The 115,343-nt window shown below is 36.7% G+C and carries 90 protein-coding genes and 1 pseudogene (2 of these 91 running past the window's edge); 44 read left to right on the plus strand and 47 right to left on the minus strand.

The window, feature by feature from the left end; translation table 11 throughout:
* The 6 genes from HAV12_RS08980 to HAV12_RS09005 all read left to right on the plus strand — a co-directional run.
* Positions 1-394, plus strand: partial view of a DUF5004 domain-containing protein gene (locus HAV12_RS08980; RefSeq protein WP_171569343.1) — the 3' portion only. 128 nt of this gene lie to the left of the window's left edge; 394 of the gene's 522 nt are visible here — the last part of the coding sequence; the start codon falls outside the window, past its left edge; the stop codon is at positions 392-394.
* Between the two features lie 8 nt (positions 395-402).
* Positions 403-1,485 (plus strand): hypothetical protein, encoded by a 1,083-nt coding sequence (locus HAV12_RS08985; protein WP_171569344.1) that lies wholly within the window; start codon positions 403-405, stop codon positions 1,483-1,485.
* A 28-nt stretch (positions 1,486-1,513) separates the two neighbouring features.
* Entirely contained in the window at positions 1,514-4,513 is a 3,000-nt protein-coding gene (locus tag HAV12_RS08990; RefSeq protein ID WP_171569345.1) for a TonB-dependent receptor, read from the plus strand.
* Between the two features lie 28 nt (positions 4,514-4,541).
* Complete coding sequence (locus tag HAV12_RS08995) at positions 4,542-6,053, plus strand: RagB/SusD family nutrient uptake outer membrane protein (protein ID WP_171569346.1); 1,512 nt, start codon at positions 4,542-4,544, stop codon at positions 6,051-6,053.
* A gap of 250 nt (positions 6,054-6,303) precedes the next feature.
* Positions 6,304-7,548: a glycoside hydrolase family 71/99-like protein gene (locus HAV12_RS09000; RefSeq protein WP_171569347.1), complete on the plus strand. Its 1,245-nt coding sequence runs from the start codon at positions 6,304-6,306 to the stop codon at positions 7,546-7,548.
* A 25-nt stretch (positions 7,549-7,573) separates the two neighbouring features.
* A complete protein-coding gene (locus tag HAV12_RS09005) occupies positions 7,574-9,592 on the plus strand; it encodes a glycoside hydrolase family 97 protein (RefSeq protein ID WP_171569348.1) in 2,019 nt (672 codons plus the stop codon).
* A 316-nt stretch (positions 9,593-9,908) separates the two neighbouring features.
* On the opposite strand, the gene HAV12_RS09010 is transcribed toward HAV12_RS09005, so the two are convergent.
* Together HAV12_RS09010 and HAV12_RS09015 are read right to left on the minus strand one after the other, a co-directional pair.
* On the minus strand, positions 9,909-10,343 hold the full coding sequence (locus tag HAV12_RS09010; RefSeq protein WP_171569349.1) for a DUF6526 family protein: 435 nt from the start codon (positions 10,341-10,343) through the stop codon (positions 9,909-9,911).
* A 250-nt stretch (positions 10,344-10,593) separates the two neighbouring features.
* Positions 10,594-11,091, minus strand: coding sequence for a DNA-deoxyinosine glycosylase (locus HAV12_RS09015; protein ID WP_171569350.1), 498 nt, complete (start codon positions 11,089-11,091; stop codon positions 10,594-10,596).
* Positions 11,092-11,292: 201 nt separating this feature from the next.
* On the opposite strand from HAV12_RS09015, the gene HAV12_RS09020 reads away from it, so the two are divergent.
* Positions 11,293-12,318: an AraC family transcriptional regulator gene (locus tag HAV12_RS09020; protein ID WP_171569351.1), complete on the plus strand. Its 1,026-nt coding sequence runs from the start codon at positions 11,293-11,295 to the stop codon at positions 12,316-12,318.
* 231 nt (positions 12,319-12,549) lie between these two features.
* Positions 12,550-13,503 (plus strand): bifunctional helix-turn-helix transcriptional regulator/GNAT family N-acetyltransferase, encoded by a 954-nt coding sequence (locus HAV12_RS09025; RefSeq protein ID WP_171569352.1) that lies wholly within the window; start codon positions 12,550-12,552, stop codon positions 13,501-13,503.
* Between the two features lie 87 nt (positions 13,504-13,590).
* Here HAV12_RS09025 and HAV12_RS09030 read toward each other — a convergent pair whose 3' ends face one another.
* The 7 genes from HAV12_RS09030 to HAV12_RS09060 all read right to left on the minus strand — a co-directional run bounded on the left by HAV12_RS09030 (position 13,591) and on the right by HAV12_RS09060 (position 23,169).
* Complete coding sequence (locus HAV12_RS09030; RefSeq protein WP_171569353.1) at positions 13,591-14,790, minus strand: FAD-binding oxidoreductase; 1,200 nt, start codon at positions 14,788-14,790, stop codon at positions 13,591-13,593.
* Positions 14,787-15,275 carry a low affinity iron permease family protein gene (locus HAV12_RS09035; RefSeq protein ID WP_171569354.1) on the minus strand — a complete coding sequence of 163 codons (489 nt, stop codon included), beginning with the start codon at positions 15,273-15,275 and terminating at the stop codon, positions 14,787-14,789. The genes HAV12_RS09030 and HAV12_RS09035 overlap by 4 nt, the downstream gene beginning before the upstream one ends.
* Before the next feature lie 6 nt (positions 15,276-15,281).
* The gene (locus tag HAV12_RS09040) at positions 15,282-18,092 is read right to left on the minus strand and encodes an AsmA family protein (protein ID WP_171569355.1); all 2,811 of its coding nucleotides are present in this window, start codon (positions 18,090-18,092) and stop codon (positions 15,282-15,284) included.
* A gap of 136 nt (positions 18,093-18,228) precedes the next feature.
* Positions 18,229-19,056: an MlaD family protein gene (locus HAV12_RS09045; protein WP_171569356.1), complete on the minus strand. Its 828-nt coding sequence runs from the start codon at positions 19,054-19,056 to the stop codon at positions 18,229-18,231.
* Positions 19,057-19,079: 23 nt separating this feature from the next.
* Complete coding sequence (locus HAV12_RS09050) at positions 19,080-19,859, minus strand: ABC transporter ATP-binding protein (RefSeq protein WP_171569357.1); 780 nt, start codon at positions 19,857-19,859, stop codon at positions 19,080-19,082.
* 2 nt (positions 19,860-19,861) lie between these two features.
* A complete protein-coding gene (locus HAV12_RS09055; protein WP_132036969.1) occupies positions 19,862-20,620 on the minus strand; it encodes an ABC transporter permease in 759 nt (252 codons plus the stop codon).
* 278 nt (positions 20,621-20,898) lie between these two features.
* Positions 20,899-23,169 carry a glycosyltransferase gene (locus HAV12_RS09060; RefSeq protein WP_171569358.1) on the minus strand — a complete coding sequence of 757 codons (2,271 nt, stop codon included), beginning with the start codon at positions 23,167-23,169 and terminating at the stop codon, positions 20,899-20,901.
* Positions 23,170-23,559: 390 nt separating this feature from the next.
* Here HAV12_RS09060 and HAV12_RS09065 point away from each other — a divergent pair, with 390 nt between their 5' ends.
* Complete coding sequence (locus HAV12_RS09065; protein ID WP_047777346.1) at positions 23,560-23,721, plus strand: DUF1328 family protein; 162 nt, start codon at positions 23,560-23,562, stop codon at positions 23,719-23,721.
* A gap of 240 nt (positions 23,722-23,961) precedes the next feature.
* On the opposite strand, the gene HAV12_RS09070 is transcribed toward HAV12_RS09065, so the two are convergent.
* From HAV12_RS09070 to HAV12_RS09105, 8 genes are all read right to left on the minus strand, one after another.
* Positions 23,962-24,471 (minus strand): DinB family protein, encoded by a 510-nt coding sequence (locus tag HAV12_RS09070; protein ID WP_171569359.1) that lies wholly within the window; start codon positions 24,469-24,471, stop codon positions 23,962-23,964.
* A gap of 17 nt (positions 24,472-24,488) precedes the next feature.
* On the minus strand, positions 24,489-24,866 hold the full coding sequence (locus HAV12_RS09075; RefSeq protein ID WP_171569360.1) for a glyoxalase/bleomycin resistance/extradiol dioxygenase family protein: 378 nt from the start codon (positions 24,864-24,866) through the stop codon (positions 24,489-24,491).
* A gap of 70 nt (positions 24,867-24,936) precedes the next feature.
* Positions 24,937-25,146, minus strand: a complete 210-nt coding sequence (locus HAV12_RS09080) for a hypothetical protein (protein ID WP_171569361.1) — start codon at positions 25,144-25,146, stop codon at positions 24,937-24,939.
* 11 nt (positions 25,147-25,157) lie between these two features.
* The gene (locus HAV12_RS09085) at positions 25,158-25,538 is read right to left on the minus strand and encodes a DoxX family protein (protein WP_171569362.1); all 381 of its coding nucleotides are present in this window, start codon (positions 25,536-25,538) and stop codon (positions 25,158-25,160) included.
* 650 nt (positions 25,539-26,188) lie between these two features.
* Positions 26,189-27,607 (minus strand): TolC family protein, encoded by a 1,419-nt coding sequence (locus HAV12_RS09090; protein ID WP_171569363.1) that lies wholly within the window; start codon positions 27,605-27,607, stop codon positions 26,189-26,191.
* Between the two features lie 130 nt (positions 27,608-27,737).
* Positions 27,738-30,902: an efflux RND transporter permease subunit gene (locus tag HAV12_RS09095; protein ID WP_171569364.1), complete on the minus strand. Its 3,165-nt coding sequence runs from the start codon at positions 30,900-30,902 to the stop codon at positions 27,738-27,740.
* An 11-nt stretch (positions 30,903-30,913) separates the two neighbouring features.
* Entirely contained in the window at positions 30,914-32,062 is a 1,149-nt protein-coding gene (locus HAV12_RS09100) for an efflux RND transporter periplasmic adaptor subunit (protein WP_370528492.1), read from the minus strand.
* A 313-nt stretch (positions 32,063-32,375) separates the two neighbouring features.
* The gene (locus HAV12_RS09105) at positions 32,376-32,969 is read right to left on the minus strand and encodes a TetR/AcrR family transcriptional regulator (RefSeq protein WP_171569366.1); all 594 of its coding nucleotides are present in this window, start codon (positions 32,967-32,969) and stop codon (positions 32,376-32,378) included.
* 415 nt (positions 32,970-33,384) lie between these two features.
* Between HAV12_RS09105 and HAV12_RS09110 the strand changes: the two genes are divergently transcribed.
* The gene (locus tag HAV12_RS09110; protein WP_132036982.1) at positions 33,385-33,579 is read left to right on the plus strand and encodes a type II toxin-antitoxin system HicA family toxin; all 195 of its coding nucleotides are present in this window, start codon (positions 33,385-33,387) and stop codon (positions 33,577-33,579) included.
* 9 nt (positions 33,580-33,588) lie between these two features.
* Complete coding sequence (locus HAV12_RS09115) at positions 33,589-33,984, plus strand: type II toxin-antitoxin system HicB family antitoxin (RefSeq protein ID WP_132036983.1); 396 nt, start codon at positions 33,589-33,591, stop codon at positions 33,982-33,984.
* A gap of 65 nt (positions 33,985-34,049) precedes the next feature.
* On the opposite strand, the gene HAV12_RS09120 is transcribed toward HAV12_RS09115, so the two are convergent.
* Together HAV12_RS09120 and HAV12_RS09125 are read right to left on the minus strand one after the other, a co-directional pair.
* Positions 34,050-34,475 (minus strand): response regulator, encoded by a 426-nt coding sequence (locus HAV12_RS09120; protein WP_132036984.1) that lies wholly within the window; start codon positions 34,473-34,475, stop codon positions 34,050-34,052.
* Between the two features lie 329 nt (positions 34,476-34,804).
* On the minus strand, positions 34,805-35,716 hold the full coding sequence (locus HAV12_RS09125; protein WP_171569367.1) for a ketopantoate reductase family protein: 912 nt from the start codon (positions 35,714-35,716) through the stop codon (positions 34,805-34,807).
* A 100-nt stretch (positions 35,717-35,816) separates the two neighbouring features.
* Here HAV12_RS09125 and HAV12_RS09130 point away from each other — a divergent pair, with 100 nt between their 5' ends.
* Together HAV12_RS09130 and HAV12_RS09135 are read left to right on the plus strand one after the other, a co-directional pair.
* On the plus strand, positions 35,817-36,656 hold the full coding sequence (locus tag HAV12_RS09130; RefSeq protein WP_171569368.1) for an AraC family transcriptional regulator: 840 nt from the start codon (positions 35,817-35,819) through the stop codon (positions 36,654-36,656).
* A gap of 412 nt (positions 36,657-37,068) precedes the next feature.
* Positions 37,069-37,293, plus strand: coding sequence for a hypothetical protein (locus HAV12_RS09135; protein WP_171569369.1), 225 nt, complete (start codon positions 37,069-37,071; stop codon positions 37,291-37,293).
* 154 nt (positions 37,294-37,447) lie between these two features.
* Here HAV12_RS09135 and HAV12_RS09140 read toward each other — a convergent pair whose 3' ends face one another.
* From HAV12_RS09140 to HAV12_RS09160, 5 genes are all read right to left on the minus strand, one after another.
* Positions 37,448-40,426, minus strand: coding sequence for an ELWxxDGT repeat protein (locus HAV12_RS09140; RefSeq protein ID WP_171569370.1), 2,979 nt, complete (start codon positions 40,424-40,426; stop codon positions 37,448-37,450).
* Positions 40,427-41,165: 739 nt separating this feature from the next.
* The gene (locus HAV12_RS09145; RefSeq protein WP_171569371.1) at positions 41,166-42,158 is read right to left on the minus strand and encodes a T9SS type A sorting domain-containing protein; all 993 of its coding nucleotides are present in this window, start codon (positions 42,156-42,158) and stop codon (positions 41,166-41,168) included.
* A 527-nt stretch (positions 42,159-42,685) separates the two neighbouring features.
* Positions 42,686-43,774, minus strand: a complete 1,089-nt coding sequence (locus tag HAV12_RS09150) for an efflux RND transporter periplasmic adaptor subunit (protein WP_132037159.1) — start codon at positions 43,772-43,774, stop codon at positions 42,686-42,688.
* 73 nt (positions 43,775-43,847) lie between these two features.
* Positions 43,848-47,144 (minus strand): efflux RND transporter permease subunit, encoded by a 3,297-nt coding sequence (locus tag HAV12_RS09155; RefSeq protein ID WP_171569372.1) that lies wholly within the window; start codon positions 47,142-47,144, stop codon positions 43,848-43,850.
* Between the two features lie 12 nt (positions 47,145-47,156).
* Complete coding sequence (locus tag HAV12_RS09160) at positions 47,157-48,542, minus strand: TolC family protein (RefSeq protein WP_171569373.1); 1,386 nt, start codon at positions 48,540-48,542, stop codon at positions 47,157-47,159.
* A 165-nt stretch (positions 48,543-48,707) separates the two neighbouring features.
* Between HAV12_RS09160 and HAV12_RS09165 the strand changes: the two genes are divergently transcribed.
* The 3 genes from HAV12_RS09165 to HAV12_RS09175 all read left to right on the plus strand — a co-directional run bounded on the left by HAV12_RS09165 (position 48,708) and on the right by HAV12_RS09175 (position 51,005).
* Positions 48,708-49,745, plus strand: a complete 1,038-nt coding sequence (locus HAV12_RS09165; RefSeq protein ID WP_171569374.1) for a sensor histidine kinase — start codon at positions 48,708-48,710, stop codon at positions 49,743-49,745.
* Positions 49,745-50,443, plus strand: a complete 699-nt coding sequence (locus tag HAV12_RS09170; RefSeq protein ID WP_171569375.1) for a LytTR family DNA-binding domain-containing protein — start codon at positions 49,745-49,747, stop codon at positions 50,441-50,443. Before HAV12_RS09165 ends, HAV12_RS09170 begins: the two co-directional genes overlap by 1 nt.
* An 88-nt stretch (positions 50,444-50,531) precedes the next feature.
* Complete coding sequence (locus tag HAV12_RS09175) at positions 50,532-51,005, plus strand: PepSY-like domain-containing protein (protein ID WP_171569376.1); 474 nt, start codon at positions 50,532-50,534, stop codon at positions 51,003-51,005.
* Between the two features lie 166 nt (positions 51,006-51,171).
* On the opposite strand, the gene HAV12_RS09180 is transcribed toward HAV12_RS09175, so the two are convergent.
* The 6 genes from HAV12_RS09180 to HAV12_RS09205 all read right to left on the minus strand — a co-directional run bounded on the left by HAV12_RS09180 (position 51,172) and on the right by HAV12_RS09205 (position 56,807).
* Positions 51,172-51,936 (minus strand): SDR family oxidoreductase, encoded by a 765-nt coding sequence (locus HAV12_RS09180; RefSeq protein WP_171569377.1) that lies wholly within the window; start codon positions 51,934-51,936, stop codon positions 51,172-51,174.
* Between the two features lie 128 nt (positions 51,937-52,064).
* A complete protein-coding gene (locus tag HAV12_RS09185; protein WP_171569378.1) occupies positions 52,065-52,790 on the minus strand; it encodes an SDR family oxidoreductase in 726 nt (241 codons plus the stop codon).
* 179 nt (positions 52,791-52,969) lie between these two features.
* Positions 52,970-53,893, minus strand: coding sequence for an AraC family transcriptional regulator (locus HAV12_RS09190; RefSeq protein ID WP_171569379.1), 924 nt, complete (start codon positions 53,891-53,893; stop codon positions 52,970-52,972).
* Between the two features lie 290 nt (positions 53,894-54,183).
* Positions 54,184-54,747, minus strand: a complete 564-nt coding sequence (locus HAV12_RS09195) for a 2'-5' RNA ligase family protein (RefSeq protein WP_171569380.1) — start codon at positions 54,745-54,747, stop codon at positions 54,184-54,186.
* Positions 54,748-54,874: 127 nt separating this feature from the next.
* Complete coding sequence (locus HAV12_RS09200) at positions 54,875-55,189, minus strand: hypothetical protein (RefSeq protein ID WP_171569381.1); 315 nt, start codon at positions 55,187-55,189, stop codon at positions 54,875-54,877.
* Positions 55,190-55,868: 679 nt separating this feature from the next.
* Positions 55,869-56,807 carry an alpha/beta hydrolase gene (locus HAV12_RS09205; RefSeq protein WP_240345254.1) on the minus strand — a complete coding sequence of 313 codons (939 nt, stop codon included), beginning with the start codon at positions 56,805-56,807 and terminating at the stop codon, positions 55,869-55,871.
* A gap of 430 nt (positions 56,808-57,237) precedes the next feature.
* On the opposite strand from HAV12_RS09205, the gene HAV12_RS09210 reads away from it, so the two are divergent.
* The 8 genes and pseudogenes from HAV12_RS09210 (at position 57,238) to HAV12_RS09245 (ending at position 66,899) form a co-directional block, all read left to right on the plus strand.
* A complete protein-coding gene (locus tag HAV12_RS09210) occupies positions 57,238-58,578 on the plus strand; it encodes an MFS transporter (protein ID WP_240345255.1) in 1,341 nt (446 codons plus the stop codon).
* A gap of 99 nt (positions 58,579-58,677) precedes the next feature.
* The gene (gene kduI, locus HAV12_RS09215) at positions 58,678-59,517 is read left to right on the plus strand and encodes a 5-dehydro-4-deoxy-D-glucuronate isomerase (RefSeq protein ID WP_171569383.1); all 840 of its coding nucleotides are present in this window, start codon (positions 58,678-58,680) and stop codon (positions 59,515-59,517) included.
* A gap of 1 nt (position 59,518) precedes the next feature.
* Positions 59,519-60,313 carry a gluconate 5-dehydrogenase gene (locus tag HAV12_RS09220; protein ID WP_132037003.1) on the plus strand — a complete coding sequence of 265 codons (795 nt, stop codon included), beginning with the start codon at positions 59,519-59,521 and terminating at the stop codon, positions 60,311-60,313.
* 24 nt (positions 60,314-60,337) lie between these two features.
* Positions 60,338-61,744: a glucuronate isomerase gene (gene uxaC, locus HAV12_RS09225; RefSeq protein WP_171569384.1), complete on the plus strand. Its 1,407-nt coding sequence runs from the start codon at positions 60,338-60,340 to the stop codon at positions 61,742-61,744.
* 147 nt (positions 61,745-61,891) lie between these two features.
* A complete protein-coding gene (locus tag HAV12_RS09230) occupies positions 61,892-62,914 on the plus strand; it encodes a sugar kinase (RefSeq protein WP_171569385.1) in 1,023 nt (340 codons plus the stop codon).
* Positions 62,915-62,924: 10 nt separating this feature from the next.
* Positions 62,925-63,597, plus strand: a pseudogene (locus HAV12_RS09235) (bifunctional 4-hydroxy-2-oxoglutarate aldolase/2-dehydro-3-deoxy-phosphogluconate aldolase).
* Positions 63,598-63,811: 214 nt separating this feature from the next.
* Positions 63,812-65,251, plus strand: coding sequence for a tagaturonate reductase (locus HAV12_RS09240; RefSeq protein WP_171569386.1), 1,440 nt, complete (start codon positions 63,812-63,814; stop codon positions 65,249-65,251).
* Positions 65,252-65,276: 25 nt separating this feature from the next.
* Positions 65,277-66,899: a UxaA family hydrolase gene (locus HAV12_RS09245; protein WP_171569387.1), complete on the plus strand. Its 1,623-nt coding sequence runs from the start codon at positions 65,277-65,279 to the stop codon at positions 66,897-66,899.
* A gap of 710 nt (positions 66,900-67,609) precedes the next feature.
* Here HAV12_RS09245 and HAV12_RS09250 read toward each other — a convergent pair.
* Positions 67,610-68,638, minus strand: coding sequence for a LacI family DNA-binding transcriptional regulator (locus HAV12_RS09250; RefSeq protein WP_171569388.1), 1,029 nt, complete (start codon positions 68,636-68,638; stop codon positions 67,610-67,612).
* 285 nt (positions 68,639-68,923) lie between these two features.
* On the opposite strand from HAV12_RS09250, the gene HAV12_RS09255 reads away from it, so the two are divergent.
* The 11 genes from HAV12_RS09255 to HAV12_RS09305 all read left to right on the plus strand — a co-directional run bounded on the left by HAV12_RS09255 (position 68,924) and on the right by HAV12_RS09305 (position 84,637).
* Positions 68,924-70,363: a glycoside hydrolase family 28 protein gene (locus HAV12_RS09255; RefSeq protein WP_171569389.1), complete on the plus strand. Its 1,440-nt coding sequence runs from the start codon at positions 68,924-68,926 to the stop codon at positions 70,361-70,363.
* A 36-nt stretch (positions 70,364-70,399) separates the two neighbouring features.
* Positions 70,400-73,504 (plus strand): TonB-dependent receptor, encoded by a 3,105-nt coding sequence (locus HAV12_RS09260; protein ID WP_171569390.1) that lies wholly within the window; start codon positions 70,400-70,402, stop codon positions 73,502-73,504.
* Between the two features lie 12 nt (positions 73,505-73,516).
* Positions 73,517-75,205, plus strand: a complete 1,689-nt coding sequence (locus tag HAV12_RS09265; RefSeq protein WP_171569391.1) for a RagB/SusD family nutrient uptake outer membrane protein — start codon at positions 73,517-73,519, stop codon at positions 75,203-75,205.
* A gap of 98 nt (positions 75,206-75,303) precedes the next feature.
* Complete coding sequence (locus tag HAV12_RS09270; RefSeq protein WP_171569392.1) at positions 75,304-76,239, plus strand: alpha/beta hydrolase; 936 nt, start codon at positions 75,304-75,306, stop codon at positions 76,237-76,239.
* A gap of 10 nt (positions 76,240-76,249) precedes the next feature.
* A complete protein-coding gene (locus HAV12_RS09275) occupies positions 76,250-77,215 on the plus strand; it encodes a DUF4861 family protein (protein WP_171569393.1) in 966 nt (321 codons plus the stop codon).
* 4 nt (positions 77,216-77,219) lie between these two features.
* Positions 77,220-78,443: a glycoside hydrolase family 105 protein gene (locus HAV12_RS09280; RefSeq protein WP_171569394.1), complete on the plus strand. Its 1,224-nt coding sequence runs from the start codon at positions 77,220-77,222 to the stop codon at positions 78,441-78,443.
* Between the two features lie 22 nt (positions 78,444-78,465).
* The gene (locus tag HAV12_RS09285) at positions 78,466-79,686 is read left to right on the plus strand and encodes a glycoside hydrolase family 105 protein (protein ID WP_171569395.1); all 1,221 of its coding nucleotides are present in this window, start codon (positions 78,466-78,468) and stop codon (positions 79,684-79,686) included.
* 68 nt (positions 79,687-79,754) lie between these two features.
* Positions 79,755-81,353, plus strand: coding sequence for a glycoside hydrolase 43 family protein (locus tag HAV12_RS09290; protein ID WP_171569396.1), 1,599 nt, complete (start codon positions 79,755-79,757; stop codon positions 81,351-81,353).
* A 6-nt stretch (positions 81,354-81,359) separates the two neighbouring features.
* Positions 81,360-82,346: a pectinesterase family protein gene (locus tag HAV12_RS09295; protein ID WP_171569397.1), complete on the plus strand. Its 987-nt coding sequence runs from the start codon at positions 81,360-81,362 to the stop codon at positions 82,344-82,346.
* A gap of 21 nt (positions 82,347-82,367) precedes the next feature.
* Positions 82,368-83,717: a glycoside hydrolase family 28 protein gene (locus HAV12_RS09300; protein WP_171569398.1), complete on the plus strand. Its 1,350-nt coding sequence runs from the start codon at positions 82,368-82,370 to the stop codon at positions 83,715-83,717.
* Positions 83,718-83,893: 176 nt separating this feature from the next.
* Positions 83,894-84,637, plus strand: a complete 744-nt coding sequence (locus HAV12_RS09305) for a rhamnogalacturonan acetylesterase (protein ID WP_171569399.1) — start codon at positions 83,894-83,896, stop codon at positions 84,635-84,637.
* A gap of 64 nt (positions 84,638-84,701) precedes the next feature.
* Here HAV12_RS09305 and HAV12_RS09310 read toward each other — a convergent pair whose 3' ends face one another.
* The gene (locus tag HAV12_RS09310) at positions 84,702-85,721 is read right to left on the minus strand and encodes an AraC family transcriptional regulator (protein WP_171569400.1); all 1,020 of its coding nucleotides are present in this window, start codon (positions 85,719-85,721) and stop codon (positions 84,702-84,704) included.
* A 17-nt stretch (positions 85,722-85,738) separates the two neighbouring features.
* On the minus strand, positions 85,739-86,719 hold the full coding sequence (locus tag HAV12_RS09315) for an AraC family transcriptional regulator (protein WP_171569401.1): 981 nt from the start codon (positions 86,717-86,719) through the stop codon (positions 85,739-85,741).
* 394 nt (positions 86,720-87,113) lie between these two features.
* On the opposite strand from HAV12_RS09315, the gene HAV12_RS09320 reads away from it, so the two are divergent.
* From HAV12_RS09320 to HAV12_RS09360, 9 genes are all read left to right on the plus strand, one after another.
* A complete protein-coding gene (locus tag HAV12_RS09320; protein WP_171569402.1) occupies positions 87,114-87,656 on the plus strand; it encodes a hypothetical protein in 543 nt (180 codons plus the stop codon).
* Between the two features lie 347 nt (positions 87,657-88,003).
* Positions 88,004-88,180, plus strand: coding sequence for a histone H1 (locus HAV12_RS09325; protein ID WP_132037023.1), 177 nt, complete (start codon positions 88,004-88,006; stop codon positions 88,178-88,180).
* Between the two features lie 257 nt (positions 88,181-88,437).
* Positions 88,438-89,631, plus strand: a complete 1,194-nt coding sequence (locus HAV12_RS09330) for a hypothetical protein (protein WP_171569403.1) — start codon at positions 88,438-88,440, stop codon at positions 89,629-89,631.
* Between the two features lie 131 nt (positions 89,632-89,762).
* The gene (locus HAV12_RS09335) at positions 89,763-90,359 is read left to right on the plus strand and encodes a TetR/AcrR family transcriptional regulator (protein WP_171569404.1); all 597 of its coding nucleotides are present in this window, start codon (positions 89,763-89,765) and stop codon (positions 90,357-90,359) included.
* A 65-nt stretch (positions 90,360-90,424) separates the two neighbouring features.
* Positions 90,425-90,883, plus strand: coding sequence for a hypothetical protein (locus HAV12_RS09340; protein WP_171569405.1), 459 nt, complete (start codon positions 90,425-90,427; stop codon positions 90,881-90,883).
* A gap of 2 nt (positions 90,884-90,885) precedes the next feature.
* Positions 90,886-91,203 carry a DUF3817 domain-containing protein gene (locus HAV12_RS09345; RefSeq protein WP_171569406.1) on the plus strand — a complete coding sequence of 106 codons (318 nt, stop codon included), beginning with the start codon at positions 90,886-90,888 and terminating at the stop codon, positions 91,201-91,203.
* Positions 91,204-91,247: 44 nt separating this feature from the next.
* Positions 91,248-91,463, plus strand: coding sequence for a hypothetical protein (locus HAV12_RS09350; protein WP_132037028.1), 216 nt, complete (start codon positions 91,248-91,250; stop codon positions 91,461-91,463).
* A 446-nt stretch (positions 91,464-91,909) separates the two neighbouring features.
* Positions 91,910-92,329: a hypothetical protein gene (locus HAV12_RS09355; protein ID WP_171569407.1), complete on the plus strand. Its 420-nt coding sequence runs from the start codon at positions 91,910-91,912 to the stop codon at positions 92,327-92,329.
* A 216-nt stretch (positions 92,330-92,545) separates the two neighbouring features.
* Complete coding sequence (locus tag HAV12_RS09360; RefSeq protein WP_132037030.1) at positions 92,546-92,932, plus strand: helix-turn-helix transcriptional regulator; 387 nt, start codon at positions 92,546-92,548, stop codon at positions 92,930-92,932.
* Between the two features lie 46 nt (positions 92,933-92,978).
* Here the strand turns inward: HAV12_RS09360 and HAV12_RS09365 are convergent, their stop codons facing one another.
* From HAV12_RS09365 to HAV12_RS09430, 14 genes are all read right to left on the minus strand, one after another.
* The gene (locus HAV12_RS09365; protein WP_132037031.1) at positions 92,979-93,311 is read right to left on the minus strand and encodes a YegP family protein; all 333 of its coding nucleotides are present in this window, start codon (positions 93,309-93,311) and stop codon (positions 92,979-92,981) included.
* 117 nt (positions 93,312-93,428) lie between these two features.
* Positions 93,429-94,823, minus strand: coding sequence for a serine hydrolase (locus tag HAV12_RS09370; protein WP_171569408.1), 1,395 nt, complete (start codon positions 94,821-94,823; stop codon positions 93,429-93,431).
* Positions 94,824-94,940: 117 nt separating this feature from the next.
* A complete protein-coding gene (locus HAV12_RS09375; RefSeq protein WP_171569409.1) occupies positions 94,941-95,501 on the minus strand; it encodes a DUF2911 domain-containing protein in 561 nt (186 codons plus the stop codon).
* 66 nt (positions 95,502-95,567) lie between these two features.
* Complete coding sequence (locus HAV12_RS09380) at positions 95,568-97,382, minus strand: glycoside hydrolase family 2 protein (protein ID WP_171569410.1); 1,815 nt, start codon at positions 97,380-97,382, stop codon at positions 95,568-95,570.
* A 236-nt stretch (positions 97,383-97,618) separates the two neighbouring features.
* Positions 97,619-100,051, minus strand: a complete 2,433-nt coding sequence (locus HAV12_RS09385; protein WP_171569411.1) for a glycoside hydrolase family 2 TIM barrel-domain containing protein — start codon at positions 100,049-100,051, stop codon at positions 97,619-97,621.
* 3 nt (positions 100,052-100,054) lie between these two features.
* Entirely contained in the window at positions 100,055-101,239 is a 1,185-nt protein-coding gene (locus HAV12_RS09390; RefSeq protein WP_171569412.1) for a glycoside hydrolase family 88 protein, read from the minus strand.
* Between the two features lie 17 nt (positions 101,240-101,256).
* On the minus strand, positions 101,257-102,774 hold the full coding sequence (locus HAV12_RS09395) for a RagB/SusD family nutrient uptake outer membrane protein (protein WP_171569413.1): 1,518 nt from the start codon (positions 102,772-102,774) through the stop codon (positions 101,257-101,259).
* A gap of 16 nt (positions 102,775-102,790) precedes the next feature.
* Entirely contained in the window at positions 102,791-105,793 is a 3,003-nt protein-coding gene (locus HAV12_RS09400; RefSeq protein WP_171569414.1) for a TonB-dependent receptor, read from the minus strand.
* A 213-nt stretch (positions 105,794-106,006) separates the two neighbouring features.
* Positions 106,007-110,101: a two-component regulator propeller domain-containing protein gene (locus tag HAV12_RS09405; RefSeq protein WP_171569415.1), complete on the minus strand. Its 4,095-nt coding sequence runs from the start codon at positions 110,099-110,101 to the stop codon at positions 106,007-106,009.
* Between the two features lie 170 nt (positions 110,102-110,271).
* Positions 110,272-111,909 (minus strand): hypothetical protein, encoded by a 1,638-nt coding sequence (locus HAV12_RS09410; protein WP_171569416.1) that lies wholly within the window; start codon positions 111,907-111,909, stop codon positions 110,272-110,274.
* A gap of 411 nt (positions 111,910-112,320) precedes the next feature.
* A complete protein-coding gene (gene uxuA, locus HAV12_RS09415; RefSeq protein WP_171569417.1) occupies positions 112,321-113,505 on the minus strand; it encodes a mannonate dehydratase in 1,185 nt (394 codons plus the stop codon).
* 25 nt (positions 113,506-113,530) lie between these two features.
* On the minus strand, positions 113,531-114,343 hold the full coding sequence (locus HAV12_RS09420) for an SDR family oxidoreductase (protein WP_171569418.1): 813 nt from the start codon (positions 114,341-114,343) through the stop codon (positions 113,531-113,533).
* A 17-nt stretch (positions 114,344-114,360) separates the two neighbouring features.
* Positions 114,361-115,026 (minus strand): bifunctional 4-hydroxy-2-oxoglutarate aldolase/2-dehydro-3-deoxy-phosphogluconate aldolase, encoded by a 666-nt coding sequence (locus HAV12_RS09425; RefSeq protein WP_171569419.1) that lies wholly within the window; start codon positions 115,024-115,026, stop codon positions 114,361-114,363.
* Positions 115,027-115,029: 3 nt separating this feature from the next.
* Positions 115,030-115,343: the 3' portion of a YhcH/YjgK/YiaL family protein gene (locus HAV12_RS09430; protein WP_171569420.1), read on the minus strand. It continues 136 nt past the right edge of the window; the window shows 314 of its 450 coding nt (coding positions 137-450); its start codon lies beyond the right edge, outside the window — the gene reads right to left on this strand; it ends in the stop codon at positions 115,030-115,032.

Genomic DNA, 115,343 nt, shown 5'->3' on the forward strand with positions numbered 1-115,343 from the left:
ATTAACAAATCTGAAAATGGTTGATGAATTTGCGAAAGCAAGTAAAATCGAACCAAACGAAGAAAACTTGAGTACCTATTTTAATTACGAAGATTTTAAAATCAACTTCGTAACAGACGCGCAAAACAGGCCTACAAGTTATGAAGTTACCGGAAATGTTCCTCCATTATTTGCTCCCAAAGGATATTGGGCATTAAGCTCAGATTTTCAGCAGACCAATGCCAGTGCAATACGAATCTATTTGTACAGCGATGCTCAGAAAACTCAAAAAACAGACGAACTCAGGATAATTTCAGTTCCGGGTAAAAATAAAGAAATGCAGCTTCAGCTGATGCGTACTTCCGGCGGAGTGGATTTTGTGTCTTATGTATTCAAATTAAATGCTATTAATTAAAAAGTAATATGAAAAAGTTTATATATACAATTTTACTTGCCCTGTTGATGGCTCCGAATTTTGTAACGGCCCAGGAAAATGCCGGTGCTGTGGGACCAATGTCATCCTATCCGGTAGTGTACAAATATGATGAAGCAGTAACCTGGTATTTTGATCTTTCAGGAACCACGTTTGCAGAAACTGAAGATCTTTATATCTGGATTTGGTCCCCATCTGAGCCTGATGCGGGCAACTGGGAAAACTCTTCTGATTTTGCCAAACTAAAATACGAGGGTGATAAAATCTGGAGTTTTAACCTGACCCCAACGGCGTATTTTGGTAAAACTCCCGAGGAAATCGCAGCAAGTGCAGGTTTTTGGTTCCGTTTAAAAAACAAAAACGGATCGAAGCAAAGTGATGTTGCCAACATGACGTATACTGATTTTTCATCCTTTTATAGCGCAAACGAATTAATCAGATCCTATCCGGCCAAACCAACCATTGATAAACCGGTAAGTATTTTATTTAATTCGAATTTAAAAGACGGTTTCGCCGGAGTTCCGAGTGTTCACTTCCATAGTGGTTTAAACAATTGGGCTGTTTTGCAGGAATATCAGGCCTGGCTACCTGAAGTTTCTGAAAAAACAAAACTAAAGGATTTAGGAAATGGTTTTTACAGAATGGATTTGATTCCGCAGGAATATTATAATACTGAACCTGGTTTTGTTATGGAAAACATTACGTTTTTAATGGTAGCAAAAGACTGGACCACTAATTCCGGTGATCAGATTATATATGCAGGCGAATTTGTGCCGCCACCGCCACCGGTTTTTGCTTTTTTCCCTTTACAGATCAGTCAGAAAGACTTTTTGGGAATGTCAAGAAAAAATAACGAATCGGGGGTAAACAAATTGATTTACACCATTACAGCCGGCAGTAAAACAATTTCTGGTGAGTTTTCAGGAGGAACAGCAGAGATCAAAGGATTTGTCAATTTAGTTTCAGAACTAAACGGAGTTCCGAATTTAACTGAAATTCATGTTCTGGTAAAAGACAACAAGGACAAAACGATTTCGGATACGTCGATTCCCCTTAAAACTTTAGACAAATAATTCACTATCAAATTAAACACCAATTCTAATGAATAGTAAAAATATAAAAGGAGTCCTGCATCTGATGTGGACTACTAAATCGGCGGTATTGATGATATTCATGCTTTTTCTTTCGGCAGGAGTTTTTGCCCAGGGAAAAAAGCAGGTATCAGGAACCGTTTACGACAATACCGGAAGTGTATTGCCGGGAGCTTCTGTTATTGAGGTTGGAACCAAAAACGGAACAACTACAGACTTTGACGGAAAATTTACTTTGCAGGTAGCGGCAGGAAGTGCCATCGAAGTGTCATTTATAGGCTCCACAACCCAAAAAGTTCAGATCACCGGAACAACTGCTAATCTTGATGTTCGTCTGCAAAATGACGGTTATACACTGGCAGAAGTTCAGGTCGTTTCTGTCGGATACGGAAAAGTAAAAAAATCAGACTTAACAGGTGCCATTTCTACCGTTGGAGCAGATGATTTAGTAAAAGGAACCATCTCCTCAACCGAGCAGGTTTTGCAGGGAAAAGTAGCGGGACTGAATATCATTCGTCCTTCCGGTGATCCGGCTGCAGGTGCTACAATCCGTTTGCGTGGGGGAACTTCGCTTACAGCAAGTAACAGTCCGTTGATCGTGGTTGATGGTATTGCAGGAGTTGATATTAATGTGGTTCAGCCTTCCGATATTAAATCGGTAGACGTTTTAAAAGATGCTTCGGCAACGGCTATTTACGGTTCAAGAGGTGCCAACGGAGTCATCATGATTACAACCAAATCAGGGACAAAAGGAGTTTCTGTCGTTTACAGCGGCTTATCGAGTATTGGTTACGTTGCAGATAATTTAGATCTTTTATCTGCCAATCAATGGAGAGGTTATGTACGTGATACCGGAAATACGGATGCTGTTGATTATGGTGGAAATACCAACTGGCAGAAAGCCATCGAACAGACCGCTATTTCAAAATCCCACACTTTAAGTATCAATTCCGGAAAAGCAGACAGCGGTTTCAGAACTTCGATTTCGTATTTGAATAATGAAGGGGTTATAAAAAAATCCGGCCTCGAAAGAATCAGCGGAAATGTTAGCGCTTATCAATATCTTGGCGATAACAAAGACGTGAAATTTGATATGGGATTGTTTGCCAATATCGATAAATGGAATCCTATCGATTACAGGATTTTTGAACGTGCTTATAATTTAAATCCAACGATTCCGGTCTATGACGCCAATGGAAATTTTTCTTCTGTAAGTGGAAATATCTATGAAAACCCGGTTGAAATTTTAACCAACAGAACCGTTGATAATGAGAGACACAGACTTTTGGGATATTTTAAAACGGAAGTTAAGTTCCTGAGCGATTTTACAGCTTCAGCAAATATTTCCCTGGAACATAATGCCGTAAAAGGTGGAACATACAAACCATCCTACGCCGTTATGGAAGGAAGAACAGAAGATGGCTACGCACAAAGAACGTATGCAGAATACACCAACGCGCAGGGTGAAATCTTTGTGAATTACAATAAAACGTTAGACAAACATACGATTGGTGCCTTAGCCGGATATTCGTATTTTGAAAATATTTATGAAGGTTTCGGAGCGCAAAGAAGTGGTTTTGTGACAGATGCTTTCGGATATAATAACTTAGGCGCCGGTTACAATTATCGTTTGGGTGATGTGTATTCGTATAAAGGAAAATCAAACCTGGTTTCGTTTTTTGCCCGTGCGAATTATTCTTACGACGGAAAATATCTTCTGACTGCTACGGTAAGACGTGACGGTTCAAGCCGCTTTGGAGAAAACAACAAATGGGGAACTTTCCCATCTGCTTCTGCTGCCTGGAAAATTTCAGGTGAAGAATTTATGAGTTCTTCCAAAGGCTGGCTGGATAACCTGAAACTAAGAGTAGGTTACGGAGTTACCGGTAATCAGGACGGAATTGGGGAATACAAATCACTTTCTATTTTAGGAGTTGGAAACGACAGTTATTACGATCCGGTTACGAAGACATGGAGTTTAGCTTATTCTCCGAAACAAAACCCGAATGCTGATCTGAAATGGGAATCCACGCAACAAATTAATATTGGGGTAGATTTCGGTTTATTCAACAGAATTACGGGTTCATTCGAATGGTATTCCAAAACGACAAAAGATTTATTATATACCTACGAAGTACCGCAGCCTCCTTATTTAGTAGGAACAATGCTGGCCAACGTGGGTGAAATGTCCAATAAAGGTGTGGAACTTACTTTGAATGCCAACATCATCAAAGGCGATAAGTTTACCTGGGATGCGAATCTGACTTTAGGGCACAACATTCAGAAAATTGAAAAATTATCAAATCCAACGTATAAAACAGATGTCATCTACAGCGGCTCTTTACACGGATTAGCAGGGATGTCCGGACAATATTCGCAGGTTATTGCTGAAGGATATCCGGTTGGAACTTTCTGGGGTTTTCAAAGTGCAGGACTGGATGCCGATGGAAAAATGTTATACTACAATGCCGCAGGGGAGACGGTAGCAGAGAGTGCTTTGGTGGATGTAGACAAAAAAGATTTAGGAAATGTACAGCCCGATCTGACTTTAGGAATCGGAATGAACTTTACGTACGGAAATTTTGATCTTGGTATTTCAGGTTACGGAATGTTTGGACAAAAAGCGTTGAATGCGACCAATATGATGCTGAACGATCCGAACAGATTACCGGCTTTCAACGTTCCGGATGATTTCTTGTCAAGCGGAATCACTTCAGCGCCGAAATACTCCAGCTACTGGATAGAGGATGCTTCTTTCTTCAGGCTTCAGACCCTTTCTGTTGGTTATACATTACCCTTGAAATACAAAAGCTCTAAGCTCAGAATTTATGTAATGGGAGAAAACCTTGCTGTATTTACAAATTATAAAGGAGTGGATCCGGAAATTGGTTTAAATGCACAGGATGGTGCAGACCAAACTGGATTAGCCTCGCCTGGAATTGACCGATACAACAATTATCCACGACCAACAACGATTTCTGTTGGACTAAATTTTACGCTGAATAACTAAGCGAATTGATAACCATAAAATATTAAAAATGAAAATCAAAATAACAGCAGCGATACTTTTAAGCATGCTTTTTACGGTGTCATGTACAAATTTGAATGAAGATCTGTATGATAAAGTAGAAGACGGAAATTTTGGAAACACTCCAAAAGAAATTGATGCGCTGGTAGGTGGAGCCTATTCTTCTTTAAGAGGATTTGCAGACGGGATATCCAATAATTATCCAACTTGCGAATATGTTTTCTTTTTGAATGAAGTGGTGTCTGATGAAGCTACCATTCCAACCAGAGGAACCAACTGGTATGACGGCGGACAATATCAGGACGCACAAAAACATACCTGGAAAGCAGACAACAGAATGATCCTTTCGGCCTGGCGTTATAACTACACCGGAATTGCCAAAATCAATGCGATCATTTATCAAATTGACAAATCTTCCCTGACCACTCAGGCAAAAACACCGATTTATGCGGAGTTAAAAGCGTTAAGAGCCTACTACTATTACAATCTTTTGGATATGTTTGGTAATGTGCCAATCGTAACCAATTTTGAAGACCTGGATTTACCGTCTAATTCGACAAGAAAACAGGTGTATGATTTTGTAGAGAAAGAATTACTGGATGCCATTCCGTATTTGAATTCTAACATTGTATATTCTAAACTGACCAAAAATGTGGCCTATTCTATTTTGGCCAGGTTGTACCTTAATTCAGAAGCATTTATCGGAACACCACGCTGGCAGGATTGCCTTTCCATGTGCCAGAAAGTTACAGGTTATACTTTGACACCGGATTTCTTCGCCAATTTTGCCACGGAAAATCAGACATCAACCGAAATTATTTTTGCTATTCCGTATGATTCAAAAGCGGGAACAGTAGGGAATTATATGAGTTCAATGTCCTGTCATTACCTGCACAAACTGACGCTTTCCCCAACAGGAAATTATCCGTGGAGTGCCAACGGAATGTGTGCGCAACCGGGCGTTTATTCTGCCTTTGCCGATACAGACAAAAGAAAAAAATGTATGCTCGCCGGTGATCAGATCAATCTGGCAACAGGGTCTGTAATTATTATGGATAACGGAGAACCGCTTACTTATACAGAAAACCTGACCAGCTTAGGCGATGCCAAAGAAAATGAAGGAGTCCGTTTAGGTAAATATGAAATGAAAGCCGGTGAAAACTGGGAACGTGATCACGATTTTGTACTGATTCGCTACGCTGAAATTTTAATGATGCAGGCAGAATGTTATGTCCGATTGGGTTCGCCTGAGTTAGCGAGACCGTTTTTACAACAAATTACAGCACGTGCCGGAGAAGAAATGCCGGCAACTATTGATCTTAATTTTATCGATCAGGAATTGCTTAAGGAATTTACTTTCGAAGGAAGAAGAAGAACAGATAACATTCGTTTTGGAACTTTCTTTTTACCATGGTGGGAAAAAGGAGCAACAGATAAAACCAGAGCAATTTTTCCTATTCCGAGCAGTGTTTTAACGACAAATAAAAACCTGAATCAGAATCCCGGGTATCCTGTAAATTAGATTTCTGAATGTCAGTCTTCCCTGTTGGTTAGTCGTGGAAGGCTGACATATTTTTAAATACTCACTTTCCAAAAAAAATATTTTTAGCCACAGATTAAAAAGATTCTCACAGATTCTAAAGTTAAGAAAACAGTACATAAAATCTTTTTTAATCTCTTAATCAGTGGCAAAAAAGATATAGACTAAATTTTGGCAGACATTTTTAAGCAGAGTGAAAGAAGAGGTATAAAAAAAACAAACATTAATTAAAATGAAAAAATACATCACATTATTATTTTGTGTAATTGTGAATTTTTTAGTGGCGCTTGGTTGCAGCAACGACGATAAAAATTCAGATACACCTGTAACGCCGGAAACAGTGGCGCCAGTGGCGATTGAAAAAACGAACAGCACCAAAATTTATCTGCACTACATGCCGTGGTTTGAAACCAATGAAAGTAGTGCCGATAAAAAATGGGGGTATCACTGGACAATGGCCAACAAAAATCCAAATACTATAGATGCAAATAACCGCAGGGAAATTGCATCGTATTATTACCCGCTTATCGGTCCTTATCATTCAGGCGATAAAAATGTGATTGAAAACCATTTATTACTGATGAAATATTCAGGAATTGATGGTGTTTTGATTGATTGGTACGGTACTTATGATGTTTTCGATTACAGAATGGTAAAAGAAAATACAGAACAGCTTATTGCTATGCTGGACAAAGTTGGATTGGAATATGCTATTGTTTATGAAGACCGGGTAACAAAAAGTGCTGTCGATGCCGGAAAAGCCATTTCTGTTACCAGCGCCGCAAAAACCGATTTAGCGTACATGGAGAAAAATTATTTCGACGATAAAAATTATATCAAAATCAATGGAAAACCTTTGCTGCTGAATTTCGGACCAATCGTTTTGCAAACACCGGCAGAATGGACCAATGTTTTTAATACCCTGACCGCAAAACCGACTTTCATCACCCTTTGGGACCAATCGGTTGAAGCCGGGGAAAATGCTTCAGGCGAATATGCCTGGGTGTATAAGAACAGTACCTATTTGACTAATTTTTACACGAATACAAAACCAAAACTTTCAGTGGCGATAGGAAGTGCCTATCCCGGATTTAAAGATTTTTATGCTCAGGGCGGAGGCGGAGCAGCCATTGGATGGACCATTGAACACAATAATGGAGCAACACTTGACGAAACACTTGCCATGGCCAAAAATGCCAATCTGAATTATCTGCAATTAATTACCTGGAACGACTTTGGAGAAGGTACCATGTTCGAACCCACAGTGGAATTTGGATACACCTATATCGAAAAAGTAAAAGCCTTTGCCGGAGTTAAAAGTGCCGAAAATGTATTCCCTGATATTAGCCAATTATACAATTTACGCATACAAAAGAAAGGGAATGCCGATGCCCAGAAAAAATTAGACCAGGCCTTTAATTATTTTGTTTCCATGCAGTCTGCTAAAGCAAAACAGTTACTTAATGAAATTAAATAAGAGTTGTCATTAATACAATTAGATAATGAAAAACATAAGATATAGCTATTGCCTGATTACTTTAGCATCCATGCTGATTTTTGCCTGCAGTACTAAAAAGACATATACCATAAGCTCGCCTGATAAAAACGCTACACTGGTTTTTGAATTAACAGCTTCAGGACAGCCTCAGTACAGCTTTTCGTCTAATGGAAAATCAGTTATTGAACCTTCTTTATTAGGGTTTGAATTTCAGGGAATCCAAAAAATGACATCGGATTTTGAGGTGGTTTCAACCGAAGAAAAAACGGCTGATGAAACCTGGGAACAGCCCTGGGGAGAATTCAAAAAAGTGAGGGATCATCATACCGAAATGATTGTTCATTTGAAGGAATCAAAAGGCGAAGAGCGTTTGGTAGATATTATTTTCAGGGTTTTTGATGATGGTTTGGGGTTCAGATATGAATTTCCGAAGCAGCCCCATTTAGGGAAAGTAAAAATCTCCAATGAAATCACCCAGTTTACTTTCAAAGAGAATAATGAAGTCTGGTGGATTCCCGTACACCGCGAAAACAGCTATTACGAAAGCACCTATCGCAAAACGCTGATGAGCAAAACGGATACAATCAATACACCCGCCACTTTTGAAACGAAAGACAAATTGTATGTTGCCATTCACGAAGCGAACCTGACCGATTTTGCCTCAATGACCTTATTGAAAACATCGGATAAGCAATATAAAAGTGATCTCGTTGCCTGGGCGGATGGTGTAAAAGTCTATGCGGAAACACCTTTTAAAACACCCTGGAGAACAATTGTGGTTGGTAAAACACCCGGAGATGTCGCTACTTCAACCATTATGCTGAATTTAAATGAGCCTTCCAAAATTGAAGATTTATCCTGGATCACCCCTTCTAAGTATATTGGAATCTGGTGGGGCATGCATTTAGAAAAATTCACCTGGGGGCAAGGCCCAAAACACGGTGCTACAACTAAGAATACCAAAGAATACATTGATTTTGCTGCTAAAAACAATTTTGACGGCGTTTTGGTGGAAGGCTGGAACGAAGGCTGGGACGGCGACTGGACTGCCGACGGATCAGCTTTCAGTTTTGTAAAAGCATATCCTGATTTTAATCTGGAAGAAATTACCAAATATGCAGCCATGAAAAATGTTCGCTTAATCGGACATCATGAAACGGCTGGAGCCACTAAAAATTACGAAAACCAGCTGGAAGATGCTTTTAAACTGTATCAGAAAATGGGAGTAAATTCCGTAAAGACCGGTTATGTAAACAAATATTTAGATAAAAAAGAATGGCACGACAGCCAATACGGAGCACGTCATTACAGAAAAGTAATCGAAACAGCTGCGAAATATCATATCATGATCGATAATCACGAACCGATGAAAGGAACGGGAATACAACGTACGTATCCAAACTTTATGTCGCAGGAGGGCGGAAGAGGACAGGAATACAACGCGTGGTCCGCAGATGGCGGAAATACTCCCGAGCATCTGACGACTTTGCCTTTTACCAGAATGTTATCAGGTCCTTTTGATTATACTCCGGGTAATTTCAATTTTGATTATAAAACGCCTTCAGGAGCCAGGGTACAGACTACCTTAGCCAATCAGCTTGCCTTGTATGTAATTATTTTCAGTCCGCTGCAAATGGCTTCAGACTTACCTGAAAATTACGTAGGAAAGCCGGAATTTCAATTTATTAAAGACGTTCCGTGTACATGGTCTGATACGAAGGTTTTAGATTCAAAAATTGGAGAATATACTACAATTGTCCGTAAAGACTGGAATGAAAAAAACTGGTATCTGGGTTCTATTACCAACAGTAATGCTCGTGAACTGAAAGTGACACTGTCATTTTTAGATCAAAATAAAGAGTACGAAGCAGAAATATACGCTGATGGAGTGGGAGCCAATTATAAAACAAATCCATATCCCGTTACTATTTCGAAACAAAAAGTAAATAACAAAACAGTTTTAGATATAAAACTGGCAGCTGGCGGAGGAACAGCCATAAAGTTTACTCCAATAGAAAAATAAGTTGGTTGAGTTTATTTGAGTTAAGTTGAGCAACAAACCCGATTTCTGAGAAGAGGTCGGGTTTGTTTTTTGAGGTTCTGAGATTCTGAGGTACAAAGGTTCTGAGGTACAAAGGTTCAGAGTTACAAAGGTTCAAAGATGAAAGATATAAGCGTTTAAAAGTGTAAAATAAAGGATGTAGGAAGACCACGGTTTTTAATTGCATGCAGCTTTAGTTAGAGGTAAAAGGATGATGCTAGAAAGGGCTTTAGCCAAAATTTCTATTATCTATTCTCTTTCATCTTTCATCTATTTTCTTCCATCTATTTTCTTCCATCTAAACCCTGTTATAATCCGCTTTCCAATGAACAATTGCTTTTTTGATGGCGGCTCCGGTCAGGCTGTTTTTAAGGGTGTCTTCTACAAGTGGTAACAACTCATCGTCCGGTGCAAATCGCAGCGCAAATAGCTGATCGTCGGTTAATTTGTATTCAAATTCTTCGAATCTTTTTCCTGAAAGTGTAAAATACCGGTACCGAAGCTCTAATCTGACAATTCTGTTTTGCAGCGTTAAGGCATAATGCTGGCGCAACATAAAAGCAAGGCAAAACAAAAAGATAAAACCAACACTGATAAAGGCCCAGATTAACTTTTCATCTTCGGTACAAGCAAAATAAATACTGCTAATCAAAAATGCAGTCAGCATCGGATAGTATACAAAATGGTGGGGAGGATAAAACCGAATATGATTTTGGTACGTTTGAATTTTCATAATAATTTGGTTTATGAGATATAGGGTAAAAGTATAAAAGCTATTCTAATAAAAGAATAGCTTTTTTTTCAAAATAAACTAACAACCAATATTTTATAATTTAAATCTTTGAATGTAATTTATAAGAGTGAGTTTTTATAAATACAAAGAGTTTAAATTATTTCAATACCTTAAAACCTTTTGGTAAAATTATTGGATTACCTAAAGAAGCTGTTACATTTTAAAATCATAATCTTATACAATTCAAATATCAATCATCTTTTTTTAAAAGTGAAGTTATAACTTTCCATTCCTCTAATTTTGATTCAAATGACTTACTGGCATTTGCAGGACTTGATGACGGTAAAGTTATGAGTTGGAATGTTTTGTCGATAGAAACGTATTTTTTAAAAAATGCCGCTGCTTTTTGTCCGTTAAACAAAATAGTTGTAATGTTGGGATGCGCTGCTAAAAATGTGTCAAAGTCATTTGCAATTTCATTTTTTATGGCACTGTCTAAACTTCCGACTCTGTCGCAAAATTGTAAAACATCCCATACAGCAATTTTATGCTTCATCAGGATTGTTTTTTTAGTATCATAATCAGACGTACTATCTTCTTGTAAGATGGTAAAAATAAACTTCCAGAAATTATTCTGGGCGTGGCCATAGTATTGATTCAATTCCAAAGATTTTGTCCCGGGCATTGTGCCCAAAATCAACAGGTTAGCGTCTTTGGCGCTTATTGGAGAGAAAGAGAAACTTTTCATGCTTTTTTATTAAGATAAAAGGTGCTGTAGAACGCAAATCATTTAGAGTTAATTATAAAACAATTTACAAAAATTATATAACACTTTTCGCTGTTGATTATTGCAACTTTGAACTAGATATTTTTAAGGAATTTTTCTACAACAGAGACGTTCTTTATTACATCTACAAGTAGCGGATTATCGAATTTAAATACAGGTAAAATGAAAGTAGTTACTATAAATACAGAGAAAATTAAAGATATTTTTGAAGCTTTAGCTTTAAATATTGGAGGTAAAGCAACTTTTGATTTAGACGAATATACTTTAGAGTTTAATAATAGTTTTGCTAAGGGGTCGATTATTGGATCCTCTTTTAATGATGCTATTTCCTATGTTCAGTTTGATATGACTTTTTCTGCTGACGTACAGATGAATATTGCAAATCCAAAATCATCTCCAGTCTATTTTGCCTATTGCTCTAAAGGAAATTTGTCTCATAGTTTCGGAATTTTAGGCGAGGAAAGAAAGCTAAAAACCTTTCAGACTGCGATACTTTCTTCCAAAAAAGAAAATGAAAACGTTTTGTTTTTTGAAAAAGACATCAAAACCAAATTTACATTGATTATTGTTGGAACTCACCTTTCCGAACAAAATCAGACCAATTCGCTGAATGCAAAAGTAAAAGAAACATTTTTTGAAAACAGCGCACGCGAAGATTTCTTTTATCTGGGTTCTTATAATTTAAGAATCGGTGAGAAAATAGAACAATTAAATGCTGTTACCCAAACGGGTATTGTTCGTAATTTACTGAAAGAAGGTATTTTAAGAATTATCCTGGCTATGGAAATTCAGCAGCATACAGACGATTTAGCGGCTACCTCAAAAGATACCAATTGTCTTACCTTAAAAGAAATGGAAGAAATCAGGGAACTTTCAGAGGCTATAAAAGCAAATCCTGAAGAGGCTTTCACCATTAAATCATTAAGTAAAAAATCCGGTCTGTCTCCAAATAAACTACAGGAAGGTTTTAAGATGATTCACAATCGTACTGTTAACGATTATATAACACATAGGAGAGTTTTAAAAGCTGAAATCCTAATCAGAACATCCGATTTAAACATCTCGGAAATTGTATACTGTATTGGTTTTACAAGCAGAAGCTACTTCTCCAAAATCTTCAAACAAAAATTCAATTGCAGTCCAAAAGAATATAAATTCAATTTGAATCCGTTGGCTATTACAGCTTAAAAATAGGTTCAAAGGTTCAGAGAAGCAAAGTTTCAGAGGTATTTAGGAGTTATTTGTTCTTTTTTTGGTAAATGTGCCATAAAAAATATGCCACTGTTATCAGAAATAGCCCATTCCTTTTTTTTAGGAAATACCAACATTTAAAAAACTTTGCTCCTTTGCAACTTGATACTTTGTGCCTAATAAAAAAATATATATATTTGCATAACTAATTATGTAATTAACTATAGTGTGAATTTTTTCGATAAAGTAGGCAAGGTAGCTTTAGGAAGCCGTCTTCGATTGATGACCGCTGCGATTACAGATGATGCAGCTAAAATATACGAGTTGTACGGAATCAGTTTTATACCCAAATGGTTTCCGGTTTTTTATATGCTGACCGAAGAAAGAGAAATTACCATCACTGAAATTGCCAATGAAATTGGACATTCGCAACCTTCAGTGAGTAAAATTATTCAGGAAATGACGACGGCGGGGCTCGTTCAGGAAAATCTGAAAACAATCGATAAACGCAGAAATAGTGTTGCTTTGACCAGTCAGGGCATAGTGGTTTCGAAAGAATTAAAACTACAATGGATCGATGTTGAGGCTGCTGTTGAGTCTTTAATAACAGAATCAAACCATAACCTTTGGGCTGCACTGGAAGAATGGGAGTTTTTGCTGGAGCAAAAATCACTGCTGAAAAGAGTGATTGAAAACAAAAAAATACGCGAAAGCCAGGACGTTCAGATTGTAGCCTTTGAACCTAAATATCTTGATGCTTTTAAAGCCCTGAACGTAGAATGGATCTCGACTTATTTTGAAATGGAGGAAGCGGATTATAAAGCATTAGACAATCCGCAGGAATATATTCTGGACAAAGGCGGTAAAATCTTTGTGGCTTTATACCATGATGAACCGGTTGGTGTCTGTGCGTTAATCAAAATGAAGGATGAAAACTATGATTTTGAAATGGCAAAAATGGCTGTTTCACCAAAAGCACAAGGGAAAAACATAGGCTGGCTATTGGGTCAGGCTATTGTAAACAGTGCAAAAGAACAAGGAGCAAAGAAAATATACCTGGAGAGTAATACGATCCTTAAGCCCGCTATCAACCTGTATCATAAATTAGGATTCCGGAAAGTTTCGGGTCTCGCGACACCTTATAAACGTTGTAATATTCAGATGGAGTTGGATATTGCATAAAGTTGCTAATGTTCTGAGTTGCTAAGTTTCTAAGAGAAAAAACTTAGCTTCTTAGGAACTCAGAACCTTAGAACCTTAAAAAAGACCTCAGCGATGAAATCTGTAATACTCTAAATCAACATGTTTTTTACTTTCGATCGAACATAAAATCGAATTCATTCCAATGACACTGAAGGTGATTCCGTTTCCTCCGAAGCCTAAAACGTAATGTTCGTTTTTATTTGGATCCGGTTTTCCTAAATAGGGCAAGCCATCCTTGGTTTCACCAAAGGTACCTGCCCAGGAATAATCAATTTTGAAGTCGATATTTGGGAATTTTCTTTGGAATTTTTTCAATAGAAATTGTTCTTTTTTTGGCAATAGTTTATCACGCTTTTTAGGATCCTTAAATTCTTCGTCACCGCCTCCCGCAATGATTCGGTTGTCCTGCGTTCCGCGGAAATATAAATACGGAGAAGAGGTGTCCCAAAAGACCGCATTTTTAAAAGCTTTAGGTAAATCCGGAAGACTCTCGGAAGTAATTACAAACGTGCTTTTCAGGTCAACAACTTTCTCTGTGAGTGTTTCGGTACTTTCATAACCGCTGCAGTGTATGACATGATCGGTGGTCACTTTAAATTTGGTATCTGTGTATGCAATAATTTTTCCTTTATGGTCCTGAGTAGATGTAATATTGGTGCGGTCCAGAATTTGCATTCCTTTTTTCTCACAATACTGTATTAGATCCTGAGCCAGTTGATACGGATCCATAACAGCTGCTGTTTTAGATTCTATGGCAGCAAGGGCATTGAGTCCTAATTTTTCAAGATCCCACTTTTCCAGCCAGCTTACATCGAAACCATTTTCTTTTCTGGATTTAAATTCGGCCTTCAGGAAAGGAAGATCTTTTTTTAAGGAACAGAAATAAATGCTTTTTTTGAATTCAAACTGACAGTCGCTTTTTATGGTATCGATTATATTCCGCAGGTCAAAAATGGCTTTTTTTCCATTTCTGTAACTGTCAACAGCACATTGTAATCCTCTGATTTTTATTAATTCATGTAAAGATATGTCTATTTCATACTGAAGTAATGCGGTACTTGCGGCGGTACTCCCGTTGCAAATATCACGGCGATCCACCATAATTACTTTTTTTCCTTCGTTTATGAGTTTATAGGCGGTCAGTGCTCCGGTAATTCCTGCGCCGATAATTAGGATCTCTGTCTCTAAATCTGAATCTATTGACGGATAACTTACTTCCATGGCATACTTTAATGGCCAGAAGGTTTCTGTTGAACGTAGCTTCATTTTTTTGTGATGTTTTTGGTACGTGTTTTTGTCCTGTTTTTATCTTTCCGTTCATGTTGCTCATCTGCTTCAGCAATAGAATGCGATGTTCTTACACTTTCGTCTTTTTTGGCAAGCTCACTAAGTCTGTGGTAATATTTTTGTACGATAATCATCTCTTCTTCAGTCATACTTTCAATATCAACCAGAGTATTGCTTGAATATTCATTTGAAGCAACTAATTCATTTAATTTCAATTGAATAGCCAGCGAATCTTTATTCTGTGCTTTCTGAATTAAAAAGACCATTAGAAAAGTAATAATTGTCGTTCCGGTATTGATTACCAGCTGCCAGGTTTCAGAGTACTTGAAAATGGGGCCTGAAGCAGCCCAGACGACAACAATTAAAAAAGCACTTATAAAAGCAGTTGTACTTCCTGCTGCCTTAGAAACTTGTGTAGCGAATTTTTCGAATGCACCGGTAGTATTCTGTTTTTTCTTTTTCATTTCAATTTAACGTTTACGTTTGCTGACTTTTTCTTCCTTAATCACTTTATTGTTTTTTTCGTCATAGACAGCGTCGTTTATCTTTTGTCCTGTCTTACTGAAAATCTTAATTTTCGGATCATCATGTGTGCCTGTAATCACAATTGGGAACCCGATAAGACCAAACAGCGGAAGACCTAAACGCATTCGTAAATCCAATAAGCCGTCAAAACTGGTCGTTCCTTTTATAGTGGGTTTAAAACCTGCTACCGTAAAAGTAAAGGGCTCAATATGAATCAGGTTGTTATCAATAGTGGAGACAATTTCGATGCCTTTCATATCCGGATTATTTAAACCTTTCTGTCCTGTCTGAGAACTTATTCCGTCAAATAATTTCATGCCTTTTACCTGTACATCCCGTAAATTTAATATTCCGCCACCTTCCATAGATTCATAGATTGGCCCCATATTTCCGTTCAGATCACCTTTAATGGTATAATCTACAGAAATGATTCCCTGCGCTTTTTCGGCAGCACTAACCATATTATGAAACATTGGAATTTCTTTGTAAGCCCTTTGTACACTGAAATCTTTGGCTGTAAAATGAGCGTCAAAATGGGCAGAGGTCGGTGATTCATCTTTGTAGTTGGCATCAACACCCAAAAGACAGTCAATAATGTTGAAAGTGGTTTTTTCTAAGTAAAAATTACCTTTTGTGATCCCCACTTTTCCCGCAAGTTTGTTGAAAACCAAACCATTGTATTCTATTTTATCCACGTTTGTTTTCAGTCCGACATTTAAATTTTTAGGAATAATGACCACGCCGCTCATTTTCGGATGGTCTTCTTTGGCATAATCCACTTCAATATTCCGGTCCTTGTTTTCTCCTTTTTCAAGTGCCATAAACTCATCAACATTGATCAGTTTTGATTTCATATTAAAATCCCCGCTCAGCGTTCCGTTTGATTCCAGGAAGTAATTAATGGTATTGAGGAGATATCCGTTAATGGCAAAATCTGATTTTCCATAAGAAGCATCAAATTTTTCAAACCACATCTTCTCATTTTGAAAACGAAAATTGCCCTGTTTGATAAAAAAGGCTTTTGGAAAAAGTTCAGATGTCGCTTTTATGTTTTTAAGGATGATGGTTCCTTTATTGTCTAATTTGTCATATTGTCCGTTGGTTGCATAACTTTGTTTTCCTTTCAGGGAAAGGTCGGCTTTTGCATAACCGGTTATATCAACACCTTTTCGGGAAAAGACTTTGTAAATACGTCCTACATTCAATTCTCCCTTGACTTTTGCATTATAAGCCAAATCACTAAAGTCGGAAAGTGTCGCATTTATATACACAGGATTTCCTTCAAAAGCAAAAGAGGCAGGTGCCACAGAAACAATCAAATCCTTAAATGTTCCGGCTTTGTTGAGTACATTGGCTACCAAAGTAATATCGGTAATTGGATTTGGATAAGATTCTGTTTTGAGCCAGCCGTTTCGCAGTGAGATTCCACCAATCGTTTTAGGAAATAATTTTTTCGTGGTACTGAAAGTTCCTCTTGCCTGAAGATTCGTTTTTAAGATTCCTTTTAATTCAAGTGAAGTCAAACCCAAAGCAGCATCAACTGTTGCGAGATCCAGCGCCCCTTTTACACTGGCATTGACATCCATTTCAGTAAAACCTTTGCTGTGCAGGTACGCTGTGAAATAATCTTTTTCACCAACTTTAAATTTAAGGGTATTTAAATTAATGAGCAGTTTTTCAATATCAAGCGAAGGCATAATGGCATTGAGGTTCATTTGAAAATCTGTCAGTGGAGCAGGGGCGTTTTGATAATTGATGGCGCCTTTTTCAATTTTAAGGTTAAAAGCAAGATCCGGTTTTAGTTTTTTGGCGACATTATAATCTCCTTTAAACGTAAAAAGCAAATCACTGTTCCCGGAGATTTCGGTTTCGTTCATCCAGGTTAAATATTCCGGAGGCATTACGGAAAATAGATCTTTTAAGGTTGTTTTCTCTGATGCCGCTTTGATATTGATTTTATACCCATCTCTTAAAATGGTTAATAAACCGGTAAATTTCAGAGGCAGTTTATTGATTTTTAATTCGTTTTTCTGAAGAATAAATGAAAGCGCATGTGTATTGATTCGGGTAATTAAATCGGCACGGACTTCTTTCTTTCTGAGGTAAGCGGTTCTGTTGTAATAGAAATCAACGCTGTCAATTTTTGCATCTGTATTTAAATCAAAAATATCTTCACTTAAATTTCCTTTTCCAACATAATTGAAGCCTTTGGCATCTATCAGAATTTTAGCAGAGCGATCGTTGTATTTTACGTGACAGTCTTCAAGGTCAATTCGTTCCAGTCTGAGCGCAGTTCCTTCTTCGGCATCTTCCTTTTGATTTTTTTTATCTTCGGGAGCGATATAAATGTTATAATTGGCCTGTCCTTTTTGGTTGACCATTACATTTATTAAGGCTTTGGAAATATATAATTTGTTGATTTTAACTTCATTGTCGAAAATCAGTCTTTTGAGGTTGATTCCAAAAGCAACCTGCTCGGCTTTTATCAAAGTATCATTGCCAAAAGGAGCAGAACCTGTCATCGATAAATCATCTAAGGAAACGGTTAAAGAAGGGAAATGTGTAAAAAAAGAAAGTCTTGATTTCGTAAAATCAAGTTTAGTATCCAGGCGTTCATTGGCAATTTTCTTTACTTCAGAAGCGACTTTTCCGGGAAATAAAAGCGGAATCAGGAATAATAACAGCAGGATTGCTGCTGTTATTATTCCTGTTATTTTTAAAAATTTAAGAGCGGTATGTTGGAATGAAAATGGCATGTACAATAGATTTAAAAATTCATATTCTGAATTGAAGTATTACTCAACACATAAAGGCGAAGATTTTAATTTTGAATAAAGAAAAAAGCAGCGTTTTGATACATTTCACATTTTACAGATAACATTTCACAACCATTTATTTTTTCTCTTTTTCGGCCTCGGCTTTTTTAGCGTCTTCCTCTTTTTGTTTTTCTTCTTTTTCTTTTTGCTCTTTCTCCTTTTTCTCTTTTTCTTTTTCAGCTTTTTCCTGTTGTTCTTCTTTTTTCTCTTTTATTTCTTCCTGTTTTTTCTCTTTTTGCTTTTCTTTTTTCTTATAATATCCTCTCAGCAGGAAATTACTTTTAGCAGCTTCCATATTTTGACTAAAACCTTTGGTTCCGCTTTCCAGATTAGAGAGTGTATTAGAAACGCTGCTGGCCATTTTATCATCTCGGACCAATCGGGCCAGGGCTCCGTTTCCGTTATTCATACTGTGGCTGAAAATCGCCAGTTCATCGGTTATGACGGCAGCATTGTCAACACTTTTCTTAACGCTTTTCATTAAATCCTGCATCTCAATTCCGTTAAGAGAAGCAATTGCACCGTTATTTTCAATTACTTTAGTAGATTTCACTCCCGGAGAAATAGTCAGGACTTTATCGCCCATTAAACCATCAGAACCAATACTGGCACGGGCATCCGTTTTAATGAATTCGCGAACATCATCTTTTATAACCATCGAAACCACAACAGAGGAATCGTTTATCAGCCTGATTTCTTCGACTGTTCCGATATTAATTCCTGAAAAACGGACATTATTTCCCACTTCTAAACCGCTGACCGTTTTAAATTGTGAGGTGATATGAAAGGTCGATCCAAATAGATTTTTTTGTTTTCCGATGAAGTAAATTGCCATTATAAAAAGCAACAATCCAACTGTTACAAACATTCCTAATTTCCAAGTATATCCAGATTGCTTATCCATGATTTCTAATTTTATTTTTAAGTTTATTCAAAAAAAGAGCGTACCCACTCGTCTTCACTTTTTTCTAGTTCTTCGTAAGTTCCTTCAGCATGTATTACACCGTCTTTTAAAACCATAATACGGTCTGCAGTAAGTTTGGCACAGGCCATATCGTGTGTAATAATGATTGATGTTGTTTTGCGTTTGTGTTTTATTTCTAAGATCAACTCACTGATTTCTCTCGATGTGATCGTATCTAAACCGGTTGTTGGCTCGTCGTATAAAATAATTTCAGGTTTAAGAATTAAAGTTCTGGCCAGACCAATTCTTTTTTGCATTCCGCCAGATAATTCGGAAGGCATCTTATCTATCGCGTCACTTAACCCTACATTATCCAGTGCTTCCAGCACTTCGGCTTCTACTTCTTCCGGTGTTAAATCCCTTTTGTGTTTTCTCAGTGTAAAAGCCAAATTTTCGCGAACTGACATCGAATCGTACAAAGCACCACTTTGAAATAAAAAACCAATTCTTACCCTGATTTCATTCAGGTCTTTTTTACTAAGGTTCAGCACATTTTCATCGAATACTTTTATTTCGCCTTTGTCAGGTTCAATTAAGCCTACGATGCATTTTATGGTTACTGATTTTCCCGAACCGGAACGGCCTAGAATCACCAGGTCTTCCCCTTGATTTACAGTAAGATTGACTCCTTTTAAAATCGTATTATTTTTGCCAAATGTTTTGTGCAGATTTTTAATCTCGATTATGGGAGTTTTACTTTTTGCTTTCGGTTCTTTCTGTATATTTTTTTCTTCTTTAATCATCTTTAAAAAAATAAGTCGGTTATTTGAACGGCTACCATATCAATTATAAAAATGGCTAAAGAGGCGGTTACAACAGCAGAGTTTGCCGCTTTTCCAACACTTTCAGTTCCATTAGAAGCATTAAATCCTTTGTAACATCCAATCATTCCGATAAAAAAGCCAAAGAAAAAAGTCTTTATTGTGGCCGGAAATAAATCCAGAAACTCTAATGATTGGAGAATTTGTGTCAGATAACGATAAAAATTGACATCCCCGTGAATATTAATACCAATATATCCGCCGACAATTCCGACTGCATCAGCAAAAAACACCAATATCGGAACCATTAAGGTACAGGCTAAGATGCGCGTTACTACCAGATAATTGTACGGATTAATAGCCGAAACTTCCATAGCATCAATTTGCTCTGTTACTTTCATAGAACCTAATTCAGCACCAATTCCTGACGATATTTTTCCGGCACAAATCAAAGCGGTAATTACGGGAGCAATTTCACGAATTAAAGAAAGTGCCACCATTCCCGGTAACCAGGATTCGGCTCCGAATTTTACCAAAGTTGGTCTTGATTGCAGTGTAAGAACCAATCCCATAATAAAACCCGTTATAGCGACAAGCGGCAATGATTTATATCCTATAATATAGCATTGCTTCACGAATTGTTTTGCCTCATAAGGAGGTACAAAAACTTCCTTAAAAAACTGCTTTGCAAACAAGGTTGCATTACCAATCTCTTCGAATGTATTTTTTAAAGTGAGAATCAAAATACTACTGTTTTAGTTAGTTTAAATTTTTGAAAATCAATATTTTAACATATCTGAATTTTCCTTTGTTATTTCTGAATAAAATTACCCTATTAGTTAACAAAAATTCTTACACAACTTTTTATGATGTTTATATAATTTACATAACAGTACAATAATTTTAGCAAGCTAACGTTGCTTCAAAAATTCTGAAAAACAAAAAATCCCTTTGCGATAAAGGGATTTTTAAAGTAGTAGTAGAAAATTTAATTTTTTGAAATATATAGTAAGTGGTTAAATTATTGATTAATAGCAACTCCGGTTTTAGCTTTCATTAGCGGAATCACCTTGCTTTCTGATAACTTTAGATTTTCCATAATTAATCTTGCCGTTAGATAACAAACCGTAGATTCTGATCCCTGATTCAGGTTTACATTTTCTTTTTCCAGACCGTCATATCCTCCTCCGCTAATCGGATTATACATAATTTGATTGAGGTGATTTTTCCCTAAAAACCAGTTAAAGGCAATTTTCATCTTTTGTTTGTATTCTGGATTTTTAAAGGCGCTGTAAAAAGAGTTCAGTGTTTGAATCATGTACGAAACATCAATTGGCTGTTCGCCATATTCCTGAGGCTCTGAATCTTTGTGGTACCAGCCGTTGTTTGAAATTACTTTGAAATTATCGCCTTTATAAGTTTTCGAAATTAAGAAATCCAACGATTCTAAAGCTACTTTTTTATAGATAGGTTTATTGGTTACCAAATAAGCGTACAACATAGACTCCGGTAAAATTCCGTTTCCGTAAGTCATATAATTTTCGAACCATTTCCAGTCTTTCGTTGAAGAAATCTCATAATTAGACAATAATTTGGCATTCAGTTTATTGATAATTGCAGCTACATATAAATTAGGAACAGTATTGTGATACAAATACAAACCTTTTGTTGCAAAACCAATGGAGCGTGGCGACTGAATACTTTCTGCCCATTTTAAAGAGTTCAATAAACATTTTGCCGCTTTTTTAGTGATAGATTCCGGCAACAGGCTGCCAAGAGAAACAACAGTTCCTAAAGCCCAGATGCCACGTGCATTAGAATCTTCTAAATTAACTTCTTCATTTTGCTCAATATGTTCCCGATTGTGCTGATCTACATAATTCATGAAATTACCTTTTGGTTTCTGGCAACGTTCAATGAAATCTAAATAAATCAAAATATAAGGCAAATCATCTTTGTCTTGTGTTAGTTTATAATGCATACAAATCGCAACCAGGGCTCTCGCATTGTCATCCAGCGTATAACCGGAAGAAATATCGGGAATAGAAATTTTGCTAAACTGAATGATACCAAGTTCAGTAGTCATTTTTTTAACGTGGGCCAACTGAATGGAAGGATAGCTATATTTGATTTCATACGTTTTATCCATCAGCTTTTTGTAAGTATTCATATGCGTAATCCCAACATTTTCCCAGGAAGAAGCTCTTGTTTTTCTGAAAGCGTTTTTCCCCATTTCTTCTCTTAGATTTTCATCATTAAGTAGTTTAATGGCAGCTTCGGCAAACTGATTTTCATCTCCAATATCAACTAAAATTCCTGAATCTTCTGTTAGCACTTCTTTTGTATGCGGAATTTTGGATGCTACAATCGGGCAGGCACAACTCATGGCGTAAGAAAAAGTGCCGCTTACAGCCTGATTCGGATCTTTTGAGGTAAACATATAAATATCTGTTGCCTGTAAATATTCTAAAAGCTGATCTGTTTCAAGATATTGGTTGATAAAACGAACATTATCATGTAAGTCCAATTCATTGACAATACCTTCAAGTTTTTCACGGTACGTATCAACGCCGTCAATAATTAAGTTTGGATGTGTTCTTCCAATAATTAAATAAAGTGCATTTGGTGTGTTTTCTACAATTTTACCTAAAGCTCTCAAACCGGTTTCTATATTTTTTCCTTCTCCTAAAAGTCCAAAAGTAGATAAAACAGTTCGGTCTTCAAATCCTAATTTTGCTTTCGCTGTTTCCGGTGCCTCGTAAACAACAACGTGTGTTCCGTGAGAAATAGTGGTGATAAATTCTTTTGGAATATCATAATCATTAATCAATATTTCTTCGGATCTGTTTGTCATTACAAATACAGAATTACTGTAATTCAGCAATAATTTTACAAATGTTCTTAATTCGTTATTAGGACCGGGAAGTACAGTATGAAAGGTAAACGTTACGGGTTTTTTGATCACATTTAAGAAATCTAATAAATAATCGCCGTAGTTTCCTGAAAACAAACCAAATTCATGTTGAATATGAACGAGTTTAATACTTTCATCCGCATTCATTTCTTCCGCAACGCGTGTATAATCTTCTCTGTTTTTTGTATTTAAGGTAAAGGCCTGTGTTGGTTTTGCTTTTGGTTTATCGACCAGTTCACAAATTTCACAAGTGACAGATTTACCATAAACATCGGTAATTCCTTTGATTGTATCCTGCGTATAAGTAGCTATTCCACATTGCGTTGGTGGGAAAGTAGATAGAAAAACTATTTTTAATTTACTTGATAGTGCTTTCATGGCGATTATTTTTTAATTCGTTTAATATTTAGTAAGGACACAGATTCAATTGTTGGTTTGTCATCTTTTTCTAAAAGGACTGCTATTTTTTGTAGCCAATTTCATCTTTTTGAGTGTTTATTTTTATAATGTTTAAAATTAGAACTAACATAAGGCCACGATTAATCCAATCCGCTAAAAAATTAACTCTAAAGCATTTACGTGGGAATTCTGTAAGACAAAAAGTGAAATTCTGATAGTTCTGCTGAATTTTCAGCATTATTGTGTTATGTACTTGATTGCGCTAAAAAAAAAATGGATTGAGTTAAAAGAAGCTGTTTTTTAAAAAGAAATTTGAAATAACAAATCAGACCTTATAAGTCATTTTATAAACTAAAAAAATCAAATATTATGTTACGTTGGACAGTCATTTTTATTATTCTTGCTATAATAGCCGGAATATTTGGTTTTGGTGGAATTGCCGCCGGAGCAGCTAGTATTGCAAAAGTTTTATTCTTCATATTTTTAGTGTTATTCGTTATCTCATTAATAAGCGGAAGAACAAAAGTGTAGTGATCATTCATTAACTTATAAATTAAAAGCGTCGCAAGTGTATTACTTACGACGTTTTTTTTATTGTGAAAATGAGAGAATGAGAGAATGAGAGAATGTGATAATGAGATAATGAGAGAATGAGATAATGAGAGAATGTAAAAATGTGAGAATATGAAAATGTGAGAATGTGCGACCGCGACTGAGACTGCCACTGCTTTTTCGACCACCCCTGAGACTGAGACTGTCACTGTGACTGCTTTACTTTTCTGTCACAACTTTACCAATCGTCTGCAACTGACTCAGATGTCTCCGGATGTGGATGAGTGCAAAACTAACCCATTCGTAAATGGTGAATTTGCCGAAGCCGGGAATTTCGAAATCGAGGCAGGTTAAGGTTAAATCACAGGTTTCGGAAACATTTAATAATTCCTTTTCAATTTTTAAAAGGGATAATGCTAATGAATTTTTGTTGTACGTTATATTTGATGGAATTATAGCTTCCGGGGATTTCATTTTTATATCGTAATTAAAGAAAAGAGCTTCTATGTCTTTTACTTTTTCATCAGGCTTTCCGGACTTTTTTTCGGTTTTGCCGGCGCACATTTTCGGAAAACCCGAACATCCCATAATCAAATGCTGTATAACTTGTCCGGCAGTCCAGCTTCCTTCAAACGGAACGGTATTTAGTTCTGTTTCAGAAAAGGAAGCGAGTTTGTGGTTTAGGTCTTTAAATGTTTCGATTACATTCTTTTGAAGTTCCGTTTTCATTTTTTCTGATTTAGAAATTATTTTTTTACAGCTGTAATCCACCAGACATTACCAAAAGGATCTGTTACACCACAGGCTCTGCCATAATCCCGGTCATCTGGCGGCATAAGAACTGTAGCACCGGCCTGAACTGCTTTTTCGAAAGTTGCATCGGCATCGGGTACGTAAACAAATAAGTTTGCAGTTTGTTTTTTCCAGTCTTTAGATTCATCTGTAACCATGATGGTGCTCCCGTCAATACGTATTTCAGCATGCATTACAGTTCCGTCGTCGCGAAGTGATTGCTGACCGGATGTTTCGGCATTAAAAACATTTTGGGTAAAATCTATAAATTGTAATGCGCCTTCTAAAATTAAATAAGGCATTATGGTCTGATGTCCGGCAGGTATTTTCATAGTTATAATATTTAACGATTAGTAACAATTAACGCTGCAAAATGAATATTTTAAAGTGTACTTACGGCTGTTATGATAATACTTCACAGTGATATCCGTAGGAGTTAACAAGGGCTATTATTGTTTGGTTTGAAATTGATACCGCATGAATTCTCAAAATCTTATCACAATCTTCAAGGTCAAAATTAATGACACTGTCAGGGAAATGTTCAAGAAGCGTCATCACAATCATTTTTGACTGCTCTGTTTCCTGAACATTTGTTTTAAAAATTTCGATCATTATCTTGAAGTTTATAACGCGATATTTTTATGTCGCTCAATTTTATGATAATAGAAATAAGAAATCAGCAGGATCACCAAAATGATTAGTGGGAAAAAGGACTGAAATCCGAATCCGTCCACTGCAAAATGGCTTATAGAAGCGAATAAAAAGTCAAAAGTAAAGCCTGCGTAAGCCCATTCTTTGATTCTTTTCGGAACTTGTGGAATAACCAGTGCCAAAACGCCCAATACTTTAAAAACTACCAAAGCATTACCGAAATATTCAGGATAACCTAAATGTTTAATGCCTTCTTTTGCCAATTCGGACTGGGAAGTGAGGGCCGGCATAACGCCTTCAAATAGAAAAATAATAATAGTGGTAATCCAGAAAATAATTTTCGCTTTTTTCATTGGTTTGTTTTTAAATAGTTGCTAGTTAATGTATTACAAATGTAGTGATCTTATTTTTTGAAGGAATACGTATTTCTGACTATTTTAGGGTCATTTGAGACAGATTTTTTTTTTGAGGTTCAGAGTTTCAAAGATGCAAACGTTCAGAGTTGGAATTTGGAACTTGGTATTTATTTTAAAAGTATAAATTTGAGTAAAATATCTTTATTCTTTTCTAAATCAATGTAAGTCTGAGCGAAGTCGAAGACCCGCAAAGTGAGTAACCAACGCTCCTTCGACTTCGCTCAGGATGACATACTTGATTTTGATTGTAGAGTTTCTAGTGTGATCCTTCGTTCCTCAGGATGACAAGATTGTGCTGAAAAAACGTATTTAACTGAAGCTTCGATTGTCAGTCTGAGCGAAGTCGAAGACCCGCAACGTGAGTAACCAACGCTCCTTCGACTTCGGTCAGGATGACAAACTTGATTTGATTGTACAGTTTCTAGTGTGATCCTTTGTTCCTCAGGATGATAAGATTGTGATTAAAAATCACAATAAAAAAATCCGTAAAAATCTGCGTCATCCGCGTACCCTTCCAACAGCAAAAAAAAACGCTGCAGAATCGAAATCCTGCAGCGTCACTCAAATAAATAATTAAAAAACGGGTATTATCTCCAACCTCCGCCCAATGCGCGATATAACTCGGTATTGGCAGATAGTTGTTCTCTTTTCAAATTAGCCAGTTCTAACTCACTTTGCAATAAATTAGACTGCGCCGTGATAACTTCAAGATATTCTGCCATTCCGTTTTTGAATAACAAATTGGCATTTTTAATGGCTTGCTGTAATGTTTTTACACGCTGCTCAAGGAAAGATTTCTGAAGCTCTAATTTCTCCACTTTTACCAAAGCATCAGCTACTTCACTAATGGCTACCAGAACAGCCTGTCTAAAGCTTAAAACGGCTTTTTCTCTTTCGGCAACTGCAATATTGTATTGTGTTCTTACCTTTTTATTATTCAGTAAAGGTTGTGTCAAACCTCCTGCAACAGTTCCGAATAAGGAAGCAGGAATATTGAACCAACTACTGGTTTCGAATGAATTTACGCCGCCCTGAGCAGTAATTTTAAGCGACGGATACAAATCGGCTTTTGTAATTCCGACGTTTGCATTGGCTACTTTTAAGGCCAGTTCGGCACTTTTTACATCCGGTCTGCGGCTTACTAAAGAAGACGGAATTCCGATTGCATTGTTGTTTTTAACTTCAAGGACACTTAAACGGGTCGTTCTGGTTTTTGAATTTGGAAAAGATCCTGTTAAAACACTTAAAGCATTTTCCTGAACAGCAATGTTTTGTTCCAATTGCGGAATCAATTGTTCTGCAACCAATTTCTGTGCTTCAGATTGTTGAATCGCCAGTGTAGTAACCTGACCCGCATCGTATTTTAATTTAATGATGTTGGTGGTACTGTCGTTTAACTGTAAATTTTTCTTAGCGATTTCCAATTGTGCGTCCAGCATTAAAAGATTGTAATATCCTTTAGAAACATTGGCTACGATAGTAGTCTGCAATGCTTTTTTTACTTCTGCAGATTGAAGATATCCGGCATAAGCGCCTTTTTTCTGATTACGGATTTTACCCCAGATATCAGCTTCCCAGGATAGTGATGCTCCGGCAGAATAATCGTCAATGTGTTTTTGACCTAAAGCCTGATTCAGGTTCATGCCCGTAAAACTATTGTCAGACGGATTACTGGTGCTTGCGGTTACATTTAAATTAATCTGAGGAATATTTCCCCATTTTGATTGTGTAAATCGGTATTGTGCGATTTCAATGTTTTTCGTAGCGATTTGTAAATCATTATTTCTCGCCACTGCACTATCAATCAATTGAATAATGTCACTTTCTGTAAAGAAATTTTTCCACTCCAGATCCCCGATACTTGTCGTATCTTTTGAAACCGATGCACTCCTGAAATTTTCAGGAAATGCATCTTTTGGAGTTTCAATATCCTTAGAAACTTTACAGGATATGAATGTGATGATCAGAATAGCGACCATCACGATTTTGGTTATATACTTTTTCATTTTATAGGTTGTCATTAAATTTCTTTACAAGTATCTTTTCTCGTGTCAAGATCTCTTGAAATTTTATAGGATATGTAAACGATGCCCGTAATAATGGTCACCAGTATTGTCGTTATATAATTTTCCATTTTTATTTTTCTTCGTTATGAATTACGGCTACCGGTTTTCCGGTAACTTTTTCTTGTAAATATTGGAATACGATGAATAAAACAGGGATGATAAACAAGCCCAGAATTACTCCCGAAATCATTCCTCCGGCGGCACCAATACTAATAGAGTGGTTACCCTGAGCCGATGGACCTTTGGCACTCATCATCGGAATCAATCCAACAACGAAAGCCAGTGACGTCATGATAATCGGACGTAAACGCAGTTTGGCAGCATCGATGGAAGCTTTGACCAGTGCCTGACCTGATTTTCTTTTTTGTACCGCGAACTCGACGATCAGAATCGCATTCTTGGCGAGCAGTCCGATAAGCATTACCAGTGCAACCTGTACATAAATGTTATTTTCGATTCCTGTTAAACCAATCGCTACGAATACTCCAAATATACCTGCAGGTATTGAAAAGATTACGGCCAGTGGCAAAATGTAACTTTCATATTGTGCAGCAAGTAAGAAATAGATGAATATCAGACACAATAAGAAAATTGTTGCCGATTGCCCTCCGGAAGAAATCTCCTCACGGGTTTGTCCTGAAAACTCATAACTGTAACCTGCAGGTAATTGCTGTGCTGCAACTTCTTCAATCGCTTTGATGGCATCTCCGGAACTAAATCCCGGTTTTGGAATCGCATTAATCGAAATAGAGTTGAATAAGTTGTATCTCGAAGCGGTTTCTGAACCATAAATACGGGTTAGTTTTACCAAAGTATTGATCGGAACCATTTCTCCGTTTTTGTTTTTGACAAACACACGGTCAATAGCGGACGGATCTGCTCTGTCGGCAATATCGGCCTGAACCACCACTCGGTAATATTTACCAAATCGGTTAAAGTCGGAGGCCTGTGCACTACCAAAATAAGCCTGCATCGTCTGCAGTATATCTTTGACTTTTACGCCTAACTGATCGGCTTTCTCATCGTTGATGTCCAGTTGCAATTGTGGATAATCGGCTTTGAAACTCGTAAAGGCTACGGCAATTTCCGGACGTTTCATTAATTCTCCAATGAACGTTTGTGAGATGCCGCTAAACTTATCCAGTTTACCACCGGTTTTGTCCTGTAATACTAAATCTAAAGCTTCAACATTACTAAAACCCGGTACAGTTGGGAAACTGAATACGAAGAAACTTCCTCCTGAAATCGCGCCTAATTTGCCACGAACCTGATTCATGATTTCGTCGATATTTTTGATATCCCCACGCTCTTCATTTGGTTTAAGCAATACGAAAACAACTGCTGAAGAGGGACTGGTAGAATTCGTCAATAAGTTGAAACCGGATATTGCAGTTACAAATCTTGAAGCATCCAGACCTCTTAACGTATTTTCTGCCTGCGTCATTACTTTTTGAGTTCCATCCAATGATGTTCCTGAAGGCGTATTCACCGCAATAGCAATAAATCCCTGATCTTCTGTTGGAATAAATCCTGCAGGAGTTGTTTTAACCATTACAACCGTAGCGAAAGTAATTAAAGCCAAACCACCTAAACTCACCCATTTGTTACGGATTAAGAATTTTAATCCACCCAGATAACGGTTGGTTAAAGCATTGAAACTATTGTTAAATCCAGCAAAGAATTTTTCTTTAAACCCTTGTTTAACGTATGGAGTTTCTCCGTCATGTGCAGCATGATTATCTTTTAAGAATAAAGCGGCTAGGGCAGGGCTTAAAGTAAGGGCATTTACAGCTGAAATTACAATTGCAATTGCCATTGTGAAAGCAAACTGGCGGTAGAAAACCCCGGTTGAACCTTCCATAAAACCTACCGGCAGGAATACAGCAGCCATTACCAGCGTAATCGAGATAATAGCACCCGTAATTTCGTGCATTGCTTCATGAGTTGCTGCTTTTGGAGACAGATGTTTATGCTCCATTTTGGCATGCACGGCCTCGACGACCACAATCGCATCATCGACCACAATACCAATCGCTAAGATTAAAGCGAAAAGTGTAAGAAGATTAATCGAGAATCCGAATAACTGCATGAAAAAGAACGTTCCTAAAATTGCTACGGGAACAGCAATCGCCGGGATTAATGTCGATCTAAAATCCTGAAGGAAAATAAATACCACAATAAATACCAATATAAAAGCTTCAATCAAAGTATGTTCAACCTGCTCAATAGACTGGTCTAAAGAAACTTTTGTACTATAGAAAATATTGTGTTTTATTCCCGCAGGGAAATCTTTTGAGGCTTTAACCATCAATTTGTTGATCGCAACCTGAATATCATTGGAGTTCGAACCCGCTAACTGGATAATACCAATTACAACTCCTTTTTTACCATTAAGACGTGTTAAACTGTTATAAGAATAAGCACCAAGTTCTACTCTGGCCACATCTTTCAATCGAAGTACAGAACCATCTGCATTAGAACGAATGGCGATGTTTTGATAATCTTCGGGTTTGGTTAGTTTTCCTTTGTATTTAATAACGTATTCAAAAACTTCTTTACTTCTTTCTCCAAATTTACCCGGAGCAGCCTCTAAACTTTTGTCCTGAATAGCGGCCATCACTTCATTTGGCGTAACATTATGAGTAGACATTTGTGTTGGATTCAGCCAGACACGCATAGAGTAATCTTTTGTACCACCAAAAATCGCAGCCGAACCTACACCCGGAATACGTTTGATTTCAGGGATAATATTGATTTGTGCATAGTTGGCAACAAAAGTCTGGTCGTATTTGGCTTCATCTTCGGTATACATACCGATTGCCATAATAAAACTGTTTTGTTGTTTGGCTGTGATTACACCTTGCTGTACCACCTCTGAAGGCAGCTGACTTGTAGCCTGTGCCACCCTGTTCTGAACGTTTACAGCAGCCTGATCGGCATCTGTACCCAATTTAAAGAAAACTGTAATCGCTAAAGTACCGTCATTACTGGCTGTTGAACTCATGTAAGTCATGTTCTCAACACCATTTATAGATTCTTCCAGAGAAGGGGCAACAGAACGTAAAACCGTTTCTGCGTTAGCTCCCGGATAAACTGCCGTTACCAAAACCGATGGCGGCGCAATATCAGGAAACTGTTGTAAAGGTAATTTTGTAAGTCCAAGTACTCCGAGGATCACCAACAAGATGGAGATAACGGTTGCCAGTACGGGTCTTTGTATAAATATTTTGAACATTTTCGTAAAAATTATTTTTTGTTAGTTATTTGTGCAACCTTGGCAGTAGCAGCTTTCTCAGGCTGAATCAACTGACCTTCCTGAAGTTTGTCGATACCGCTTAATACAATTTGGTCACCCGATTTTACACCATCCTTAATAAGATAATTGGTACCGCTTTTACCGATTACAGTAATTGGCATTTTGGTTACTTTATTGTCAGTTCCTACAGTAAAGACAAAAACTTTATCCTGCATTTCAATCGTAGCCGATTGCGGAACCAAAATAGCGTCATCATGCTGAAGACCTAAACGTATTTTACCGGTGTTACCTGAACGTAAAGTTCCGTTTGCATTTGGGAAAGTGGCTCTTAACGTAATAGCTCCGGTAGTTTTATCAAACTGACCGTCAACCATATCAATTTTTCCGGTTTGCGGATAGGCATTATTATCGGCTAATATTAAAGAAACCGGAGGTAATTTTTTGATTTTGTCTCCAATGCTGTTTCCGGCATATTGCGATTTAAAGTTGATGAAATCAGTTTCACTTAAAGAGAAGTAAGCAAAAACTTCATGTACATCGGAAAGTGTTGTTAAAGCTTCAACATCTGTTGCAGAAACGAGGCTTCCTTGTTTTTTTGGTAATCTTCCGATATAACCGCTTACAGGAGCAGTAACATTGGTATAGCCTAAATTGATTCTTGCTGATGCTACCATTGCTTTTGCCTGCTCGATATTGGCAGCGGCAATTTTCTGGGAAGCTTTAGCCGTTTTCAGCTGATAGTCAGATACTACTTTGTTTTGTACGAGCGGAGTTAATTTGTCTACTTCTAATTGCGCGTTGATCAAAGCCGCTTCAGAAGCGTGAAGACTCGCCAAAGCATTGTTTAACTGCTCACGGAAAGGACGTTCGTTTATTTTGAAAAGCGACTGGCCTTTAGAAACATACGCTCCTTCGTCTACCAGAACGCGATCTAAATTTCCACTTACCTGTGGACGGATCTCTACATCTACAGTTCCTTGTATAGAAGCTGGATATTCAGCATCAGTCGTCGTGTTAGCACTTGTGATTACCGAAACAGGTAAAAGCGGTGCCGGTGCTGCAGCTGGTGCCTGAGATTTATCAGCACAACTTATCAGCACAAGTGCCAGAATAAAGCTGGTTATAATTACATTTTTCATTTTAATATTGGTTTTAATTTGTTGGACATTCTCGTTTTTTAAATATTTATTTTGGGTATTATCTGAATTCATCTTATGGTTATTAAATTTTCTAACGTTGTTAAGTAAATAAGTGTAAAAGTTTATAATCATGGTTGCCAAATCTATTTCATAATTGGTATTAAATTATTTATCACTGTTAAGTAGCACAGAAAAAAAAGCCTCTATATTACTCTATTAAATTTTCTAACGTCGTTAAGTAAAGTAGTAAAAAAAGAGTTGCTAAATTACCTATTAAATCATTTATCACTGTTAAGTAAAAATGAAATTTTTTTTATTGTATTGATTTTATGATACCACTAATGGCATCTTTTAAGATTTGAGCATTGATGGTGGCCATGATATCACTTTTGTTAATGATATTAATGGCGATTAAGCCGTGAATAACAGAAAAGAAAGTAAAATACTTTTGTTTGATTATTTCTTCAGTCGGATTGCTGTCTTTCATTATTTCAGAAATAACCGAAGTAAATAATTTATAAGGTCTTTCCTGAGCTGAACATTGTTGCGAACAACAGTTCATTTGAACGCCAAACATAACCTGATACATTTCAGTATCTGTAAAGGCGAAATCCCAATAGGCCATCCACATGGCTTCTAATTGTTCTTCCGGTTTTTCAAATCTGTCCTGGGCTTCCTGCAGTTCTTTTGCTAACTTAATAAAACCTTTTCCTGTTAGTTCATTTAAAATAGCTTCTTTATTCGAAAAGTATTCATAGATAATAGGAGCGGTATATTCAATCTTGTCAGCAATCTTTCTCATACTCAGACCTTGCCATCCTTCTTCTTTGACGATAGCGTAAGCAGCCTCAAGAATATTAGTTCTTGTCTCTTCTTTTTGTCTTAAAATACGATCTTTACTTGCCATTTGGATTAAGTATTAAATTGTTTAACACCGTTAGGCAAATGTATGGTGGTTTTTCTGATTATCATATAATTTCATTATAATATTTTCTTATTGTAGTATAGATTGATGTAAAAAGTTAGCGGAAGCCTTTATTTATAAAGGATTTTGTGAAGAATTATTTTTTTAAGAAAAAGCTAATTTTTGTAATTTGAGACCATTAATTACCTTCTACAATCATTTTACGGTGGCGGATAATAATAATTTCATCTGTAAAAAGATGCAACTTCTATCGGAACTATTCAAGTTACTTATTTTTCATAAATATTTTCTTACTTTTATTAGTTCTTATATTATCTTTATTCTTTTAAAATTAAAAAGCATTGCAAATAAAAAATTAAAGATAGTAATTTTACTATCTTTGTAAAGCCATTGTAAAATGAAGTCAAGAGAATTTATTAGGGAAGCTGTGCGAAATGGATGGGTATTCTTAAGACAAGGTAAAGGAAGTCATGAAATTTATAAAAAGCAGGGAAAGCAGGTTGCAATTCCCAATCATGGAGCAAAAGAGATAGGAAAGGGGGCTAGAACAAAAACTGAGGAAAGAAATGGGACTTTAATTTTTTGTAAATAATGAAAAAGTATGAAAACAATTAGAATTATAATCGAAAGAAACGAAGATGGTTTTTGGGGATATGCAGAAAATGAAAAAGCAATTGTTGGCGGAGGAGATACGGTGCAGGAATGTAAACAAGATATATTGGATTGTATTGAAACTTTAAAAGATTTAAATACAGCTAGTAAACCAGCTTTTCTGGAAAAAGAGTATGGGCTGGTTTATAAATTTGATACAGCTAGTTTATTAAGCTATTATAAAGGAATATTTAGCAATTCGGCACTTGAAAGAATTACTGGAATAAATCAAAAGCAAATACAACATTATGCATCTGGTCATCGTAATCCAAGAGCAGAACAACGTTTGAAAATAGAAAATGCTTTACACAATCTGGGTAGAGAACTTTTGGCGGTAGAGTTATAAAGGATTAAAAAATCTGGTGATAAGATTAAGAAGGGTATGAGAGATAATTGTAGTTCAATAGTTATCTATTTAACATAGTTAGGTGACACACATGCTTCCCAATAACTTACAATTGTTTTGATGGTTTCTTTAATATCGTTATACGCTGTAGGTTTAACAAAAAAGCCCTGAATTGATTTCGAATAAGCATCGATAACATGTTTTTGTTCGGCACTGGTAGAAAAGAATAAATACGGAATAGATTTCAGTCTTAAATCTTCATTTTCATGAATTTTTGCACGTAATTCCATACCACTTAACTTGGGCATATTGATATCAGAGAAGATAATGAAAGGCTCAATTTCTGTAGAGGTTAGGTACTCTAAAGCTTTTTCGCCCTCAGTAAAAAAGATGATCTCATTTTTATAATTAAGCTCTTCAAATATATCAGTTAAAATTTCCTGATCATCTAAATCGTCTTCAATAATAATAATGGGGCCGCCCTTGTTCATTTTGAGTTTTTGGTAAAGATAGTTTATTTTAATCCGGTAAGCAATCTTTTATAATTATGGAGACACTTCATTTTTAATTTAAAAAGGAGATCCGGAAGCATTTTTAGAATTCTCCGGAACTAAAAAGGCTTTAGCCAAATACGCCTATTCGGCTAAAGCCAGGATTCTTACAAATACAAAATCCCTCCACCTAAAGCAGGAGGCAATTAAAGTGAATTATGGTAAACCAAAGTTTTCAGCCCAAAAACTTAAATTTTCTTATATAACTTAAATGGTAGAAAAAACTTAAAACAGACCTCAAACTTCACTGTTTTTTAAATAGCTTCAAGCTAAAGCAGCAGGCTATTGATTCGGTTATAAAATGGAGTTTCAATTCCGTATTGAGCAGCTTTTTCAATCACATAATCTACCAAAAATGGTTTCTCGGTTTGATTTTGGTTTTCGAAATCCAATTGCAGAGATGATTTGGATTCGAATGGAAACTTGGCCAGTAACTCTTTTGAAGTTTTAATGTCTTCGTTTGTCAAATTAATATTGTTTTTACTGGCAAGGGACTGAATTTCAATCATTATATTTTCAAGAATCTCCATTAGATTTGAGTCTTCCAGAAGTTGCCCGAAAGTGACTTTATAGGCAGAAGTGATTGCGGCAACAGGTGCTACGAACAAATATTTTTTCCATAAAATTTCGTTGATGTTAGCCACATGTGTAATGTCTAATCCACCTGCTGCCAATAAATTAAGTACCGATTGGTCTTCGTTTCCTCCAATAAAAATTTTCCCGGGACCCCCAACATGCTGAATATGTCCGGGCTTCTTAACATTTGAAGCAACATAAATACAACCTTCCATGATTTTTCCGGCCCTGGGTAAAGTCTCACGGATTATTTCTCTGGCATTCACTACATTTTGCAAGGTGATTATGACTGTTTCGTCATTGATACAATCTTTATAAGTGGCTAATATACTGCTTATAGAATAGGACTTACAAGTAAGAATCAGCACATCCAGAATTCCAATTTCGGTTGGATTATCCGATACTAAATCCGGAAATATAGTTTCTTTAGTACCTTTAGATTCAAATAGTAAACCTTCGTTTTGAATCGCTTTTTTAGTATCCCCTCTACAAATGAATATAATTTTGGTCGTACTGTCTTTGTACTTTTTTGCTAACGGAGCGCCAACAAATCCGCCGATTCCACCAATTCCGATAATTCCTATTTTTATTGTATCTGAGTTCATTTTGTAGTATTTTGAGTTTTTAATTATTATGCAAAGTAAATAGGTTCACGATCATTAATTGATGTAAAAATATAGGTTATATTTGTAAAAATTAAGGATTATGAAAGACACGTTTTTTATATACAAAGATTTCGAAATTTATTCGGTAGAAGAACTTACCTGGAAAAAGGAAGTTCACAGGCATAACTTTTTCGAATTATTGTATATTGAATACGGAACGGGAAATCATATTTTAAATTCGATTCCGCATCAGTATAAAAAGCAGGATATTTATTTGCTTACCCCAAAAGATTATCACTCTTTTAAGACACTGGAGCCTACCAAATTTCACTGTTTGCGTTTTCTGCCCGGTTTTTTTTCGAATAAAAAAGAAATCGAAGACATAGAAAAGTTGTTTTACTATCACAATCAAACCAATGGGAATTTGGTTTTCCTTGATGACGATAAAGCCTTTTGCGAATTGCTTATTGTAAAAATACTGGATGAAATAGCAAAGCAAAAAGAACAAAACGAAATTATAATCAAGACTTTAATGATGTCCCTGATTCAAATCATTCGAAGAAATGCCAGTATCAGTGAAAGGAACTTAAACCTGCAAACAACTCAGGTATTGAAGATAGATACTATTTTGAGTTACATTCGCTCTAATATTGCCAATCCGCATTTGTTAAGGAAAAAAGAAATCGCCAATCATTTTAATGTTTCGGTCAATTATATTGGGGAGTATTTTAAAATCCATTTAAATATTACTTTAAGAGACTATATCGAGCAGACAAAACTTAAAGTTGTCACAGAGAAATTAAGCAAAAGCAATCTGACTTTCTCAGAAATCAGCAACGAGCTGGGTTTTATCGACAGCAGTCATTTTAATAAATTCATAATGCGAAGCACCGGAATTTCTCCCTCTGAGTTTAAAAAAGCATTAAGTAGTACTGCGTAAAATATTACTGGCTTTCTTAAAATAATGGTGTTGCCATTCTATGTATTCAAGCAGAAGGCTCACACGGCAGCTCAAAGTTGTTGCAAAATACAAAATGAATAAATTTGTAACCATTTGTGTTTCAAAATTTCTGTTTCAAAAAAAAGAAACATAAATTTTGAAACAATTTTTGTGACAAGTTCGAAATAAAAATAATTTTGTCACGATTTCTATTATAGGATTAAAATTGAAATTGATTTTAGGTTCACTTTTTTATAGCTTCTTTTTTTGTAACATTACAATAGAAAAAACATAAGAAAAATCTTTTAAAATATGAAAGTTTTTTCTTATGTTTACAGCTCTTAAATCTTCACATTAAGAACGTATTAAAATTGCCTGGAAACAGGTTTTATATTCACTAAAAATGGAAGATATGACTACAAACACTTTTTCAAAAGAAACCGAAACAAGATTAATTGATTTTTTCAACCACACCATAGCCCCGGAGGATATGGCGAAGGTAATCCGACAGGTAAATTATACACTGGCCTTAGGTGTGATGCGGGAAAAGGAAACTCCCCAAAACGGAATAGAAAACAACTTTTACTGGCTGAACGAATTAGCCGAAATTTTAAATCCTTATCTTGAGGTGGAATAAGTTTGGTATTATTATTATTATTTAAAATGAGAAACCTCGATCTTGGAAAAGGTCGAGGTTTTTTTGTTATACTATTATTTTGTGTTCAGGTGTGTGACGTAAGTGCCAAAAGAGCAGACTTCATAAAATACAAATGTTCAATTTATTAGAATTGTTAATTTACAACCAATTTTAAATCATTAATTTTTCCGTTGGAAAGTGTTACCTTGATGAAATAAATTCCAGTTTGTAGTCTACTTACATCATATTTAAGTTCTCTTTTTTCCTCTTTATTCAATTGTTCATCAATCTTTTTTCCTGTTGAATCGCATAACTGAAATTTAACGATTTCAAAATCATTAACTGATTTAATAATTACGTACTGATTTGCTGGATTGGGATAAACGGTTACCTGTTTTATAGTACTGTTTTGAGAATTGTTATAGTCAGAAATTCCCAATGAAGAAGTATTTATTTTTGTGATGTAAAGTTCGCTTCCACTAATATCATTTCGTGCGGCGAAATATAAATTATTATTACTTGCGGCTAATTCTTCTATATTATCAACTCCGTCAAAATTTTTACCGTTTACAACATTTATATTAATATCTAAAGGTTTAGTCAAATTATTATTGACCAACCAAATTTTGTGGGGAAACGTTTCAGCTAAATACAATAGATTATCATTGTAACAAGTAAGATTTCTGATAGATGAAGATTCATTTGCCTCCTGTTCTGCAATTTTTTCTGTTATTGAACCATTCGTTCTCCATAATTCTTTATCGGTTCTGGAAAGCTCGTCCTGAACTGAAAAATATACATAATTTCCGCATGTTAAAATATTTTTGATTGTAAAATCTGGAATTGTAGGATGAGTTGTTTCGTCAAATAATAACACTGTACCTTCAACTGTCCCATCTGTCTTATAAAATACAGTTCTGAGGCTATTCGGACTCTTGGCAACAAAATATAACTCGTTATTAAGAGTAGTGGTAATATGAATATCACTATCATAACTATCTGCGAAAGTTTTCAAAAGCTTTGTGCCTGCTGTAGTTCCATCTGAGACCCATAAATCACGTGGTCCATAACCTGTTCCTGATGTTTCTGCAACAATAATCAATTTATTATTTACTGTTTTTAGGACTCTTATATCATTTAAATTTATTATTTTAACGGTTCCCGATGCAGTACCGTTTGTAGTCCATAATGCCGATCCGGAATTATCATCAGCAATAAAATAAATTATATTGTTAAGTACAGTAAAGTATCTGGGGTAACTACCATCATTGTAAATTCCAGAATTAGGCTTTATGTCTTTTATCATATAAGTTCCTGATTCAGTTCCATCACTTCTCCATAATTCAAAACCATTCACACCATCATCAGCATAAAAATATAGAATATTATTTATTACAGTAAAAAGTTGTGTTTGGTTATAATTCAGCATGCTGCTGTTGTTGCCGGGATTTATATCTTTCACCATAACAGTACCGACTTCTGTTCCATCACTTTTCCATAATTCATAACCATTTGTACTATTAGCTCCGCTAAAAAATAAATTGCCATTTATTACTATATCAGAAAGATTATCGATTATAATATCTTTCATTAATTGTGTACCTTCAATCGAACCATCACTTTTAAACAATTGTGTACCATACGGTGTTGATCCTGCTCTAAAAAATACATTGCCATTTGCATTTGCAAACTTAGAAGGATTACTTCCGTTCGAATAATTTACATCTGCAAACAGAGATGTTCCGGAAACTGTTCCATCTGTGCTCCATAGTTCCATTCCATTTCTTTCATTTTCGCCGCTTAAAAAGGTACGATTTTTAATAGTAAGGAAGCTTTCTATTACTCCTGAACCATTATAGGCTTTAATATTTGATATTTGTAATGTGCCGTCTAATGTACCATCACTAGCCCAAAGTTTTCTCTCAGAAGAATTATCGTTGGTCGTAAAAAATAGAAGCTTGTTATTTATTTTATCAACATGAAATTTTTCTATCCATACAGACGAATTCCCATTATTAATATCTTTTAATAAAATTGTACCAGCTGCTGTTCCGTCGGTTTTCCATATTTCACCTCCATGGATATTATCGTCGGCAAGAAAATAAACTTCATTATTAAATTCTATGAATTTACTATTGTAAGTCATTATACTGTTACTACTTGTATTGTTAATATCTCGAATCATTGAAGTTCCCGACTCTGTTCCATCGCTTTTCCATACTTCGGCGCCATTAATTCCGTTATTACCTTCAAAAATTATTATATTATTGAGTACAGCGCCTTTTAATACCAATTGGCTGAAATTATTGCCTGCTCTTATGTCTTTTACGATTTGCGTTCCGGACTCTGTTCCATCACTCTTCCATAATTCGTAACCTTTTATTCCATCATTTGCGAAAAAATAGAAGTTATTATTCATAATCAGGAATTGATTTCCAACATATAAAGCTGTAGAATTTGCATTGATATTTTTAAGCATTGCAGTTCCGGATTGTGTTCCGTCACTTTTCCATAATTCAACTCCATTTGTACCATCATTTGCGATAAAATATAAATTATTATTAAATACAAATAATCCATCTGGATTACTATCGCCAGTAGGATTTATATTTTTGAGCATGTAAGTTCCGGACTCAGTTCCGTCGCTTGTCCATAATTCACTTCCATTAATACCATCGGTTGCAGTAAAATATAATTTACCATTAAAAGCCAATAAATTTGATGGACCATTAAAATCATTATTGTTGGTTCTTATATCCTTAATCATTAATGTCCCGACTTCTGTTCCATCACTTTTCCATAGTTCAGTACCTAAAACCCCATTACTTGCGGTAAAGTATAGGACATTATTAAGCCAAATTAAAGAATTTGGAGCAGAAGAATTTCCCCCAGGGTTAATATCTTTAACCATTGATGTACCTTTTACTGTACCATCTGAATGCCATAATTCTCTGCCGTATTTATCAAAATCTCCATCTGTTGCTGTAAAATAAAATCCAGACTCAGAAGCAGTAAGATTTTGGGGGGCACCATCTTCATGAAAATTAATCTCGAGTAATTTTGCATCTATTGTTTGGGCAGTCGAGAAATTAAAAATAGCGATTATAAAAAGAAGAGTAAAGTTATATTTCATGTGTTTTTTTGCTTACTAAGTAATTTTTTTTTTGTGGTCAAATGTATTTGTTTTTTTTTAGAAATAATTTAAAATTGGTATTTGATTGTTGACAAGGAAGGTCGATAGAATTAAAAAAAGAATTAAAGTTTGCTCTCGTCCCAAAGTTTCGGGATCGCGATTGCGTCTTTGTGAGAGATTTTCTGTTGCTTGTTACAATACGTACAAGGTTTTAAAACCCTTGCAAGAAAGCCTGAAAAAATAAAACTTAAATTTTCTTTTATCACTTATATGGTAGAAAAAACTTTACTAGTAACTCCGCAACGAGAATTAAATTTTTGTCGAGCCACTTGCGAAGATTTCTCCTTCGTCGAAATGACAAACATTGAGAATAAAAACTTTGCGCCTTTGCGTGATTTTTCTAAAATTGCTCCACATGTTTATTTATTTTCTGTTTTCATAAGCCTTCTCCCGAAGCTTCGGGACGCTCAGGGTGACAATTGGTGTTGGAGGAATAAGCTTAAAACTTTGCGACTTTGTGTCTTTGCGTGATTTATTGAAGGCTTATATAAAAACGGCCCGGAAACTTGGTGAATCTCCGCGCAATTTTGCGAATCTTTGTGGAAGCTCTAAAATTACTTCGCTTATCTTCGCGAAACCGTCCATAAAAAAAGGGCGATACTTCATGATGTATCGCCCTTTAAGGTAAATTATAATCTGCATTTTAAAATTAGCTTTAAAATGTAGCTATCAGAATCAATTATTTTACAATAATTTCTTTGTTTAAATATTGATTTCCTACCTGAAAAACAAAAAAGTAAACTCCTTTTGACCAGTTAGATACTTCTACCTGAGAAGGATTTGCTATAGTTTTTACTAAAGCACCTGTAGCAGAATAAATTTTCACTGCATCAATAGGATCCGGAGAACTAATAGAAACCGTATGACTTGCAGGGTTTGGATAAACTTTGATTGTATTATTTAAAACAACATCATTCAGACCCAAATTATATTGACAATTGATGCTAAAAGTTACTGTTTGATCATAAATCCATGTAGTAGTTCTAACACTATTAAGGTCATCAACTTGTATACAGCTTAAATCCGGGTTTAAACTGGCTTTCATTAAATTGAAGAAAAGTGTTTTTCCGTTATTTAAGTTCAAAGATCTAAGTTTATTAGCTCTGCAATCTATAGAGGTTAGTTTCACATTTAAACTAATGTCTATATCCACAATTTTATTATTCTCGCAGCCAAGGTCGTAAAGCAATAGATTTTTAGACAAGTCTAATGCAGTAAGCAGGTTTGATCCTGTTCTTAGTCTTTCCAGTTTAGTATTGTTAGAAAGGTTTAATGATGGAATCTTATTAGTACCACACTCCAACGTTTCTAAATTTACAAGCGCTGACGTATTCAACGCAGTTAAATCATTTCCAACAACATACAATCCATCTAACTTAGTATTACTACTTAAATCTACTGTTATTAAATCGTTATAATTAGCATTTAACCCGGTAAGGTTTATAAAAGCTTCAATTCCGGATAAATTTTTAATGGATTGCCAGCTACAATCCATGTATCCTGTGAAAGCTTCTGCTTCGGTTTTGCTTATTTCAGCATCACCATCTGTGTTAATCTCCGTTTTTCCAACTAAAAAGGCTTTGAATTTTACATCCGGAATTGTAATGTTTTGCGATTGTACTGCTGAAATTGCCAGTAAAAGAAATGTAGAAAGAGTAATTTTCATTTTCATAGAAATGTTTTTAGGATTAAATTTTGTACCGCAATTTAGAAATTTTAACATTATAAAAAAATGTTAATTATACAATTTATACAAAGTTTACTTACAATAGAATGTCTATTAAAAAATTAAATTTCAAATCGATATTCGATTTTTTTTTACTTCCTGAAAAGAGAATATTTTTTATAGGAAAAGCATTAAAAAAGAGGAGTGCTATAGCAGGAAATAGCTGCTTAAAAACCTCAAAGGTTTCTTTAATTAAAAGTTTTGAAAAAAAATAACTACATCGTCTGTCATTCCTCGTTCCTCGGAATTGACAAAAAAAGAGCATAAAAACTTTCCCGAAGCCTCGGGATTCTGTCTTTGCAAGCAAATTTCAGCAGCCAAGTTATTACCTTCAAGGTTAGAAAAAACCTTGCAGGAAACTTGAAAGAAGAAGCCTTCCATGATAAAAAAAGGACAGCACTTTTGTATGTGCTGTCCCTTAGGCAAATGGTACAGATTTTTGGTAATCTACTATGAGAAGACTAAAACGCAGGTTATTCGTTTATAATGTCGCCTTCCTTAGTTTCTTCACTGGCAATTTTTACCAGTTTATCTTGCGGATTCAAATCGCCGAAAATTTCAATTTTATCGTCGATTTCTCTTCCTCTTTTTACGTCAACGCGTGTGGCTTTATGATTCAGGACTTTGATTACAAAAGTACCTTCGGCAGAATTGACAAGTGCTGATTTCGGGATTACAAACGTGCTGTCTTTCGCGTTAAGCGGTAAAAGCACTTCGGCCACCATTCCCGGTAATAAATTTTTCTTCGTATTCTGAACGTCCATTTCTACACGTTCCGAACGAAGTTTCAAATCTAAAGCACCCGACATTCTGGTAATGGTTGCTTTAAACGTTTCCGGTAACGATTTTACATTAAAACTCATTTCGTCGCCATTGTGTAAATATCCCGTATACAATTCCGGAACCGAAACCGCCAAACGTAATTTGTTTTGTTGCTGAATCGTCAGTAAAGGCAAATCTGATCCTTTTCCGGCTGGGCCTACAAAGGTTCCAAGATTCACATTTCTTGCTGCCACAACACCGTCAAAAGGCGCACGGATTTCAAGATACCCTCTCATGATCGACACTTCTTTGTGGGCTGCCACTGCGGCCTGATATTGGGCGTAATCGGAGTTTTTCTTTCCGTTGGCCATTTCCAGATCATTTTTAGAAATCGTTCCTTCCACTTTGCTCGTTTCGTACAAACGGTTGTAGGTACTTTTGCTGGTGGCGTAAATGGCTTCCATCGATTTTAATCTCGATTCGGCTGCCGCCAGTTGTGAACTGATTTCGGGCGCTTCCAAAACAATCAGAAGTTGTCCTTTTTTTACCTGAGTACCAATATCTACTTTTAGTAATTTCACGAAACTGCTTACTTTGGCATATAAATCTACTTGTTGAAAACCGGTTAATTCGGCCGGCAAACGCAATTCTGTCGTTAGCTTTTCTTTTTGTAAAAGGAAAGTTTCTGTTTTAGGCTCCAGTTCCGGAGTAACCGTTTCTTCTTTCTTTGAATTACAACTGGCCAGAAAAAATACAGCTGTAAAAAATAATGCGGTCGATTGTATAATTTTATTTTTCATAAATGTGAAAGTTATTTTAGAAAGGTCATTTATGTAATCACCTTTTAATTTATTGGTATTTGTTTTCAACAAATTAGTTTTTAGTGGTGATTTCATTTTCTGATTTTAAGGATGAGATATAATGGATGCTTTCTTCGTCTTCAGGATCTAAGGAAACCGACTGTGTTGTGGCATGTTCCTGTGCCCAGGCAAAGATAAGCGGCAGGATGAGTAAAACGGCAAAGGTTGAGAATAATAGTCCGCCAATAACAGCTCTACCCAACGGTGAAACCTGATCGCCGCCTTCTCCGTGTCCAATTGCCATTGGCAACATTCCCGCAATCATCGCGACAGAAGTCATGATAATCGGACGAAGACGTAAGGCCGCCGCTTCACGTGCCGATTCTAAGGCATTCCCGTTTCGTTTTCGCAATTGTTCTGCGTTGGTGACCAGTAAAACGGCATTGGCAATCGAAACCCCAACCGACATAATGATTCCCATATACGATTGTAAATTTAACGTTGAACCTGTCAGCGTCAGCATCAATAACGCTCCTAAAACAACCGCCGGAACTGTCGTTAAAATCACCAGAGATACTTTGAACGATTGAAAATTAGCGGCCAACATTAAGAAGATTACAAATATGGCAACCAATAATCCTACCTGTAAACTGCTTAATGTTTCGCTTAATACTTTACTTAAACCAATTGGCGTAATGAATAACCCCCTCGGTAATTCTCCCAATGCGTTTATTGTTGCATCCACATCTTTTACGGCCGTTCCTAAATCGGTCTGGCTAATGTTGGCTGTAACGGTAATGTATGGCATGGCCCCTAAATTGTCATTTTCACCACTTACAAATCCGGGTGTAATTTTGGCAACGTCACTCAAAACAGGACGAAGCGAATTTTTCAATACCGGAATTTCTCCAATATCGGTTTTGCTTTTCATTTTGTTCAAAGGCACCTGCACCTGAACGTTATACGATAATCCGGCTCTTTCGTCGACCCAGGTATTTTTCTCCGTGTATCTGGATGATGAAGTTGAAGCGACCAATGATCTTGAAATATCATTCATATCTACGCCTAATTCAGCGGCACGCGTTCTGTCAATATCAATATTCATGGCCGGATAATGAATGGGCTGACCAATTTGCACATCTCTGAAATAAGAGATTTTTTTGAGTTTCTCTACGATTTGATTGGCATATAATTCATTGCGTTTTTTGTCTTTTCCGGCAATACGGACTTCGATTGGAGTAGGGGAACCCTGGCTCAATACTTTATCGGTCAGTTCGATTGGTTCAAAAGAAAGTTTTACATCCGGAAGTACTTTTTTAATTCGGGCTCTGAAGTCGTCTTTAAAGTCATCCATATCGGTGTGGTATTCTTTTAAACTCACCTGAAAAACGGCTTCATGCGAACCTGCCATGAACAAATAAATCGGGTTGATCGAGAATAACGATGGGTGTTGTCCCACATAAACAGAAGAGATTCCGATATGCTCTTTACCCACCATTTTTTGCAATTCCTTCAATACAATAATCGCTTTCTCTTCGGTACGTTCTAAACGGGTTCCGTCGGGAGCACGCATTCTCAACTGAAACTGACTTGAGTTTACTTTAGGGAAAACATCTTTTCCGATAAAGGAAATAAAGACTACAGCCAGCACCGTAATTCCGATAAGATAGACTAAAGCGGTTACTTTTTTATAAGGAAACAAACGATCCAAAGTTCTCATAAAACGGATTCTGAAGCGTTCGAAAGCGCCAATTTTTCCGTTATTGTTTGTATCTGTTTTTTCAACATATGCTTTTTTCTGCGTGATCAGGTCTCTTTCAGATTCAGGTGTCAGGCCGCAGGCGTTAAATTCAGCTTCATCATCTGTAATCGCCGGACCATGTTCGTGTTTCGGGTGCGCTTTCATCAGCCAGTTCGCCATTACGGGAACAAAAGTCTGTGACAGTAAAAACGAAATAACCATTGAGAATCCGATTGCTAAAGCCAAAGGCAAAAACAACGCTCCCGGAATACCAACCATGGTAAATGCCGGAGCAAATACCGCCAGAATACAAAGTAAAATCAATAATTTAGGCAAGGCAATTTCCTGACAGGCGTCCCAAATGGCGAGTGCCTTGGGTTTGCCCATATCGAGATGCTGGTGAATGTTTTCGATCGTTACCGTACTTTCATCTACCAAGATTCCAATCGCCAGAGCCAGTCCGCTTAGAGACATTAAGTTGATCGTTTGTCCGAATAATTTCAGGAATAAAACTCCAGAAATAATCGAAATCGGAATGGTTAAGATTACGATCAAAGCCGCACGTCTGTCACCAAGGAAAAGTAACACCATTAATCCGGTTAAAACCGCTCCGATAATTCCTTCGGTAATCAAACTTTTAACTGAGTTGATTACATAAACCGACTGGTCAAATTCGTAGGATAATTTTACATCTTCCGGTAATGTACTTTGAATTTTAGGTAATTCCGCTTTCAATTTCTGAACCACATCCCAGGTTGAGGCATCTCCCGCTTTCGCAATACTGATATACACCGAACGCTTTCCGTTTACCAAAGCATAACCGGCCGTGATATCTGCACCATCTTTTACAGTCGCAACATCGCCTAATTTCAGGTTTTGAACGCCGCCTTTAAATAAGGGAATCTGTTCAAAATCCTTAACTTCTTTAATCGTATTGTTGGTTGGCGTAATATAATTGACATCGCCCATTCTGACATTTCCCGAAGGAGCCGTCTGATTGTTGATACGGATCGCCTCAACCACCTGATCCGGCGTCATATTATGCGAACGTAATAAATCGGGATCTACGTTAACCTCAATTGTTCTTGGGCTTCCGCCGAAAGGAGCCGGCGATAATAAACCGGGAATCGAAGTAAACGAGGCACGAACGTAAACGTTGGCTAAATCCTGCAGTTCGTTATTCGATCTGATTTTACTGCTCAAAACCAATTGTCCGATTGGTAGGGAAGAAGCATCAAAACGAATGATAAACGGAGGCTGCGTTCCCGGAGGAAATGCCGCCTGAATCCTGTTCGAAAGGGAACTCAGTTCGGCTGCTGCCTGCGCCATGTTGGTGTTTTCATAATAGGTTAACTTCATGATCATTAACCCCTGAATATTTTTGGTTTCAACTGATTTTACACCATTGGCAAAAGGTAAAATGTTGACATAAGTTTTAGCAAAATAAGCTTCCATCTGGTCGGGGGTATACCCTCCGAAAGGATGCGCAATATAAATTACCGGCAAGTTCATCTTAGGAAGAATATCTACCTTAATATCCTTGATGGCACCAATTCCGAAGAAAAATAAACCAGCAACCATTACCAGGATGGAGATGGGTTTGCGGAGTGCGAAACGTATTAAATTCATTACGATCTATAATTAAAATTCATTTATAAATAAGTCAAAATTGCCGGTTGCGGCCACTTTTAGCAAATACGATTGCCACACATTGTTATTCGTAATATCACGATCAATTTCGGCACGGTTTAACGTATACATGATTTGTGTTAAATCAGTCAGATCAGTCAACCCGTTTTTGTATAAAGTCGATTTTTGCAGGTAGGCTTTTTTGGCAGCATCAACCTGAATGGGTGCTTCGGCATAATTGTCCAAGGTGATTTTGATCTTATCATCGGCAAAATTCATTTGCGATTTCAGTTCCCGGTCTGCCTGATTGTATTCTTCCTGCAAAGCCTGTGAAACAAACTTCTGAGCCCTTACCTGTTTGCTCATTCGGAACGGCGTAGTCAGGTTCCAGCTGATTCCAATTCCAACCAGATAATTGGTGCGATCCGGATTTACGCCATCCCAGTAGTTTCTGGTAAAAGCGGTCTGATCGGTAATATAATCAGATTGAAATCCTGATGCTCTGGTCTGAAGGACACCAAAAGCGGTCATGGTCGGGTAATAAAAACGTTTGTATAATTTAGCCTGCTGATTGCTGTAATCCATTCGGGCTTTGTACAATTGAAGTAACGGATGCAGACTATCAGTCGTTTTTTCAGCCACTAATAATGCTTTCGGAACATTATTGACAAAAAGCGTATCAACAGCAAAATCCTGAGGGGCAACGCCCATTAGATCGACTAATTTATTGTTCTGTTCCTTGACGAAATTCCGGGCCAGATTCAGGGCAATTTTAGCTTTCGAAACTTCGGCTGTTGCTAAAGTAGAATCTACTCCGGCCAATAATCCGTTTTTTACCCTCGCAGCAGCAGTTCTTTTGAAAACTTCAGCACGACTTAAATTCTTTTGCTGTGAAATCAATAAACGCTGACTTGCCAGCAAATTAAGATAAGCGGCAGAAATCCGGATTTCCTGCTGGAACATTTCCTGCTTTAAGTCGGTTTCTTTCGTCTGAACGTCCATTTTAGCCAAATTGATTTTTTCTTTCGCTTTTCCGAAAGTGAAAAAATCCCAATTCATATTGACTAAATAAAGCGCTCCAAAAGCAGAATTCCAGTTCTGATCCGGTAAAGCCGGTCCGGAAGAAGCCGTTCCCAAACCATTGAAACCATACAAAGCACCGTTTTGGCCGTTGATGGTTCCGTAATCCTGTTGCGCCGACAAGTTCAGGTTGGGTAAATAATCGCGTTTCGATTGTTTCAGCGTCTCCCGCGATGCATTGGTGTAGTTGTTTTTTGCTCTGATTGAACCGTAGTTTTCAAGCCCCGTTTTTATAGCTTCTTTTAAAGACAGGGTTTGTGAATAACCAAGAGTGGCAAAAATCAAGAAAAATAGTAAAGTAATTTTTTTGAAATACATAAAATTCGTGGTATCAAATTATGAAACAAAATTATTTTACTTCCAATGATTTTTGTCATCTTAAATGATGTAATACGATTAAAAATGACGAATTGAATTGGTCATTTAATGGAAAAATTAAATAAAAATAAGTGGTTAATTTGTAAACTATTTTAAGTTTAAAAAATGAATAAAAAATTTGATAACATATTGGATAACAAATGGTGGCAGGAGATTGCCGTTGTTGCCTTTTCATTTACGATCTACACGTTAAAAAATGACTGGATGTTATTTAGTTCTTTTACTTCCATCTCAATGGGGGTTTTTTTCTATTTTATTTTATATATGCACGCCCAGTTCAACCGTTTTTTGCTGTTACCTATACTTTTCAAAACCAGAAGACCCTTAAGCTACATCTTTTTGACGCTGTTCGGGGTGTTTGTATTTTCGATTGTCTTATACGAAATCACTATGCTGGATATGTTCAGCAATTGCCGTTTGTATCAAAATTCACATCAGAGAAGTTATGTCTATCAGCTTGCCAGCGTTTTAGGAACACTGGTTTGTATACTGAGCCCGATTATTGTTTTTAAGTTCTACAGAATTCACAGAAAACAAACCGATGAAACTTTATTGTTCAATCAGATGCAGCTGAATTCTTTGAAAGGGCAATTGAATCCGCACTTTTTATTCAATACTTTCAATACGCTGTACGGAATCAGTCTCGAATTTCCGGACAGAACGCCGGATCTGATTATGAAAGTTTCGCAACTTATGCGCTATCAGCTGGAAAGTAATAATAAACAATGTGTATCTTTAGAAGACGAACTGGAATTTATAAACAGTTATGTACAGCTTGAAAAAGAAAGGGTAGGATATCGTTGTGACATTACGTATGATTGTAAAATCGACAACGAAAATGCCTATAAAGTATCACCCATGCTGTTGATTGCTTTTATTGAAAATGCCTTTAAACACGGAACCTGCGCGATCGAAAAATGTTTTGTACGTATTATCGTTACGGTAGAAAACGGCTTGTTGCATTTGCATGTTGCCAATTCAATTCCAACGAAGAAAACAGATGTTGTTTCGACAAAGATTGGCTTGAAAAACACGATTGAACGTCTGAACCTGATTTATGGAAAAGACTATAAACTGAATATTCAGGACGATAAAAATACGTATATAGTTGATTTGAAATTACAACTGAAAAAGTTCGTATAATGACAGAATCCAAAAAATGTATTATTGTTGATGATGAGCCGGCAGCGCATTATGTGCTGGCCAATTATATAAAGCAAAATCCAAATTTAGAACTTGTTTTTCAGGGGTATAATGGTATTGAAGCCATGAATTATCTTCGGGAAAACAAAGTTGACCTGATGTTTCTTGATATTAATATGCCGGAGATTTCAGGTATGGAACTGCTCAAGATTCTTCCTGTACATCCTAAAACGATCTTAACGACTGCTTATTCTGAATTTGCACTCGAAAGTTATGATTATGGTGTCATTGACTATCTTTTGAAACCCATTTATTTTCCCAGATTTCTTAAAGCTATAGATCGTTTTTTTGCCACTGAAAATGTAAAAGCCAAGGAAGACGAAGTGGTAGTCAATTCGGTTAGTGTAAAAGTAGATGGTTATTTGATTGATATGGAATTAGACCAGCTTTTGTTTGCACAGAGTTTTGGAAATTATGTTAAATTATATACCACCAAACGGACGTATCTGGCTTCGATTACGACAAGTGAACTAGAGAAATGCCTTCCGGAGAAAAACTTTATGCGCATTCACAAATCCTATATTGTGGCCTTAGATAAAATTGAAGCTACGGAGAAGGATTTTATCATTATAAAAAAAGAGAAATTACCAATCGGAATTACCTACAAACGGGAATTATCGGATCGGTTGAAAAAATAAAAGTTTTACAGAAATTCATTTTAAATTCATTTAATAGTAGTAGTTTTATTACGCATTTTAAAGATGGTTTAATTTAAATATTGAAATCATGAAAAACTTAATTTTAGCTTTCGCTTGTTTTTACAGCAGTTTTTTGATGGCACAAAACGGAATTATGCCAACAGGAGTAATCACTCCGCCAGAAAAAGTCAGATTTACTTTTGAAAAAGAGTATCCGAAAAAAGTTCCGGTCTGGTCGATAGAATATGTGGGAGATGATAATGATGAAATCAGATATGAAGCGAAGTTCAATGCCGATAATAATACAAAAGCACTGGCTGTCTACGATAATCTGGGAAATTTAAAGGCCTATGAATTACAGATTCCGCTGAGCCAGCTTCCTCAAAAAGCACAGGCGTACCTGAAAAATAACTATTCCGAGCAGGCAATTCGGGAAATTGCAGTAGTTGTCGATTATAAAAACAAAACAACCTACGAAGTCGGAATAGAAAAAGAGAACAAATTTTATGATGTGGTCTTCGATAAAAACGGAGGTTTTGATGTCATCATTCAAAAAGATTAAAAACAAGAATTCTTACTAACTCAATATATTTCAATGACAAACCCGACAGGTTTTTAAACCTGTCGGGTTTTGTTTTTTTATATTAAATACGAAATAATGATTTTAGATTTTTAAACCTTTTGGGTTTAAAAAAAGAAGATTACATTTCACAATTTACATTCCTCAATTATAAATTCATACCACCGGAAACCTCTATACGCTGTGCATTTACCCAACGGGCATCTTCGGTACATAAAAAGGCAACCACACCACCAATGTCATCCGGTAATCCCACCCTTCCTAAAGCGGTTAAAGAAGCGATATGTTGGTTAAGCTGCTCATTGTCTCTAACGGCTCCGTGACCAAAATCAGTTTCAATAGCACCGGGAGCAACAACATTTACTTTTATTTTCCGATCTCCCAACTCTTTTGCCTGATATTTAGTCAGCGTTTCAATTCCGCCTTTCATAGATGCATAAGCAGAATAACCAGGGAACGAAAATCTCGCCAAACCGGTAGATATATTGATAATTCCACCACCGTCATTCATGATAGCCAATGCTTTTTGAGTTAGAAAAAACGGGCCTTTAAGCTGAATATTACTCAACTCATCAAAGTCTGCTTCCGTAGTTTCCATGTACGGTTTATGAATTCCGATTCCGGCATTGTTCACCAGAAAATCGAATTTATCAGCGTTAAAAGTAGTTTTTAAAGCTGTTTGTACGCTTCCTAAAAAAGTAGCAAAAGTATCGGATTGTGCCACATTCAATTGAATGGCAACCGCTTTCTGCCCTAAATTTTCGATTTCTTTTACCGTATCTTCCGCTTCTTCTTTTTTACTGTTGTATGTCAGAATAACGTTAATTCCTTTTTTTGCTATAGCCAATGCCATATTTTTCCCTAAACCTCTGCTTCCGCCTGTTACTAAGGCGATTTTTGTATTTACTGCCATTTTTAGTTGTTTTTAAATTTTGATTATTTGTATTGAAATGCTATCGCGGATTAGTAGATTTAAAATTTAAAAAATCCCCTAAATCTGCTAAATCTGCGAGAGAAAGAAAAACATAGAGAAGTGTTATCTTAATTAGAATGCATTGCATTAAAATGATTTCTCAAATCTTCAGCACTTGCGTTTAATCGTGTTTCGCTGGTTCCAAAAGTAAGTTCGCTCCTTCCGTCTTTCAATTGCTCAAATATAGATTCGATAAAACTGCTCACGCTCGGATGCGCATCGTGAAGACCGGTTCCGCCAAGATCCGTGTTTAGTGCCGGTGGAATAATTTCGATCACTTCAATATTTTTTGATTTCAGGATATGACGAAGTGAAAGCGTAAACGAACGGAAAAAAGCTTTTGTGGCCGAGTATACCGGAATTTTTGCAAAAGGTGAAAAAGCCAGTCCGGAAGTTACATTCATCACTGTGGTAAGTGATTTTAAATTCGTAAATAAAGAAGTCAAATGCAGTGGAGCTTCAATATTCGTATTGATTTCGGCTTTAGCGCTTTCGTAAAAATCAGCATCCGTAACCGAAACCCATTTCTGAATTCCTGCATTGTTGATTAATACATTTAAGTCGCTGTGATTTTCGTTAATCCATTCGTAAAGAGCTACACGCTCTGCTTCAACAGACAAGTCGCATACTTTTGTTAGTACAGATGGAAACTGAGCCTTAACTTCATTCAAAACCGATTCTCTTCGACCACAAATAATTACAGTATTATTTTCTTCAATAAATCGTTGTGTAAGTCCCAGACCAATGCCGGTTGCACCACCGGTGATTAAAATTTTGTTGTTTGATAAATTCATCTTTTCGATCTTTTAAATTGATAAGACAAAGGTAGGACTGAAGTAGTATTGGGGAATTGTAAATATCAAACCGTTATTTGCGAAATTCAAATCACGAGGTTTTAAATTCTAATACTGATAGCTATGGGAATAAATTCCAAATTCCAGTTCTGTCCCGAAGCGTTGGTACTAAACCTTATTTAACTTCGGAATGCCAAAGGTGTAAAGGTGGTTTGTTTTTTAAAGAAATTAGAAAAATGCGCCAGTTCTTCAAAACCTAAAGAATACGCAATTTCAGAAATGTTCCAGTCGGTTTGTTTTAAAAGAATCTTGGCTTCGCTGGTTAATCGGCTGCTGATTAATTCAGTGGTCGTTTTTCCGGTATTTTCTTTTAAAACCTTATTCAGGTGATTGACATGCACGGATAACCTTTCGGCAAAATCCTTTGCTGTTCTGAGCATAAGTCTCTGATGCGGAGATTCTATGGGGAATTGTCTTTCTAATAATTCGGCAAATAAAGAAGAAACCCTGGCAGCAGAATTGTGCTTCGAATATAAGGCTGTTAGAGGCTGCAGCTTTTGTCCAAAGTGAATTAATTCGGCAACATAATTACGAATCAAATCATATTTGTATACATAATCGGAATTGATTTCTTTTTGTATTTTGTTGAATATCAGTTCAACTTCGATAACTTCTTCATCAGATAACTGAAAAATCGGGTAACCGTCTGTTGCGAAAATCGGAAGTTCGTCAAGGTCAATTCCGCTTTTGTTTTTAGAAAGGAACTCACTGGTAAAGACACAGAACTGCCCCGATTGATTGGTATCCTGTGGAAGATAATTATACGGGATTTTGGGAGTCGCAAACAAGAGCGCATGCTGCTCTATTTCAATGATTTTGTCTGCATATTCAGCCCTGTTTTTTCCTTTTATCAGACTTATTTTATAATAAGCCCTCCGGTCATACGGCATAATGGATTTTCCCTGGAGCCTGTCTAAAAGTTCTTTAATGTCAAACACATTAAAGTGACCAATTTCCTTTTTAATGTCGTTGGGTAATAACGAACTCGGTTCAACGGATGAACCTTCGGTAATGTCCTGGTAAAATGAATCTAGTGATTTCATAAGTGAATTGTAAAATTCAAATATACGAAATTTGTTTTGGGTTTCAGGTTTCAGGTTTGAAGTTTAAAACTTTGCTTTGATTGAACCGCAAGGGTCGCAAGGTTTTTTTGTTATTTCTTGTAAAGGCGCAATCCTGAGGCCTGGGGTAAAAGTTTTGTAATCTCATTTTGTGTCATTTCGAGGTACGAGAAATCACACCTGAAGTTCCGCAAACAAAATCGCCAATCTTTGTCGAGTTACGAGTGTGATTTCTCGTACCTCGAAATGAAATACTTTACGTCGTTTAAAACTTAAAACAAACTCCCCTGAATTAATTCCTGTTGCGGATTGCTGCCAAAAGAAAAAGTATCAATAACAAAAAACTGTCTCTTAACAGGATCTAATTCGCGCAAAACAATTTCACAGCATAAAAAATCAATAGCTATTGTAGTAAAAAGCTGCGATGCTATTTTAAGATTTTCGGGAGTTAATCTTCGGCCAATAGACAGGTGTGGATCTTCGCTCTTTTTTAGTTTTAAAGGTTTTAAAACTTCATGTGTTTTTTTCATGATCGGCTTTAAATTGTTTTTGGAATCTTCATTCGGAGCAATAAAAAAGGCACCGCTATTTTCGTAAGACCCAAAATGATCCAGATAAACGGGAAAGGGAGTAAATGTATCGCAGATTCTAAAAACCTTTTGTTTGTATATTTCTATTTGAGAATCATCAATAGTAAATTCACAAATTGTGATATGGGCGGTCGAATTTTTACTGTTGTACCAGCCAATTTTGGTTTCCAGATAATCTTTAAGGGTTTTGATCGCAACGATTACATCTTGCGAGGGATAAATGGCAACAGAATACTTTTTCTCCATTTGATCAGTTTTGGTTGAGACAAATTTAGAGCTAATAATGGTAATTAGATAATTGGATAATGTGAAAATGAGATAATTTGAAAATGAGATAATTTGGAAACCTGAAAACTGAAACTCAAGATCAGTTCTATAGTTTTCCTTTTAAGTGTAATCTGTGGTAGATTTCAGATTGCAATAATCCGCTTCCGCCGCCAAAATGTTCTATTACTTCTACTTCCGGATGGTGTTTTAAACAAAATGAAGTGAACTCTTTTTCGACATGATCCTCGATGGCAGAACTTAACAAGACCATATCAATTTTGTTTTTTAGAAAGTACTCCTGTGCCTCATTTTCGTCACTAAAACCAACAGCATTCCAGTTTTCATTAGCATTGACAAGTCTTAGCAGAATGGTTAAAATGGCTTCGTTTTTTCCGAGTATTAAGAATTCAAGTGTTTTCATAATCAGTAGTTTGTTTGACAAATTTATTGGATTAATAATAATTTCAACTTAATCTGGATTAAGATTTTTTTTTAAGTCTCAGTCTTCAGTCTCAGTCTCAGTCTCAGTCTCAGTCTGAAGTCTCAAATGTGAAGTGGTAAAAAAATATTTGACAAATTTGTGTCTTTGGATAGATTGCTAACTTGATATGGAACAAGGAACTACAATTGTAAAATTATAAATTATTAAAAAGATTTTGTTAGAATGTGGGAAACCGTAATTATTTCTATATCAGACCATGTAAATTTGCATCACAGAAGCGGAATGTGATCTATGTTTTTTGCCTTTTCAGTCAGTATTGAGGCTTCTGTGTTACTGTTTTTTTGGAGAAAAACAATTTAGTTAAAAGAAAAATTGGACACATTCATTTGATCGTGGTTGCTTTGTAATAATGCAATAAAATCTGTTTTTCTATGGTCTATAGATTTGGTTATTTGTTTAGCCGGATCTATAGACTTTTTTTTTATTGTAATAAGAGCGGTCTTTTAATCCATGATTGGATGACGTCCCAGTTGATTTTAAATTTTTGAGGTGAACAACTATAACAATTTTTAAAAGCTGCCGAAAAATGGGAGACCTCTTTATAGCCACATTTACAGGCAGCCTCATTTGTTATGGCTTTATTTTAGAATGATTAGTTTTAGAACTTATTGCTTTTTAGCCAGTCTTCACATTGTTTGGTCCAGTATTTATTGGTGTCTCCAATGCCCAATCCGAAGCCGTGGCCGCCATTTTCATATAAATGTAACTCGGCTGTAACTTTATTTTTTTTAAGTGCCAGATAGTAATTAATGCTGTTTTCAGGTAAAACGGCGCCATCATCTGTAGCATGTATCAGAAATGTTGGAGGAGTCTGAGCGGTTACCTTTTTTTCATTGGAAAAAGAATCAATTAATTCCGAAGAAGGATTTTGACCCAGTAAGTTAATTTGTGAACCTTTATGGGTAATTTCATTTTGCATAGAAATTACGGGATAAATCAAAAGAGCAAAATCCGGGCGTGCACTTACTTTAGAGGTAGTTTCATATACTTTATCATCATAATGGGTAGCTAGCGTAGAAGCCAGATGCCCGCCTGCAGAGAAACCCAGAACACCCACTTTATTCGGGTCAATATTCCATTTAGAGGCATTTTGTCTGATATAACGTATCGATTCCTGCGCGTCCTGCAATGGGCCGATCGTTTTGTCTTTCATTATTAAATCACTCGGTAATCGGTATTTTAGTACAAAAGCCACGATTCCCAGACTATTAAACCATTCAGCGACTTTTGTACCTTCTTTATCAATGGCCAAATGCATATATCCGCCACCCGGAAAAATAACGACAGCCGTTTGACTGGGCTTGCTTTCTTTGGGTAAAAACACGGTTAGCGTTGGTGTTGTAACTAAAGTTGTACTCTGTATTTTACCGTCTTTTACAGTTTCTTTTTCGGTGTAATCCGGAGCTTTGATCTCTCCCGGTATCTTATTCCAAAGCGGTATAATCTGATTTTGTGCCTGTAATTGATTTAGCATTCCCAACAATAAAAACAGATTCAGGAATGCATTTTTTAAGATAAGATTTTTTAATTTTTTCAATTTTATGAGAGTTTTGTAAGGTTTGCTTTCGTACATGACATTCAAATTTAAGGTTTTATTGTTTCCCTTTTATCCCAATTTACAAACAAATGTAGTTTTTACACTAAAAAACACATGAAAATATTACAAATGGAGTAATTTCAGGACAATTTTGACACGTTAAACGGATTTTTTTTAGCTATTGTTATTTAACAAATATATTGTTTAATATGTAATTTAGCATTCTGTTTTTTGTGTGATGTGTTTATTTGTTATAATAAAATAATTTTATATGCAATTTATTTGGATTATAAAGATTTAAAACTATATTTGTGCAATCGATTACATTATTTGATTTTTTGTTGCATCTAATGTTGATTATGAATACTGCAAGAAGCTAATTTATTGAAATTGTTTACCAGAAATATAAATTAAAAAACAAACTGTTACCATGAACCAAACCAATTCAGTTAGTATGAGCCAGAAAAGCACCTCTATAGGGAAGTATCGCTGGACAATATGTGGTTTAGTATTTTTTGCTACGACCGTAAATTATTTAGATCGAAATGTAATTAGTTATTTACGCCCTTTTTTGGCAGAGGCTTTTCATTGGACTCCGGAACAGGAAGTTATTGATTATTCTAATATTGAATTGGCTTTTAAAATCGCATATGCATTGGGTATGCTGGTTGCCGGAGGCATTATAGATAAATTGGGTACCAAATTAGGCTATGCAATTGCTACTGGTCTGTGGAGTCTGGCTGCTATAGGCCATGCACTGGCAACTGGTACGGGAGGATTTTTAATAGCCCGTGTATTTTTAGGAATTACAGAAGCAGGAAATTTTCCTGCAGCCATAAAAGCTACGGCAGAATGGTTTCCACAAAAAGAAAGAGCATTAGCCACAGGAATATTTAATTCAGGCAGTAACATAGGAGCTATAATTGTTCCGTTGACCGTGCCTTTTATCGCCGAAAATTATGGCTGGCAATGGGCTTTTATTCTAACAGGAGTTGTTGGTTTTGTCTGGTTGGTTTTGTGGTTTCTTCTTTATGAAATCCCTCAAAAACAAAAACGTTTGTCTCAGGCGGAACTTGAATATATCACTTCGGATAAAGTAGAAACTACTGAATCACAAGATACCGAAAAAGTATCCTGGAAGAAGTTATTGTCTTTTCGTCAGACTTGGGCTTTTGCCATTGGGAAATTATTGACAGATCCGGTTTGGTGGTTTTATTTGTTCTGGTTGCCGGATTTTTTAATGAAACAATACAAACTCTCTTCTACCGAAATCATCTGGCCTTGTGCTTTAGTTTATATGATTGGCAGTATTGGCAGTATTGGCGGAGGCTGGCTTCCGTTAAAATTAATCAATAACAACTGGCCGGCTTATAAAGCCCGTAAAATCAGTATGCTGCTTTATGCCTTTGCGGTTTTACCGGTATTATTTTCCCAGTATTTAGGCGCAATCAATATGTGGCTGGCCGTTTTGGTAATAGGTTTTGCAGTTTCGGCACATCAGGCATGGTCGGCAAATATCTTTACAATGGTATCAGATATGTTTCCGAAAAAAGCAACTGCTTCCGTAACAGGAATCGGTGGTATGTTTGGAGCACTGGGCGGAATTCTGCTGACGTTGGTGGTTCAGAAAAATATGTTCGTTTATTATACGAAAATCGGCCAGATAGAAACGGGATATTTTATCATGTTTTGTATTTGCGGAGCATCTTATTTACTGGCATGGCTCATTATGCATTTGCTGGTTCCGAGAATGAAGAAGGTTGAATTATAATTCATTAAATGCTAAAATTAAAATAAATTTGAGTTGGAATTATGGTTTTTAAATATAAAAATATAATTTTGTGCAATCGATTACATTAAATGAACAATTATGACAAAATATAGCTCAAGATACGCATCAAGTCCGGAAGCGGTAAAAAAATATGATACACAACAATTAAGAGATGAATTCTTAATTGATGATTTAATGAAGGAGGACGAAATTGTATTAGTCTACTCTCATTATGACCGATATATTGCGGGTTCAGCAGTTCCGGTTAAAAGTGAATTAATATTAGAGACTATTGATCCTCTTAAAGCTCCGTATTTTTTGGAACGAAGAGAAATTGGAATTATCAATGTTGGAGGAAGTGGTTCCGTTATCGTGGAAGGAAAATCATATGAACTAGGATTTAAAGATGCTTTATATGTCGGAAGCGGTAATAAAGAAGTCGTTTTTAAAAGTACCGACAGCAATAATCCTGCTAAGTATTACATCAACTCTGCACCGGCTCATACCAGTTATCCAACGGTAAAAGTGAGTCTGGCAGAAGCCAATAAATTAGAATTGGGTACAATGGAAACGGCAAATCACCGTACCGTGAACCAAATGATTATAGGAAGTGTTGTAACCACTTGCCAATTGCAGATGGGAATGACAGAATTGAGACCCGGAAGTGTCTGGAATACGATGCCGGCACATGTTCACGATCGCAGAATGGAAGTTTATTTCTATCTGGATATTCCGGAAAATCAGGCAGTTTGTCATTTTATGGGACAGCCTCAGGAAACGAGACATATTTGGATGAACAATCATCAGGCTGTAATTTCTCCGCCCTGGTCTATTCATTCCGGTTCAGGAACCAGTAATTATACTTTTATCTGGGGAATGGCAGGTGAAAATTTAGATTACGGAGATATGGATGTTTGTAAAATCACAGATTTAAGATAAGATGACAAATTCATTATTTGATATAAACGGAAAAATTGCCCTTATCACAGGAAGCACACACGGACTGGGAATGGCAATGGCAAAAGGACTGGGGCAGGCGGGAGCGATAATTGTGGTCAATGGCAACTCTTCTCAGCAAAAAATTGATGATGCCGTAAAAGAACTTCAAAACGAAGGAATCAATGCGGTTGGTTATAAATTTAATGTAACAGACGAGCAGGAAGTGATGGCTGCGGTTGAGAAAATTCAAAGTGAAGTCGGACCAATTGCTATTTTAATTAACAATGCCGGAATCATTAAAAGAATTCCGCTAATTGAAATGGAAGTGGCTGATTTTAAAGAAGTAATCGATATTGACCTGGTAAGCCCTTTTATTGTTTCAAAGCATGTTGCCAAAGGAATGATTGAAAGAAGACAGGGAAAAATAATCAACATTTGCTCGATGATGAGCGAATTAGGCCGAAATACAGTAGGAGCTTATGCCGCTGCAAAAGGCGGTTTGAAAATGCTGACGAAAAATATGGCTACGGAATGGGCAAAATACAATGTTCAGATCAACGGAATCGGTCCGGGGTATTTTGCTACGGAACAAACCAAACCAATCCGGGTAGACGGACATCCGTTTAATGATTTTATAATCAGCAGAACGCCGGCTGCAAAATGGGGAGATCCCGGTGATCTGGCCGGAGCAGCGATATTTTTATCTTCAAAAGCCAGTGATTTTGTCAACGGTCATATTTTATATGTTGATGGCGGAATCCTTGCAACCATTGGAAAACCTTCAAACGAAGAATAATTCTCAACTTATATTTTAAAAGACATGAGCGCTAATCAGACCTTCATAAACGATAATTTTTTACTGGAAAATAAATATGCTGAAGAGTTGTATCACAATTATTCTAAAAATCAGCCTATTATAGATTACCACAATCACTTAAACCCTCAGTTTATTGCCGAAGATAAAATCTTTGACAATATTACACAGGTCTGGATAAACGGGGATCACTACAAATGGCGCGCCATGCGTACGTTGGGTATCAGCGAGCAGTTTGTTACAGGAAACGGTTCCGATAAAGACAAATTCTTAAACTGGGGAAAAACGGTTCCGTACACGATGCGTAACCCTTTGTATCACTGGACACATCTGGAACTGGCACGTTATTTTGATATTTATGATTTGCTGAATGAAAAATCAGCAGAGAAAATCTATATCGAAACTTCGGAGAAAATTAACTCAGAAGCCTACAGCACGCAAAATCTTCTTAAAAAAGTAAATGCGGAATTGGTCTGTACAACTGAAGATCCGATAGACAATTTAGAGCACCACCAGAAAATTGCTAAAAACCCTTTCGGAACAAAAGTGAGTACTGCTTTCAGGCCTGACAAAGCTATTTTGATTTCAAATGACGGATATAATGCCTATCTGGACACCTTAGGGGAGATATCGGGAATTGCGATAAATGCCTATTCTGATTTATGCGACGCCTTGAAAAAAAGAATAGAATTCTTTGCTCAAAATGGCTGTAAATTAAGCGACCATGGTTTAGATCAGATTTATTTTGAAGAGTTTACGGAAGCTGAAGTCAATGTGATTTTCAAAAAGAAAAGAGAAAACAGAATTATAACTCCCGAAGAAGCTTTAAAATTCCAAAGTTCCATATTGTTGTTTTTATCCCAAACCTATCATGAAAAAGGCTGGGTACAGCAATTTCACTTGGGGGCGCTGAGAAACAACAATGTGCGTATGCACCGGATTTTAGGACCTGATACCGGTTGGGATTCTATTGGAGATTATCCGCAGGCACAAAAACTATCATCATTTTTAAACGCTTTGGATAGTAAAGATAAATTGACTAAAACAATCATTTATAACTTAAATCCGGCTGACAATGAAGTAATGGCGACCATGATTGGAAATTTCAATGATGGAAGCGTTAGGGGAAAAGTACAGTTCGGCTCCGGATGGTGGTTTTTAGACCAGAAAGACGGAATGACAAAACAATTAAACGCGCTTTCCAACATGGGATTAATCAGCTGTTTTGTTGGAATGCTGACGGATTCGAGAAGCTTTCTATCTTTCCCAAGACACGAATATTTCAGACGAATTCTTTGTAATCTTCTGGGAGACGAAATTCAAAGAGGCGAGCTTCCGAACGATATGGAATGGATTGGAAAACTGGTTCAGGATATTTCGTATAACAATGCAAAAGAATATTTCAAATTTTAATTAGAATAAAGAATAAAGAATTTAAGCCCGCAGATTAGGCAGATTAAGCAGATTTTTTTTAATCTTTTATCCTTCTAATCTTTGGCAAAGTAAAATAACCGTTAAGATTCAGATGTAATCTATTAATGGTAAAAAAACAAAACTATTATGAGTAAAGTAGTTGCATTCGGCGAAATTATGCTGCGTCTTTCAACAGAGAGGCACCTTCGTTTTTCACAGGCAAAAGAGTTTGGGGCTTCTTATGGAGGCGGCGAATTTAACGTTTGTGTTTCACTGGCAAATTATGGTATAAATGCAGAGTTTGTGACCAGATTGCCTGAAAACGAAATTGGGGCTTCTGCCTTAAAAGAAATGCGAAAAATGAATGTAGAGTCTAAAAACATTGTTTTTGGAGGCGAACGTTTAGGAATCTATTTTCTGGAAACCGGAGCAGGAACACGAGGCAGTAATGTGGTTTACGACCGTGCGCACAGTTCTATGGCAACTATTCAGAAAGGAAGTATTGACTGGGAAAGAGTTTTAGAAGGGGCCAGCTGGTTTCACTGGAGCGGAATTACTCCGGCGATTTCAGAGAGTGCTGCCGAAGCTTGCCTGGAAGCTATAAAAGTGGCCCACAAAAAGGGAATCACCATTTCATGCGATTTAAATTACCGATCAAAATTATGGCAATATGGTAAAACACCAAGCGATGTAATGCCCGAAATGCTGCAATACAGTAATGTAATTCTTGGGGATATTGATACGGCGTATTTTATGTTGGGAATTCCGAAAGTAAATCCCAATTATCAGGACGAAAAATCACTTCCGGTTTTGTACACTAAATTATTCGAACTGATTCCGAATTTAAAAATTGCGGCCACAACGCTTCGTTATTCCGTAAGTGCCTCGCACCAACGAATCGGTGGCGTTTTGTTTGACGGAAAAGCAATTTATCAGGCTGCTGTAAAAGAAGTTACTCCGGTCATAGACCGTGTAGGCAGTGGTGATGCTTTTATGGGCGGATTGATTTATGGTTTGTCAGAATATGAGAATAATAACCAGAGAGCTTTAGATTTTGCGGTTGCAGCTTGTTGTTTAAAACATACCATTGCAGGAGATTACAATTTGGTGACACTAAAAGAAGTTGAAAATATGCTGGATGGCGATTCTGCCGGACTGGTATCAAGATAATAAGTATAAAATGGCAAAATATTCAAGAATTGAAGTGGCTTCGCAAATGAAAGAAAACGGAATGGTTCCGTTGTTTTTTCATTCTGATATCGAAGTGAGCAAAAAAGTACTGAAGGCCTGTTATGACGGAGGTTCCAGATTAATGGAATTTACGAGCCGAGGTGATTTTGCTTTTGAAGTATTCGGAGCTTTAAATAAATACGCTTTGGCTGAATTACCGGGAATGATGTTAGGTGTAGGATCAGTGACAGATGCTGCTGCTGCGTCTTTATACATGCAGTTGGGGAGCCAATTTTATTGTAACTCCCGTGTTTAGGGAAGATATTGCAATTGCCTGCAACCGCCGTAAAGTATTGTGGTCACCGGGTTGTGGAACGCTGACTGAAATTGCCAGAGCGGAAGAACTAGGCTGTGAAATCGTAAAATTATTCCCCGGGGATATTTATGGTCCGGAGTTTATAAAAGCCGTAAAAGGACCTTGCCCGTGGACGAGTATTATGCCAACAGGAGGTGTTTTACCCACTGTAGAAAGTCTTACTTCGTGGATTAGTGCAGGCGCATTTTGTGTGGGCTTAGGTTCGCAATTAATTTCAAAAGAGATACTCGATAACAATGATTTTGAAGGCTTGAAAACGAAAGTGAGTCAGGTTCTGGAGATCATCAAAAATATTAAAAATAAATAAAGGAATAATCATACCTGTTCCTTATTTGGCTTGCAATTTTTTTAAAAGTTTTTAGATATTGTAACAGAGCATTACGCTTGTAAAATAAATCTTGTCACTCCTCACAGCAAATTTTATTTTACTAATTCAGGTGTAATGCTTCTTTTACAATTTAAAAAAATAAAGCTAAATAAGTGTTTACTATGATTGTTTATAATGCTTTAAAGAATTTATAATGGAAAAAATAAACAGATCAAATTCGGAGTTTTCAAATAAGCTTCCAATAAAAATTGTACAATTTGGAGAAGGTAATTTCTTGAGGGCTTTTGTAGAATATGCTATTCAGAAATTAAATAAGGAAGCCGGTTTCAATGCAGGAATTGCTGTCGTACAGCCGATCGATAAAGGCCTGGTAAATATGATCAATGCTCAGGATGGTTTGTACACTTTGTTTATGAAAGGGGTGAAGAAAGGACAGGAAATTCAGGAAAAAGAATTGATTACCAATATTGTAAAAGCAATTGATCCTTATGCGTCTTTTCAGGAATATCTGGCTTTGGCCAAAGAAGACGAATTGGCTTTCATTATATCAAATACGACAGAAGCAGGTATTGAGTATATATCATCAGACCTTCCGACAATGCAGCCTCCGGTTTCTTTTCCGGCAAAATTAACGGTACTTTTACAAGAACGATTTAAGCATTTTAACGGAGATGAATCCAAAGGATTAACCATTATTCCTTGTGAGCTCATTAATTATAATTCAGATACTTTAAAAGAAATTATTTTAAAATATGCAACAGAATGGAAACTGGGTCAGGACTTTATTTTCTGGCTTTTAAACAGTTGTTCATTTCACAATACTTTAGTAGACAGAATTGTTCCGGGATATCCAAAAGATCAGATTGAAGAATATAACAGCCAATTGTCATATAAAGATGATTTGATTGTAAGTGCAGAAAGTTTCTTTTTGTGGGTGATTGAAGGTGATGATGTCTTAAAAGCAAAACTTCCGTTTGAAAAAACAGATTTATATGTAAAAATAGTGGAGGATATGCAGCCTTATCGTACCCGAAAAGTTCGAATTTTAAATGGGGCACATACCGCTATGGTTCCTTTTTCATTGCTTTATGGAAATGAAACCGTTAAAGAAACAGTCGATAATTCATTTACAGGAGATTTCGTAAACAAAGCTGTTTTTGATGAAATCAATGATACACTGAATATGGACAAAGAGGAATTGGCAAGCTTTGCTGAAGAAATTCTGGACCGTTTCAGAAATCCATTTATCAAGCACTTATTGTCTTCAATTGCTTTAAATTCAATTTCTAAATTCAAAGTACGTGTTTTGCCAAGTTTGACGGAATATGTTGCCATTCATAAAAAATTGCCGGTTCATCTGACATTTGCCTTTGCCTGTTTAATTCGTTTTTACCAGGGAACATGGAAAGGCGAAACTTTGCCCCTGAACGACAGCGAAGATATTATTACTTTTTTTAATGAAGTTTGGAAATCAAATGATTACAATAAAATAGCGACACTTACCTTGCAGAAGGAAAGTTTCTGGGATGCCGATTTAACTGCTGTTCCTTCTTTAACAGAAGCTATTGCAAAAGCATTAAAAGAAATTGATGAAAATGGTGTAGAACAAGGTTTTGCCAATTTTAAAAAATAAATTCAGTAACTCACATACAATAGTTATGGAAACGCAAAAAAAATTAATAAAAGTTAATCCTACTGATAATGTAGCGGTAGCTTTAGTAGATCTGTTGGCTGGAGAGGTTATTAACTTTGAAGGTGAAGTTATTACCATTGAATCTGATGTGAAAATGAAGCATAAAATTGCTTTACTTCCTTTAGAAATCGGAGACAGAATTATTATGTACGGCGTTTTGGTTGGAAAATCAAGTGCCAGAATCGAAAAAGGCGGATTGCTTTCTACGGTTAATGTCAAACACGAAAGTGATAAAGTGACCGGTAAAACGGAAACTATTGGCTGGACAAAACCCAATATCGATAAATGGAAAGACCGGACTTTTCTGGGCTATCACAGAGAAGACGGACAAGTCGGGACTGAAAATGTATGGTTGTTTTTTCCCCTGGTTTTTTGTGAAAACAGAAACATCGAAATCTTAAAAGATATTTTCGAAAAGGAATTAATGAAGCCTAAGGAAAATGATTATCAGTTATTGCTTCGTTCTTTAGTGAAAACTGAAACGGGTGGTACAGGTAATGAAGCGGCTTCAAACGATGCTAATTTATTCAATAATATTGAGGTAAAATTTATTACGCACCAGGGCGGTTGTGGCGGAATCCGTCAGGATTCGCATAGTCTGGCCAAATTACTGGCGGGATATGTCAACAATCCAAATGTTGCGGGAGCTACGGTTTTAAGTTTGGGTTGTCAAAATCTTCAGATTCAGATTTTTAAAGATGCTTTGGATGCGATAAATCCAAACAGTAAAAAACCTGTTTTAATTTACGATCAGCAGCAAATAGGAACTATTGAAACGATGTTGAGCAGTGTTGTAAAAGATACGTTCGAAGCCATTAAAAAAGCAAACGACATCCAAAGAACTCCCGCGCCTTTGTCTAAATTAACCATTGGTCTGGAGTGCGGTGGTTCTGACGGTTTCTCGGGAATTTCGGCTAATCCTACCTTAGGCGTAACTTCAGATTTACTGGCCGCGTTAGGAGGAACAACTATTCTTTCTGAGTTTCCTGAGTTATGCGGAGTAGAGCAGGAACTGGTTAACCGTTGTGTACAAGATGAAAGCGGAAAACGTTTTCTGGATTTAATGCAATGGTATGAAAAAACAGTTGTGGATGCAGGTTCAGGATTTGATATGAATCCATCTCCGGGAAACATTAAAGACGGTTTAATTACCGATGCGATGAAATCTGCCGGAGCTGCTAAAAAAGGTGGAACTTCACCAATTACAGGTGTTTTTGACTATGGAGAATACATTACAAAACCAGGACTAACGTTACTTTGTACGCCCGGGAACGATGTTGAATGTACCACTGCAATGGTGGGTTCCGGAGCCAATATGGTTTTGTTTACCACAGGTTTAGGAACTCCGACAGGAAACCCGATTGCACCGGTTGTAAAAATTTCGTCTAATAGTGAGTTAGCCAGAAAAATGTCCGATATTATTGATATTGACACCGGAGGAATTATTACAGGTGAAAAATCCATAGACGAAATGGCCGATGAAATGTTGGAATTCATTATTGATGTTGCAAGTGGTACCATTAAAACCAAAGCAGCAATCTTAAACCAAAATGACTTTATTCCCTGGAAAAGAGGAGTTTCACTTTAAGATTTTAGCATAATAGAAATGTAGAGACGCACAGTAGTGCGTCTTTTTTTTGTTTACCATGTAAGTGATGTAAGTTCATTTTAGCGTTGCGCATAATCCATTCGGCTTATATTTACTTACATCACTTATATGGTAAGAGATTCGACGAAATTCGTGAAAAAAAATCTATTCAATCTTTTATCCCGATAGCTATCGGGAGTGGCAAAAAAAAAAGCAAAGCAGTGCGTGTTTTGTTGTTTTACCATATAAGTGATTAGAAGAAAATATAAGCCACAGATTGTAGTGATGTAAATGATTTTAAAAAAAAGGTTGCCACGAATTACACGAATTTACACGAATCTTGCTCTAATAATTCGTGGCAAAAAATCTGTTTAATCTTTTAATCTGTGGCAAAAAAAAAGCAAAGCAGTGCGTGTTTTGTTGTTTTACCATATAAGTGATTAGAAGAAAATATAAGCCACAGATTGTAGTGATGTAAATGATTTAAAAAAAAAGGTTGCCACGAATTATACAATTTTACAAGAATCTAACTCTAATAATTGGTGTAAATTTGTGTAATTCGTGGCAAAAAAATCTATTTAATCTTTTAATCTGTGGCAAAAAAAAGACGCACTATTGTGCGTCTCGTATAATGTCTAAGGAAATACAACCTGCAGTGATAACATGCAAAGCTAAAATGAACTTACATCACTTATTGGTAAAGAAATAATTTAAATAGTAGTTCTCGAAGACGACTTACGAATGTGTAATTCCGGTGCCAGAACTACCTTTTTTTCGATTTTGATCGTGTCAGTTTTATCAACTTGTTCCAGGAAAACACGTGCTGCCATTTTCCCCATTTCAAGAGGAGACTGATCTACAGAAGTAATCGACAATTCCATGAATTTTGTGAAAGGCTCGTTACTGAAACCTGCCACACAAAACTCTTTAGGAATACTGATGTTTTTATCTTTCAGTTCCTGAATGGCTCCTAAAGCAGCAAAATCACTCGATGAAAAAATAGCATCAGGCGGAGTTTTAAGCTGTAGTAAAATATTCACGGCCTCTTTTCCCGACTCTACACTACTTTTGGTGCGAATCACATATTCTTCATTAAACGTCATTCCGTTATCCAGCAGAGCTTGTTTGTAACCTAAAAACCTGTTTTTGAAAATTTCAAGAGACTGATCCCCGGAAAAATGAGCAATTTTACTGCAGCCTTCATCAATCAGGTGTTTCGTGGTAATATAACCTCCCTTAAAGTCATTGATTGTAACTGAACTGACACCATCAATATGTTTACTTCTGTCAAAAAACACCAGAGGTACATTTTTTTCTAATACATAATGAAAAGCCCCTGTATTTTCGTTGGCCACATCCGTAACAGACATTAATATGCCATCGACCTGCGCATCAATTAAAGTATATAGGTTTTCATTTTCTCTTTTTGGATCTTCATGGGTCTGGCAAATAATAACCTGGTAGCCGTGTGGGTGTAATTCTTCTTCAATTCCTCTGATGACAGATGCAAAAAAGTTGCTGTCAATACGCGGAACGATAACACCTATATTGTTACTGCGACCACTTTTTAACGCCAAAGCAAGTTTATTTTGCTTGTAATTCATTGAAGCTGCCGTTTTGATTACCAATTCACGGGTGCTCTCTTTTATTTTCGGATTGTTATTTAACGCCCGGGAAACTGTAGCAGCAGTGATATTCAGTTTTTTGGCAATATCATAAATGGTTATTTTTTCGCTCATTCAAAAGGTTTTCAGGTTAATTACTGGACAAAAGTACATTTTTTTTTATAACAAATAAAAATTGTTATCGATTACCATAATTGATATCTCAAACGTTTTCAATATTACAATCATAATAAATTATCTGTTTTTTTACATTAAGTGTAAATATACTAGATAATAAAAATTAAATATATAAATTTTTTCTAAATAAATTTGGTGCAATCAAACTATTTTTTTACTTTCGTGTAATCGATTACATAAAAGGTTGCATTTGCTGGCCTCCACTCTTAAAATAGTATATAAATGATTACAAGTAAGTCTCTAACATTAAAAAATACAACTCTTTTTGGTTTTGTATTCCTGCTTTTTTTGTCGTGTGGTAAACAAGTTTCCGGTATTTCTGAAGCTAACCCCTGGAAAAAAATGGATTTAATCATAAAAAACATCCCTGAAACCCATTTTTCTAATAAGACTTATAATGTAAAGGATTTTGGTGCGGTAGCAGACGGAAAAACTTCTAATACGCTTGCTTTTGAAAAAGCAATTAAAGAATGTGCCAAAAACGGTGGTGGTAAAGTACTTGTTCCAAACGGAAAATACCTGACAGGGCCGATTCATTTAGAGAGTAATGTGAACTTACATTTAGAAGATCAGGCAGAGATTCTTTTTAGTATAGACGCAAAAGAATATCCTTTGGTGCATACTTCCTGGGAAGGAACGGAGCTGATGAATTATTCTCCTCTTATCTATGCAAAAAACAAAACAAATGTTGCAATAACCGGTAAAGGCACTCTTAACGGTCAGGCCAACAGTACCAACTGGTGGATTTGGGCGGGAGGTAAAAACTACGGATGGCAAAAAGGAATTCCGTCGCAAAATGATCCGACAAATCGCGATGTATTAATCGATATGGCTGAAAAAGGGGTTCCGGTTTCAGAAAGGGTTTTCGGAGAAGGGCGTTATTTACGACCTACTTTCATCGAATTCTTCGAATGTAATACGGTTTTAATTAAAGATGTTACCATTATCAATGCGCCTTTTTGGGTTATGCATCCTATAAAATCAAAAGACATGATCATTGACGGCGTAACCGTAAACAGTCACGGACCAAATAATGACGGTTGTGATCCCGAATATTCCCAGAATATAATTATCAGAAACTGCACCTTTAATACAGGAGACGATTGTATCGCAATCAAGTCAGGAAGAGATGCAGACGGAAGAAGAGTTGCCATTCCAAGTAAAAATATCATTGTTCAAAATTGTAAAATGATAGATGGTCACGGCGGAGTGGTTATGGGCAGTGAAATATCAGCTGGAGTCAATAATGTTTTCGTCGAAAATTGCATTATGGACAGTCCAAATCTGGACAGGGCCATCAGGATTAAAACCAATTCGAAACGCGGCGGGACAACAGAAGATATATATGTAAGAAATATTGAGGTAGGAACGGTGAGGGAATGTGTTTTGAGAGCAACGATGACCTATGACGTATACGGAGCCCAAAAAGGAAACTTTATCCCTTCCATCAGAAATATAAGCCTTGAAAATATCAAAGTCAAAAACGGTGGAAAATATGGGATTCTGGCAGATGGTTACAAAGAATCCCCGATAGAAAATATTACGTTTAAAGATGTCGTAATTGAAAAAGTAGATTCAGTCTATTCACTTAAAAATGTTAAAAATTTAAATTTTATAAATACTTACATCAATGGAAAAAAAGTAGAATCAATTAAAAACTAAAAAAAACTATCAATTAACCAAACTATTAAATAAGCTATGAACATTAAAGAACTATCAAAGAAAAAAATAAAATACAATGTGGTATTTTTATTTTTCCTGAATTTCCTTTTGAGCAATACAGTTAGTGCTCAGTCTACTGTGATTGAGGGGAAAATTACAGATGCAACAGGATTATCACTTCCGGGAGTAAATATTCAGGAAAAAGGGACTAAAAACGGAACTTCAACAGATTTTGAAGGGAGTTTTAAATTAAATGTAGCCAGTAACAAAGCGATATTGGTAATCACTTATTTGGGTTTTCAGACACAGGAGGTAAGCGTGGCCGGGAAATCTAAAGTAAATGTTAGCCTTGCAGAACAGTCCAACTCCTTAAATGAAGTGGTTGTTGTCGGGTATGGAACGGTAAAAAAGACAGACTTAACAGGTTCGGTAAGTACAATAAACGCTGCAACAATTACCGAAAGAAATACAACAAGTGCCTTGGAAGCCATTCAGGGAAGTACGCCTGGGGTTACCATTACATCTTCTTCCGGACGTTCCGGTGATGGATTTAAAGTGGTCATCAGAGGAAATAACTCTTTAGTGGGATCTTCTCCTTTATACGTTGTAGACGGTGTACCCGTTGATAATATTGATTTCCTTAATCCACAGGATATTTCAAGAATGGACGTTTTAAAAGATGCCTCTTCTGCAGCTATTTACGGTTCAAGAGGAGCGAGCGGTGTTATTATTGTAACTACAAAAAGCGGCGCAAACGTAAAATCCGGAATCAATGTAACTTTTGATTCTTCCTATGGTACCAGAGAAGCTGCAAGGCTTCCTAAAATGATGAATGGTGAAGAATGGTGGAAATTTCACCAGGTTGCGTACATGAGCGCAACACCTGCAACTCAGACTGCCGCACAGCTTGCTACCTTATCCGGTAATCAAAGCCCGTTATTAGTATCAAGAGCTAACAGCGGTTACAATTTTGACTGGGCAGATGCTGTTCTTAAAACAGGTATGACTCAAAATAACTATCTGAATGTTTCAGGACGTTCTGATTCCGGTTTAAGCTATAATTTAGGTTTCGGAGTGCAAAGTGACGAAGGACTTATTGACAACGATTCAACAGATAAATATTCTTTTAAATTAGGATTAAATCACAAGATAAACGACAAATTTACAACTGGTGCCAACATAACTATTGCCAGAGTTTCGACACAATTAGGAAGTGATTTAGCCATGCAGGATGCTTTCAGACTTAGTCCGCTAATGTCTCCATGGGCTGTTGATGCTGCCGGAAATGAACAAGTAGGAAATTTATTTTTTCTGCCTGGAAAACTAACATATCCTGATGGTTCCTGGGCAATTAACAAAACCAGTACAGTTAACCCGTTAATGGAGATTGCCAATTCTTCTCAGACAGAAAAAACATGGCAATCAGTAGGTAACGTATTCTTTCAGTACCAACCATTAAAATGGCTTTCCTTTAAAACAACATTTTCTGCAGGAATAGAAAATACAGTTAATAGCACCGGATATGGCGCACAAACCAATGCAGGTGTTACCTTAACTGGAAGAAACTCGGCATCGATTAAAAACTTCAACAATTTCAATTACACCTGGGATAACCAGATTGATTTGAAAAAAACTTTTGCTGAAGTACATGATTTTAGCGTATTGTTATTACAAAGTTTGTATTCTAATACAGATGAAACTTCTTATTTGTATTCTAACAATCAGCCTTTTAATACAGGTTCTAATAATATGGGATCCGGAGTTCAGACCAGTTATAATATAAATTCAGGCTATCAAAAAAACACATTGAGCTCTTATGCCGTTCGTTTAAATTATACATTCAGAGATAAATATTTATTAACAGCTTCTTCCAGATGGGATGGGTCATCTGTTTTATCGGAAGGAAATAAATGGCAAAGTTTCCCTTCTGTAGCCTTAGGATGGAAAATCAACAAAGAATCTTTCCTGGAAAACAGTACTGTAATTTCAGACTTAAAACTACGCGCCAGTTTAGGGTATACAGGAAATGATAACGTAGCTCCTTATACTTCTCAGGCTCTATTAAACCAGCAGACTTTTTATGCGAATGGAGCGAATGTAGTTTCCGGCTGGCAGACTGAAAACTTAGCCAATCAGGAGCTGACGTGGGAAAAAACAAGAGAACTTAACTTCGGTCTTGATTTTGGTTTCTTAAAAAACAGGATTTCAGGTAGTGTTGATGTGTATGACAGATTATCTGATAAGTTAATTTACAAGCAGGAATTACCTCTTGAAGCAGGATATAAAAATACTTTTGCTAATGTCGGTTCTGTAAGTAATAAAGGTGTCGAGGTTTTATTAACGACTAAAATTATTAAAAGTGAATTCGTAAACTGGGAAACTACTTTTACTTTCACTAAAAACGTAAATAAACTGGAATCGATCTACAATCAGGATAAGGTTAGTGATGTTGGAAATAAATTATTTTTAGGATCAGAGTTAAACCCTAATTATAATTATGTATATGATGGTGTTTGGCAGGAAAGTCAGAAGGCAGAAGCAGCAACTTATAATATGCTGCCTGGTCAGGCAAAACCAAAAGACCTTAATAATGATGGTAAATTTAACAGTGATGACAGAACTGTAATCGGAAACGTAAATCCGGACTGGCAGGGTAGTTTATATTCTAAATTAACAGTAGGGAATTTTGATTTCAACTTTTCGGTATTGGCAAGTCAGGGACAAACCGTTTTGAGTACTTTTCACCAAAACTTTGCCGATGTCAGCGACAGAGGACGCCAGAAATTAGCAATGGATTACTTTATTCCAACAAACGGAGCAGGTATTGAGTCGAATGCTAATAATACAAACCCAAGACCAGGACCGGTTGCCACTGGTGCAGGAGCTTACTGGGGTTCTTTATTCGGATACTACAGAGATGTTTCTTATGTAAAAATTAAAAATATATCTTTGGGATATACATTCAATACTGAATTGTTAAAAAGGCTTAAAATGAGCAACTTGAGAATTTATGTGAATGTTTTAGATCCATTTGTATTTACAGATTTCGATGGATATGACCCGGAGTGGGCAGCATCTTCTTTCGGAGTAAACCGTCCGGCATCAGTGACTACACAATTGGGAATAGGTGTTAAATTTTAATTAAGACATCAAATGAAAAAAATAATTATAATATTAGGAATTATCATCACGGCTTTAAGCTCTTGCAGCGATTATATCGAGGAAGAAAGCCTTTCGAATGTACCGGCAGATCAAACCTATAAAACCGCATCCGGATTTCAGTTATTGGTAAACTCAAATTATGCCTGGCTAAAAAGTATTTACGGAGGAAATCCGTGGTTATTTGAATCAGGAACAGATATGTATGCCGAGGGAAGAACACCGGAACCGGCAGGCCTGAGCCAATACACGCTTTTAATTCCCACAGCAGATAACGTAGCTGATTTGTATCGTCCTTGTTATCAGTTAATTCAATCGGTAAACAAAACAATTTATTATTCGGGTATAACAGAGCAGACTTCAAACTTAAATACTTTAGTAGGAGAAGCCCGATTTTTAAGAGCACAAGCCTATTTTTTACTGGTACAGACTTATGGCGGGGTTGCAATAGCAAATGAGCATATTACAAGTCCTGTTTTATCTTTTCAAAGAAATAGTGCGGAAGAAGTTTATACACAAATTATAGGAGACTTAGACGCTGCCCTGGCAAGTGTTGGGACTTCTTCGTACAGCGCATCCGGAAAAGTAAACAAAAGAGCCGTAAATGATTTATTGGCAAAGGTTTATTTAACCAGAGGATATGAAACTTATGGCAAACCAGATGATTTTACAAAAGCAGCAGCTTATGCTGACGCTGCAATAGCTGGGCAGGCATTAAATATTCCTTTTAGTCAATTATTCACTGCTACTGCAACTAGTGATAATGATTTGAATGCAGAGACGATTTTTTCTGTTCAATACGATAAAGCATCCGCAAGTACGGATCCTACCAAATTAGGAAACAACCAGTTTTACTATTTTGGTCCTTATCTGGGAGGTGCAGAAACAGGGGCGCCATTAAGAAGCTACAACTTATGTCCAACAGCCTATGCTTTGGGTTTATATGAGAAAGGCGATAAAAGATGGGAAGCTACTTTTATGACTGAAATATTGGAGGAAACAGTAACTGGATCTGATGGAAAACCTAAAGTAACGCTTTATTATCCTTATTATAGAAGCACTAATCAGGCGGCTTTGAAAGTAAGACATTTTTACGAGCCAAAATGGTTTACACCGGCAGACAGGTTAGCCTGGGAAACGGCTAATGCTTCCAGAAAAGCAACCACTTTTGTGTATCATCCGTGGGGAGAATATGATGCAGCGCATACCTTAATCGATAACCGTGACTGCTATACGATTCCCGTAAAGAAATTTGATGACCCAAATCCAACGACACCATCCAGCACAGGTCCTGTTAGTACAAGAGATATTATTTTGGCAAGATTGGGTGAAACCTATTTAGTTGCTGCAGAAGCCTATTTAAAAGCAGGTGTGCCAACAACCGGTTTAGATCGTTTAAATGAAGTTAGAAGAAGAGCCGGAGTGGCCAATGCAACAATTGGACAATTCAATATCGATTACATTTTAGATGAAAGAGGAAGAGAATTAGTGGGAGAATACAAACGTTGGTTCGATTTAAAACGTACAGGAACATTAGTGGCCAGAGCTTCGGCTCATAATTATAAAATTAAGGCCGCTAATTTTGTTGGAGTAGGCGGACAGTTAAAAATTTTAAGACCAATCCCTCAAACGGCACTGGACTTAAACCAAAATAAAGATTTCCCTCAAAATCCGGGATATTAGTAATTGGTAATTTTGAAATATTAGTTTTTTTTGAAGCAGTTAAAAAGGAGTCTGAACATGGTCAGGCTCCTTTCTTAACTGAAAGTAAAGAATGGGAAATGAAAAAAATACTGGTACTTTTAGTCTTGTTTTTAAAAGTCATTGCTGCCAGCAGTCAATACAGGACAGATACTTCCTATACCGTAAAAAGTACCTATACCAAATTAATAGATAAATATCCTTTTATAACAATTGCCAAGGCGAAAAAAAATCCAAATGTAGATCAGGTTACTGACGTTGTTTATAACCAGCAAAAAAACCGGGACTTACATTTTGATGCTTTTTTAAATACAAATAAAAAATTAAATCCCGCTGTAATCCTCATTCATGGTGGAGGCTGGAGATCCGGAAATAAAAATCAAATGCAGGAGATGGCACAGGAAATAGCTTCAAAAGGATATTCTTGTTTTGCTATTGAATACAGATTATCACTCGAGGCAAAATATCCGGAAGGGATTTATGATGTAAAAAATGCGATCCGGTTTATAAAAGATAATGCTAAAAAATTCCGTGTAGATCCGGACAAAATTGCGGTTTTAGGATGCTCTTCGGGCGGACAAATGGCAGCTTTGATCGGTACAACAAATGGAAATTCGGCTTTTGAAGATGAAGCGAATACAAGTAAATCCTCTTCAAAAGTAAACGCAATTATCGATATAGACGGCGTTCTGGCTTTTAAGCATCGGGAATCAAAAGAAGGAGAAATGGCCGCCTTTTGGCTGAAGGGGACTTATGAAGAAAATCCGGAAAACTGGAAAAATGCCTCGGCTTTAAGCCATACAGACAAAAATACACCACCGATACTTTTTATAAACAGCAGTTTCGAAAGATTTCATGCCGGGAGAGACGATATGATTGTCCTTTTAAATCAGCATAAGATTTACAGTGATGTGAAAACAATTGAGAATTCACCACATTCTTTTTGGTTTTTTCAGCCCTGGTTTGATGAAACGATTTTATACACCACACAGTTTTTAGATAAAATTTTTAAATAATTACGATATAATGAAAGCAAAAATTAAAATAGCAGCCTTATTCCTATTAGGTTGTACTGCTGCAAATGCCCAGAAATACGACGTAAAAACAGCTAAAACCTATGCTGAAATTTCAGCAAAAACAGACGGGAAATGGGAAGGCCGAAAATATATTGGCGGTACAGCTTTTAAAAATGTGGATAAACTAAAACTGTCTCCCGAACATACCGATCATTCCTTTGATATTCGTTATGAAGGCCCGGGATGGGAAAATAACAGAATCGGATATCGTTTGTATTTAGACTGGAGAAATGCGATTGATATTTTCGGAAAGAAAACTTCAGAGAATATTTTACCAAAAGTAGGGCAGGACAATTTTGATTCCTATCACGAAATGAGCGATTGGGGAGCAGATATCCTGAAAGCCGGAAAAGGAATCGGAATCGGGTCTGTCGATCGTTACCTGAACAAGGAAAAATTACACTTCCGTGAAGTCGATTCAACGATTGCCTATGTGAGCAATAAAACCAACGAATCGGTTGTAAAAATCGATTATTTCGGATGGAAAACTGCGTCTGATAAAATCAATTTCACATCAGAATTGACGATCAAACCAGATCAGCTTTACACACAGCATACCATTAAGGCATCAAAAGCAATTCAGGGAATTTGCACCGGAATTGTCAAACAGAAAAATACCGAATTGCTTAAAAAAGATAGCAAGAATAAGAAATGGGCCTACTTAGCCACTTACGGTCAGCAATCGTTGGTTCCGGATAAACTTGGAATGGCGATTTTTTATGAAGTAAAGACAATAGAGACTATTGAAGATACAGATTTAGACTATTTGCTAGTTTTCAAACCCACCACCAAATCGACTTCATTTTACCTTTTGGGTGCCTGGGAACAAGAAGTAAACGGAATTAAAACAAAGGAAGAATTTGTAAAATACCTGAACGATAAATTAGAAGTACTAAACAAAAAAGGTAAAATGTAATTGTATGTCTAAATCTGTCTGTACAAAAATCAATTTTATAAAATACCTTCTTGTTGTACTGCTTATTTTTAGTGGTAAAACTACGGCGCAGCAGCAGGATGATTCAGAAAAAGTGATTATTTCCAAAGATTTAAAATGGTCCGAAAGAATGGCACTTTCGATACTGAAACGGGATCCCAAAGCCTGGCAGATTGATAATAACGGTAAAACCAAATGGGACTATAAGTTGGGATTGGTCATGACTTCTTTTGAAAAACTTTACAAAGAAACCAATAATCCGTTGTATGCCAATTATATAAAAGACTACGCTGAAACGGTTATTAACAGCTCAGGGGAAATTCTGAATTACAAACTGGAAGATTACAATATCGACAATATCAATGCTGGAAAAATGCTTTTTGATCTTTATGCCAGAACAAAAGAGGAGCGATATCTTACAGCAATAAAAACGCTTAGAAAACAGTTAGAAACGCATCCGAGAACAAATTCCGGTGGGTTCTGGCACAAAAAAATATATCCCAACCAAATGTGGCTCGACGGCTTGTACATGGGAACACCGTTTTATGCGCGTTACACCGCAGAATTTGAAGGAGGGCAGCATTTTGACGACATTGCAAAACAGTTCGAACAAATTCATCTTCATACACTGGATCAAAAAACCGGTCTTCTTTTTCATGCCTGGGATGAAAGCAAACAAATGGACTGGGCGAATAAAGTAACCGGAACTTCACCAAATTTCTGGTCGCGTTCTATTGGCTGGTACATGATGGCTTTGGTGGATGTTTTGGACTATATGCCAAAAGACCATCCGAAGCGGAAAGAATTGATTCAGTACCTAAATGAGATTGCCAAAGCTGTTGCCAAATATCAGGATTCTACAGGACTGTGGTATCAGGTTACAGATGCCGGAAACAAAAAAGGCAATTACCTCGAAGCATCAGGATCTGAAATGTTTGTTTACGCTTTTGCCAAAGGGGTAAATCAGGGCTATCTGCCTGCCAGCTATAAAAAATTAGCAGAAAAAGGTTTTAACGGCATAATCACGAAACTAATTACGGTTGATTCCGATGGCGAAATTCATATCACACAGGTTTGTGCAAGTGCCGGATTAGGAGGGAATCCGTATCGCGATGGTTCTTATGAATATTACATAAAAGAGAAAATAAAAACAGACAATTCTCATGGACTGGGGCCTTTTATTCTGGCCGCATTAGAATTAAAAAAATAACAGAATTTAAATATATTTTGAAATGAAAAATAACAGAAAAAAAGGATTTATATCGGTTGTATTAATTGGACTTATGGTTTTTACAAGCTGCAAAGTAACTTCTCAGGAGCCTGCAAGTAAGGATATCGTTATTTCTAAAGATTTAAAATGGTCTGATAAAATGGCTTTGACTTTGATGAAACGCCACCCGAAAGCCTATATGATTGACGATTCAAAAACACCAAAATGGGATTATGTTCACGCCCTGGTTTTACATTCCATTGAAGAATTATATAAAAAAAATCCGGACCCAAGATACAAAGCCTACATAAGACGTTATGTTGACACATTGGTACAAAATGATGGTAGTATTAAAACCTATGAATTCGATAAGTATAATATTGATTTAGTGGTACCGGGACGTCTTCTTTTTGATATTTATGCTACGTCAAAAGAAGAAAAATACCTTACCGCATTACAATTGATCCGCAAACAGCTTGCAGAACAGCCCCGTACAAAAAGCGGTGGATTCTGGCACAAACAAATCTATCCGAACCAAATGTGGCTGGATGGGCTGTATATGGGAGAGCCCTTTTATGCACAATATACCGTTACATTTGAGAACGGAAAAAGCCTTGATGATATCGCTAAACAATTTGAACAGATTCAATTGCATGCAACCGATCCGAAAACAGGATTGTTATACCACGGCTGGGATGAAAGTAAAGCAATGCCATGGGCAAACAAAGAAACAGGAAATTCACCCAATTTCTGGTCAAGAGCCTTAGGATGGTACGCAATGGCTTTGGTTGATGTATTGGATTATTTTCCAAAAGAACATCCCAAACAAAAAGAACTTGTAAAATATTTAAATAACGTTTCAGCCAGTTTGGCCAAATATCAGGACAAATCAGGTTTATGGTATCAGGTAACCGACAAAGGCGGAAAAGAAGGAAATTATCTGGAAGCTTCGGGATCGTCTATGTTTGCTTATGCTTTTGCAAAAGGAGCCAACAAAGGGTATTTGCCTGCAAAATATAAAAAACTGGCCAACAAAGCCTTTGACGGATTAACCACACAACTGATTACAAAAGTTGATGCAGATGGCGGAATCACACTAACTCAGGCTTGTCAGGTAGCAGGTTTAGGCGGAAACCCTTATCGTGACGGCTCTTACGAATATTATGTAAACGAAAGAAAAAAAGACAACGATCCTAAAGCAACAGGGCCTTTTATTCTGGCCGCATTAGAATTGAACAGATAATGTAAATCAACAACCTGACAGCTTTTTAAAACCTGTCAGGTCTAATCAGAAAGTTAAATTTTCTTTAAATGAAAAATATAAAAATCATCTTTTCTCTCCTTTCGATTTTTACCGCACAGCAATTTTTAGCTCAGGCATGGGTTGCTGACAATGGAGATGGAACGTATACCAATCCGATTATTCACGCCGATTATTCAGATCCGGATGCGGTTCGGGTGGGAGATGATTTTTATATGACCGCTTCGTCTTTCAATTGTATTCCGGGATTACCGATTTTACATTCCAAAGATTTGGTAAACTGGAAAATTGTAAGCTACGCGCTTGCCAAACAGCCTCCATTTGAAACGTACAATACAGTACAGCATGGTAACGGAGTCTGGGCACCGAGTATTACTTTTCATAACAATGAATTTTACATCTATTACCCGGATCCCGATTTTGGAATTTATATGATAAAGTCAAAAAAAGCCGAAGGCCCCTGGTCGGAACCGCTTTTGGTTAAAGCAGGCCTTGGACTTATCGATCCGAGTCCTTTATGGGATGACGATGGAAAGGTATATCTGGTTCATGCCTTTGCGGGAAGCCGTGCCCGGATTAAGAGTTTGTTGGTAATTTGTACCATGAATGCTGAAGGAACTGTTGCGAACAATGATGAAGTAATGATTATTGACGGACACGAAAGTGACGGCACAATTGAAGGGCCGAAGTTTTATAAACGAAATAATTACTATTATGTTTTTGCTCCGGCTGGAGGAGTTTCTACCGGCTGGCAAACCGTTTTAAGATCCAAAAATGTTTGGGGTCCTTATGAGAAAAAAAAGGTTCTGGAACAGGGAAAAACCAATATAAACGGCCCTCATCAGGGAGCGTGGGTACAAACTCAAACGGGTGAAGACTGGTTTATTCATTTTCAGGATAAAGGTGCTTACGGCAGGATTGTGCACCTTCAGCCCATGAAATGGGAAAACGACTGGCCTGTAATGGGACAGGATTTTGATAAAAACGGTATCGGAGAACCGGTAACCACTTTCAAAAAACCGAATGTTGAAAAAAAATATCCCATAGAAACCCCTGCAGCATCAGATGAGTTTAATTCATCTAAAGTAGGACTGCAATGGCAATGGCAGGCGAATTCTCAGATTCATTGGGGATTCCCAACCAGTTCCGGATATTTTAACTTGTTTTGTATCAACAGTATTAAAGACGAAAAGAAAATCTCTGACGCCCCGAATCTGTTACTGCAAAAATTTCCCGCCGAAGAATTTACGGCTACCGCCAAACTAACTTTTAATGCAAGATTAGACGGAGAAACTACGGGACTTTTGATCATGGGTTTAGATTACAGTTATTTATGTCTGAAAAATAATAATGGCAAATTATATTTAAATCAGAAAACGGGAACTTTTGACAAAACAATTTCAGAAACAGAAACAAAACCTGTTTTAGTAGAAAATAACACCATATATTTAAGAGTTAAAATTAAAAAAGGAGGAATCTGCAACTTTTTTTACAGTTCGGATGATGTGAAATATCAGCCCATTGGTGCTGATTTTACAGCAAAAGAAGGAAAATGGATTAGCGCCAAATTAGGACTCTTTGCTTTAAGCCAGAAAGTGACCAATGATTCCGGAAATGTCGCCGTGGATTGGTTTAGAATAACGAAATAAAATAAGATGATTCCATTTAAAAAAATAATGATGCTTGTTTTAGTCGTTACAGGTTTTGCAGCAATCGCTCAGAACACGAATAATACGGGTACGAATAAGGAGACTATTGTGGCTCAGGATGGTTCCGGAGATTTTACAAAAATTCAGGATGCCATCAATGCAGCCCCGTCATTCCCATATGAAAAAGTGACCATCCGTATCAAAAACGGAACCTATACCGAAAAAGTCAGAATCCCCGAATGGAATACGCAGATGGAACTGATTAGGGAAAGTAAAGAAAACACCATTATTACTTTTGATGATAATTTTTCGAAAATAAATCTAGGGCGAAACAGCACTTTTCATACGTATACGGTTTTGGTTGAAGGAGATGATTTTTCTGCCTCCAATTTAACGATTAAAAATACTTCAGGAGATAAGGGTCAGGCAATTGCATTGTCGGTGGTGGCCAATCGTGTACAAATTTCAAATTGTATCATAGTAGGAAATCAGGATACTTTATACCTGTCAGGAAAAGAATCCAGACAATATTTTAAGGATTGTTATATCGAAGGAACAACCGATTTTATCTTTGGAAGCGCTACAGTTTTATTCGAAAACTGTGTAATTCACAGCATAAAAAGCTCCTACATCACAGCAGCTTCAACTCCGCAGGGAAGTGCATTTGGATTTGTTTTTAAAAATTGTAAACTGACCGCCGATCCTGCCGCAACAGCAGTTTATCTGGGAAGGCCCTGGAGGATTTATGCCAAAACCGTTTATATCAATTGTGACATGGGAAAACAGATACAACCCGAAGGCTGGGAGAACTGGTCTAAACCGGAAGCAGAAAAGAATGCTTTTTATGCCGAATACAATTGCAAAGGCGAAGGATATCAGCCTGCTAAAAGAGTGTCATGGTCACACCAGCTTTCAAAAAAAGAAGCGGAAAAGTATACAACGGAAAATATTCTTAAGGACAGCGCACCCAACTGGTTTTTGAAACAAAAATAGTTTTCACAAAAAACAAAAAATATGAATTTTAGAGTCCTTCTTTTTGTAGTCATTTCATGGAGTTCTTTTGCTCAGAAAACTGAATTTCCAACGGCAAAGGTAGATTCGATTGTAAATAGGATTCAGTTGCCTGTTTTTCCTTCGTATCAGATCAATGTTCTGGAACTTGGGGCAAAAGGGGATTCTGTAACCAATAATAAATCCTTTTTCGACAAAGCAATGGCCTTATGCAAAAAGAACAAAGGCGGAACTATAATTGTACCTAAAGGCATTTATAAAATAAACGGTCCCATTCACTTTGTGAGCAATGTCAATCTTAAAATAGAAAAAGGCGCCAAAATTAAGTTTAGTGATGATCCAAAAGATTACTTACCAATGGTACTGACCAGTTGGGAAGGAACGATGCTTTACAATTACAGCCCGTTAATTTATGCTTATGATTGTTCCAATATTGCCATAACCGGTGAAGGAACAATCGACGGTGAAGGTGGTAATATTTGGAAAAGCTTTAAAGCCAAAGAAAACGACGGCAAAATGCGCAGCCGTGAAATGAATCATAACAGTATTCCCGTGAGCGACAGAAAGTTTGGGGAAGGTTATTTTTTACGCCCGCAAATGATTCAGTTTTTTAATTGTAAAAATATTCTGGTTGAAAATATACGGATTGAAAATTCTCCATTCTGGTGTCTGCATGTATTGAAATCAGAAAGCATCACCGTTCGCGGAGTAAGCTATAAATCATTGAATTACAATAATGACGGAATTGATCCGGAATATGCGAAAGATGTTTTAATTGAAAATGTAAATTTCGATAATGGTGATGACAATGTGGCCATTAAAGCAGGCCGGGATCATGAAGGCAGAGTGAATTCGGGTACTCCAAGTGAGAACATTGTGATTAGAAACTGTAATTTCAAAGGACTTCACGGAGTGGTTTTGGGCAGCGAAATGTCCGCCGGAATCCAGAATGTTTATGTAGAAAATTGTAAAACCACCGGTTATCTGAAAAGAGGAATTTATATAAAGACCAATGCAGATCGTGGAGGTTTTATAAAAAACATCTTTGTGAATAACCTGCAATTGGATGAAGTTGAAGACTGCCTTTACATAACAGCCAATTATCACGGTGAGGGAAGCGGTTTTCAATCGGACATATCAAATGTTTATTTTTCGAATATTTCCTGTAACAAAGCCACAGCATCGGGAATTGTGATCCAGGGATTTCCGGAGAAAAAAATCAGAAACATCTCTTTAAAAAACATTGAAATAAAATCGGCAAAAAATGCTTTATCAAATGAAAATGCTGAGAATGTGCTCATGACAGATGTTTTTATTGGTCAACGGGCGACTGTTCCCTCGGCAGCTAAATAGGTTTTTTTGGAGGTTCTAAGTGTCTAAGGTTATGAGATTTTTTAGGTTCAAAGGAGCAAAGGTTCAAAGAAGCAAAGGTTCAAAGAAGCAAAGGTTCAGAGGAACAAGGGAACAAAACTTTGCGATCCTTGCGGTTAGCATTAACTTTCAAATCTAATAATCCAAAAATCCAAAAAATGAAATACTTCCTTTCCATTTTATTTTTAATTTCCCTGAGTTGCCGGGCACAAAAAACAACCCTGTATTGTATTGGTGATTCGACAATGGCTACTAAAAAAGATCCCGATAAAAATCCGGAGCACGGATGGGCGCAGGTTTTACAGCCTTTTTTTACGGAAAATATTATCGTAGAAAATAAGGCAGTAAACGGACGCAGTACCAAAAGTTTTATCAATGAAAAACGCTGGGATTCCATCTGTACAAAACTTAAAAAAGGGGATTATGTTTTTATCGAATTTGGGCATAATGACGAAAAAATAACAGATTCTGCCCGATACACCAATCCGCATACAAGTTATCGATACAACTTAATCCGGTTTGTAAAGGAAAGCAGGGAAAAAGGAGCAATTCCAATTTTACTGACCTCCATTGTGAGACGAAATTTCAACGAACAAGGAGTATTGGTGCCAACTCATGGCGATTATCCTTTAGAAACAAGATTAGTGGCACAGGAATATAAGGTTCCTTTTATTGATTTAGAATATTATACAGAATTACTGGAGCAATCCTATGGACCGGACAAATCTAAGTTGCTTCATTTGCATTTTAAAGCCGGAGAAGTTCCCTATTATAAAGAAGATAAAAATGATGATACGCATCTTTCTTTAAAAGGAGCTACGGAAATTGCCAAAATTGTAATTGCTCAAATCAAACTTCTGGAAGATACTTCTCTTGATAAACTTAAAAAAGGCATTAAATAACGATTTGTATAGCTTTATAATTGTTGTAAAATCTGGATAATAAATTAACTTTTCTATTTTTAAATTATACTTTCAGAAGGACAGGAGACCCTTTTTTGAAAGGTCTTTTTACAAAATCCTGTGATGGTTTTCTTTGAAAAACCGCATAGTATTTGGAATGGAAATGATTCATTTTGGCATAACTTAATTCATATACAATTTCGATTAGTGTATGGTAATTGCCACTCTGAAGCAGCTTTTTGGCTAAAAGCATTTTTTCATTCAGAAAAACTTTTTTCGGGGTATCATTAAAGTGCTTTTTAAACAATATTTTATATTTGGTAGAAGACATACCTGCCATTTCCGATAAGAAATTTATCGTTGGGAAGGGACTGCACAGGTCTTTTAAAAAATAATCCTGTGTTTTGATAACGGCCTCAAGTTCTGTTTGTGTAATTTCATTTTTTTTGACGGATAAATTTTCATATCGATTCAGAAAATTGCCCAATAGTTTTAATGAAATTCCTTTTAAATAAGAATCAAATGAAACATCAAAAACAGATTTATCCATAAGGGATCTGATCAGTAAAATACTGTTGCTGTCGATATGGTCATAATAATAAAGCGATTTTCCCTGATCTTTGTTTTTTTCGTTATGATATTCTTCGATAGGGTTTTTTTCTAAAAGTTCATTCAGTAATTTTTTATCAACAAGAAGTCGTAATGCCAGTGTTCGCTCGTTAACTGAAGGCTTAAAAGAACTTTCTGTCTGATTGTCTATAATGGCAAGACCTGGATTTTCGCGGGAACCAATTTTGTAGTCTGTATCAATTTTTATAAAATTCACGGAATCACTTAAATCGAAATGAAAAATATAGGATTCAGTTTCAGATTTCAACCGATTTATTTCAACCGGCTCCGCCAAAACAAAATCGACAAACAATGCAGAAATTCCCTTAGCTATGGGGGTGAAATAGGAGTGGCCCTTACCAAGAATTTCCGGTATAACAATTATTTTATCATCAATAAGTTCTCCTTTTATTTCCTGAACTAATTGTTCTTGCCAATCCGGTGTCAGACTATAGAAATGATTGATTTTTTTCATAAGTGTAATGTTTAGAATTATAATTGTTTGATAAAATTTTTTGGCGAGAGCCCAAAATGTTCCTTAAAGTTTAAAGTAAAATGAGAATTATTACTATAATGAAGCCGGTTTGCAATTTGGGATATTGTGAGTTGTTTGTCTTCAAGAAGTTCTTTTGCAAGGGCCAGTTTATTGTCCATAAAAAAAGAATTGGGTGTTAAGCCCGTTATTTTTTTAAACAAATTTTTAAACTTTGATTCAGACATTTCAATCTTTTTTGCCATTAATGAAATGCTCGGAAAAGGGCCTTCAATATTTTCAATCAGAAACATTTGCATGGCTATTATATTTTTGATATCCGTTTCTCTAACGGTTTGAATGATCGTCCTGTTACGGGCTATTTTCTTTAAATAATTAGACATCAGCATATGTACTGTAGCCTTGAGATTTAAATCGAAAACCGGGCCGCCCACTTTTAATTTGCGCAGATCATTGAGTATATGAAAGCTCTCATTACTGATCCTGTCAAATCTGATGATCGTATTTTTTTTGGGATCGGTTATTTGCTGCAGATCGGAGAAAAGAACAGTATCATCCTTAATAAAAGTGGCAAGCTTGCTTTTTAGTATGAATATGCAAAGGGCATAAGTGTGACTTCCTGATTTTACCTGATAATTGATTTTTAAGCTACCGTCAATGACCACTAAATTGTATTTCCACCGTCCTAAATCGCAAATAGTGTTATTGTTTACTAAGTGGGCTTCACCATCGGTAAGGTTATAGTAGAATCCCACAAAATCATCTTTTGTGCTTTTTTGAATGAATTGAAGGTTTTTATGGTATTTCACGTTAATGTAATAGGCTACAATCCCTTCTTCGCATTCCAGAAAATAACGGGTTCCGGATTGTATATCGTCGGGAACAACTATAAAATTTCCATTTATTTTTCCTTTGAGTTGTTTCGCAAGAGGTTCAACCCAGCTTAGGTCAGCACAATAGGAATGTTCAATCGTTTTCATGTGGCATTTATTATAGTATTACAAAAGTTTTACTGCTTTAACTTTACTGGTTAAGAAGGATTTAATACGTTACTATTTGTTCCGTTCTTTAAATTGTATTTTGTGAGAATTTAGATTAAATTTGCTTTTTCGGAGGTAATTTACTTTAAAAAAGCTACCCTTTTCAAACCGTTTTATAACTGTAGGGATTCAATTGATAACTGTAATTTTTCGCCCCTTTTGAGCCCTAAAAATGACCAAAAGAATAACTTCATATTTTTTAAAAGGGAAAAAACCTTATTCTGCTATTTTTATGTCTTAAACGGACTGTCCTGTAAGTACGATCCCATTTAATTTTGCTTTTTTCATTGGAGACTGATAAAATGAAAAGCCAAAATTAATTAATACGATAAAGATGAATACTTCGAAATTTTCTGTAGAGTTTGAGTTGAATGTTACTGAAATACAAAAGTTAAATAAAATGTATTTTAAACGTTTGTACAAAGGAAGAGTTACGATCTTTTTTGTAATTATTGTGGCCGCTTTCCTCTTTTTTGACTTTTTAAATTTAGAAAGTCAGGAAGATTTTATGAAATGGCAGCTGAAGAGTTTAATCTTGATTGTTTCGTTTTTTATGTTTCATTATTCATTTGTAAATGCAACCTGCAAGTTCTTTTTTAAGTTCATGAGAAAACTTGTCGGGTACAGCAGTCTTACCGGGAGATATAAACTCAACTTCACCAGTTCATATATTTATGTAAATTCTCCCTTAGGTGCTTTTGCCCACACTTGGAGTCAGATTGATAAAGCAGTTCTCACTAAGGATTTTTTCTTTTTATATGTTAAGGATAAAGATCAGCACATTATTTCTATTTCAAATAAATCAGGCTGTCACAGGAATATGAAGGACCTGATCACATTTGTAGAACGTCATGTCATGCACATTACTAAAATGTAAGAGATTGGCAGTTCATCTGATGAATATAAATTGCAAGCTGTTTTTTTATCCTAACCACTATCGAAAAGAGCAAAGGTTTAAAGCTTTACATGCTTTATACCTCCTTATAATGGGTTGCTAAAGCTTAAGAATTTACTTCAATAAGGTGTTATAACACGTCAGGGCAAAAAAATAAAAAATAAAAACAGAGATGATTTTTTTTTTAATTGGTTGATTATAAGACCCGAAGAGTGTCGGTTAATTTAATATTAAGAGGTCAGGCAAAAACGGGTATAATTTTAACATTAAAGATGCGTTATCTATCAAGCAAACTTTTATTTTTGCGCCTTAATTTAACAAGTATAAGCATGAAAGATCTATTAGTAAAAATCAACGCCGAAATCGACACATTCAAAGCAGAAGCTGAATCACTAACTGAAAAAGGTGTAAAAGCTGCTGGACCAAGAGCACGTAAATCAACTTTGGAAATTGAAAAACTTTTAAAAGAGTTTAGAAAAGTTTCTATCGAAGAATCAAAAAAATAATATTTGTATTCAGAAACAAAACCTCGTTTAAGTATTTAAACGAGGTTTTTTTTATGGAAATTATTTTGGGATTTCTATAGCTTCTTTAAGGCTGCAATTATTTTTACGTCATAATGAAATTACTGCTACTGCTCTAATCGTACGATTTACAGGGACGTAATACTTTACCATCATTATTTTTCGGTTTAATTCTATTCCGGCTTTCACAAACTAAAGAAATTGCTTACTTTCATAGAATAGTTTCAAAAACAATCTAAATGGACAAAAAGTTAAAACAATTCGGGATTAAATCAATTGTCGTGTTGCTGCTAATTCATTTAGCTTATTTTATCTGCGGATATTTTCAGTTTGCAGGTATAAAGAACATTAATATTTATACAGAATTCTACAGATTCAAATTTTATGACGATGTTTCCATTTCCCATTTCTTCGTAAGTGGTTTATTCTTATTATTGTTTTTAATTTTTTTATTGCGAAATCATACCAGACAAGCATATTCGACTTTAAATCTGATCAAAATTGGCGGAGTGATTTTGTTGATTTCATTTCTTTCTTTTTCCTTTTTTATCAGTTATAGTTTTGGTCTGAATGCAAAACTAAAAACAGAATTACCGGAAACAGGTTTCAATACCGACAAGGCTTTACTCAATGTTTTAAATCCGTTTTTATACAATTATACCTCTTATAGTTCTGAGAAATTATTCAATCCCGAAAACATTTTATATCCAAAACCCTATCCGGTCATAAAAGGAACAGAGTCCATCAATTACGATTCAAACGGGAGCGAATATGCAATCGAAGAACACCGTTATTTCAGTATCGATACACTGAAACTGCTGACTTCGACCTATGAGAAAGTAAATAATAAAGCGGATTCTGTTTTTAATATTTTAGGATTTGATAAGGAAGAACTGGCGAAAAGAATCATCTCAAAAAAAGTGATTAAAGACAGTACCGAAATTGTTTTCAAAGGAAGAGAAGTCAATCCGGACTATGACGGGGATATTTGCATATTTTTGCAGAATAAAAAATTGTATGCACCAATACAAGGTATTCCTGTTGAAAAACAACAGTATCAGAATGCTGTAGAAAGATATAAACTTCTTTATAAATACAAACCGGATTCTTTATTATACTCTTTTCAAAAGCTGGATACCTTATTGAAAAAATACAATATCGAAACACAGATTCAGCCAAAATTGCTAACGAAGGATGCCTTTTATTACAGGGATAATAACAGAGCACCTTTAAACGGAATTAGAAATACCTACGACAGAGCTGCCCTGAAAGATAAATTTAATACGCTGGAGAAATTGTTTTATGAACCGAACTATTTACATCCGTCGATAATGATGATTTTCTTTACGGTCATTTTAGTAGTCTGGCTAATTTTGTTTCTATTTTATGTTGCATGGAATTATAAGAATAAAAAACAAATCGATAAGATTTAGGATTTAAATATATGTATAATAGGCGGCGCAGTGAGAAATCCTGCGCCCTCTGTTTTTTACGTATACGGTGTGGATTTGTATACTTCCCGTATTTTATATTACTTTGTAAAGAATACTAATCGGTATCTTTTATGAAAAAAGCAGTTTCGACGCGACTTTCCATTCTTCAGAAATCATTTAAGTTAATCTATACGCACGGGTATCAGGCTACCAGTATTGATACTATTATTGCGACAACCAACGTAACCAAAGGTGCATTTTTTTATCATTTTAAAAATAAGGACGAAATGGGGCTCGCCGTTATTAACGAAATTATGTATCCGTTGATGTATGCTGATTTCGTAGAACCACTTTTGAGTTCAAACGATCCAGTGCATGATATTTATAAAATGATGCATTATTTACTTTTGGAAAATGAGTTTTTGCTAAAAAAATACGGCTGCCCGGCCGGGAATCTAACGCAGGAAATGTCTCCGGTAAACCAACTGTTTAGCCAGGCACTTTCTAAACTGACCACAGAACTAAAAGAAGCGATGCAAATTGCCTTAAAAAAAGGTAAAGATTCAGGAAGTATAAAATCCGGGATAAACGAGGAGCAGGTAGCGCTTTTTGTATTATCTGGTTATTGGGGCATTCGGAATTTTGGTAAACTTTCGGATGATAATGATTACTATACTGTTTATTTAGAGGAACTTAAATCGTATCTGAAGAATTTGGAAAAAAACTAATTTTAAAAACATACCAATTAGTATGTTTTATTTATATTTGCATTATTATTTTAAAAGAAATAACAATGTATCTAACACTATTACTTTTGCATTCCACCGTGAGATGGCTGGTGCTTTTGAGTTTATTTTATTCTATTATTACAGCATATCGGGGATACCAAACCAAATCTTCTTTTTCTAAAACAGATAACGTAGTCCGCCACTGGACGGCGACCATTGCTCATCTTCAGTTAATGCTGGGGATAGTGTTGTATTCGCAGAGCACATTAATTAAATACTTCTGGAATAATTTTGTGGAAGCTTCAAAGGATTTAAGCACACTTTTCTTTGGTTTAATCCATCTTATTTTAATGCTGGCGGCGATTATAATCATAACGATTGGTTCGGCAGCGGCAAAGCGCAAGACACTTGATTCCGATAAATTCAAAACTATGTTTATCTGGTTTTCTATTGCCTTACTGCTTATTTTCATAGCCATTCCGTGGCCTTTTTCTCCTCTTGCCAACAGACCTTATTTTAGATAATTATGACAAATTTTTTCAAAACAAACATCGGGAGATTAAGAATTCTTGGCTTTCTGGAAGGCTTATCTTTATTGATTTTAATTTTTATTGCGGTTCCTCTTAAATATATTTTCGATAACCCGTCGCTCACAAAAATGATGGGACCGATTCATGGTGCCTTATTTCTGCTTTTTATATTCAATGCCCTGAGTGTTGGTGTAGAACAAAACTGGAAATTTAAAACGACAACTTCAAAAGTTCTTCTGGCCTGTATTATTCCGTTTGGGACCTTTTATATTGATCATAAAATTTTGCGTAAAATCGAAATTGGAGATAAATAACAAAGTTTGCAAACCAATTTAGGAAAATAAAAACCAGAACAATCATGATTGAGATTTTCAAAACCAATGTAAATTCAAAAAGACAATCCGGCAGGATTTTAAAAATGCTTAAAAGGATATTTCCAAACGCTTCTTTTATTTTTGATTTGGAGGATTGCGACAAGATTTTACGGGTCGATCATATCGAAAGCATACAAATAGCAACCATTAAAAACGAAATCATAAATTTGGGTTTTGTCTGTGAGATATTGGAAGATTAATATCCTTAAACAATAGGTAAGTTGATGTAATTTACAACATTAATTTTTAGTCAAAAGCGGCTGATTCTGTTCCGGAATCAGCCGCTTTTTTTATGGTACGTTAAGTTTTTCATAAACCGGATTATGTATTGCTTTTTTACTTAGCTTTCGCAGGGCTACAAGCGCAAAATGCATATTTTTTACGTAAAAAAATATATATAAGTAAAATCATTAGATCTAAAAATAAATAATAGGTAAAAATTTATATTTTGGATTTAATTACAACTCATAGTTATATTCTATAAGGCGCTTTGTAAGAAAAAAAACAGGATTATCCGTAATATTGCGATAGGAAGTTTTGTTTAAAATTTCAGCATTTCCTTATCATTTTTGAATATGAAATGATTTTTTTGACCATTACTTTCTTTAAAATTTCCCCAAATCTCTAAAATAACTATTAATTAATTATGTTCTTTACTCTCACTCATGACCAGATACAATTTTGTTATGGATCAAAACGCTGGCAATACAGTTTTAATGAAATTGTGGAGCTCGGATTACTTAAAAAAAAGAAGTCTTACCTTCTTGAAAATGGTGCTTTTATTGCTATTACCGCTATAGCTTATTATTGCATGGTTTTTTCAAATTTAATGGAGATGTACTATATCGTACCTACTTTATTATGCTATACTATTATCATTATTTCCAGATTTCATGCCAACATCGATGCCGAATATTATGTTATCGTAAAAGATGTTTATAAAAAGGAAATCCGGGTAAAAATAAAAAATTTAGACCGGCCTGTCATAGGCAAACAAATAGATCAGTACTTAAATCTCGAGTTCGATCGGATGGTACATAAACAAAAATCCAACACTCAAAAATAATTCGATGTTATCAAACGAAACTTTTGGCTACGACCTTACTTTTATTGTCGTTGCCGTCGTGTATGGTTTTATTATTACGACCAAAAGAAAATAGAAATGCAGCTTCATTAACCTAATATTGAAGTTGTATCAGATCAAGTATTAAAAGGTATAGTTACAGTACCCCTACATTTAATAGTGAACTGTTAGCTGTACAAGATCCCCCACAAAGAGCTTATGACCACTTCAATAAAAAATAAAATTAAAAGCATCAGAGAGTTAAAAAATTATACTCAGGAATATATGGCAGATCAACTAGGCGTTACCCAGGCGGGTTATAGTAAAATAGAAAAAGGAAAAACTGTTCTTTCGTTTGTTAAATTAGTAGAAATAGCCCGTATTTTAGAAGTCAGTGTAGAAGATATACTTAGTTTCGATAGTCAGCGGTATTTCAATAATTTTAATAAAGTCAAAGGAAATAATAATGGCAGTATTCAGATTAATCCGGATAACAGTACCGCTTTAAAAGAACTTTATGAAGATAAAATAATGCTTCTGGAAAAATTACTCAGTAAAACAGAAGAAGAATTAAACCGCTATAAAAAGAAATTCGGTCAGCTGTAGCAACAAAAAAACGAGGTTGAAGCCTCGTTTTTTTATTTGTTATAATTTATGCTGTCTGATCTTCTGTAGTGGCATCGGGAGCGTTTGTTTTTACTGAAGCTATTCCATTGTCTCTGGCAGAAGTACTTTCGTACATTTCACTTGCACCGATGATCTGGCCATTTCCGGCTTTAAGATTGAAATAGGGTTTGCCGCTGCTGGATTCTTTTTTATCATATCTACTGTCGTCCTGCGAGTTTGTTTTGACAGATTCGATTCCGTTTGTGCAGGCAGATTTTGTAGAATAACCTTCGCTGGTTAAGATAGTCTGGCCATTTCCGGCTTTTAAATTAAATTGAAATTCACCATTTGATCTTGTAGTAATTACAAATTTTCCCATAAATTTTCGGTTTTTTTAAGTTAGGCATTCCTTATTTTGATATTTATAAAAGTACAAAACTTAGTCTTACAAATGATATATGCATAAAAAAATAACCCCGATATAACGGAAAATTTACTATTTTTTGTTAAAAGCAGGCAGGATATACTTCTGAATAATTTCATCACTTGGCGATTGTGAATTGTAATTTCCACCGGTAATAATCGTAACCATATTTTGTTCTTCCCAAATGTAAATCTTCTGTCCGCCGTTTCCCTGTGCGGCTTTTCCATTATAGCGTACTCCGTTTACATCCAGATATTTAAGCCACCACAAATAACCGTAATTAACGCCCTGCACCACGGATTGTTTGGTCAGGGATTCTTTTACCCAGTCTTTAGATATCACCTGTTTGCCATTCCAAACTCCCTGATTCATATAAAGCAAACCTAATTTTCCCATGTCTCTTGAACTTAAATAAACCTGGCAGAAGGTTTCTGAACTCGAGGCATCCGGTTTAAAATTCCAGACAAAATTTTTAATTCCAATGTCTTTAAAAAGAGTTTGTTTCGCAAAATCGGGCAGTGGCATTTTTGTCGCTTTTTCAATAATCCGGCCCAATGTTATCGGATTTCCGGAGCAGTACATTCCTTTTCCTCCCGGTACGTCAATCATGGGTAAGTCCAGTGTAAATTGTATCCAGTCGGCCGAATTATTCATGGTGGTTTCGTTGCCTTCCGATTTGGGGTTACTCACATCACAATCCAGACCGCTTTGGTTGGTTAGTAGGTTTTTAATCGAAATTAGCCTTTTGTCTTCCGTAAGGTTTTTAAAAGTGTATTCGGGGAAAAAGGATAAAACGGTTTCGTCTTTACTTTTTATAAACCCTTTATCAATGGCAATTCCGGTAAGTGCCGAAACAAAACTCTTTGTGGCAGATCGCAGTTCGTGTAATTTGGCTTTATTGTATTCATAAAAATATTCCTCAAATACGAGCTTTCCGTCTTTAATAATCAAAACACTATGAACGTTAGGCAATGTACCGTCTACGATTTTTTGCATCATTTCAGTCAATAATGCTTTATCTAAACCGGTTTTATCGATACTTCCGGTCAAAATTCCGTCGACATCTTGTTTGGGTTGTTGATAAACGTATTTAAAATCTTTTGAATTGAGTCTTGGGTACCACATTTCTTTTGGAAATGCTACTTTTTTGGAAACTAGATTGAAAGCACTTCCGTCAGAAGTATAACCGGTAATAATTCCCGCTTTCCTGTTAAAAGTTACCTTTTCATTTGACATATTTTCAAAAATATCTTTGTCAATTGCTTTTAATTTATATTTGCTTTCGTTGATAATGGCGAACAAAACAGTGTCTTTTGGTGAAGCCGCTATTTTAAGTGAACCTTTATTTACATATTCATAAACACCTTCATATTCTTTTAATTGTTCGTAGGTAATTTTGAATTTTTGTTGTGAATAACCGGAATAAATCCCCACTAAAAATAACAGAAGCAAATGGTTTTTTTTCATTCTTTTTTGGTTTTAAAAGATTGTTCGTTAGTTAATTAAGGAAAGTTATAAAAAAAAGAGACACCTAATAATAAATTAGTGTCTCTTTTTTTATTAGGTGTATATTTTTAAATATGCTTATTTAATGCTAATCGGCACTTCAACCATTGTTTTGTCCCAGCCAATCACTAAATTAGTAACAGCACCCTGAGTGGTAAAAGCAATCGATAAAGCTTCTACCGGAGCTGCCGTTGCTTTAACGGGAACAACAATTTTTACCAGGTCCTTACTTGAATCATAAGCATATCCGCCCCATAAATCAAGTTCCTTATTGATGATAACGGTCCATTTGTCTTTTTCCGGAATAGCAAAAAGGCTATACGTTCCTGCAGGAACCGCAACACCATTGATCGTTGCCGGTTTGTAAAATTTGATTTCCGTGTTTTCGTTAGCACCCACACGCCATACTTCACCAAACGGAATTAATTCTCCGAAAATCGCTCTTCCTTTTGCAGAAGGTCTTGCATAAGTAACTTTGATTGCAGGTGAAGGTGTGTCTGTTTTTTTAAATTTCACAGCTTTATTCGGAAAATAAGCAATATCAACAGGGCTTGCGTCCAAAGGCGGGAATTTAACCTCCTGGGCATTAACAGAAAAGACAAACAATAAAAGAAGGGTCAGTAAACTAAAATTTTTCATAACGTAGTATTTTTAATATGATTTATACAAAAATAAGAGATTAAAGAATAGGAAGAGATTAAATTTTTACTCCTTTTTCTTTTTTTCATACCAGTCGTGCATGATGTAAAAAGCTTTCTTTTTCTGACCGTCGTTTGAGATCAGCCCTTTTCTGTTGTATTCGTCCTGAATCCCCGGCAGTAATCTCCTTGGTGATCTGAAATCTACCAGAATCCAAGGGCTTAATCCACTCAGGTGTGGAATATTTTCGATCATTTTCAGGTTCTGAATGTATAAGTATTCCTGATATTCTTCTGTCCAGCGTTCGTTTTTTTCTCCGTGCAGGCCGGCTTTTGCATCACCTCCAAATTCAGAAACAATCACGGGTTTATTGTATTTGGTTTTCCAGCGTATTTTTTCGGCATCTTCGAGATTACCACCATACCAGCCTAAATACTGATTGAACGCAATGATGTCTAAATACTGTCCGATTTCATCATTTATAGTTCCAAAGCCATCTCCGCTTTGCGTTAATAATGCCGCACTGATTAATCGCGTCGTGTCCAGTAATTTTGTATGAGCTACCAGATCTTTGATGAAATTATTTCTGGCATCAGAGATTGGAGTTTCGTTGGCCATGGACCAAATAATAATGCAGGCCCTGTTTTTATCTCTCGTAACCGCTGCGGTTAACTGATCCTGGGCATTGGTATACGTTTCTTTTCTGGTAAATTCAACTGTCCAGTACACCGGAATCTCTTCCCAGACCATTAAGCCTAATTGATCAGCCATTCTGATAATATTTTCGTTATGCGGATAATGTGCCAGACGTACATAGTTGCAGCCTAATTCCCTCGCCCAGTTCAGCAGGCGTAATGCATCTTCTTCAGAATTGGCGCGCCCGCCTTTGGCATTTTCTTCATGAATGGAAATTCCGCGTAAGAAGATTTGTTTTCCGTTCAGTAAAATTTTATCCTCCTGCGTTTCAATAGTTCTGAAACCGATCGTGTCTTTTAATTTTGCTCCGTTGAAATCAATCGTAACCGCATATAATTTTGGATTTTCCGGTGACCAGTACGAGATGTTTTTAGCTGCAATTTCAAATTTCAAAATACCATCAGCACCCACTTTTCCTTTGTAATTAATTTTTAATTCCGGAATGGCGATGGCTACAGCATTCTGTGCCGGATTCAAATTATTGATTTTGATAAAACCCGAAATTTTGTTTTTATCCTTTTTATCCAGTTGAATGGTATAGTCTTCCACAAAAGAAGCAGATTCTTCGATTAAGGTAACATCGCGCGTGATCCCGCCGTAATTCCACCAGTCGGTATTAAGTGTCGGAACATCTTCTTTGTGACGTGTATTATCTACTTTAATCACCAGATAATTGTCTTTTGGTTTTACGATCGCAGTCACTTCATAGTTAAACGGTGTAAAACCGCCTTCATGCGTTCCTAATTTCTTTCCGTTTAAATAGACATCTGCTTTGTAATTGATGGCGCCGATGTAGACAAAAAGACGTTTTTGGGCCTTCAGGTCATAATCAAAGGATTTTTTGAACCATACATTTCCTTCGTAATATTTCAGTTCCGGAACCTGTGAATTCCAGTCTCCCGGAATGTTTATTTTGGGTGATTTATCAAAATCGTATTCTACCAGTTCCTGTTTGTTAACGGCATGATAGTTATTAAAATAAGCAGCGTTGGAAGGCTTGGCCTGCTTGTCGTAAACATCATGGTGAAAGCTGTAATACCCTGTTTCGTAAGGATCAACGATATAATTCCAGACACCGTTTAATGAAGTGGTATTTCGGTTCGGAACATTGGAGATCAGGTTTTGATTTTGCGATTGTCCGAGAATGGAAAAGGTTAGGAGCAATGTGGTTAGTAGTTTTTTCATTGGTAAAGTTTGTTTTATTTAGTATCAAAGCCGCAGCTTTTGTATTTATCTCTCGCAAAGTCACAGAGTCGCAAGGTTTTTTTGCCACAGATTAAAATGATTTTTTCTCGCAGATTGAGCAGATTTAATTTTTTAAAGCTTTGTAAATAAATAATCTGCTCAATCTGCCAAATCTGCGAGACACAAAAAAACTTTGCGACTCTGCGGGACTAATTCATTCCAGTTTAAATAGCTTTTTACTCAATCGGTATTCGTAAATATTCCCCTTTAAAATTCTGGTTCAGAACGGTCATTTCAATCGGAATATGTAATCTATCAGGGATTACTTCAATCGAAGCTTTTCCGTTTGCCATCCGGATGGATTCGCTTCCGGTTGGTGTTCCCTGGCTTTTCATTGTTTTTCCGCCTTTAAGGCATTGGAAATATACGCTTTCTTCATAATCTAAACAACGTAAATTGTTGTTATCTATCGCAATAGCGGTGACAAGGTAATTTCCGTTCTTTAGTTTTTCCGAAGATAATTGTAACGAAACTGCGGATTCATTTTTAGTAAAGCGATAGTTTACTTTTAAGGTATCCGAAACCGTTTTACCATCTTTAGTTTTACCAATGGCAATTAAAGTGTTTTCACCTTTTTTGAAATTAACGTCCCAGGTCAGACCACAGGCCGGATAACTGGCAATATTTCGTTGTTTTTCACCAAGGGATTTTCCTTCGTGGTATAAAGTCACTTTTTTGCAATTACTGAAAACACTCAGGATTCTGGGCGTATTTTCAGGACCCTGGCGTTCTGTCCAGGTATGTGATTCGATGTAGGTAAAAGGTTCGTCGCTCCAGTAACTTTTAAAAACATAATAAGCATCTTTTGGAGTTCCATTTCTGTCTGTCAGTCCTTTTTGGTTCATGTACGGAATATCATCTTCGGGACGCAGCGGCGTTGCAAAATCCTTGAATGCCCATTGAACATTACCCACAAATGTTGGATCATTCTCGGATATATGCAAATGCCAGTCGAATAAATCGACAATATAATTTTCGCTCCAATCGCCAATCTGGGCAATATTGGCCACTTTGGTCTGTACAATGGCTTCTTCCCAGCCTTCTGCTTTTATAATGTTTTCGCCTGTAACCGGATTTTCGCTGTGACGGCCTACATGACTGTCGCCGCCATATTCGGCATGGATGAAATGTTTGTATTCTTTCTTGTAAACATCAATTGCTTTCTGATAGCTTTTATAACTCCCGGAATACCAGCCGGACCAGATAGAAGGGGAGAAGACGTCTACAATCTGCGAACCTTCGTAGTATTTTCTGATGGCTGTTTTTCGGTTCGGATCCATTTTATGGGCAATATTGTTGAGCTCGGTAAGAAAGGCATTTGTCTTTTCGGTATTGTCTCCGTCCGGAAAATCAGGAAGCCAGTTCATTTCATTTCCTAAAGACCAGATAATGATACTCGGATGGTTGTAGTTCTGATTGATGATTTCGGCCAGCATGTTTCTGGTATTGGTTTTCCAGAGTTCATCGCCAATTCCGCCGCGGCACCACGGCAATTCATCCCAAACCAAAAGGCCGAGTTCATCACAGGCTTTATAAACTTCCGGATCTTGCGGATAATGTGCCAGACGGACAAAATTCGCCCCCATTTTTTTGATGGATTCCATATCGGCACGATGTTGTGCGTTGCTCATGGTAGCGCCAACACCGGCTTGTTCTTCGTGTCGGTGTGTACCGCGAAGCAATAGTCTTTTTCCGTTCAGGTAAAACGGACCATGGTCTTTAAACTCAAACCATCTAAAACCGACCTTCTCATTGATACTGTCTTTTGCTTTGTTTTTTTCGGATAAAACAGCCGTTACCGTATATAAATTAGGTTTTTGGGTATCCCACAATTCCGGATTTTTGATATTTTCGAATGTTATATGGGTTGTTTTCCCGCTAACCGAAACCGTTTTTCCGGCCACTTTTTTCCCTTTCGGATTTTTAAGAATAACCGTCAGGGAAAGATCTTTTGCATTTTCCGGATTTACTGTGGATGCGATAATTTGTAAAGACGCTTTTTTCGCAGAGACTTCAGGAGTTGTAATTTTCAGGTTATCGATACTATTTTTGTATTTGGAAATCAGCCAGACATCGCGCGTAATGCCGCCATAAATAAAGAAATCACTTTTTTGGGAGGGAATAATTTCAATATCATAACTATTGTCCACACGGACAAAAACAGCATTGTTTCCTTCTTTGATAAAATTCGTAATATCGATGGTAAATCCAATATAACCTCCAATATGACCTCCGGCTTCTTTACCGTTTACATATACTTTGGTAGTGACATTCGATCCTTCAAAATATAAAAAATAGCGTTGATTTTGGTCTATTTGTGCAATGTTGAGCTCTTTCTGATACCAGCTTGCATCACGCCTGTAACCGGGATTTAAGTCGGTTGCGTCTTCGCTGTTCCAGCTGTGCGGCAGATTTATTCCGGTCCAGTTGCCTGCTTTTTGGGCATCGTTCAGGCTGGGGGTATTGTTTTCTAAATAAAGCCAATGGTCATTGATATTTGTTTGGGTACGCAAATCAGTAGTTGTCTGGGCAAAAAGGCTGCCCAGACAAAAATGAAAAACAAAAATGAAAGTCAAAAAAGACTTATAGTGGTACGATTGTTTTCTCATAAGTTATAAGTCTTTTTTTCTTAATAGTGCTTCCAGAAAATAGTAATCGGCATACACGATTGGTTCATCAATTTCATCCTTTTTAGGCCAGTTTCCTGTGCTGTGATCTAAAATAAAAGGCGCATTGATTTTAGGGTTTATAATATAGTGGTCTGACTGTAAAGTCGTGATCACCTTGTCGGCATAGGTCAGGTAACTTTTGTTTTTGGTATAGCCATACAATTCATATAATGCAGAAGCCATAACGGTTGCCGCAGAAACATCGCGTGCGGCATTGGGAATCGACGGATCTTTAAAATCCCAATACGGAATTCCATCTTCCGGCAGGTTTTTGTTTGTAATGAAGAATTGCGCTGTCGCTTCGGCCTGCTTTAGATACGCCGGATCTTTAGTATATCGGTACGACATGGTGAAACCGTAAACGGCCCAGGCTTGTCCGCGTGCCCAAACGGAATCGTCATTATATCCCTGAAGCGTGGTTTTCTTTCTGACCAATCCGGAGCCAGTATCATAATCGATGACGTGATAACAACTGTTGTCTGCTCTGAATTGATTTTTCAGAGTTGTATTGGCGTGTTTAATCGCGATGTCCTGATACTTTTTGTTACTGGATAATCGGCTGGCTTCAAAAAGCAATTCAAGGTTCATCATATTATCGATGATTACCGGATATTCCCAAATGTCTTTGTTGAAATCCCACGAACGAATGGCTCCGGTTTTTTCATTAAAACGCGTACATAAAGTTTCAGCTCCTTTGATGATCACATCTTTGTATTCCGGCTTGTTTTCGACTTTTAAGGCTTCGCCAAAAGCGCAGTACACTTTAAAACCAACATCATGAGAACCACTGTTGACGCTTTCTTTTTTACTGAAAGGCGTCCACTTTTCAGCCTGTTTTCTGTATTCGGAATTGCCTGTCAATCGATACAGCTGCCATAAGTTTCCGGCAAAAAAACCACTGGTCCAATCTCGCGAAGGTACTTTCTTTATGAGATTGGATTTCAGGTTCATGCTGCGCGGCATGGACAGGGAATCAACAGGATATTCCAACATCATTTTGTAACGGGTTTCAAGAAGAGTGCTGGCGGTTGCAGGCGTATTTTTTGTTTGGGAATTAATTCCGGATTTGCACGCTGTTGCCAGCAATGCAAACCCAAGAATTAAAGTAAAAAAACTAACTTTATTCATACTAATTAATCTAATGTTTAGTAACCCGGATTGTTTGGTTTTAAATTAGGATTGATGGCCAGCTCCGTTCCCGGTAAGGCGAAAAGGTAATCCCTGTTCGGATCAAAATTGGCATGAGGTTCAAAACCAGTAGGGCCAAATACTTCAGGACCGTTTTTCAGCCTTTTAATATCATACCATCTGATGTACTCAAAGGCAAATTCGAGCCTTCTTTCATTGATCACCATTTTTCTGAAATCCACCTGGGATAATCCCGGAGTTACATTCGCAGGAAAAGAAACTTGTTTTCCGGCTTTGTTTCGGGCTCTTGCGAGAACCCTGTTTACATAACCGTCCGCTTCTGAGGTTCCCGGAGTAATTTCGTTTAAGGCTTCGGCGGCCGTCAGCAATACTTCGGCGTAACGCATTGTGATGTAATTGTGTTGCGAAGTTCTTCCGTTGGCACCGGCTTTCCCCGGAAAACGAAAGTATTTGGCAATATGCGGACGGGGTGCTTTTTCATTATCGCTTGACGGATAAATCTGCAAAGAACCGCCCGGACCTGTTTTCTTTCTGATAATCGTATCAAAGCTTACCGCTCTTCTGTAATCTCTCTGATCCCAGTCGTTAAAAACTTTCAAAGACGGTACAGCTACAGAAAACCCCTGACCATAGCTGTAACTATCATCTTTTAAAGAACCCGTAAAAAATGCCGTATAATCCTGGCCGTAGTTTCCGGATACTAAGTTGTTGAAATCAATAGTGAACAAGGGCTCTTTTAATGCCGCTGCCTTATTAGCATTAAACAAATCCTGAAAGTCGGCATCCAGTCCCAATCCGAATTTTGCTTCGTTGGTAATAACGTATTTCGCTTCATCGTACGCTTTCTGGTATTGCCCTAAGGTCAGGTATACAGAAGCCAGATAACCTGCCGCTGTTCCTTTTCCCGGAACGGCTTTTACTTTTGGTTTGTCGTCCAGCCATTTTTTTGCAAATTCCAAATCTTCAATTATTTTGGCATACACAATGGCTTCTTTCGTTCTGCTTAGTTTGTCGACCTGGGAAACTTCATTCACAGCAAAATCAATATACGGAATGTCTCCAAAGATGCGAACCAGATGATAGTACGTAAAAGCTCTTGCAAAATAGGCCTGCGCTACGATCGCGTTTACTTTTGCAGGATCACCCGGCGTTTTTTTGGCGCCTTCAATGGCCTGATTGGCCGCTGCAATAATGATATAGGATTGTGGCCAGAAGTTCGCCACAAGCGCATTGGTATCATTCATTTTAAAGTCATTAACATCGATTCTTGCTACCTGAGTTGTTCTGTCTCCAATATCGGACATGTCATCTCTTAGCATCAGTGCAATTGTAAATTCCCTTCCCCAGTAGTTATTGTGGGCAATGTTGGCAAAACTTCCGTTTACAGCAGCCTGTAAATCGTCTGTATTGTTAAAAAAGTTGTCGGGACGAATGATTCCAACCGGATGTTCTTCTAAATCAGAGCATCCAAAGGCGAATATTCCCAAGAAAAGAAAAGTGATATATTTTTTCATAATGTGTTGTGTTAGACTAAAATTTAATATTAAATCCGAATGTAAAAGTTTTCACATTGGGATAACTTCCATATTCCAAACCTAGATTCGTATTACTTCTGGCATTACTGTCATTCAGATAACTGGTCTCCGGATCTGATCCCGGATAATCGGTAATCGTCCAGATGTTTTGTGCACTGATGTAAAAACGAACTTTGCTCAGTCCCATTTTAGAAACAATTTTTTCATTTAAACTGTATCCGACAGAGATATTTTTCAGACGGATATAACTCGCATCATACACAAATCTTGAAGTAACTCTTTTGGTTCTTGCCGCGTTGGCAGGAACGTTGGTGTCGGTGTTGGTTGGCGTCCAGGCGTCTAAAACTTCTGTTGTAGCGTTATTGTTTCCGGAAGCCAGTTCCATCAACGTGTAATTTAAGACCTGATTGCCTTCTGAACCCTGAAAGAAGATATTTAAATCTAAATTTTTATAAGTGAAATCATTATTCAGACCAAAAATGAAATCAGGATTCGGATTACCAATAATCGTTTTATCGTTGGAATCTAATTTTCCGTCACCGTTTACATCTTTGAATTTCTCACCACCCGCAGCAGTTTCGAAGTTACCCGGAAGTGCTGTTTCTCCTTGTTGGAGTACGCCGTCATAAATAAATCCGAAGAAAGAACCCACCGGTTGCCCCACTCTCAGAATCTGAGATTCTGTTGCCAGGAAATGCCCCGGCGTAGAGTTGATCAGAAGGTCTTTGTTATCGGCTAATTTCAATACTTTATTTTTGTTCGAAGAAATATTAAAACTGGTCGACCAGGTGAAATCGGCCCCGATAAAGTTTTTCGAATTAATTCCCAATTCCCAGCCTTTGTTTTCTAATTCTCCCACATTCTGAAGCTGAGATCCAATTCCTGAAACTCCGGGTAAAGGTCTGTTGAACAGCAAATCTTTGGTAATCGTTTTATAATAATCGGCTGTCAGGCTTATTCTGTTGTCAAACAAACCTAAATCAATTCCATAATCCTGCTGATACGAAGTCTCCCATTTCAGATTTGGATTGTCTAATGAAGTCAGCTGAACCGCATTGACAATTACGTCACCGCTCACATCGTAAATTTCAGAGAATCTCGACAGGGTAGAATAGGCCCCGATGGAAGGATTTCCGGTAGCACCATAACTCGCTCTCAGTTTCAGGTTTGAAATGATTTTACTGTCTTTTAAAAACTGTTCTTTGCTGATATTCCAGCCAATCGCTCCCGAAGGAAATGTTCCGTATTTGTAGTTTTCACTAAAGCTGGAAGAACCATCGCGTCTGGCCGTAAACGTTAGCAAATATTTGTCATCGTAATCAAAGTTTAACCTTCCGAAAGCAGAAATCAGTTCTGTTTCTGATAAAGAAGAATCCGGTTTCAAGAAAACAGTTCCGGCTCCTAAATTATGATACGAATTTGTATTGGTTAAAAACCCTCTTGAAGCAGCGTAAGAGCTTTCGTTTTTATTCTTCTGATAGGAATACCCTCCAAGAACCGTCAGGATTCCTTTTGAGATAATTTCTTTTTTGTACGTCAGATAATTTTCTGTCAGGAAAGAGGAATTTCTGTTGTTGTTTACAGAAGCTTCTCCTTTGATATTTTTTCCGGCAATTAAAGTTGAAGGAAGAAATCTTCCGGTCTGCGAATTAGAATCAGATAAGCCTAAAGTAGTTTTGAATTCAAGATCTTTTGTGATTTTATAGTTAGCAAAAAAGTTGTTCCTGCTGACTACCGAAACTGTTTCCAGAATATTATCCATTGCTGTTGCATACGGATTATCGATATCATCACCGATCGGAGCAGTAGAAGTGTAGCTGCCATCGGCTTTATAAATTCCTAAATCAGGCATAAAGCGGTAGGCTGCAGCGATAACCCCTGCTGCTCCCGTACCACCGGCACCGGTTTGGGAAATAATTCCTTCTTTGTTTTGTTTGCTCTGAAAAGTATTCAGTCCCACTTTAAGCCTGTCTGTTAAGTCAGCTTCCAGATTACTTACAATAGTGTATTTGTCTATCCCGGAATTGATGACTACTCCGTTTTGGTTGAAATAATTCCCGGATACATAATATTTGATTTTGTCGGATCCGCCTGAAAAAGACAGGGAAGTATTCGAAACCATTCCGTCACGATAAATAACATCCTGCCAGTCTGTATCTGCCGGTCCTTGTGTGTGCGTCGTAAAACTTTTTCGGTACGCAGCAAATTGATCCGCATTCAGCAAATGCAATTTGTTGTTCACCGATTGGGTCGAAGTCGAATTGCTGAACTCAATAACCGGTTTTCCCGGTTTTCCTTTTTTGGTCGTCACCATAATTACTCCGTTTGATCCTCTTGATCCGTAGATGGCCGTTGCCGAAGCATCTTTTAAAACTTCAATAGAAGCAATATCCTGAGGTGCCGGCATCGAAACACCTGCAAAACCGTCCACTACAATAAGGGCATCGCCACTCGCATTGATAGACGTTCCTCCACGAACCCTGATTTTTACGGGAGCACCCGGTTCGCCACCATTGTTGGACTGAACAGCTACACCCGCAGCACGTCCCTGTAAAGCCTGTTCTGCATTTAATAAAGGATAAGCAGTAAGTTCTTTTGCCGTGACAGAAGATACAGAACCCGTGATATCACTCTTTTTACGGGTACCGTAACCGACTACAATTACTTCTTCTAGGTTTTTGGTATCGGGTTTCAGGCTGATATTCACAACCGTTTTATTTCCAACCGGAATTTCTATCGTCTGATATCCGATAAAGTTAAAAACAAGAACAGCATTTTTTTCTGAAACAAAAACAGAGTAGTTTCCGTCCATATCTGAAGTGCTTCCCACAGAAGATCCTTTGACATAAACATTGGCACCGGGAAGTCCGAGCAAGTCTTCACTGGAAGTAATTTTTCCGGTGACTTTTTTCTCCTGTGCATTCACAATAATGTTTCCAAGTAAAAAGACTACCAGAAAACACCATTTAAGCGACTTAATTTTTTGGTTTGTAAACATTCATTTTTTGGTTTAAGGTTAATGTTAGCTAAAATAAAAAAGCAATAAACTCATTCCGATTATCAGAATCATAAACAGAAACTGCAGTAATATGAATTTTGTTTTTTTGAATTTCATAGGACAAATATATACGGCGCAAACGATATAGAAGTACAAAAAAGGGTATCTAAAAATACAGATACCCTTTTTTAAGCCTTGAAAACAGTGGATTTTTTATAGTACGGAGAGTGGTTTTGAAAATTTGTCAGCAAATTGTGACGGAGTTTCCCCGTATCTTTTCTGGAAACATTTACTGAAGTATTTCGGATTGTTGAAGCCTATTTTATAACTTACTTCTGAAATGTTTAATTTATTTTGTTCCAATAACTGAGCCGCACGTTTCAATCGTATTTCATGAATGAATTCGTTTGGCGTAAAATTGGTCCATGCTTTTACTTTTAAAAATAACATCGTACGGCTAACCCCTAATTCGGAACAGAAAAACGGAATGTCAAATTGTTCATTCGAGATATTGTCTTCTACAATTTTAAATGCTTTTTTTAATAATGCCTCATCCAGTGAGGAAACCGTTATTTCTGACGGAACAAAACTGTCTTCACTTGAAAACCTGGCTTTCAATCTTTCCGTGGAATTCAGCAGGTTTTTGACACGGAGCTTAAATTCAGTTAAGTTGAAAGGTTTACTGATATAATCGTCAGCACCGCTTTCAAGACCTTCAAATTTATACACCAGGGAAGATCTCGAAGTCAGTAAGATGACCGGAATATGACTGGTTTTTAAATTTTCTTTTATTCTGGAACAAAGCTCTGTACCCACCATTTCGGGCATAATGACATCGCTGATAATTAAATTCGGAACATGTTGTAGGGCTTTTTCCAAAGCCGTTTTTCCGTTGTCGGCTACAATAATATTGTAGTCTTTTTTGAGGAGATTTTTCATGAAGTTCCGCAATACCTTATGATCTTCTACCAGTAGAATGGTTGGTTTTTCGGCATTCACTACAAAATCATCAATATCTTCGGGTTCAGTGGTTTCAACGGTTTCCAGTTGAGCGGTATATTGTTCGATATCATCACTTATTCTGAAATCTTTGATAATCTCTTCTTCCTGCAGATGTGCTCTGCCCATCGGAAGGGTCACGGTAAAAATTACGCCTTCCGGTTTTTTATTGACAACATCGATGGTTCCTTTGTGCAGCTTGACAATGTTTTTTACGATCGACAAACCAATTCCGGTTCCTTTATTGTAGTTTTTCTGAACGTTGTTGTGCATCGGAATTTCAAAAAACAAATCAAAAATTTTATCAATATGCTCTGCTGCAATTCCAACCCCGGAATCTTCTACCGCAATAAACAGGTTCTCGTGATCGTGATGTATTTTGATATGGATATTGCCGCCTTTTGGCGTATAGCGGAAAGCATTTGAAATCAGATTATAAAAAACAGGTTCTAATTTATAGCGGTCAAAATAAACCAGAATTTCCTCTTCTTCAGCTTCAAAAGTATATTGGTAACCACCGTCTTTGGCATATTCAATAAAAGACAGAAAGATTTCCCTGGTAAATTTGACAATATTTCCGTTGGCAGATTCGAGTGCCACCTGGTGATTTTCGAGTTTCCTGAAATCCATTAATCGGTTGATGAGGCTTAAAAGATGATTGGCACTTCCTTCTATCACCAAAAGCTTTTTGTACATTTCATTTGTTCCGTTATAATCGGCTAATATTTGTTGTAAAGGCCCGAGGATTAAAGTTAAGGGTGTCCTGAATTCATGCGAAATATTGGTAAAAAAATCCAGTTTTGCCCGATTGTTTTCTTCGATACGTTTGGTTTCGAGGTATTCCAATTCTAATTTTTGTTTCAGTCTGGCTTTCGATTTTATAATCCAGATCAAACCATACAAGCCCAGACCAATCAATATGCCATACAATAAAAAGGCCCAGATACTGCGCCACGGGGCAGGATTTACCGTTACAGTGAGTGTAGTGGGAGTGGTGTTCCAAACCCCGTCGTTGTTGGCTCCTTTGACTTCAAAAACATAAGTCCCCGGATTCTGAATGGCAAATATGGCCTCGCTGTTTTTGGTGGTTGTCCAGTTATTTTCCAGACCAATTAGACGATAACAGTACTGATTGTTTTTGGATCGAATGTAATTTGGAATGGCAAAACTGATTGAAAAATTGGCTTTATCATAATCCAGTGTGATGTCTTTGGTATACCCAATACTCTTCTCTAATATTTTTGTCGAATCATTGGGATGAATCGTCTGATTTTTAATTTTCAGATTGGTGATTAAAACCTGAGGCGAATATCGGTTAATCGATAGTTTTTTCGCATTAAAATAAGTCGCACCCGACGGGCTTCCGAAGTAGAATTTATTCGAGTCCAGTTTTAAGGAAGAATTGTCATTAAATTCATTGCTCGCCAAACCATCTTTCTGATCGTATAAAACCACTTTTTGCTGCGTGATGCTATATTTTATAATGCCCTGATTCGTGCTGATCCATAAATTTTTATCATCATCTTCCAAGATGGAATGTATAGAAGTAATAATCGTGTTTCCGGCTCTTAAATTGATCCGGTTAAATTTTTTACCATCAAAATAATGCAGTCCTTTTGCTTTTGTCCCGACCCAGATTTTGTTTTGGCTGTCCTGAAACAAGGTCAGAATATCGTCTCCGGATAAAGACGGATTGTCAAAAAAGTACTGTTTTACGGCATATTGACTGGGTTTGTAAGTATTCAGTGAAATACAATTCAGGCCATTTTGAGTGCCTATCCAAAGCACATTTTTTTTATCGATCAACAGGGTTCGAATGATATTGTTGGTCAGGAAATTGGCTTTCGAAGTATCGTTTCCAATAATGGCAAAGGTTTTGTCAATCGAATTGTATCGGATCAGCCCTTTTCCGAAAGTGCCAATCCAAACGATTCCATTGGCTTCGGTTTTGATCGAATAAACGCCGGTTTCTTTTAATAATTCCTGTAATTCCAGACTAATTCGACTATCTTCAATTCTTTTGGAAAGCGTATTGTAAGCCGATAATCCTTTAGAAAAGGTACCTATCCACAGTATATTATCGGGAGAAAGCGACATTGATTTGATATCGTTTTTATTGTTGTGTCCCGTTTTACTGTTGATGTAACTGGTAGCCGATGTATTTTGGTTGTAAATGGTTATTCCGCCGCCTTCGGTTCCAAAATAGATGTTTTTATTTTTGTCGGTGATGATCGAACTGACGACATCAAAACTCATCGGAATCTTTTTGGAGTTCTGGTTGTAATTCGAAAAATTGACATTGGAAATGTCCCAGATATTCACGCCTTTGTAATAACAGCCAATCCAGACGGAACCTTTTTTATCGACAAAAACCGATTTTACCTTATCAATTCCGTTGTTGTTATTCGTGTTATTGATTTTCTCCAGACTTTTGTCTTTGCCGTAAATATAAATTCCGTCATAAGCGCCAATCCACAAAGCACCTTCATTGTCAATGGCCAGAGAACGAATGTCGGTATGGATTTCCCTGTATTTTTCATCCGGTAAAAAAGAAACAAACCTGTTGGTTGCCTGATCCATTTTTAAGAGTCCTTTGTTTTTGGTACCAATCCACAAATTACCTTCTGCATCTTCTGCAATGGCCTGTACATTCAAAAGTCCCGTTTGGTTTAGCGGATAGTTTTTAAAGGATAATTTTCCGTTTTTCCGGCTGATCAGTTTGCATAAACCTTTGGTAGTTCCAACCCAGATTTCTCCCTTTTTGGTTTTTAAAATACTAAGAATATTGTTGCTCGCTAAAGTGGAAGTGTCCGTATCGGAATGAAAAACAGAAGTAAAAAGCTTCGTTTTTTTATTGAAAATACTCAATCCTTTTGAAGTACCAAACCAAAGTTCTTCTCCTATTTCCCTGATACACCATACGGCATTACTGCTGATGGTGTGATTGGTTTTGTTGTGCAGGTATCTTTTGAAAGTATTCGAAACCGGATCATAGCAATTCAGTCCGTTGTACGTTCCCACCCATAATTTCCCGGAATTATCTTCTTCGATTGCCAAAATATCATTGTTACTGATGGTCGTTTTATCAGTAACATCATTTCTAAAAACAGTAAACTCACTGCCGTCATATTTATTGAGTCCGTCCCGTGTTCCGAACCACATTTGCCCCAGTTTATCCTGATGTATGGCAATGACCGAACTTTGTGAAAGTCCGTCGGTTGTAGAGATATTTTTGAGACGGTATTTATTCTGGGAAAACAAATTCCCAGTAATAAAAACAAAAACCAGAAAGACTATCTTGTATTTCATAGCGTTTTTTTTTTAGGTGCAAAGGCTCAGAGGTTCAGAGGTTCTTAGTTGCTAAGGTTTAGAGGATCAAAGTGTTGAAGTTTATGTAATCGGTTTTTTTGTAATAATCACTGCATCTCTGAAACTTTGTTACTCTGTCCCTTTGTCCCTTTGCATCTTTGTACCTGACTTCATTTTAAGCGCTTTTTTAATTGATAGTCATACAAGGAAGGCACTTTTTCCATGGACTGATTTAAAAATTCGACATAAGGATCCGGTTCGTATTTTACTTCGAATTTGGCATTTCCGTTTACACCAATGATTCTCGCAAACGGGCCGTCTTTCATACCATAAAGCAAAACGGGTTTTTGAATTTCTTCCGGATTAATTACTTGCACATTCAGATTCCAAAAAGTGCTGTAAGGCCCGTGTGAAGGTTTCCAGTAATCGGCACCGCCACCACCAAATAGGGCATAGCTGCTATTGCTTTCCGGAGTGATATGGACGGTAATATGATCGAACAAATTCTGATGATTGGCACCGGAATGCTGATCTAAAAGCGGATCGGCAAAGACTTCACAATTCTGATACACATTTTTAGTCGCAAAAGTATTGAAGCTTAACGGATGAACGGCTTTATTATAAATCTTTAAATTCTTAACCAAAACATTATGAACACCGCCCAGAGTTACCGTATAATGCGCCATGTGATTTCCGTCGGTTACAATATCCTGAATCGTTACATTAGCAATTTCTTCTGCCAGAATTCCGCTGTCTGCGTTAGTGATCACAACATCTCTGACCCAGCTGTTAAAAACACGGGTTAAGAAAATAGCATTGTTTCCCGGTTCAACATGATGTGCCACTCTCGGAATGTCCGGAAAGGTAAAACGCAGCTGTTCAATACCCACTTCGCTCAGATGTTTCCATTCTGTTAATTGTGCCTGATAACTGGGTTTAATGGAGATTGTCAAAGGTGTTTTTAAGGTGATTTTCGAGCCTGAAATTTTGGTAATTTCAACCTGTTGTCTTACAATTGGTAATTTTGGAAATTTCCAGTGGTGTGAACCCGGTTTTACAGGAGCGCCCTTGTATAAATCTTTGATGATTTCACCGTTTTCTCCGTCTTTATTGAATAATTGCAATTCTACAATGTCACCGACTTTTAGTCCATTGACGTCGGAGACAGTTATGGTATGTTCGCCCATCGTTCCGTTACTGACTTTCGCTAAACTTGTTGGAGCAGGCTCATATTTATCCAGATACGATTTTACACGTTCACCCGGAATCTGAGTCCAGATAAAGCCTCCCGACCAGGCGTATTGTGAAAAAGGCAAATCGATATTGTTTTCGTTTTCCCGCTGTCTTTTATCGAAAGTGGTGAGGTATTCCCTTAATTCCGCCAGTGATTCAGGATCTTTTAAATACATCATGGGTCTTGGGCAGTAAATCTCTGTGCCGTTAGCACCCGAACCCGAACCGCGAAGCACAAAATTACTTCTTTCGAGATATAAAACAGCACTCAGTATGATCCTTCCTGCTGGCAATTGCAGGATTACATTTCCTTCAACGGCATTGGCTGCCTGTATTGCTTTTAACAGGGCTTTTGAGTCGTCTAAATCATCATTTGCTTTTACGCCAAAATCTGTTGCATTCATGATTTTACCTTTGGATTCAAGGATACTGCTTTCTCCAAAATGATAGCCTGCATAGCTAAAATCGGGTAAGTAATTTGTTTTTGAATCCGTAAGTATTTTAGGGATTTGCTGAGCTGTTGCAATGCTATAAATAAAAAGACTGCAACCAATGAAAAGGATTTGGCGGGTCATGTTTTGTGGTTTTTTGTGGTGGTTAGTAAAGCTGGTATTCTTTGGGAGTTATATTTGGGTCACAGGTGCAAAGTTTTTTTATTTTGTAATTGTATTTCACGCAAAGTAGCAAAGACGCAAAGTTTTTATGTAAACTGATGTAGGTCGTTTCTAAAAAAAATCCGTTTAAATCTGTGAAATCTGTGGCAATACATTCATAAAGGACAAGCATTTTGTCATTTCGACGTAAGGAGAAATCACACTAGGGAATCTGCACACAAAGTAGCCAATCTTTGCATAGTTTCGAGTGTGATCCTTCGTTCCTCAGGATGACAAGAATGTTGCCGAACTTTGCTTCTTTACGCCTTTGCGTGAAATTTTCATCCTTAAAAAAAATCTTTTTAATCTGTGCAATCAGTGGCTAAAAAAAACTTAAAAACTTCTTTTAATCCCCATTTCAAGGCCTCTCAATTCGGCAAGCCCTCTTAAACGCCCAATTCCCGAATATCCGGGATTCGTTTTTTTATGTAAATCGTCCAGCATCTGATGGCCGTGATCCGGGCGCATCGGTAAATTACTGCCGTTTCTTTTTTCAACTTCCAGAATTGCTTTGACCACTTCGTACATATCGACATTCCCTTCCAGATGATTGGCTTCGTAGAAACTGCCTTCTTCGTCTCTTTCGGTACTTCTTAAGTGAATAAAATTCATTTTGTCACCATGACGTCTTACTATTCCTGGCAAATCGTTATCAGCTCTTACACCATAAGAACCGGTACACATTGTAAATCCGTTTGATTTCGAATCTATTGCTGCCATAAGTTCTATCAGATCCTCTTCGGTACTCACGACTCTCGGTAATCCTAAAATCGGGTAGGGCGGATCGTCCGGATGAATAGCCATAAGAACACCTGCTTTTTCTGCAACGGGAATAATTTCTCTTAAAAAGAAGAAAAGATTATCCTTTAGTTTTTGTCTGTCAATATGATTATATCCACTTAGTGTTACCAGAAAATCTTCCACTGAATACGCTTCTTCTGCCCCCGGAAGCCCGGCCAGAATGTTCTGCTGTAATTTTATCTTATCAGCATCAGTCATTGCTTCGAAGTATTTGGTTGCTTTTTCAATCTGTGCCTGAGTATATATTTCTTCGGCACCGGGTCTTTTCAGAATAAACAATTCGAAAGCAGCAAAGGCATTAATGTCAAAACGCAGTGCTTTTGATCCGTCCGGCATTTCATAAGACAAATCGGTTCTGGACCAGTCTAAAACGGGCATGAAATTATAACAGATGCATTTTATGCCGCACAAGGCGAGATTTCGGATGCTTTCTTTATAATTTTCAATGTACTGCAGGTGTTTTCCGGTTTGTTTTTTAATGTCTTCATGCACCGGAATGCTTTCCACAACAGACCAAACTAAACCTGAAGGGCCTTCTTTGGGATCTCCGTTTTTATGTTCAATTTCGACTTTTCGTTTTATTATTTCCTCTATTTGCCATACTTCCCCATTCGGAATATGATGTAGTGCTGTTACAATTCCGGTTGCTCCGGTTTGTAAAATATCCTGCAGGGAAACCGGATCGTTTGGGCCGAACCATCTTAACGTTTGTTCCATTTAATTTTATTATTTGGTAGTTATTTTAAATACTTGTAGCGGCAAATCCTCCATCGACTTTCAGGATGGTTCCTGTTACAAATTTTGACATGTCACTGCATAAAAACAGCAACGCCCCGTCTATATCCTGAGGGGTTCCAAATCGTCCCATTGGAGTATGTTCGATGATTTTTTCACCTCTAGGAGTCAGTTTTCCCTCGGGGGTCAGTAATAAGGCACGATTTTGTTCTCCGATAAAAAAGCCGGGTGAAATCGCATTGACCCGAATTCCTTCGCCATATTTGGAAGCCAGTTCCACCGACATCCACTGCGTAAAATTGTCGATTGCTGCTTTTGAAGCGGAGTAACCCACCACCCGCGTCAAAGGCCTTTGTGCCGACGCTGATGAAATATTGATAATAATTCCTTCTTTCTGTTTTGCGAAAAGTGCAGAGAATACCTGCGACGGAAGCATCGTTCCAATGATGTTCAAATCAACCACCTTTTGCAGATCTTCGGTTTTTAAATCATAAATGGCCTGATCCGGACTGATCGTTGCGCCGGGCATGTTTCCGCCGGCAGCATTAATGAGAATGTCCAGACGACCGTATTTTTCTACTATTAAATCTTTTGCTTTTTCTAAGTCTTCTTTGTTCAGCACATTCGCCTGAATGGCAAATGCTTTTCCTCCGTTTTTTTCAATTTCCGCAACGGTAGTATTCGCTTTTTCGAGAGATTGCGATACGATTCCGGTGATAACGCCCTGTTTGGCCAGTACGTTTGCCATATTGCTTCCGAGTACGCCGGCGCCGCCTGTAATAAGTGCAATTTTCCCTTTAAGGTTAAAGATTGAATCCATATTTGAGTTACTATAATTTATTTTTTTCTGATGGTTTCAATCAAAGACAAAACCCTTACTGTTTCCTTTTCGATGGTGTCGTAAGCTTCGTGTTCCATTACTTTTTTACTGATTAGTTTGCTTCCCATTCCAACTGCCGAAACTCCTGCTGTAAACCAGCTTTGAATACTTTGCAGCGTGGTTTCTACACCGCCGGTAGGCATAAAAATAAGGTTTGGAAAAATATCCTTTATACCACTCAGGAAATCCGGGCCTAAGATGTTTCCGGGGAAAAGTTTAATGAATTTAATTCCGGCATTTTCTGCCGTTATAATTTCAGTTGGCGTCATACAGCCCGGTGCATAAAGAACTTCTTTGCTTCTCAGGAAATCGGATACTTCAGCAACAAATCCGGGACTTATAAAAAAATCTGCTCCGATCGTATGAAATTCTTCTGCCTGTTCAATATTTTTTATCGTACCGATTCCTAAAAGCATTCCCGGCATTTCGGCATTTCGGATTTCGACCATTTTCCGAAAATTGGACGCTGCTTCCGGGCCCCTGTTGGTGTATTCGACAGCCTTGATTCCTGATTTGTAAAGTACACGCAGTACTTCGATACTTTTATTTTCATCGGTATTGAAATACAAAGGGAGAATTCCTTGCCGCACAATAACATCTATGGTATTTTGAATAGTATTCATAGCTTATATTTTTACTTTAAAAACGACTTTTTTTAATAATCCTTCTCCAATCATGGCGGCGTGTACATCTTCCGGAAACAGGATGGCAAACTGTTTTTCCTGCAATTGGAAAAACATATCGGGTGCATCATGAAAAAAACGGACGTCCTTTTCGTCACTGTAACCTCCGTTTGGACTGGTACATTTTTCTCTCGGTTTCCAGGCAAAAGTTTCAGGTCCTTTTACAGAAATCTGAATATCAATATTTTGATCGTGGCATTCAAAACCTTTTATGCTTTCTTCTCTGGTGGTTCCTTCGCCTGCAATTACAATTATTT

This window comes from Flavobacterium sp. CLA17, from assembly GCF_013112255.2.
GTDB lineage: Bacteria > Bacteroidota > Bacteroidia > Flavobacteriales > Flavobacteriaceae > Flavobacterium > Flavobacterium circumlabens.

What these genes read in the sequence shown, in the direction of transcription:
- HAV12_RS08985 (WP_171569344.1), top strand. Translation starts at nt 403, where the DNA reads ATGAAAAAGTTTATATATACAATTTTACTTGCCCTGTTGATGGCTCCG.
- HAV12_RS08990 (WP_171569345.1), top strand. Translation starts at nt 1,514, where the DNA reads ATGAATAGTAAAAATATAAAAGGAGTCCTGCATCTGATGTGGACTACT.
- HAV12_RS08995 (WP_171569346.1), top strand. Translation starts at nt 4,542, where the DNA reads ATGAAAATCAAAATAACAGCAGCGATACTTTTAAGCATGCTTTTTACG.
- HAV12_RS09000 (WP_171569347.1), top strand. Translation starts at nt 6,304, where the DNA reads ATGAAAAAATACATCACATTATTATTTTGTGTAATTGTGAATTTTTTA.
- HAV12_RS09005 (WP_171569348.1), top strand. Translation starts at nt 7,574, where the DNA reads ATGAAAAACATAAGATATAGCTATTGCCTGATTACTTTAGCATCCATG.
- HAV12_RS09010 (WP_171569349.1), bottom strand. Translation starts at nt 10,343, where the DNA reads ATGAAAATTCAAACGTACCAAAATCATATTCGGTTTTATCCTCCCCAC.
- HAV12_RS09015 (WP_171569350.1), bottom strand. Translation starts at nt 11,091, where the DNA reads ATGAAAAGTTTCTCTTTCTCTCCAATAAGCGCCAAAGACGCTAACCTG.
- HAV12_RS09020 (WP_171569351.1), top strand. Translation starts at nt 11,293, where the DNA reads ATGAAAGTAGTTACTATAAATACAGAGAAAATTAAAGATATTTTTGAA.
- HAV12_RS09030 (WP_171569353.1), bottom strand. Translation starts at nt 14,790, where the DNA reads ATGAAGCTACGTTCAACAGAAACCTTCTGGCCATTAAAGTATGCCATG.
- HAV12_RS09035 (WP_171569354.1), bottom strand. Translation starts at nt 15,275, where the DNA reads ATGAAAAAGAAAAAACAGAATACTACCGGTGCATTCGAAAAATTCGCT.
- HAV12_RS09040 (WP_171569355.1), bottom strand. Translation starts at nt 18,092, where the DNA reads ATGCCATTTTCATTCCAACATACCGCTCTTAAATTTTTAAAAATAACA.
- HAV12_RS09045 (WP_171569356.1), bottom strand. Translation starts at nt 19,056, where the DNA reads ATGGATAAGCAATCTGGATATACTTGGAAATTAGGAATGTTTGTAACA.
- HAV12_RS09050 (WP_171569357.1), bottom strand. Translation starts at nt 19,859, where the DNA reads ATGATTAAAGAAGAAAAAAATATACAGAAAGAACCGAAAGCAAAAAGT.
- HAV12_RS09060 (WP_171569358.1), bottom strand. Translation starts at nt 23,169, where the DNA reads ATGAAAGCACTATCAAGTAAATTAAAAATAGTTTTTCTATCTACTTTC.
- HAV12_RS09065 (WP_047777346.1), top strand. Translation starts at nt 23,560, where the DNA reads ATGTTACGTTGGACAGTCATTTTTATTATTCTTGCTATAATAGCCGGA.
- HAV12_RS09070 (WP_171569359.1), bottom strand. Translation starts at nt 24,471, where the DNA reads ATGAAAACGGAACTTCAAAAGAATGTAATCGAAACATTTAAAGACCTA.
- HAV12_RS09075 (WP_171569360.1), bottom strand. Translation starts at nt 24,866, where the DNA reads ATGAAAATACCTGCCGGACATCAGACCATAATGCCTTATTTAATTTTA.
- HAV12_RS09080 (WP_171569361.1), bottom strand. Translation starts at nt 25,146, where the DNA reads ATGATCGAAATTTTTAAAACAAATGTTCAGGAAACAGAGCAGTCAAAA.
- HAV12_RS09085 (WP_171569362.1), bottom strand. Translation starts at nt 25,538, where the DNA reads ATGAAAAAAGCGAAAATTATTTTCTGGATTACCACTATTATTATTTTT.
- HAV12_RS09090 (WP_171569363.1), bottom strand. Translation starts at nt 27,607, where the DNA reads ATGAAAAAGTATATAACCAAAATCGTGATGGTCGCTATTCTGATCATC.
- HAV12_RS09095 (WP_171569364.1), bottom strand. Translation starts at nt 30,902, where the DNA reads ATGTTCAAAATATTTATACAAAGACCCGTACTGGCAACCGTTATCTCC.
- HAV12_RS09100 (WP_370528492.1), bottom strand. Translation starts at nt 32,062, where the DNA reads ATGAAAAATGTAATTATAACCAGCTTTATTCTGGCACTTGTGCTGATA.
- HAV12_RS09105 (WP_171569366.1), bottom strand. Translation starts at nt 32,969, where the DNA reads ATGGCAAGTAAAGATCGTATTTTAAGACAAAAAGAAGAGACAAGAACT.
- HAV12_RS09110 (WP_132036982.1), top strand. Translation starts at nt 33,385, where the DNA reads ATGAAGTCAAGAGAATTTATTAGGGAAGCTGTGCGAAATGGATGGGTA.
- HAV12_RS09115 (WP_132036983.1), top strand. Translation starts at nt 33,589, where the DNA reads ATGAAAACAATTAGAATTATAATCGAAAGAAACGAAGATGGTTTTTGG.
- HAV12_RS09120 (WP_132036984.1), bottom strand. Translation starts at nt 34,475, where the DNA reads ATGAACAAGGGCGGCCCCATTATTATTATTGAAGACGATTTAGATGAT.
- HAV12_RS09125 (WP_171569367.1), bottom strand. Translation starts at nt 35,716, where the DNA reads ATGAACTCAGATACAATAAAAATAGGAATTATCGGAATTGGTGGAATC.
- HAV12_RS09130 (WP_171569368.1), top strand. Translation starts at nt 35,817, where the DNA reads ATGAAAGACACGTTTTTTATATACAAAGATTTCGAAATTTATTCGGTA.
- HAV12_RS09135 (WP_171569369.1), top strand. Translation starts at nt 37,069, where the DNA reads ATGACTACAAACACTTTTTCAAAAGAAACCGAAACAAGATTAATTGAT.
- HAV12_RS09140 (WP_171569370.1), bottom strand. Translation starts at nt 40,426, where the DNA reads ATGAAATATAACTTTACTCTTCTTTTTATAATCGCTATTTTTAATTTC.
- HAV12_RS09145 (WP_171569371.1), bottom strand. Translation starts at nt 42,158, where the DNA reads ATGAAAATGAAAATTACTCTTTCTACATTTCTTTTACTGGCAATTTCA.
- HAV12_RS09150 (WP_132037159.1), bottom strand. Translation starts at nt 43,774, where the DNA reads ATGAAAAATAAAATTATACAATCGACCGCATTATTTTTTACAGCTGTA.
- HAV12_RS09155 (WP_171569372.1), bottom strand. Translation starts at nt 47,144, where the DNA reads ATGAATTTAATACGTTTCGCACTCCGCAAACCCATCTCCATCCTGGTA.
- HAV12_RS09160 (WP_171569373.1), bottom strand. Translation starts at nt 48,542, where the DNA reads ATGTATTTCAAAAAAATTACTTTACTATTTTTCTTGATTTTTGCCACT.
- HAV12_RS09165 (WP_171569374.1), top strand. Translation starts at nt 48,708, where the DNA reads ATGAATAAAAAATTTGATAACATATTGGATAACAAATGGTGGCAGGAG.
- HAV12_RS09170 (WP_171569375.1), top strand. Translation starts at nt 49,745, where the DNA reads ATGACAGAATCCAAAAAATGTATTATTGTTGATGATGAGCCGGCAGCG.
- HAV12_RS09175 (WP_171569376.1), top strand. Translation starts at nt 50,532, where the DNA reads ATGAAAAACTTAATTTTAGCTTTCGCTTGTTTTTACAGCAGTTTTTTG.
- HAV12_RS09180 (WP_171569377.1), bottom strand. Translation starts at nt 51,936, where the DNA reads ATGGCAGTAAATACAAAAATCGCCTTAGTAACAGGCGGAAGCAGAGGT.
- HAV12_RS09185 (WP_171569378.1), bottom strand. Translation starts at nt 52,790, where the DNA reads ATGAATTTATCAAACAACAAAATTTTAATCACCGGTGGTGCAACCGGC.
- HAV12_RS09190 (WP_171569379.1), bottom strand. Translation starts at nt 53,893, where the DNA reads ATGAAATCACTAGATTCATTTTACCAGGACATTACCGAAGGTTCATCC.
- HAV12_RS09195 (WP_171569380.1), bottom strand. Translation starts at nt 54,747, where the DNA reads ATGGAGAAAAAGTATTCTGTTGCCATTTATCCCTCGCAAGATGTAATC.
- HAV12_RS09200 (WP_171569381.1), bottom strand. Translation starts at nt 55,189, where the DNA reads ATGAAAACACTTGAATTCTTAATACTCGGAAAAAACGAAGCCATTTTA.
- HAV12_RS09210 (WP_240345255.1), top strand. Translation starts at nt 57,238, where the DNA reads ATGAACCAAACCAATTCAGTTAGTATGAGCCAGAAAAGCACCTCTATA.
- kduI (WP_171569383.1), top strand. Translation starts at nt 58,678, where the DNA reads ATGACAAAATATAGCTCAAGATACGCATCAAGTCCGGAAGCGGTAAAA.
- HAV12_RS09220 (WP_132037003.1), top strand. Translation starts at nt 59,519, where the DNA reads ATGACAAATTCATTATTTGATATAAACGGAAAAATTGCCCTTATCACA.
- uxaC (WP_171569384.1), top strand. Translation starts at nt 60,338, where the DNA reads ATGAGCGCTAATCAGACCTTCATAAACGATAATTTTTTACTGGAAAAT.
- HAV12_RS09230 (WP_171569385.1), top strand. Translation starts at nt 61,892, where the DNA reads ATGAGTAAAGTAGTTGCATTCGGCGAAATTATGCTGCGTCTTTCAACA.
- HAV12_RS09240 (WP_171569386.1), top strand. Translation starts at nt 63,812, where the DNA reads ATGGAAAAAATAAACAGATCAAATTCGGAGTTTTCAAATAAGCTTCCA.
- HAV12_RS09245 (WP_171569387.1), top strand. Translation starts at nt 65,277, where the DNA reads ATGGAAACGCAAAAAAAATTAATAAAAGTTAATCCTACTGATAATGTA.
- HAV12_RS09250 (WP_171569388.1), bottom strand. Translation starts at nt 68,638, where the DNA reads ATGAGCGAAAAAATAACCATTTATGATATTGCCAAAAAACTGAATATC.
- HAV12_RS09255 (WP_171569389.1), top strand. Translation starts at nt 68,924, where the DNA reads ATGATTACAAGTAAGTCTCTAACATTAAAAAATACAACTCTTTTTGGT.
- HAV12_RS09260 (WP_171569390.1), top strand. Translation starts at nt 70,400, where the DNA reads ATGAACATTAAAGAACTATCAAAGAAAAAAATAAAATACAATGTGGTA.
- HAV12_RS09265 (WP_171569391.1), top strand. Translation starts at nt 73,517, where the DNA reads ATGAAAAAAATAATTATAATATTAGGAATTATCATCACGGCTTTAAGC.
- HAV12_RS09270 (WP_171569392.1), top strand. Translation starts at nt 75,304, where the DNA reads ATGAAAAAAATACTGGTACTTTTAGTCTTGTTTTTAAAAGTCATTGCT.
- HAV12_RS09275 (WP_171569393.1), top strand. Translation starts at nt 76,250, where the DNA reads ATGAAAGCAAAAATTAAAATAGCAGCCTTATTCCTATTAGGTTGTACT.
- HAV12_RS09280 (WP_171569394.1), top strand. Translation starts at nt 77,220, where the DNA reads ATGTCTAAATCTGTCTGTACAAAAATCAATTTTATAAAATACCTTCTT.
- HAV12_RS09285 (WP_171569395.1), top strand. Translation starts at nt 78,466, where the DNA reads ATGAAAAATAACAGAAAAAAAGGATTTATATCGGTTGTATTAATTGGA.
- HAV12_RS09290 (WP_171569396.1), top strand. Translation starts at nt 79,755, where the DNA reads ATGAAAAATATAAAAATCATCTTTTCTCTCCTTTCGATTTTTACCGCA.
- HAV12_RS09295 (WP_171569397.1), top strand. Translation starts at nt 81,360, where the DNA reads ATGATTCCATTTAAAAAAATAATGATGCTTGTTTTAGTCGTTACAGGT.
- HAV12_RS09300 (WP_171569398.1), top strand. Translation starts at nt 82,368, where the DNA reads ATGAATTTTAGAGTCCTTCTTTTTGTAGTCATTTCATGGAGTTCTTTT.
- HAV12_RS09305 (WP_171569399.1), top strand. Translation starts at nt 83,894, where the DNA reads ATGAAATACTTCCTTTCCATTTTATTTTTAATTTCCCTGAGTTGCCGG.
- HAV12_RS09310 (WP_171569400.1), bottom strand. Translation starts at nt 85,721, where the DNA reads ATGAAAAAAATCAATCATTTCTATAGTCTGACACCGGATTGGCAAGAA.
- HAV12_RS09315 (WP_171569401.1), bottom strand. Translation starts at nt 86,719, where the DNA reads ATGAAAACGATTGAACATTCCTATTGTGCTGACCTAAGCTGGGTTGAA.
- HAV12_RS09320 (WP_171569402.1), top strand. Translation starts at nt 87,114, where the DNA reads ATGAATACTTCGAAATTTTCTGTAGAGTTTGAGTTGAATGTTACTGAA.
- HAV12_RS09325 (WP_132037023.1), top strand. Translation starts at nt 88,004, where the DNA reads ATGAAAGATCTATTAGTAAAAATCAACGCCGAAATCGACACATTCAAA.
- HAV12_RS09330 (WP_171569403.1), top strand. Translation starts at nt 88,438, where the DNA reads ATGGACAAAAAGTTAAAACAATTCGGGATTAAATCAATTGTCGTGTTG.
- HAV12_RS09335 (WP_171569404.1), top strand. Translation starts at nt 89,763, where the DNA reads ATGAAAAAAGCAGTTTCGACGCGACTTTCCATTCTTCAGAAATCATTT.
- HAV12_RS09340 (WP_171569405.1), top strand. Translation starts at nt 90,425, where the DNA reads ATGTATCTAACACTATTACTTTTGCATTCCACCGTGAGATGGCTGGTG.
- HAV12_RS09345 (WP_171569406.1), top strand. Translation starts at nt 90,886, where the DNA reads ATGACAAATTTTTTCAAAACAAACATCGGGAGATTAAGAATTCTTGGC.
- HAV12_RS09350 (WP_132037028.1), top strand. Translation starts at nt 91,248, where the DNA reads ATGATTGAGATTTTCAAAACCAATGTAAATTCAAAAAGACAATCCGGC.
- HAV12_RS09355 (WP_171569407.1), top strand. Translation starts at nt 91,910, where the DNA reads ATGTTCTTTACTCTCACTCATGACCAGATACAATTTTGTTATGGATCA.
- HAV12_RS09360 (WP_132037030.1), top strand. Translation starts at nt 92,546, where the DNA reads ATGACCACTTCAATAAAAAATAAAATTAAAAGCATCAGAGAGTTAAAA.
- HAV12_RS09365 (WP_132037031.1), bottom strand. Translation starts at nt 93,311, where the DNA reads ATGGGAAAATTTGTAATTACTACAAGATCAAATGGTGAATTTCAATTT.
- HAV12_RS09370 (WP_171569408.1), bottom strand. Translation starts at nt 94,823, where the DNA reads ATGAAAAAAAACCATTTGCTTCTGTTATTTTTAGTGGGGATTTATTCC.
- HAV12_RS09375 (WP_171569409.1), bottom strand. Translation starts at nt 95,501, where the DNA reads ATGAAAAATTTTAGTTTACTGACCCTTCTTTTATTGTTTGTCTTTTCT.
- HAV12_RS09380 (WP_171569410.1), bottom strand. Translation starts at nt 97,382, where the DNA reads ATGAAAAAACTACTAACCACATTGCTCCTAACCTTTTCCATTCTCGGA.
- HAV12_RS09385 (WP_171569411.1), bottom strand. Translation starts at nt 100,051, where the DNA reads ATGAGAAAACAATCGTACCACTATAAGTCTTTTTTGACTTTCATTTTT.
- HAV12_RS09390 (WP_171569412.1), bottom strand. Translation starts at nt 101,239, where the DNA reads ATGAATAAAGTTAGTTTTTTTACTTTAATTCTTGGGTTTGCATTGCTG.
- HAV12_RS09395 (WP_171569413.1), bottom strand. Translation starts at nt 102,774, where the DNA reads ATGAAAAAATATATCACTTTTCTTTTCTTGGGAATATTCGCCTTTGGA.
- HAV12_RS09400 (WP_171569414.1), bottom strand. Translation starts at nt 105,793, where the DNA reads ATGTTTACAAACCAAAAAATTAAGTCGCTTAAATGGTGTTTTCTGGTA.
- HAV12_RS09405 (WP_171569415.1), bottom strand. Translation starts at nt 110,101, where the DNA reads ATGAAATACAAGATAGTCTTTCTGGTTTTTGTTTTTATTACTGGGAAT.
- HAV12_RS09410 (WP_171569416.1), bottom strand. Translation starts at nt 111,909, where the DNA reads ATGACCCGCCAAATCCTTTTCATTGGTTGCAGTCTTTTTATTTATAGC.
- uxuA (WP_171569417.1), bottom strand. Translation starts at nt 113,505, where the DNA reads ATGGAACAAACGTTAAGATGGTTCGGCCCAAACGATCCGGTTTCCCTG.
- HAV12_RS09420 (WP_171569418.1), bottom strand. Translation starts at nt 114,343, where the DNA reads ATGGATTCAATCTTTAACCTTAAAGGGAAAATTGCACTTATTACAGGC.
- HAV12_RS09425 (WP_171569419.1), bottom strand. Translation starts at nt 115,026, where the DNA reads ATGAATACTATTCAAAATACCATAGATGTTATTGTGCGGCAAGGAATT.